Below are 108,638 nucleotides of genomic sequence, written 5' to 3'. Positions count from 1 at the left end.
GCCATGACTGCCTGAACGGTACGGGCGGAGAAACCGCACTGCGGCGCCTGGGGCGTACCTTTCATGTACAGGATAACCGGGTTTTCTTCCAGCTGGCTCTTGATCTGCTCATTGATATCCACAATATCACCTCACGCGTGGGGGGTTGATCTGGCGTTTATTGTACACGCCAACGCCAATTCCGACCAACACACTCAGGTATCCCCGGTCATTCCGCCAATGGCCGGTGTCAATTGTCATCCCCCCGGGAACCCTATAAACTTGGTTGTTTTCGTCCCCAGGGACCACCGGGAGCCCCTCGGAAAGTCCTGACATCCGTTGTCAGCTTTTCCCGGGGGCTCCTTAATTATGGCCAGGCAGCCGGTGCGGAATCCGCATTCCGGCGAGATTTCTATTTGCTGCCGGCCAGGAAACAACAACGGGCATCGCCATGGCTGCAAGACACTTTCTCACTCTCAATGACCTTGACATCGGTGAACTGAACAAGCTGCTGGACCACGCCAGTTTCCTGCGCCGGGAGTGGCAGGCCGGCCGGGTTCGCAACACCCTCTCGAATCGTGTACTGGCGATGATCTTCGAAAAGTCGTCCACACGCACCCGGGTCTCCTTCGAAGCGGGTATGGCCCAGCTCGGTGGCAGCGCCATGTTCCTGTCCCCCCGGGACACCCAGCTGGGGCGCGGGGAGCCCATCGAGGACTCTGCACGGGTCATTTCCAGCATGGTGGATGCGGTGATGATCCGCACCTTTGCCCACGAAACCGTAGACCGCTTTGCCAGTGTCTCCCGGGTGCCGGTCATCAATGCCCTGACCGATGACTTCCATCCGTGCCAGCTGCTGGCAGACCTGCAGACATACCGGGAGCACCGGGGTGATATCAGCGGCGCCACCGTCACCTGGGTGGGCGACGGCAACAACATGTGCAACTCCTATATTAATGCCGCCCGGCTGTTCGGGTTCCGGCTCAACGTTGCCTGCCCCGAAGGCTATGCACCGGATGCCGGCCTGATTGCGAACAACACCGACTGTGTCACCGTGTTCGAAGACCCTCGCGAGGCGGCCCGTGGCAGCAACCTGATCGTTACCGATGTATGGGCGTCCATGGGCCAGGAAGACGAAGCTGATGCCCGCAGCAAGGTGTTCGCGCCCTACCAGGTAAATGCCGAACTGATGGCGCTGGCGGCTGACGATGCGCTGTTCATGCATTGCCTCCCCGCCCACCGGGGCGAGGAAATTTCCGACGACATGCTGGATCATCCGGGTTCTGTTGTCTGGGATGAGGCGGAAAACCGTCTCCACGCCCAGAAAGCCCTGTTGGAATTCCTTATCCTGGGTCGGCTGGAACAATAGCCCTGACTCACCCGTTATCAAGGTCCACCGGAGCAGCTGCCCATGCCACCACACAACCTCACCACCGACACCTGGCTGCTGGACGTCAGGGCCCTGGGATGCGGGTATGGTGACGGGAATGTGGTGGCTGACGTGAGTTTTGCCCTCGGCCACGGCGATATTGGCTGCCTTCTGGGGCCCAGTGGCTGCGGCAAGAGTACGATACTGCGCGCGCTGGCCGGATTCCTGCCCGTCAGTGAAGGGGAAATCCGCCTTAACGGCCAGGCCATCAGCCTGCCCGGCCGGACAACGCCTCCGGAAAAAAGGCGCATTGGCATGGTCTTCCAGGACTACGCGCTGTTTCCTCACCTGACCATTGCCGAGAACGTCGGCTTCGGACTCAAGGAAATGAAGCGGGACGAAAGGCATGCCAAGGTGATGGAGCTGTTACAGCTTGTGCACCTGCAGGACCTTGCCGACCAGTACCCGCACCAGCTCTCCGGTGGGCAACAGCAACGGGTTGCCCTGGCCCGGGCGCTGGCGCCGGAGCCGACCCTGATCCTGCTGGACGAGCCCTTCTCCAATCTGGACGCTGACCTGCGCCGGCGCCTCAGCCTGGATGTACGGGACATCCTCAAGGACCTGGGAATCAGTGCACTGCTGGTCACCCACGACCAGCAGGAAGCCTTTGCCATGTGTGACCAGGTGGCCGTGTTGAAGGATGGGCGGGTGCAGCAGTGGGACGTGCCCTACAACCTTTATCACGAACCGGCCAACCGTTTTGTGGCAGGCTTTGTCGGTCAGGGGGCGTTCATTCCGGGGCGGGCTACCGGGCCGGATACCATCGACTCCGAGCTCGGCCATCTGGTGGGTAACCGTGCCTATCGCTGGCAACCCGGCACCCTGCTCGACGTGCTGATCCGTCCGGACGACATCGTCTATGATGAAGCCTCTGACCTGAAACCCAGGGTGGTCGAAAAGACCTTTGCCGGCACATCCACCCTGTACCGGTTCCACATGTCCGAAGATACCGAGTTCGAGGCACTGTTCCGCAGCCACCTGGACTTCCGGTTGGGAGAGCATGTGCCAGTGCGGGTCGAGGCAGACCACCTTATCGCTTTCGAGCGCACCTGATCCGGTTCCGGCACGAGGAACACCAGGCACCTGTCGTGACCACTTCGCCGGCTATCACTGGCGACGGGGCCATACCAGGCTGAAGCGGGCACCCCCGAGGTCATCACTGCGACCCACGAAGGACTGGCCCCCATGCCAGAACAGAATACGCCGGACGATAGATAACCCGAGCCCGTAGCCCCCGGAATTACGGGTGCGGCTATCATCAAGACGGGCAAAGGCGCTGAATACCTTTTCCCATTCCTGCTCGGGAATGCCTGGTCCGTCATCCTCGACGTCCACCCGGCAGTTCTCCTCATCAAGTAAGCAACTCACCCGCACCCGGCCGGAAGCGTAGCGACAGGCATTTCCGACCAGGTTCTGAATAGCACGATGCAGGTACCGGGGCTCGATATCGCTTTCAGCAAACAGCTCCGACTGCTCGGGAATGACCGCCTCGATGGTGGTGGCCGGGTGCAGAACCTGCTGCTCCTCCACTACCTGACGGACAATACCCGTGACGCTGGCCGGCCGCAGGCTGAATACAGGCCCGCCCTGCTCCAGGCGGGCGTAGGTAAGGATCTCATCGATCAGCTCGTCCAGTTCCTGAATGTCATTGTCGATACCGTCCAGCTGTCGCTGCAGGGCCTGCTCATCGCGGGCGGTTTCGATCATCTGTACGCCGAAGCGGATCCGGGCCACGGGCGTGCGCAGCTCATGGGAAACGGCATGGATCATCTCCCGCTGCACAGCTACCAGTCGCTGTATCTGCTCGGCCATACCATTGAAGGAACGGGCCAGGCGGGACACCAGGTTGCCCTGCCCCGGCTCCACCCGTGCCTCCAGGTCCCCCCGGGCAATGCGCACCGCGACGGATTCAACAGAGCGGAGACTGTGCTCCAGGTCGCGCATGAGCAGGCGTACCGCAACCAGTAAAACCAGGGCCGCCAGCCCGGCAAGCAACAGCACGACAGGCCATGACAGGGCGCTGAAACCGGGGGGCATGTCCATCCGCATCAGCGAGCCATCGTCTAGTCGCAACAATACGTGACCCCGAGACTGGTCACCGTACCAGGCAAGGTTGCGCTCCCAGGCCCGGTTCAGCACTTCCGGCGCCGGCAACTGGTCCGTGTGCGACAAGGGAACCAGCCGCACCCCCAGTGTGGCCGCCAGAGGCCCCGCGGCGGACTCCCGCTCACCGGCGGGCATCTCATTGAGGTGCCACATGACCACCAGTGCCGTCGCTTCCGCCACGTCCTGGTAGAGGTGTCGCAAGCGCATGGAAAGTACACCTCCGGACGGCCGGGCCGTAACCACCCGGAGGCCAATCTGATCGGACCTTACCAGGGTCTGCCCGTAGCTCAGGCGTTCATGGGCAACGGCGTCAAGATTGAGCTCATCGGCCGGGCGAATACTGAAATCATAGAGCCGTGGAAGCCAGTGGTAGTGCTGTTCCGGGGAGGGAATTCTTGCCAGCCAGGTCATCAACGGCTCGGCGAGGGATTCCTGCCAGGCCTGGTAGCGGACCGACGACAGCCCCCAGAGCACCAGCGAGCATATCAGCGCAATCAGCACGGCAAGCCCGGCAAGGCGAGTGAACAGCTTGATGGAAAACGTCACGGGCATGGGTCAGCCTGGCTGCGGTAGCGCCGGGTATCACGGCGCCACCCGATACTGGATCAGGCTTCCTTGACGAACAGGTAGCCTTTACTGCGCACGGTCTTGATACGGCGGGGGTGCACCGGGTCGTCACCGATCTTGGGTCGGATCCGTGACACCCGCACGTCAATCGAACGATCCTGCCCGTCGTACTCGATGCCCCGCAGCGCGGTGAAGATTTCCTCACGACTGAGCACCCGGCCCGCACTGCGGGCCAGCAACCAGAGCAGGTCAAATTCGGCACTGGTCAGGTCAATGCTTTCGTTATTGAGCCAGGCCTCACGCATGGAGCGGTCGACAACCAGGTCATTGAACTGCAGGCGCACCGGTTCATCTTCTGATCCGGTAGCCGCTGCTTCGCCTTCCGCCCCTGCCGGGCTGGCCCGGCGCAGCAAGGCCCGGATACGCGCCAGCAACACCCGTGGCTTGACCGGCTTGCCCACGTAATCGTCCGCGCCCATCTCCAGGCCAAGCACCTGGTCCAGGTCGTCACTGCGGGCGGTCAGCATGATAATCGGCCCGTCGTAGAATGGGCGTACCCGGCGGCAGATAGACAGTCCATCTTCCCCCGGGAGCATCAGGTCAAGAACCACCAGGTCCGGGCGCTCGTTGCGGATTCGTTCCACCGCGTTGCCACCATGCCCCTCGTGGCTGACCACCAGGCCATTGCTTTCAAGGTATTCACGGGTCAGGTCCGCCAGACGCTCGTCGTCCTCGACAATCAGGATTCGCCAGCCTTCGTTTGTCTGTTCCACGCCATCCATCTCTGCTTTGTGTTGTTATCCATCAGCGAGCGCCCCGACTGCGGGTGCACCCTTGCCTGTCACCGGCCCCCTCCGGGTAGCCGTATTTCCTATGGCCCGAAAAGCGTCATGAATAAACACAATCGCTTAGCCGGCTCATGTAACAACGATTATACATACTGACGCCGGAAATACATGATGCCACGGGATGTAACCTTACGTCACAAAAGATAGCACTCCTGACCGCCCTCGCCACTGCAACCACCAGCACCCGGGGCCGACATCGTCACAAAGTCGTCACCGGGAGGTCACCGGCCTGTCACAGCGCCTTCATAGCCTGTTCCTGAACGGACAACCAGAGAGCGCCCGATGACCGCATTATCCGCCCGTGCTGATGTATCCCGCCGACTCCACACCTGTGTAACCCGTGACCCCGCAGAGGTCGAACGGGCCCAGCGACTGAGATACCAGGTTTTTTCCGCCGAATATGGCTCGGACCTTGGCGCCGTCACACCGGGGCTGGACGCCGACAGGTTTGACCGCTGGTGCGACCACCTCATCGTGACCGACGGAGTCACGGGTGACCTGGTCGCCACGACCCGCATCCTGAGGCAGGATCACTGCCCGGAAACGGGTGGTTTCTACTCAGAAGGTGAGTTCGACCTGAGCCTGTTGCTGTCGCGCCCCGGCCGTGTGGCCGAACTCGGACGCACCTGTGTGCACCCGGACTACCGTAATGGCACCACCATAGGGCTGCTCTGGTCCACCCTTGCCGGATGGCTGGTGGAGCATCACATTGACCGAATCATTGGTTGTGCCAGTATCAGCATGTCCGATGGCGGCCTGAAAGCCTGGCGTATTGCCCGCCACCTCCAGGACCGGTATCTTTCCGCTGAAGGCGACCGGGTATGGCCACGGCGCGAACTGCCCCACCTGACCCGGTCAGTCCCGGAACGCCCGGTGGAAATACCCGCGCTGATCCGCGCCTACATGCGACTGGGCGCCAGGGTCTGCGGGGAACCCTGCTGGGACCCCGAGTTCCGCTGCGCCGACATGCTGGTATTACTGGAAGTCCGTGACCTCTCCGACCGCTACAGCCGCCATTTCATGCGGCAGGCACCGGGAGGAGCCTGAGCGGAGAATCTACGGAGACGACAATGGCGGTAGCTCGCCTGCTGATCAGACTGACCTTTCTGCTGCTGGTACTGGGCGCAACCACAGCCATTACCCTGCTGCTTTTGCTGATGGACCGCCTGACGGGCCGGCGCCACAACCGGTCGCCACTGGCCCGGGCCTGTTTCCTGGCCTGTTGCCGCTGCCTGGGCATCCGCATAACCGAAAGGGGCTCGCCACCGGAGGGGCCGGTGCTGTTGCTGAGTAACCATATATCCTGGACCGACATTCCGGTACTGGGCGGGCTGATGGAAATCCGCTTTCTGTCCAAGGCCGAGGTGGCAGACTGGCCGCTGGTGGGCTGGCTGGCGCGCCAGGCGGGCACCCTGTTTATCCGTCGCGGCAGCGGAGAGGCCGCCCAGCGGCGGGAGGACATTACCCGCACCCTGCAAGCGGGGCAGTCAGTCCTGGTATTCCCCGAAGGCACCACTTCCTCTGGTCTGACCGTACTGCCTTTCTTCCCCCGCCTGATCGGTGCGGCGACAGCGGCCGAAGTGCCCGTGGTACCGGTATCCATTGCCTACCTGCGGGAGGGCGAACCCTGCCATGTCGCGCCCTTTATCGGTGATGACGAGTTCCACCACCACCTGTTGAGGCTGCTGTCAGCCAGGGCACCGGAAGTACGGGTCACCTGGCATCCACCCATGACAGCCGCTGCCGGCGCCAGCGCACGGGAACTGAGCGACCGGGTACGGGAGGTAATTCTTGAGGGCCTGCGGCAGAGTCATCACACCCCGGGCGTCAGCGGCTGCCCAGCGGCCACCTCATCATCGGTGGCTTCCCGCGCAGATATGATCTCCAGATCAAAGTAGAGCGTGAAACCCGCCAGTGGGTGGTTAGCGTCAACACGGATCAGATTGCCGTCGATACCCACCACCTGAACCACCTGTGCCTCATCACCGGTGTTGGTCTGGAATTTCATGCCCACCTGCAGGTTTTCCACACCCTCAAAGGCTGACCTTGGCACCTTGCGCACCAGGTCGGGGTTGTGCTCGCCATAGGCGAGCTCCGGGGGAACGGTCACTTCCAGGCAGTCACCGGGGCCATGGCCCCGAACTGCCTTCTGGATGCCTTCGATGACGTGGCTCGCGCCGTCAAGGAAGGTCAGGGGTTCGCCGCCTTCAGAGGTGTCCACCACCTCGCCAGCGCGGTTCTTGAGACGATAATGGACCGTATAGATCAATGGACGTTGCATCAGTCGACAGATTCTCCGGATGAATTCAGGGTGCCAGCCTGCTCCAGGGCCACAGCCAGCAGGCGGCGATTGAGTCGCGGCTTCGGACCGCGGCCGGAGGCCAGGCCCATGCGCTCGAACCAGGGCTGCAGGTCAGCCCGACGGGTATCGACCCGGGCGGCCCTGGCGAAGGTGCGCAGCTTACCACGGGTGCTGGCTGTTGCCGACTTGAGCGACTGCAGCGCCCTGGCCAGGGTCAGCTCCTCATCGGTGAAATCGCAGCCGAACGGAAACGCCGGGAACGCGTCACCACTGCCCACAGATGAGAGGGCCTCCCGGACCTGGTCCGGGGTATTCTCCTGCCAGGTATCGGGTAAGCGGAAATCCTTGCGCACCTTCCCTGCCGCCTTGGCTTCCTTGAGCAGCCCCGGCTGAAACCGGGCATCAGCAATGCGTATCAAGTCGAGATAGACATCTTCGTCCGGCTTGCCCCTCAGGTCGGCCAGGCCATACTCGGTGATCACGATGTCCCGCAGGTGGCGGGGTATAGTGCAGTGGCCATAACTGAAAACAATATTGGACAGCGTCTCGCCACCACTCTCCCGGGTACTGCGCAGGGTAATCACTGAACGGGCGCCTGGAAGATCGTGGGCCATGGCCACGAAGTTGTACTGACCACCCACCCCGCTGACCACACGACCATCATCAAGCCCGTCAGAAACAGCTGCGCCGGACAGGGTATGCATCATTGCCGAATTGATGAAACGGGCGTGGCGCCTCTGGGCTGCCTTGAGCCGCTGGCTGCCAAAGCGATGGTCGTACAGGTCATTGATAAAATTCACACTGGTCATGGAAATCCTGGCCCGGTCCTTCTCATCCAGGTCCCGCAACTGCTGGTAGAAATCCGCCGGCCCCAGGTAGAAGCCGCCGTGCATGACCACGCCGGTATCGGCCACAGGCTCACCCCGGTTGGCCTTTTCCTGGGTATCGGGATCCTCGTAGACCTGGCGCTTGAGAATGCCCGCTTTCATCAGGTGGAGAAAGCCATCTACCATCATTTCACTACACCCGTACAGACCCTCCCGAAACTGGCCAGCGTCACCTTCCCCGGTCACAAAGGGAAAACGGGTGTTCACCCGCAGGTGATTGTAAAGCGCCTGCCACTGGTCGTTGTGGCAGTGACGGAGAATGGCACTGTGCACTACCGCAGCGCCGAGTGAACCAATGCCCACCTGCAGCGTGCCACCATCCCTCAGCAGGGTGCTGGCATAGAAACCGATCATGTGGTCTGCCGGACTGATGGACTGCTGAGGCACCGGGAACAGCGGATAGTCCGTATCCGGCTGATCCAGCAGCAGGTCAAAGTCAGTGGCGGGCACCGCCGCCTGATGGCCCAGCCAGGGCAGGTTCCGGTTCAGCTCTCCCACCACCGCCACCTTCTGCCCCGCCACTTCCTGCCGGCGCAATTGCGGAAGCAGGTCCAGGGTCAGGTCCGGATTGCAGCTCAGGCTAAGCGCCCCGTCCGGCTCCCGGGGAGGCGCCACCATCTGGAAAACCACGTTGATACCCTGGGCCAGCAGGTCCCGGACCGCGTGGGTATAGTTGGTGCAGACATAGTTGCGCTGCTGATCGGTATTGTCGAGGAAGCTGCCTGCCTTGAAGAAGAACTCTGACACTTTGACGTTCGGCGGCAGCTTCTGCTCCTGGACATCCCTGGCGTAGAGCAGTTCCGGCACGTTGCCGTACAGACGCTTCACGAAGGGATCGAGAAACCCCCGTTCCAGCGTCGAGCTGCCTTTCGGAGCCAGCAGCGAAATAGCGGTGACAATGTGGAGGTCGACGGTGTGATCCCGCCTCGCCCGTTCATAGAGGGCATTAGCAAGTCTTACCGCCTTTCCCAGCCCCAGGGGCAGCCCCAGGACGATGCGCTTGCCGACACGTTCGATCACGGCATCCACACACACCTCGGCTGTGGTTGCCCGGATGCCTTCCGGTATCTCCGACATGGATGAACAACGCCTCCCCGAGCTGTGAACCATGGGAGGATCATCCCACGTCACCCTGAGGCTGACAAATCAATGGATAGTGCGTAATAAACCGGGAGAGGTCAGAAGGTCCAGCGCAGGTTGAGGGCAGCGCCCTCGTTGATCAGGGCAACCGAGTGGTCCGGACGGGCCGAGTCTGAGGCGTAGCGACGGCCATGGGTTGTCGCTGAAGTGGACAGACGCCAGCTCAGCAGGCGGGAACCCAGATCAAGCAGGGCATCCTCATTGTCATAGATAAAGTCTCCGGACATCCGGTCCTGGATTTCAGAAGGGTCGCCGGTGTATATCTCTGTGGGCAGCGCCTCTCGTTCACCAGCCTCTGCACGGACGACAAAGGCCACCGTGTTCAGTATCAGAAGGGCTACGAAGAGGCGAAGAATCATGATGTGCCTGCCTGCAAGATCACTTGTGAAATGGATTTAACAATTATGACCAAAGTCTAACCGTTTACACACAGAACTCTGTGACTGGAAGCACAGCAGGCGGGGTATTTCGGAAACCGTTTGTCGCCGGATGTAACACAATGTATCTGCCCCCGGAAACAGATCACGAAGTGCCTGTTTCCGGGGTCTCATTACGGTTGGCGGAGGGCCGCAAGGGGCTTGTTCAGGGGCAGGGGTAAGTGAACTCCTGGTGCAACTCTTCCAGTGCACCGAGCGTCTCGTCCCTGAGGGCAACATCCACCGAACCGATGTTTTCCCGCAGCTGGTCCATGGTCGTGGCGCCAATGATGTTGCTGGTTACAAAGGGGCGACTGTTGACCCAGGCAAGGGCCAGATGGGCCGGTGTCAGGCCATGGTCTTTCGCCAGGTCGCAGTATGCCCGGATCGCCTTTTCCGCCCGCTCACCCTGGTAGCGCACAAAGCGATTGAACAGTGTAATACGGCTATTCTCAGGTCTTTGCCCATCCAGGTACTTGCCGGTCAGCATGCCGAACGCCAGCGGGGAATAGGCCAGCAGCCCCACATCTTCGCGATGAGCCACTTCCGCCAGGCCCTGCTCGAACGTGCGGTTAAGCAGGTTATAGGGGTTCTGGATGGATACCGGGCGGGGCCAGCCTTTCTGCTCGGCCAGCTGCAAGTATTTCATCGTGCCCCAGGGCGTTTCGTTGGACAGGCCAATGTGGCGGATCTTGCCTTCACGGACGAGCTCCTGGAGAGCGCCCAGGGTTTCCTCGATGGGCGTGAAATCCTCATTCTCGCGATGACGATATCCCAGCTTGCCGAAGAAGTTGGTATGCCGGTCAGGCCAGTGCACCTGGTACAGATCAATGTAGTCAGTCTGAAGGCGCCTGAGACTGGCGTCACAGGCTTCACGGATGTGTTCCCGGGTCAGACGCGGGCCGTTTCTCAGGTAGGTGAGCCCGTTACCGGGGCCCGCCACCTTGGACGCAATCACCAGGTCATCCCGGCGCCCCCGCCGGGCCAGCCAGTTGCCCAGGTACTGCTCGGTCAGGCCCTGGGTTTCCGCCCTCGGTGGCACCGGGTACATTTCGGCCGCATCGATGAAGTTGATACCTTCACCGGTGGCATAGTCCAATTGCTCGAAAGCTTCCTGCTCGGTGTTCTGCTCCCCCCAGGTCATGGTACCCAGACAGATCAGGCTCACATCCAGATCGGTACGCCCCAGTCTTCGCTTTTCCATCCTTCCTCCTACGGCTTGATTGATTGCAGTCTGTACGCCCGGGTCAGTCCTGGCGCGGGTTTCAAGGGAATGTCACAGCATTGAAGTCTGACTGTCATATTTCATTTCCATAGTGAGTACATGGAAAACCAGTCAGATGTCTCGTTTCAGCCAGTTGTCTCGCAAGTGGACCAAGAGGTTAACCGCAACCGCCGGAATCATCCAGCAAGGTCTCTGAATGAACACAGTCAGTAACCCGCCCGCTACTCGCCGGATCACCATCGTCTCGGAGACCTTCGCTCCGGAGATCAACGGCGTGGCCAACACCCTGAAACATCTGTGCCGGGGGCTGTGTGCACGGGGTCATGAGGTGCAGGTGGTACGGCCAGCCCAGGCGGGCGACAAGGATGTGGGTGAGCACCCCGAGCCTGGCAGCGTTCTACACCATAACCTGGTAAGGGTAGCCGGCCTGCCCCTGCCAGGCTATCCGGGCCTGCAATTCGGGCTTACTCGCAGGCAGCGCCTGTCTGCCCTGTGGCGGAAAAAGCGTCCCGACCTGGTCTACGTGGCAACCCAGGGCCCTCTCGGGCTGGTGGCCGTTGCCGCCGCCAGGGAGCTGGGCATTCCCGTCTGCTCGGGCTTCCACACTAACTTCCACAGCTACAGCCGGCATTACCATGCCGCGTTTCTGTCACGGCTGCTGGAGCGTTACGGGCGCTGGTTTCATAACCGTACCGCCCTCACTCTGGTGCCAACCCGGGCCATGGCCACCCGGGTCCAGGCCATGGGAATCCATCCGACAGGACTCTGGAGCAGGGGCGTGGACTGCCAGCTGTTCGCCCCCGGCAAGCGTGACCCGGACTTGCGCCAGGCGTGGGGACTCCAGTCCCGGGACCGGGCCGTGCTCTATGTGGGCCGGCTGGCATCGGAGAAAAACCTGCAACTGGCGGTTTCCTGTTTCGAGCGGGTGCGCGCCCTGCACCCCAGCGCGAAGTTCATTCTGGTCGGCGACGGACCACAACGGAAACGATTGCAGGCGAAACACCCGGAGTATGTATTCTGTGGCATCCGCAAGGGGGAAGACCTGGCCCGGCACTACGCTTCCGGCGACCTGTTCCTGTTCCCCAGCAAGACCGACACCTTCGGCAATGTGGTGACCGAAGCCATGGCCAGCGGGCTTGCGGTGGTGGCTTTTGACGATGCTGCCGCCAGCGAGCATATCCGTCATCAGGAGAATGGCATGGTCGCCGCCCTTGATGACGATGAGGCCTTTGTGGAGCACGCCCTGACCCTGGCCCAGCAAAACACTCTGCTGGCCAATATCCGCCAGCAGGCCCGACTGGACGCCCTGGACCTGGACTGGGCCAGCCAGGTGGAACAGTTCGAGCAACTCACCCTCACCCTCAACAGGAGGGACCGCTACCATGCCGTCACCCCGGGTATCCCGCTTCTTTGATCAGGTCGACCAGGCAGAGTTTGCCTTCTGCCGAAGGATTAACCGCAGCCTGCGCTTCCGGCCGGTCACCACGCTGTTCAAGGTGGTCAGTCGCCTGGGCGATGGCTGGCTCTGGTACCTGCTGATCCTGTCATTGCCGCTGATCCATCCTGATGAGGGCCTGGCCATTGCGCTGCTGATGACAGGGGCGGGACTGACCTGCACCCTCGCCTACAAGTACCTCAAACGAACCCTGGTACGGGAACGACCGTTCACCTCGTTTCCAGCCATTCATTGCGGCATACCGCCGCTGGACCGGTACAGCTTCCCCTCCGGCCATACCCTGCATGCGGCCTGCTTCACCATTGTGCTGGCACTGACCCTGCCTGCCCTGGCGTTGGCGGTACTCCCGTTCACCCTGGCGGTAGCGGCCTCGCGGGTTGTGCTCGGCCTCCACTACCCCAGTGATGTGCTGGCAGGCGCCGTCATCGGGGGCGTCATTGGTTTAGCCTGGGTAAGCCTTGGGGCCGGTCCGTTGCTGGCGATCTTCGCCGCTGCCACAGCCGGGTGACACCGCGGCTCTATTCAAACAGTCGCAACTGGGTCACCGGCGCGCTGTCTTCCCGGAACCGTACGCCCACCCCCAGCAGCCGCACAGGCCGCTGCTCGTCGGTCACCAGCTCATCCAGCAAGGGCAGAAACTCCCCCGCTGCCGGCATGGCGTCCGGCCCCGGGTCCCGCACCCGCTCAAGGGTATGGGTGGAAAAATCGCTATAGCGGATCTTGATGAACAGCTTGTGCAGGGGCTTGTGGCTGCCCTTACGTTCCAGCCGGCGGTGAAGGTCATCCACCAGGTCGGTCATCACCTGCCGGCAAGCCTCCTTGCCCGGCAGATCCCGGGAGAAGGTGCGCTCAACACTCACCGACTTGGCCACCCGGGTCACCACCACCGGGCGATCATCCCGGCCATGGGCCATATGCCATAGCCGGAGGCCCTGTTTACCGAACAGGCGGACCAGTTCCGCCTCACCGGCCTCCTTCAGGTCACCGCAGGTCTGCAGACCGCGGTCGTGGAGCTTGCCGGCGGTTACCGGTCCGACACCAGACAGTTTCTCCACCGGTAAAACCCTGACGAAGTCGTCCACCTGATCCGGGGTTATCACGAACAGCCCGTCAGGCTTGTTCCAGTCGCTGGCAATCTTGGCAAGAAACTTGTTGGATGCTACCCCGGCGGACACCGTGATACCGATGCGCTTGCGCACCTGTTCCCGGATATGGCGCGCCATCAGGGTGGCACTGCCCTGAAACGCCTCCACCTCGCTGACGTCCAGGAAGGCCTCATCCAGGGACAGGGGTTCCACCAGGTCAGTCAGCTCCCGGAAAATGGCCATCACCTGCCGCGACACCTCCCGGTAACGGGGCATGTCCAGCGGCACCATGACCAGGTCCGGGCACAAACGCCGGGCCTCGCCGCCGGGCATGGCCGAGCGCACGCCGAAAGCCCGGGCGCGGTAGTTGCAGGTGGTCACCACGCCACGTCCACTCTGGCCACCCACGGCGATGGGCACGTCCCGTAACGAGGGATCGTCCCGCATTTCCACCGCGGCATAGAAGCAGTCGCAGTCGATGTGGATGATCTTGCGCACCAGGTTCCGGTAGCCTCTGTATAAACGTACAGCCTTGTATCTTACGCCCTGTTGCCGAGAATGTCAGACATTTGCAGGCCATTCCCGGCACAGGAACCTGAAACCATGAATGATGAATTCTCCGGCCAGACCCGCACCGAAATCGAGGCGGCGGCCTTCCGCCGGCTGGTCAGCCATCTGCAGACCCATACCGAAGTACAGAACATTGACCTGATGAACCTGGCCGGCTTCTGCCGTAACTGCCTGTCCAAATGGATGCGCGCGGAGGCCGAAGACCGTGGCGTACCCCTGACTGACGCCGAGGCCCGGGAACATATTTACGGTATGCCCTATGACGTCTGGAAAGACAAATACCAGCAGGGCCCGAAACAGGCTCACGGCGGAGACCACAAGGGATGAACATCAATGAGGCCCTGAACATCCACCTGGCGTCACTGGAAGCCGGCCACTCGGATTTCGAGGACACCCTTGCCCTGGTTGCCCGGCATTTTGACTACGCCGCTACTGGCTTCCGCAATGGCCCGCTGTACAATGCCCCGGGCGAAAATGAGGGCTCTTGCAAGGTCTTTGCCATTGCGCAGTTCGGCAATCTGACGGAAGCCCGGACACTCACACTGTTTGGCCGCCATTACCGTGACGTGCTCGCTGATGCTGCGGGCACCAGTCATGGCAATATCCGTCAGTTCATGACGACCGGCTGGTCCGGAATCGTTTTTGACGGCCCTGCCCTGAGGCCCAAGACCACCACTTCACTCCAGGACACGCAAGCATGACCGACGCGCCGCAGGCCAGTGACCGGCCCGCCTTTCTGCTCAAGGGCACCACGGTATCCCTGACCGCCCTTGAGCTGGCCTATTTCGATGAGGACTCCTTCGAGGCAGCCCTGCGGGAGAAAATCCGGCAGGCACCGGGATTCTTCCGGGATATCCCGATTATGATCAGCCTCGAACACTACGATGGCCCTACTGCCGAGCTGGACTTCTTCAAGCTACTGGGTATCTGCCGGCGCCATAATATCCACGTGGTAGGTGTGCGCGGCGGCGATGAGGACCAGCGGCGCCTGGCCCGCCACGCAGCCATCGCGCTGTTGCCGGGCAGCAGCCGCCAGGAAAGGCCCCCGTCACCGGAAACCCGACCGGAAACCGACGCCCCGGCGGAAGCCGAACTGGATAGCCCGGACTCCGGAAACGCCCCCGTCACCCCGGCACCAGCCCGCGTCGTGTCCCAGCCGGTACGATCCGGCCAGCAGGTCTACGCCCCTGAAGGGGATTTAATTATCCTCGCGCCGGTTCAGGCTGGCGCCGAAGTACTGGCGGCAGGTAACATTCATGTCTACGGCCCCTTGCGTGGCAGAGCGCTTGCCGGCGTCCATGGCCAGGAAGAGGCACGGGTATTCTGCCAGTCACTGGAGGCAGAGCTTGTGTCCATTGCCGGCCACTATAAAATCTCGGAAGATCTGCAGGAACGTGGCTGGAAAGCCCCGGTGCAGATCCAGCTCAGGGACGACCTGCTGGTGGTCACACCACTTGACCGTTCCCCGGGCTGACGCCCCCTGACATAACATCAATCATCAGCAGACAGGACCGCAACCTTGGCTAGAATCATCGTTGTCACATCAGGAAAAGGCGGGGTCGGCAAGACCACCACCAGTGCTTCCATCAGTACCGGTCTGGCCCGCCGTGGTCACAAGACCGTGGTGATCGATTTCGACGTGGGCCTGCGTAACCTGGACCTGATCATGAACTGTGAGCGCCGGGTGGTGTATGACTTCGTCAACGTCATCCAGGGCGACGCCAGCCTCAACCAGGCCCTGATCCGGGACAAGCGGGTCGACACACTGTACATCCTGCCCGCCTCCCAGACCCGCGAGAAAGAAGCCCTGACCAAGGAAGGGGTGGAGAAGGTCATCAACGAACTGTCGGAAACCTTCGACTACATCGTGTGCGACTCTCCTGCCGGCATTGAGCATGGCGCACTGATGGCCCTGTACTACGCCGACGAGGCAATCGTGGTCACCAACCCGGAGGTTTCCTCGGTGCGGGATTCCGACCGCATTCTCGGCATCCTGCAGAGCAAGTCCCGTCGGGCCGAGATGGGTCAGGACCCGGTGAAGGAGCACCTGCTGCTGACGCGGTACAACCCCGATCGCGTCGAGAAGGGCGAAATGCTCTCGGTGGCGGATGTGGAGGAGATCCTCGCCATACCCCTGCTGGGCGTTATCCCCGAGTCCCAGGTGGTACTCAACGCCTCCAACCAGGGCACGCCGGTCATTCTTGAAGACCAGAGTGATGCGGGCCAGGCCTATGACGACGCCGTCGCACGACTCCTGGGTGAGGAGCGGGAACACCGCTTCATGAGCTCCCAGAAGAAAGGCTTTTTCGCACGGATGTTCAAGGGGTAAACAGGATGAGCTTCCTCGATTATTTCCGGTCCCGCAAGAACACGGGATCGGCCAATGTTGCCAAAGAGCGGCTGCAGATTATCGTGGCCCACGAGCGGGGCAAGCGCGACCAGCCCGACTACCTGCCCGAGTTGCAGCGGGAACTGGTTGCCGTGATTCGCAAATACGTGCAGATTGACGATGACCAGGTGCAGGTAGAAGTGGACCGTAACGACGACTGCTCCGTTCTGGAGCTGAACGTTACCCTGCCTGAACGCCGATAAGCCTGGCGGGCCCGGTCTGACCGGGCCCGCCATCCGCAAGGAAGGGAGATCCATGACCGTACTCGCCCGCGACATCATGACGCCAAGCGTCAAGGCGGTGCCCGCCTCCTGGACCATGGACCGCCTTGCCCGTTTTCTCACCGAGAACGAAATTACCGGAAGTCCGGTGGTGGACGACCATGGCGATATTGTCGGCATCGCCACCCTCAAGGACATTGCCGAATTCCGCTGGTCCTCCGACCGCAAACCCAGGGCCTGGGCCAGGCTGACCCCGGAAGAACAGAAAGAAGTCCGCCGTCTGCGGATGGCAATCCTGGAAGAAATGACCCGTTTACCGGTAGAGGTTCGCGATATCATGACGCCACAGGTGTTTTCAGTTGACGAGTCGACCCCGGTGCGAGACATTGCGGATATCATGATGGGAGAACACCTGCATCGCATCTTCGTCACAAAGGACAAGAAGATCACCGGTATCATTACGACCTATGACATGCTGAAACTGATATCCGACCGGTCCCTGACCCGGCGCTGCGCCGAGGGCGAGTGAACTGCGCATTCACTCCCGGGGACCTGGAGACCGCAAGACGCCTGCCAGAGAGGTATCGCGCCCTATGCCCAGAGCACCGCAAGCTCGCCGTAAAATGTACGTTCTCGACACCAACGTCCTGATCCACGACCCCAACGCCCTCCTCAATTTCGAAGAACACGATGTCATCCTGCCGATGACCGTCCTGGAAGAACTCGACAGCCTCAAGTCCGGCAAGCAGGCAGTTGCCGCAGACTGTCGCCAGGCGATCCGCAATATCGACAAACTGCTGGGCAATGCCAGCCCCAAAGACATCGAAAAGGGCGTGCCCATTGTGCGGGCCAGGAAGGCGAAGCCCCTGGGCACTCTTTCCATACTGATGAGCACTGGTAACGCAGGCAGCCATTCCCTGCCCGAGCACCTGAACGACAACAAGATCATCAACACCCTGGCGGAGCTGCAGTCCCGCTACAAGGCCCGTGACATCATTCTGGTCAGCAAAGACATCAACATGCGGCTGAAAGCCCGCGGGTTTGGTGTCGAGGCCCAGGACTATCACAACGACCAGCTCCTCGATGATATCGACCTGCTCCCCAAGGGCTACCACGAGTTCCCCAACTCCTTCTGGGACAAGATCGAGAAGGTGGAGACCGTTCAGCGGGAGGCGGTGACGGAGCATATCCTGCGCCGTGAGGGGGAGCTGAAGAATCTCAATATCAATGAATTTGTTATCGACCAGCTGGGCTTTATCGGCAAGGTCGTGGATGTGGATGATGACACCCTGGTGCTGCAGGACCTGCACCGGCAGGACCTGCTGGATGAGGAAGTCTGGGGACTGGTACCACGGGATATCTACCAGGCCATGGCCCTGAACCTGTTACTGGACCCGGAGGTGCACCTGGTGAACCTGACCGGCTCTGCCGGCTCGGGCAAGACCATCCTGGCCCTGGCGGCGTGCATTGAAATGACCGTGGCCAGCAAGCTGTACAAGCGCATCATCGCCACCCGCTCCACCCAGGGCCTGGACGAGGACATCGGCTTTCTGCCGGGCACCGAGGCGGAGAAGATGGAACCCTGGCTGGGTGCCATCGTGGACAACCTGGAGGCACTCCACGAGGATGACGAGAACATGACCGCCAGCGTGGACTATATCCTCAGCAAGGTGCCCCTGCACTTCAAGTCCATGAACTACATCCGGGGCCGCAGCTTCCAGCACTCGCTGATCATCATCGACGAGTCCCAGAACCTCACCCCCCACCAGATCAAGACCATTATCACCCGGGCGGGCAACGGCTCGAAGGTGATTTGCCTGGGCAACCTGGCCCAGATCGATACCCCCTACCTGAGCGCCCTGAGTTCAGGCCTTACCTACATGACAGAGCGCTTCAAGGGCTTTCGTCATGGCGGCCATATTCACTTGCAGGGTGTGCCGCGGTCAGTACTGGCAGAGTACGCGGAAGCGAATTTGTAGAGTGTGTCAAAACCGTTTGCAGCCACGCACTTCAGCGGATCACGAATCCGCTGAAGCCTCTGCTGGCCGGGCGGGTTTCTGTTCGGACAGCGCTGACCTTTGCCGCAGGGGGGCCCTGCCAGCACCACTCTTCCAGATCATCCAGTGCCTGCACCGAACCTTCCGCAACGATTTCCACCCGGCCATCGGGCAGGTTCCGCACGTAGCCTTCAAGGCCCAGCTCGCTGGCCTGTCGCTCGGTGTACGCCCGGTAGGACACACCCTGAACAAGGCCTTCCACCATCAGGTGACGCTGTTGGGTAGCCATCAGTCGACCTCCTGTGATTGCAGCAGTTCCACCCGGCCCCGGGCCAGCCGTACCCGGCCGTGGCGCTCAAAATCCTTCAGCAAACGGCTCACTACCTCCCGCGCAGTGCCCAGCTCCACCGCCAGTTCCTGGTGGGTAATCAGGGCCGGCCGGCCGCTGGCGTGGACCTTCAACCAGTCCAGCAGACGTTGATCCAGCCGGCCAAAAGCCACCTCTTCCACCAGTAACATAAGATCGTCCAGGCGCCTGCCATAGGAAGCCATTACCTGTTGCCGGAATTCTGGGGACGCTGCCATCAGCCGGTCAAAGGCCTGGCGCGGCATCAGCAGTGCTTCCGTGGGCTCTTCCACATGGGCCTCTGCCCGATAGCCACGGCCGGCCATAAGACAGCCAATGGACAGCGTGCAGAGGTCATCCGGCCCCATACGATAAAGCACGATGCCGTGCCCGGACGCCCCCAGCATCTGCACACGGACCGACCCGCTGATGACCATCGGCAGGCCCCGGCAGCCGTCGCCGGCGCGGAAAACCACGTCGCCGGCGGACAAGTGAATCAGTTGGGCATGTTGTTCCACCTCGGCCCGTAATCCGGAGGGCAGGCATTCAAGTAAAGCGTGCTGAGCGGTCACTGGATCTTCCTGTTCGATGAGGTAGTGCCATGTCGGGTCAATTTGACCTGCTCGCGCCAGTGGGCGCAGTTGAATGTGACTTTATCACTGAGCACCACATGCCGTCAGCGTAGAGTGATAGTCACACACACCACGCAAGGAGTGACATCATGACCAAGAATATGGGCAGCGCGGATCGGGTGATCCGCGTTATTATCGGGCTGGTTCTGCTGAGCCTGGTCTTCGTCGGACCTCAGACTCCCTGGGGCTGGATCGGGATTATTCCGCTGGTAACCGCCGCCATCGGCGTGTGCCCGCTGTATTCCATCGTCGGCATCAAGACCTGCCCCACAAAGCGGTCGTAAGGCGGCATTAAATCAGGCTGGCTTTTGCCCGACCGGTTATCCGGCCGGGCTGGTTTTGTTACCTGACATCACATCCCGCTGCGTTCAGCAGACCGGTGATGGAGCAGGCCGCACCGGCATCGCGATGGGTATCACTCTGCTCAGGAGAGTGAAAACGTTCATCCTCCGGCGCCAGCTGATACGCACAGGAATAAGCCTGGCCGGCTGCCCGCGGGCACTGGCTGCGCTCCAGGGCAACACCAAAGTTGTGCCAGCCCGGCGCGGAACCCGGATGGAAAGTCAGCACCTGACGAAAGGCCTCGTCGGCATCGCCCCACTGCTCTGCGGAAAGCAGATAATTGGCATGTGCAAAGCCGGCGGCGAGGCTATCAGGCCAGGCGTCAACCGCAGCCCGGTAGGAGACTTCCGCACTGCTGATCTGGCCCACTTCTTCCAGATCATGGGCGGCTCGCACATAGGTTACCGGTTTCGCCGTAGCGGGGATTTCACCCGGCGACAGAATGACCCGCGCCCATCGGCCGGCCCGTTTCCAGGTGTTGTCGAATGAGCGGAAAGGCTCTCGGACCTGTTCTTCGGTGCCTGAGTGAAGGATAAACTCCTGCTCCTCAAGATCGTAGCCAATCACCACGGCAAAGTGCCACTGGGGCCACCAGTCCAGGCGCAGGTTCTGGAAAACAAGCACGGGGTTGCCGGCGTCTACCTCCCGGATCACCGCCTCAAGGTCCTTTTCAAGGGGATAGACCAGCATACCTTCAGCCCGGGCGGCGGCTACCATCTCCACCTGCAGACTGCCCTTGCGGCCCGGCAGATAGACCCGGTCAATCATATCGGATAGCGAAACGCCCGCACCCCGATGGTTCAGGCTCATCGCCAGGGCCGCCGGTCCGCACTGGTAGTCTTCCTGTGGGTAGAAGGGTACGGAATCAATCAGCGCCTGTCCTGCCACACCGCTCTGATCATAGGTTTCCGGGCCCGGGTAATGACCCGGTCCGGCACAGCCGGTAACCAGCAGCACAAGCAGCGAAAGGATGCCGGCCCGCATGGGGCCGGCGTTAATGAACGACATGGCGTCAGTTGACGCAGTTGACGAAGCTGTAGATATTGGTCGCACAAAGCATATCGGTGACGATAAACACCAGCAGGAACAGCACGATGATGCCCACCACGCTGCCGACACCGGCACCTGCGGGCGATTCATCCAGTGCCTGGTTGAACTCCGACAGCTCCTCGGCGGTCAGGTTATCGATGCGCTGCTCGACCTGATCCGGGTCAACGCCCAGGGAAGCGAGTTTTTCCTGTACCTCACCCGTGGCCAGCATCGCCTTCAGCTCGGCGCGATCCACTCTCACCTGCTCCGATTGCAGCACTTCAGCCGTGGATACCGGTTCTGTCGGCACCCCACCGCCCTGGGCAAAGGCCATGCCGGTGGTCGTCAGACTCATCAGTACGATCATGATCAACGCCACAGGGCGACGGAGGGCTTTCCTAACGTCCATAATTGTTTCCTTATTGTGAAGGTCATGATTTCACGGCAGATTTGCCCGAACCGGACAAAAGCCACACACTGTTTCATCATGGACCAGCGCTGTTGAAATGTATAGCAAAGTGACGCAACCGCAATCTTCCCGGGCCTTGTCACCCGGCGCCTTCCCTCCGCAAATCTCCAGGACGACCACAACAGCAGTTGACCTCCAAAGGCCATTCGCCTACTTTCGAATAGCCTACTAACAAGAACCACGGTAAACACGATGAACACCCCTGCCCGCCCGCCGATGCCCCTGATGATTGTTATCGGCATGATGTGCACCATTACTCTGGTCGTCTTTGCCCGCCTGGCCTATGGCCTGGTGGTTCCCGGCATGCGGGAAGGCATGGGCATCAGCTATGCCCAGGCCGCCAACCTGGGCACGGTCACCGCACTGGGGTATCTGGCCCTGCTGATGGTCGCCGGGGTGTTCGCATCGCGATACGGTGGCAAGCAGGCCATCCTGATCGGTCTGGGTTTCGCGGCTATTGGCTTTACCGGCATGGCACTGTCCGGAAGCTACCTCCTGAGTATGGTGATGATGGCTTTTCTCGGGTTCGGCACGGCCTTCGGCTATACGCCGCTGATTTCCCTGCTGGGCAGCTGGTATCCGGAAAAGCGTGGTGCGGTCATCGGCTTCGCCAACGGCGGTGTGGGGCTGGGACTGTTTATTGCGGGTGTGCTGGTGCCCTGGCTGACCACTGCCTGGCCGGAAAGCGGCTGGCGGCTGGTCTGGGGTGTGTTCGCCATGGCGGCGGTTACCGTTTCCATCGTGGTGGCCCTGTTCCTGCGGAACCCGCCCGGGGCCGGGGGCAGTGGCGGCCCTGACGACCCGGTACCGGCAGCCCGCTCGGGAGTCTACCGGAACCCCCACGTGATCAACGTGGGCCTCATCTATGGCATCGTCGGGCTGACCTACATTGTCCAGACCATCTTCATGTTCAGCTTCGCTATCGAGTCAGGTGTCCCTGCGCTGACGGCAGGGCGGATGGCATCGTTGATGGGGTTGCTGGGCCTGGTGGCGGGCCCCTTCTGGGGCTGGATTTCAGATCGTATCGGGCGCTCCAACTCGCTGGTTCTGTGTATGGCCTTCAGTGCCGGCGCCATGGCCCTGCCGGTGTTGTCCCCCACCCTGCCGGCCTTCGCTGCCCATTTCTTCATCCTTGGCCTGTGTGTCTCCGGCCTGTTTACTTCGGTACTGGCCGCTTCCACGGAAACCGTTCATCCACGGCTGGCTCCGGTGGCAGTGAGTTTTGTCACCCTGTTCTTTGCCGTGGGGCAGCTTATTGGCCCGGCGGCCGCCGGCGTTATTATCGAGGTCGCCGGATTTGCCCGGGTATTCACCATCACCTCATCCCTGATGGCCTTCGGTGTCCTGCTGTGCTGGTATAGCCGGCACAGTCAGCAACGGATGACCGCACCGGCGCGGGTCTGAGGGCGGATGCGAGCGCTCCCCTACGATCAGCTCAGAAAGCAGGTCGCCGCTGGACCTAAGGTATCATTGGCTAACGACGAACCTGAACTTCAGGGCCAGCCAGGTGGGCCAGCAGCGGGTTTGCCCGCCAGATCCGGCCACGTAGTGCGGCACCAATCACCAGCCCGGTGATAAAGCCGCCGATGTGCGCCCAGTAGTCCACGCCCTGCTCCCCCAGCAGCATGCCGGCAAGATTCAGGCCCAGCCAGATGGCGAAGTACCAGGCCACTGCCAGCTTCTTTTGCCAGACCACGAACATGAAGGTCAGGCTGGCGTTGGGAAACCATAGCAGGTACATGCCGAATAGCCCGGCAATGGCACCGCTGGCGCCGACCGACGGGATGGTGCCTCCCAGGTTGGCCGCCACGCTGACCAGACCAGCCAGCACACCGCAGAGCAGATAGAGGCCCAGAAAGCGGCCGTGACCCAGGGCGTCTTCCAGGTTGTCTCCGGTCACCCAGAGAAAATACATGTTGCCGGCCAGATGTAACCAGCTGCCATGGAGGAAAGTCGCCGTCACCAGGGTCCACCAGTCCTGCCCGGTCTGGATTTCGGCCGGGGTCACAGCAAACTGCTCGATGATCTGCCATGCGGTCCGGTCATCGAAGGCATAGCCGGTAAAGATAACGGTGTTGAGGATAATCAGCACCAGGGTTACCCAGGGAGTACGCCGGGCCCGGACGTTGTATTCGACCGGCATACGCAGGAAAAACTCGAACACCCAGGTCTTCCAGGACGGCTTGCGGTTCATCTCTTCCAGGGCGTGCTTGATGGCCGAGGAGTTCACGACCCGGGAGACCGTTTCCTCCGACGCCCAGGCCCCAGAGCAGGCCACGCATACTTTCAGGTCCACGCGGAATTCCTCCAGCAGATGAAAAACCTGCAGGCGCCTACCACAGTCGGGGCAATCACATTTTGCCGGGCGCTGATGGGCCCCGAGGTTTTGGGTGTAGTCCGCTTCCGCCACCTGGTCGCACTTCGCCGCAATCAGGTTGTCCAGATCGCTTTTCTCAAACCAGACGCCGCCACACTGCCGGCAGACGTCCACTTCTTCCCCATGGAAGTTGTTGATTTTCAGAGGTGCCCGTTTACAGGTAGGACAATACTTTTTCGAACCCATCTACTCCGTCTCCTTGAGTACAGTCACATCGATACCCTGCTCGGCCAGTTCTCGGGCCAGGCTTTGATAGTTCTTGCGCAGGCCCGGCAGCAGCCGTTCCTCAACCCGGTCCAGCAATTGGTTCATCTGCGTGGCAGCGAACGCCGCGCCGTAAACCCGTCCTTCGGCCTTGCGGATAATGGCATCCGCTTCATGACCGAAACGCCGGGCCCCGGTCAGAAATCCACTGGGCACTTCAAGGGTGTGGGGCGAGTAACGCATGGTGTCCCATACATAGCGGGACAGCACCGGGCGGTTGTTCACCAGCTCGGACTGAGGGGGATTGCGAGACAAGGTGTCACTGGCATAGGCGCGCAGGGTGGCTACATTGTCCAGCAACTCATCGTGCAGGGATTTGCGCAGGTAGTAACTGGATTCCTGGCTGGCAAGGCTGTCGAAGATGATGGCCTGCTTCAGGCCCGCATGGGCGGCGAGGTAGACGCCGATCACGGTTGCTATAACCACAAATAACTGGGCAATCCAGAAGCCGGACTTGCCAAGATCGTCGTGGTCCATGTCTTTCAGCTTTTCCCCGGCACGCTCTTTGATGGCTTTGGTTCTGGCGACAGGTGACTGCACGTATAACCTCCGTAAAAGCTGATACTGGAAGCACTGGATAAATCAAACGACAAGCGAGGACCAGGCAACGCACCCCGGTTAATGGCCCTCAACCGTGTAGGGTGGATAGGCCAGAGACATTCGTAACCGGATCGTACTTTCAGCCAGCCACCCCACGACCAGACCGGCGACCGCGCCATGCGCGGTCAAAAGCATAGTGACACCGCCGGGGTCCAGTATGGCGGGGTCGAATCCCGACCAGAAAGCGAACCACGCTGGCACGCTCAAAGTGCCGCTAATGCCGCCCATAAGCACAAATCCCTTCGGGACATACTGCTTGTGGTGACAGAGCCAGAGACCCCAGACGGATAACAGTATCCCGGCAAGGGCAGCCGGAGGAGCACCGATAAAGTACACGAAAATCAGCGGCCACAAGCTGCCAGCCGCCAGCAGCACCCAGAATCCGACAACGACAGGCCCCACAGCCATGGCCTGGGCCGTAACAAGCAGGGTGGTGACAACGCCGTGCCGGAGAGTAAGTGGCCTTGCTGGGTGGTGATTGAACGGGAGGCGGGCCTGGGCCATTGCGCGATGCAGTGAACCGCCCGCTTCTATGCGGTCCATCGCCTGGCTGGCGGCATCAGAGAACAGTGAATGACCATGACGGTCGATGATTGACTGGTACTTCTCAAGCGCTTCCTCAGTCCGGCCCGCAGCTTCGAGGTCCATGGCGAGGAGGTAGGCCCGCTCGACCGGGGCCGTCACAGGGCGCTGCCGCAGGTGGTTGTACCAGACCCGGCCCGGAGCAGCCCTTGTTTCAGGGCCAAATCAAGGAAGGGAACTGCAAGATCGGGACTCATCCCTGGTCTCCCGGTAACGATTCATGTCATCCATGTAACGGAAGCCGCAATCTTACGACCCCAGCCTCCGCGAAAACGCGCACTGCGTCACACTTTTCAAGGTGTCAGCGACTCAGAACGGAGCGCCCGCTCACCACCGTCCCTGCAGGGTCGCCACAATACGCCGGCCGCCACCCCGGTTACGGTGCTCGCAGAGGTAAATCCCCTGCCAGGTGCCTAGTGCAAGGTGGCCGTCGCTGACAGGGATGGTGAGGCTCGGTCCGATGAGAATGCTTTTGATATGGGCGGGCATGTCGTCGGGGCCTTCGAGGGTGTGCTCATAGTGCGGGGCGTTTTCCGGCACCATGACGTTCAGGTGGCGCTCGATGTCACCTCGCACGTCCGGGTCGGCGTTTTCGTTGATGGCCAATGACGCCGAGGTATGCTGGATGAACAGGTGTAACAGGCCTACCTGGCAGTTGACCAGCTCAGGGCCCCTGGAGAGCACTTCGTTGGTGATAAGGTGGACGCCTCTCGGGTATTCCTGGAGCTGGATGGTTGTCTGGTCCCAGATCATGTTGGCTCCCCTTTCTTGGTCGATTCTGTTCCAGTTCGGGTTCGGGATTTGGGGGCTGGCCGCTGCGGCGGGACAGGTTTTCTCCGCCGCAATTCAGGGGCCGTCCTGGCGCCCGCCTTGCTCCGGGCCATCCATGGCCCTGCTGCGAAAACCTGTCCCGCCACACCGTCCGAGCTGACCTGTCAATTAACGCTGACTTTTACCACCATGGTCAGGACGGGTAATCCGCTTACTTGGGGTCATTGTCCCAAGGATGCACCGGCAGTACCGCCTCTGTCACTTCCGGGTCGAGGGACGAACGGAAGTAGTCCATGGCCTTTTCGGCCTCACCCAGTTCGTCAAACCGGGCAACGTGATAGATGGCTTCGCCCTCGTTCACCAGCGGGAGGTTGTTGACACAGATAACGATGCCGGAGATGGGCGAGACCACGCTTTCTTCAGTCTCACCGAACGGGTCCGCGACCATGGCCAGCCGCTGGCCCTTCCGGACTTTCTGCCCCAGCTTGGCTACCGGGCGCATGATACCGTCGATATCGGCCCTGACCCACGTAGACATGGCCGCCGTTTCCGAGCGTTTGCGGGGGGCTTTCGGGCCCTTTTTGCTGGGGATCATTTCCAACTCACGCATGACGCGGACCACGCCTTTTACGCCGCTGCTGATGACAACATCATCAAATCGCAACGCTTCTCCACCCTCGAAGGTAATCACCGGAATATCCTGGGAGTCGGCGTATTCCCGCAGGCTGCCTTCCCGCAGACTGGCATTGAGGATGATGGGCGCGCCGAAGGCCTCGGCCATACGCACGGTTTCCGGGTTTTTCAGCTCGGCTCGAATCTGCGGCAGGTTAAAGCGATGGATCGCTCCGGTGTGCAGGTCGATAATATGGGTGACCTTCTCCATGATCTGGGTACGCAACAGATAGGCAATGCGCCCGCCCAGGGAGCCACTCTCGCTGCCGGGAAAGCACCGGTTAAGGTCCCGCCGGTCCGGCAGGTAGCGAGTACGCTGCACAAACCCGAAGATATTGACGATGGGTACAGCCACCAGGGTGCCCCGCAGGTGGCGCAGGGCGGAGTTTTTCAGCACCCGGCGGACAATTTCCACGCCGTTGATCTCGTCACCGTGGATGGCACCACACACCATCAGCACCGGGCCGTCGCGACGGCCGTGAACCACTTCCACCGGAATATGCAGGGGCGTATGGGTATAGAGCTTGGCGACGGGCACCTCGACGGTCTGCCGGGTGCCTGCCTTGATTTCAGTGTCCGCAATAACGAAGGGTGCTCGTGCCACAGGTTAGCCTCTGCCTTTGGTTCTTGTTTTCCAGGGTTTCTGGTTCTTCTCGGTCCAGTTGATAATCATGCCCGCGACGTTCTTGCCGGTGGCGTTCTCGATACCTTCCAGTCCCGGGGACGAATTCACTTCCATGACCAGGGGCCCCCGGGAGGAACGCAACAGATCCACCCCTGCCACATTGAGGCCCATGGACTTGGCAGCGGTGATCGCCGTGCGACGCTCTTCCGGCGTAATCCGCACCAGCGATGCGGTGCCACCCCGGTGCAGGTTGGACCGAAACTCCCCTTCGGCGCCCTGGCGCTTCATGGCGGCAATCACCTTGTCACCAATGACGAAGCAGCGAATATCCGCACCACCGGCTTCCTTGATAAATTCCTGCACAAGGATGTCTGCCTTGAGCCCCATAAAGGCCTCGATAACACTCTCGGCGGCCTTGCGAGTCTCCGCCAGCACCACGCCGATGCCCTGAGTGCCTTGCAGCAGCTTGATCACCACCGGAGCACCACCCACCATCTTGAGCAGTTCCGGCACGTTATCCGGCTTGTTGGCAAACCCGGTGACCGGCATGCCGACGCCCTTGCGGGCCAGCAACTGCAACGACCGCAACTTGTCCCGGGAACGGGTAATCGCCACGGATTCGTTGACCGGGAACACTCCCATCATCTCGAACTGGCGCAGTACCGCTGTACCGTAGAAGGTCACCGAGGCGCCGATACGGGGAATCACCACATCGAAGTCTTCCAGCACTTCTTCATGGTAGTGAATCTGCGGCTTGGCCGACGTGATGTTCATGGAGCAGTGCAGCGCGTCAATCACCCGCACTTCATGGCCCCGGTTAATGCCCTCTTCCACCAGGCGACGAGTGGAATACAGGTGCCTGTTTCGGGAGAGAATCGCTATTTTCATTCGTCATTCCTCAGTACCGGTTCTCCGGCGAGATAAGAGGCTTCCGGCATGACCGTGCAGCGGCCTGCCATGGCAGTTCGACCCAGCAGCATACGAAAACGCATGGAGTCACGATTGGTCAGGGTCATTTCGATGGGCCAGCTCTGATCGCCCACCACCACACGGGTCTCGATGACCAGGCGCATTTCCTGGTGCCCACCGGAATCGGTAACGGTGCGCTCATCGATCACTGCCGCATCACACTCCACCACGCTGTGAAGGTTGTGCTGTTCGGGATGCACCCAGAACTTCACACGACGCTGGCCGTTTTCGGTATAGGGTTCGGTACGGAACGTGTGCAGGCACGACGTGCGGGCACCGGTGTCTACCTTGGCCTTGACGCGCTGTATGTCCAGCTCCGGCAACGCCAGCCACTCCCGCCAGCCAAGGGGGACGCGCTCGCTGACACCTTCACCGGGTGCCTGTTTGGGCGGTGAGTTTCCGGGCATCGTCTGGCTCCTTATCGTGTTGTCGGGTCTCGCCCCTGATATCCCGCCGGGGTCGCTGACCAGTGACGTGACACTGGTAGAACTGCGCGCATTAGAAGGCCCAATGCCTTGCCACTCAATACGCATAATTGCCAACGGGGAACTGTCAAAGAATCAATGGACTACAATCACTATAATCCAGCCGGGCAGTTCCGGCGAATAATCCCGTGCCAGTGACATTTCGCCGATATCATCAGGATTAGCCCCATGCCCCACCTGGTCTGGTTCCGTAACGACCTCCGCACCGCCGACAATCCGGCCCTGTCCGCCGCCTGCAGCCGAAGCCGAACTGATAACCAGCCCGTCAGGGCGCTGTTCATCATCACTCCCGGTCAATGGCGGGAGCATGACTGGTCACCTGCCAGGGTGAGGCACATGCTGGGCCATCTGGATGACCTGGGCCATAGCCTGGCGAAGCTGGGGATACCGCTGGATATTCTTGAAGGTGACGACTTCGCCGGGAGCATCCGGCTGCTGACCGATTACTGCTACCAGCATGGCATCCGGGCCCTGCACTTCAATGACGAATACGGGATCAACGAACGCCGGCGGGACAAGCAGGTTCGCGATCAGCTGGTAAAAGTAGAGGTAGCCGTCAATAAATACCGGGACCAGACCGTGGCCCCGGTCGGCACGATACGCACCGGCAAGGACGAACCCTACTCGGTATTCACCCCCTTCTCCCGGCGCTGGCGTCAGTGGATCGAAGACACATCACCTTCGATTTTACCGGTACCTGACCCGACAGCCGAACCATGCCCCTGGAGCGCCCACGGCCACACCCCGGAAAAACTGGGGTTCTGCGCCGCCCCTCCGGCCCTGGTCACGCCCACCGAGAGCGGGGCCCATAATCAGCTCGAGTCCTTCCTCGACGAGCGAGGGGGCAATTACAAGGCGACGCGTGACTTTCCTGCCGTGGACGGTACCAGCCTGGTGTCCCCCTACCTGGCCATCGGCGCCCTGTCCGGGCGCCAGTGCCTGGTAGCCGCCCGGGAAGCCCAGGCGCATGGCGGTAACCAGGAAGGTTTCACCACCTGGATCAACGAGATTGCCTGGCGGGATTTCTACATTCATATCCTCTATCACTACCCACGGGTCAGCATGCACCGGGCTTTCAAACCGGAAACGGAGGCGCTGCGCTGGAACGAGCCAGGGGAGCAGTTCGAGGCCTGGAAGGAGGGGCGTACGGGTATCCCTATTGTGGACGCCGCCATGCGCCAGTTACGGGAAACCGGCTGGATGCATAACCGCCTGCGGATGATTACCGCCATGTTCCTGAGCAAGAACCTGTTTCTCGACTGGCGGCTGGGGGAGGCCTGGTTCATGCAGAACCTGGTGGATGGTTTTCTGGCGTCCAACAATGGCGGCTGGCAATGGAGCGCGTCCACCGGCACGGATGCGGCGCCTTATTTCCGGGTGTTCAACCCAGTGACCCAGAGTGAGCGCTTTGATCCGAAAGGGGAGTTTATCCGTCGCTGGATACCGGAGCTGGCCGAACTGGATAATAAACGGATTCACAACCCAAGTGCCGGGGGTGTGATACCTGGCGGGTATCCTCGCCCTATAGTGGATCTTAAAGAGAGCCGGAAGGAGGCTATTGCCCGGTTTGAGGCATTGAAAAACTAGGTTACTGAACCCGGAGGGTACCAGCCAGACATGAAGCGTGTGGTGGGAGACCTTTTTCCGGGACCGTCGAGCGCCAGGGAAGGCGCTCGTCGAGCCTTACATGGACGTACTTGCGGGCGTGTCCCGTAAAAAGGTATCACTCCACGCGCCACCCCCCGCGTTTGCAGGCCCGCCGGGCTGAGATTCACTTCAGCAGGTTTATTGCTGTTCCGATGTCTGGAGCTTTACAAGACTGCGACCAGGTGCCGGGCGCGAACGTCGAGGACCTTTTCCGGGACATGCCGTGAATCCATCCATGGAGGCTCTTCAAAAACGTCCCTGTTTTTGAAGGTCCCGGAAATGTCCTCACCTTACGCGCCGGAGCTTCGGTGCCATTCTCGTCTATGATCCTAGATAGGTCGTAACGCCCGGAAGCTAGAGATAACTTTCAACCACAAACCGGACAATCCGGGTCCCGGGCCAGCTTCATCTCCCGCCATTCCATCTGCCAGGCATCCAGAATCAGAAGACGACCAACCAGTGGTCGCCCCTTGCCGGAAATCACCTTGATAGCCTCCATGGCCTGGGTGGCACCGATCATACCCACCAGCGGACCGATCACCCCGGCCTCTGAACAGGTCAGATCCTCATTGCCCTGCTCCGGATACAGACAGTGATAACAGGGACTGGTCTCGTCCCGGGAATCGAAAACGGAAATCTGCCCCTCGCCCCGAATGGCCGCACCGGAGACCAGCGGAACCCGGGCAGCAACACAGGCCCGGTTCAGGGCGAACCGGGTGTTGAAATTGTCCGTGCAGTCCAACACCAGATCCACACCGGCAACCACGTCAGACAGAAGCTTACCGTCCAGTCGCTCCATCCGGGCCGTTACGGAAATTTCCGGGTTAATGGCCTTGACCCGCTCGGCCAATGCCTCGGCCTTGGGTCGGCCAACCGAAGCCTGATCAAACGCAATCTGCCGCTGGAGATTGGCCAGTTCCACCTCATCGTCATCCGCCAGCACCAGCTCGCCTACCCCGGCCGCGCCCAGGTAGAGCGCCACCGGGCAACCCAGGCCGCCACTGCCGACCACCAGTACCCGGGCCTTCTTCAGGGCCAGCTGACCTTCCACGTCGAAGCGAGGCAGCAACAACTGACGGCTGTATCGGAGGAGTTCATTGTCGTTAAGCATTTGCAAAACCCTTGGTTAGCCAGGATCCTGGCCCTTCGACAGGCTCAGGGCGGACGGGAAAACGCAACTGCTCGAAGGCCCGTTCGCCCTGAGCCTGTCGAAGGGCCCTTTGCACCCGCAAAGTCTCGAAGAGCCGTGGATTCCGTGGCAGAAAACGCTACCCCCAGCGCCCCAATGTCAGCCGATCGTTGCCCCCATAATCCTTCCGGGTCTCGATAGCGGAGTAGCCGGCGGAGCGGAACAATGACCTTACCGCTTCACCCTGATTGTAGCCATGCTCCAGCACCAACCAGCCCCCGGGCGTAAGCCAGCGCTGACTTTCGTTGACCAGGTGGCGGATGGCATCCAGGCCATCCGGGCCGGAGACCAGGGCTGTGCCAGGCTCATGGCGCACATCCCCCTCGGACAGATGGTGGTCGCCGGCCTCTATATAAGGAGGGTTCGAGATGATTAGATCGAACTGCTGCTGCGTCACCTGATCAAACCAGTGGCTGCGGATCACGGTCAGGGGCAGACCGCATCGCTCGGCGTTACGACGGGCGAGCGCCACGGCATCCGGTACCAGGTCTGTGGCCAGCACCTGCCAGTACGGCCGCTCGCTGAGCAGGGCCAGGGCAATAGCGCCGGTGCCCGTGCCCAGGTCGATCACCCGGGCGTGCTCCGGCAATGGAAGCGCCAGCGCTGCCTCCACCAGGCACTCGGTGTCCGGTCGGGGAATGAGGGTATCGGGCGTGACCTCCAGGGTCAGCGTCCAGAAATCCTGGCGGCCCAGGATATGGGCGATGGGCTCGCCCGCTGCCCGCCGCCCCACCAGATGATGAAACTGTTCGGCCTGTGCATGGGTCAGGGCCGCCTCAGGGAACGCGCGAAAGCGGGTGCGAGACCAGCCGGTGACCTGGGCCAGCAGCAGTTCTGCATCCAGGCGCGGCGAATCGCTTGCAAGCCTGGCGCAGGCCCCGGTCAGGGCCTGCTCGCAGGTCAGTAACGGTTCACTCATCCGACAGGCTGGCCAGCAGGTCGGCCTGGTGTTCCTGCTGCAGTGGCACAATAACCGGGTCAAGGTCGCCGGCAATCACCTCGTCCAGCTTGTACAAGGTGAGATTGATACGGTGGTCGGTAACCCGGCCCTGGGGAAAGTTGTAGGTGCGAATGCGTTCAGAGCGGTCGCCGCTGCCTACCAGGCTCTTGCGTGCGGCCGCCTGGGACTGTGCCTGCTTTTCCGTCTCGATATTCTTGAGCCGGGACTGCAGGAAACTCATGGCCTTGGCCCGGTTCTTGTGCTGGGAGCGCTCTTCCTGGCACTCCACCACGATACCGGTGGGAATATGCGTGATGCGGATGGCCGAGTCAGTCTTGTTGACGTGCTGGCCACCCGCCCCGGAGGAACGGAAGGTATCCACCCGCAGATCCGCCTTGTTGATCTCGATGGCCTCGGCCTCATCCGCTTCCGGCATCACCGCCACGGTGCAGGCGGAGGTGTGGATACGGCCCTGGGACTCGGTCTCCGGCACCCGCTGTACCCGGTGGGCGCCGGATTCGAACTTCAGTGCGCCGTACACGCCGTCACCGCTGACGCGGCTGATAATTTCCTTGTAACCGCCGTGCTCCCCGTCACTGGCGCTGATCACCTCGATCTGCCAGCGGCGGGTTTCCGCATAGCGGCTGTACATGCGGAACAGGTCGCCGGCAAACAGGGCGGCCTCATCGCCGCCGGTGCCCGCGCGGATTTCCAGGAACACGTTCTTGCTGTCGTCCGGGTCTTTGGGCAGCATCAGGCGCTGGAGCTCTTCGTCCAGTTCATCACGCTTCCGGCGGGCAGAAACCATCTCCTCCTCCGCCATCTCGCGCATGTCTGCATCCCCTTCCCGGGCCAGCTCCTCTGCCGTGGCCAGGTCGTCCAGGGTGCGGCGCCAGGCCCGGAAACACTGAACGACGGGCTCGATTTCGGCAAATTCCTTCGACAGCTCGCGGAACTGCTTCTGGTCAGCAATCACGCCCGGATCCCCCAGCAACGCGCTGACTTCCTCGAAGCGGTCTACCAGTTGCTCGAGGCGGGCCTGAATGGATGGTTTCATGATTTTTCCAGTGTGATGGGAACGTCCTGCGGGTCCAGGGCCTCGAGTTGGTGCAGCTCGCGCAGCCACTCGGCCACTTCCGGACGACCTTCAGCGGAGGCCTTGCGCACCTGCACCGAGGGTTCATGCAATAACTTGTTGGTCAGTCCCCGGGCCATACTGCGAAGTACAGTCTCGGGATCGTTGCCGTTGTTCAGTGCCCTGAGCGCCTTGGCCACTTCCTGGTCCCGGAGGGTCTCAGCCCGCTCGCGGTATTGCTTGAGGGTGGATACCGCATCCAGTGCACGGATCTGGCTGAGAAAATCCTGGGTGCCGGCAACAATGAGGTTTTCCGCCTCCCGTGCAGCACCTTCCCGGGAGCGCAGGTTTTCCTCGATTACCTGACGCAGGTCGTCGACGGTGTAAAGGTAGACATCATCCAGTCGGGCCACCTCCGGCTCGATGTCCCGGGGCACTGCAATATCCACCATGAAATAGGGTCGATGCTTGCGCTTCTTCAACGCCCGCTCGACAGCACCCTTGCCAAGAATGGGCAGAGGGCTGGCCGTGGAGGAGATGATGATATCCACATCTTTCAGGTACTCCGGAATATCCGAAAGCACTATGCCCTGCCCACCGTGGGCCTGCGCCAGGGCCTGGGCCCGTTCCACGGTACGGTTGGCAACGACAAAATCCCGGACCCCGGCTTCCGACAGATGCCGGGCCACCAGTTCAATGGTCTTGCCAGCACCGATCAGCAATGCCCGGTTACGGGACAGGTCAGAGAAGATATGGTGCGCCATGTTGACCGCGGCATAGGCTACGGAAACCGGGTTCTCACCAATCGCGGTTTCGGTACGCACCCGCTTGGCCACCGAAAACGTATGCTCGAACAGACGGGAGAGAAAGGAGCCACTGGCGCCCTGCTCCCGGGCCAGTGCGTAGGCGTCCTTCAGCTGCCCAAGAATCTGCGGCTCACCCAGCACCATGGAGTCCAGACCTGCAGCTACCCGCATCATATGCCGGACCGCTTCGCTGTCCCGGTAAATGTATATGGAGTTTTCCAGGTCGGCCGGTGCCAGTTCGTGGAAGCCCGCCAACCACCGCAAAACCGTCGGGGCACAGTCATCGTCACCGGCCAGGTACAGCTCGGTACGGTTACAGGTGGAAAGAATAGCCGCCTCACTGGCACCCGTTGCCATCCGTATTTCACGGAATGCCTCAGGCATACGCTCCGGCGTGAAGGCCACTCGCTCACGGATTTCCAGCGGCGCCGTGCGATGGTTAATACCCAGTGTGATTAATGCCATAGTGAACGAGCAGACTCCGAAGCCGGTCCCGAAGAAAAGGGCGGACTTGACGATTATGAAGGGCATTTTACCGGCGCAACTGCCCGTCTGCCACCCGCCAATGGAGGTATCCCCCTGAAAATACCGCCCCGTAGGGGTAATCCGCGGGCCTGCAGCGAGACATGATGTCCAGTGTGAACAGGTGACTTGGGCCGGACCCGGCCTTGTGCCATCATAGCTCATCGACGGCCTTGCCCTTTACCCCAGGAAGCCCAATGCCAAGAAAAACCCTGTACCTCGCTATCAGCCTTCTTGCCTTCACCGGCTGCGCCAGCATGGACGCGCGGGACCCGGAACCGGAATCCGGCCCGTCACAGCAGGAGCCAGCAGTCACCATAGAGCAGATAGAGCAACCGAACGAATCGGCACCTGTTGCCGCACGCGAATTCCGGCCAGAGGAGCTCTACCTTCTGTTGACGGGAGAGATCGCCGCACAACGGGGCCGTTACGAGGTCACCCTGGCCAACTATGTGGAGGCGGCCCGACAGTCCGGCGATACCGGGGTTATCCGGCGGGCATTACTGATTGCCGAGTCACTGAACAGCCCGGGTGCTGTTCGCACCCTCACCGAAACCTGGATTGAAGTCGCTCCCCGGAGTGAGGAAGCGCGCCGGGCCGCCGCCATCCAGGCCCTGCGGGACGGCGACCTGAGCACTACCCTGGACCACCTGGAGCAGATCCTCCAGATGGGCGGCGACGCGGATTTCGACGGCCTCGCCTCCATGGCACCGCGGTTGCAGCCGGACCAGCAACAGGAACTGGAGCGACTTTTCGGCGAGCTGCAGAAACGGCATCCGGATAATGCCGAGATCCGATACAGCACCGCCCTGCTGCAGAACCTCACCGGCGCACCGGAACAGGCACTGGAAACGCTGGCGCCCCTTATGGAGGACGAGCAGAACGAATTCCAGCCCGCCATCGTACTCCGGGGAGAACTGCTGTACGAACTGGGGCGCACCAGGGATGCCCTGCAACACTTACAGACCAGCTCCCGGCGTTACCCGGACAACCGGCAGCTTGGTACTCTCTATGCCAGAATTCTGGTCAGTGAAAATGAAATGCGCGCCGCTCAGGACGAGTTCAGTCGCCTGGTGGAGCAGTTCCCCAATGAGCACGGCCTGCGCCTGTCCCGGGCACTGGTCGCCATAGAGAACGACGAGCTGGAACAGGCCCGCCGGGACCTCCGCCATCTGATCAACATTGGCCAGCAAACCAACCAGGCTCACTACTACCTGGGACAGATCGCCGAAAAACAGAACAACCCGGACCAGGCCATCACCTGGTACGAGCAGGTCACCGAGGGCAGCCACTACTACCCCGCCCTGAGCCGGGCTGCGGAGTTGCGGGCCGAGGCTGGCGACCTGGAGTCCGCCCGTGAGCAGCTGCGGGGCGTGCGGGAGGCCAACCCCGAAGGCGTCGAAAGCTTGTGGCTGATCGAGGTAAATCTCCTGCAGAGCCAGAACCTGCACGAGCAGGCTGTGGCCACGGCCACCGAGGCCCTCAAGTCCCACTCCGAGGATCAGAGCCTGCTCTACGCCCGGTCCATGAGTCATGAACAGCTCGGCCAGATTGACCAGGCCCTGGCCGACCTGCGCACCATGATAGAGCTGGAACCGGAGAATCCCACGGCCCTGAACGCCCTCGGATACGTGATGACAGTCCATACCGACCAGTTGGAAGAAGCACAGGGCCATATCGAACAGGCCCTGGCCATGGACCCGGACAATCCGGCCATTCTCGACAGCATGGGTTGGGTACTCTTTCGCCAGGGGGATAAGGAAGGCGCACTGGACTACCTGCGCCGGGCCTACGAAATATACCCGGACCCGGAGATTGCGGCCCATTATGGTGAAGTCCTCTGGTCACTGGATCAGAGGGCCCAGGCCCGGGTGATCTGGGAACGGGCCGAGGACGAAAACCCGGACCACGAACTGCTGCAGGAAACCCTTCAACGACTCGGTGTAGACGACCTGTGAATTTTTTCCGTATCAGCATCTTCAAGCCGCTTGTAGCCCTGGCCATTGCCCTATCGTTGGGAGCCTGCGCCACCATTGAACAGCAACCCCTCCCTGAGGGGCTCAGCGAACAGCCACCCGCCGACTGGTCCGAGCGACAGCGTACGCTGCAGGACTTCAACCACTGGGTGCTGACCGGAAAACTTGCCGTTCGCCAGCCCGGTGACAGCGGTTCTGCGGTGATCAATCGCTGGACCCAGAGCAATGAGCACTATCAGCTTGCCCTGTCATCAAGCTTTCTCGGCATGGGGAGCACCCGACTTGAAGGCACCCCCGGCTTTATCGAGCTGGAACTGCCTGACGGTGAAACCTACGCTTCGTCGGACCCGCAGGGGCTGATCTATGCGGCGACCGGCTGGGAACTGCCCATCGAGGCACTGGTCTGGTGGGTCCGGGGCTTGCCGGCACCGGAGGGCGACTTCAGGCTGGCGTTTGACCGCGACGGCCGGCTCGCCCAGGTGGAGCAGAAAGGCTGGACTATCCGGTACGAGCGCTGGCGCGGGTTTATTGATGACCAGCCTGACCTGCCAGCACGGCTGACTGCCCGCAAGGGTGACAAGCTGGTACGGCTGGTGGTTTCATCCTGGCAGCCGGACTCAGCTGACTGACCATGCCTGATCGCAACCACCCTCACATCACGCTGCCCTCCCCGGCCAAGCTCAACCTTTTCCTGCATATTACCGGGCGTCGCGCCGATGGTTATCACGAGCTGCAGACCCTGTTCCAGTTCCTGGACTATGGCGACACCCTCACCTTTCACCTGAGGGACGATGGCCTCATCAGGCTCAGCCCGGAGCTGTCAGGGGTGCCGACGGAGCAGAACCTGATTGTCCGGGCGGCCCGATGCCTTCAGGAAGCCACCGGGACAGCAAAGGGGGCCGACATCCATCTGCACAAGAAACTCCCCATGGGCGGCGGTCTCGGTGGCGGCAGCTCCAACGCGGCGACAACCCTGGTGGGCCTCAACTACCTGTGGCAAACCGGCCTGTCGGAAGACCAGCTCGCGGAACTGGGGCTTGCCCTGGGTGCCGATGTGCCGGTTTTCGTGCGCGGGCGGGCCGCCCTGGGCGAAGGCGTGGGCGAGAAACTGACCCCCGCCAACCCGCCGGAGGACTGGTTTATCGTTGTTAAACCGCCGGTTGAAATCAGCACCGCTGAAATTTTTTCAGATCCAGGGTTGACAAGGAACACCCCCCGAATCACAATAGCGCCCGCTTTTGAGGGAGACGCCTCAGGGTACCGAAACGATTGCGAGGATGTAGTTAAGCGACTGTATCCAGAGGTAAAAAACAGCCTGGACTGGCTGAGCAAATTCGGACCCGCAAGGTTAACCGGAACCGGGGCTTGCGTCTTTGGACGTTTCCCAACAGAAGCAGAAGCCCTGAAAGTCTGGGCAGAAAGACCCACCGGCATCACGGGGTTCGTAGCTAGAGGGGTGAACCATTCACCACTTCACACAAAGCTGACAGAGCTTAAATGATGCCGAGAAAGCAGCACGATACTGGGGTGTCGCCAAGTGGTAAGGCAACGGGTTTTGATCCCGTCATGCGCAGGTTCGAATCCTGCCACCCCAGCCACCTTTCTTCCTCTTCCTCTGAATCCAAAGCTGAATCACAGAAGGATACCGTCGTGTCCAAGTTGATGATTTTCGCCGGCAATGCCAATCCGGAACTGGCCAAGGCTATTGCCCAGAAACTTCATATTCCCATGGGACAGGCGACCGTAGGCCGCTTCAGTGACGGTGAGACCACCGTCGAGATCAATGAGAACGTCCGCGGTCACGACGTCTTTATTATCCAGCCCACCTGCTACCCCACCAACGACAATCTGATGGAGCTGATCGTGATGGCCGATGCCCTGCGTCGCGCGTCCGCCACACGTATCACCGCCGTTATCCCGTATTACGGGTATGCGCGCCAGGACCGTCGGGTACGCTCCACACGGGTAGCCATCAGCGCCAAGGTCGTGGCGGACATGATCTCCTCCATCGGTGTGGACCGGGTTTTGACCGTTGACCTGCACGCTGACCAGATTCAGGGGTTCTTCGACATTCCGGTGGACAACATTTACGCCACCCCGGTCATGCTCGAAGACATCGAGAAGCAGCGCTTCGAAAACTTTATTGTGGTCTCTCCGGACGTGGGCGGCGTGGTTCGCGCCCGGGCCGTCGCCAAGCGCCTGGACGACGCCGACCTGGCCATCATCGACAAGCGCCGTCCCAAGGCCAATGTTTCCCAGGTCATGCACATCATTGGTGATGTCAAAGACAAGACCTGCATCCTGGTGGACGACATCGTCGATACTGCCGGCACCCTTTGCAAGGCAGCCAACGCCCTGAAAGAGCATGGCGCCTCCAGGGTTATTGCGTATATCACTCACCCGGTGCTGTCCGGCCCCGCCATTGACAACATCAATGCATCACAACTGGACGAACTGGTGGTGTGCGACACCATCCCGCTGGGTGACAAGGCGAAGAACTGTGATAGAATCCGCCCCCTCGGAATGGCCGGGCTGCTCGCGGAGTCCATTCGCCGCGTAAGCAACGAAGAGTCCATCAGCGCCATGTTCGAGAACGTCTGAACCCGGGCGCACCTGGTAACAGCGATACCAGGCACGCAGAGAACAGACGCCAAGAAATCCGGAACTGGAGCTCCGTTACCACGGTGCTCCAGTTCTGCTTTAAGCGCCGGCACAAAAACCGGCATTCACTGACATCACCATCGCAAGCCTGGTCGCGGGCCCGGTGGGTGATTCAACGAGGTAATAACCATGTCCAAGAAGGATTTCGTGATTGAAGCATTTCCTCGCGATGACCAGGGGAAAGGTGCGAGCCGCCGCCTGCGTCGCGAGGAGCGTAAGATTCCTGCCATCATCTATGGTGGTAACAAGGAAGCTACGCCCATCTCTATCTGGCACAACGAGCTGAAGAAAGACCTGGAAAACGAGGCCTTCTTCTCGCACATCCTGACCATCGACATTCAGGGCAAGAAAGAAAGCGTCATCCTGAAGGATCTGCAGCGTCACCCGTACAAGCCGATCCTGACCCACGCTGACTTCCAGCGCGTTGACAAGGACCACGAGATCCACGTCAACGTACCGCTGCACTTCCTGAACGAAGACAAGGCTCCGGTCGTCAAGCTGCAGGGTGGCGTCATCTCCCACCAGCTGAACGAAGTGGAAGTTATCTGTCTGCCCCAGGACCTGCCCGAGTTCATTGAAATCGACGTCATGGACCTGGAGCTGGATCAGGTACTGCACCTGAGCGACCTGAAGATGCCGAAAGGCGTTCGCTCCGCCGCCCTGCAACACGGCGAAGACCACGACCAGGCGGTCGTATCCGTTCACCTGCCCCGTGGCGCCAAGGTGGATGACGAAGCCGAAGAAGGCGGTGAGGAAGAAGGCGAAGACAAGGAGTAATCCCTGTCTAGGGTGTTGGCGTCTATGGCACAGGATATCGTCATGGTGGTGGGTCTCGGTAACCCCGGGGCCGACTACGAGCATACCCGCCATAACGCCGGCGCCCTGTTCGTCGAAGCGCTGGCCCGCGAAGCGGGCCAGACGCTACGCCCCGAAAAGAAATACCACGGTCTCTATGCCCGCATTCAGTGGCAGGGCCTGGACCTGCACCTGTTAAACCCCACCACGTTCATGAACCGCAGCGGCCTGGCCATCAAGGCACTGGCGGATTTCTTCAAGATCTCCCCGGAACAGATCCTTGTCGCCCACGACGAACTGGACCTGCCACCCGGCACTGCCAAGCTCAAGAAAAGTGGCGGTCACGGCGGCCACAACGGCCTGCGGGATACCATTGCCCACCTGGGCACCAAAGACTTCCAGCGACTGCGAATCGGCATCGGCCATCCCGGCGACAGCCGCCAGGTTACAGGCTATGTACTAGGCCGGCTTGGCAAGCAGGAAACCGAACAGCTCAACGCGGTCATTGGTGAAATACTCCGGGTCTTACCGGACGCCGCCAGCGGCAAGCTGCCAGCAGCCATGAACCGCCTGCACAGCTTCAAACCGGCACCCTGAATACTCCGTCAGCCATCCGGCCTGACCGAGACAAGCCCTTACTCGCACCTGTACCCGTACACCGGTATAATTCGCGCAAATTTCCGGGCGCCCGTCCCTGCCTGTAGCGGCAATCATCAGACGGCCCCCTTTACGATCAGCAGAGGCATACATGGGATTCAATTGCGGCATTGTCGGCCTGCCCAACGTCGGCAAATCCACGCTATTCAATGCACTGACCAAAGCGGAAATCGGCGCGGAGAACTTCCCGTTCTGCACCATTGAACCCAACGCCGGCGTGGTGCCCATGCCGGACCCGCGTCTGAACAAACTGGCGGAGATCGTAAAACCCCAGAAGGTGATCCCCACCACCATGGAATTCGTGGATATTGCGGGCCTGGTGGAAGGCGCCTCCAAGGGGGAAGGCCTGGGCAACCAGTTCCTGGCCAACATCCGCCAGACCGACGCCATTGCCCACGTGGTGCGCTGCTTCGAGGATGAGAACGTCATCCACGTGGCCAACAAGATTGACCCGGCTGCCGACATCGAGATCATCAACACCGAGCTGGCCCTGGCTGACCTGGATACCGTCGAGAAGGCCATCAAGCGCGTCCAGCGGGTCGCCAAGAGTGGCGACAAGACCGCCAAGGCCCAGCTGGACATGTTCGAGCAGCTACTGCCGGTGCTGAACGAAGGAAAGCCGGTGCGCAGCATGAACCTGGACAACGACCAGATGGCACTGATCCGTGAGCTGTGCCTGCTGACCGTCAAGCCCACCATGTACATCGCCAACGTCAGCGAGGACGGGTTCGAGAATAACCCGCACCTGGACCAGGTGATGGCCATCGCCGCCGAAGAGAACGCTGTTGTGGTCCCCATCTGCAACAAGATCGAGGCCGAGATCGCCGAACTGGAAGACGACGAGAAGTCCATGTTCCTGGACGAGATGGGCATGGAAGAACCCGGCCTGGACCGGGTCATCCGCGCCGGCTACAAACTGCTGGGCCTGCAGACCTACTTCACCGCAGGGGTAAAGGAGGTCCGCGCCTGGACCGTCCGCATCGGCGCTACGGCCCCGCAGGCGGCGGCTGTGATCCACACGGACTTCGAGCGCGGCTTTATCCGTGCCGAAGTCGTGGCCTATGACGACTTCGTCCAGTACAACGGCGAACAGGGCGCCAAGGATGCCGGCAAGTGGCGCCTGGAAGGCAAGGAGTACATTGTCCAGGACGGCGATATCATCCATTTCCGTTTCAATGTGTAAACACTGAAAAAAATCCGGGGGTAAGCCTTGACAGATAACCCCCGAATACTGAAAATACGCGCCTCGTTTGGAGCGCAAATCCAGACGAAATGGCAAGGTAGCTCAGTTGGTTAGAGCACAGCACTCATAATGCTGGGGTCGGCGGTTCGACTCCGCCCCTTGCTACCAGAATTTAAAAAGGGTCCTCGCGTAAGCGTGGGCCCTTTTTTAATTCTGGCTGATAATGAGTCGAACCGACGAAGGCGGTGCGACCGGAGCACGCAACGCGTGCGGAGGAACGTCGGAGCAACGCGACGACGGCCCGGAGGGTGAGGCCGCAGGCCGAATACTCCGCCCCTTGCTACCAGGATTCAGAAAGCCTGGCTCGAAAGAGTCAGGCTTTTTTCGTTCCTGCCTGGACATTTCGGGGGCTGGCCCGGGGGCACGGGCGGCCCTTTCTTCGCCGCAATTCACGGCCCGTCCCTGGACCGGCCTTGCTCCGCGCCATCCCTGGCGCTGCTGCGAAAGGGCCGCCCGTGCCCCCGGTCCGTCATACTACCTACCGCGCCTGAACGAACCCATTTGAGCATGACAAAGCTCTCTTCAATTACTGATAAGCCTATAACCGCTAGAACTATGCGGCTGGTGTGTCGCCTGTGGCATACTCCCCGTGCTGAAACCCACAAAGAATAATCCACCAGCAAGGAACCGACTCATGAAACCGGAAACTCTGGCGCTGCATGCCGGCTTTAGCGGCGATCCGACCACCAAGGCGGCTACTACGCCCATCTACCAGACCACCTCTTACACCTTCGACGACACCCAGCACGGTGCGGACCTGTTTGACCTGAAGGTGCAGGGCAACATCTATACCCGCATCATGAACCCCACCAACGGGGTGCTGGAAGAGCGCATGGCGCAGCTGGAAGGCGGTGTTGGCGCTCTGGCCGTGGCGTCCGGCATGGCGGCCATTACCTATGCCCTGCAGACCATCTGCACTGTGGGTAACAACATCGTCAGTACCGCCCAGCTTTACGGCGGCACCTACAACCTGTTTGCCCACTCCCTGCCCAATCAGGGTATCAGCTGCCGCATGGTTGCCCATGACGATTACGATGCCATCGAACAGGCCATCGACGACCAGACCCGCGCCCTGTTCTGCGAGTCCATTGGTAACCCTGCGGGCAACGTGGTGGACATCCAGAAATGGGCCGAGATCGCCCACAAGCATGGCATTCCGCTGATTGTTGATAACACCGTAGCCACGCCGTTCCTCTGCCGCCCGTTCGAGCATGGGGCAGATATTGTGGTGCACTCCCTGACCAAGTACATCGGCGGCCATGGCACCACCGTGGCGGGTGTGGTGGTGGATTCCGGCAAGTTTGACTGGAAGGCCAGTGCCGACAAGTTCCCCATGCTGAACAAGCCGGACCCCTCATACCATGGCGTGGTCTACACCGAGGCCCTCGGCCCCGCAGCGTTTATTGGCCGCTGTCGGGTGGTGCCGCTGCGTAACACGGGCAGCGCCCTGTCGCCGTTCAATGCGTTCCTGATCATGCAAGGACTGGAAACCCTCGCCCTGCGTATGGAACGCCACTGCGAGAACGCCGAAAAGGTCGCCCAGTACCTGGAAGATCATCCGCAGGTCGAGTGGGTCAACTATGCGGCTCTGCCCGGCAGTCCCTACAAGGCCACCTGCGACAAGATCTGTGGCGGCAAGGCTTCCGGTATCCTGAGCTTCGGCATCAAGGGTGGCCGTGACGCCGGCGCGAAGTTTATCGACGCCCTGCAGCTGATCTACCGCCTGGTGAACATTGGCGATGCCAAGTCCCTGGCCTGCCACCCGGCCACCACCACCCACCGTCAGCTGAACGCGGATGAACTGCGCAGCGCCGGTGTCAGCGAGGACCTGGTGCGACTGTCCATTGGCATTGAGCATGTGGACGACATCATTGCCGATATTGACCAGGCCCTGAAAGCCGCCAGTTAATATTGTCGCAATAACGAAAAAGGGGGAGGCCTATCGGCCTCCCCCTTTTTTGTGAGCGGCAGACAGTCAGCTTTCACGCTCTTCCTGCCAGGTTTTCAGTAGCTCGTCATAGGGCACGGTTTCACCCTGAGGCTTCTCGTTATCCAGCTTCGGCTTGGGCGCGCCGGGCTGATCCAGCCAATACTGGGCTTCTCTGGGCTCGTTCAGCTTCGGACCGCAGGTTTCCATAACATTGGCCCGCTCCAGGCGCATCATGATGCGGTCCTGGGCTTCCGCCAGACCGTCCAGTGCTTCCTGGGGGCTTGCTTCGCCACTTGCGGCCTGGGAAATGTACTGCCACCACAGCTGGGCCAGTTTCGGATAGTCGGGCACGTTGGTGCCGGTGGGGCTCCACTGGACCCGGGCGGGGCTGCGATAGAACTCCACCAGGCCACCCAGGCGCGGCGCCGCCTCGGTCATGGCATCCGACTCGATGTCCGACTCCCGGATCGGTGTCAGGCCCTTGAGGGTTTTTTCCAGGGAGACGGTCTTGGCAACAGTGAACTGTGCATACAGCCAGGCGGCCAGCCGACGTTCTTCGGGGGTGGAGTCAAAGAAGGTCCAGGAGCCCACGTCCTGGTACCCCAGCTTCATGCCCTCTTCCCAGTAGGGACCGTGGGGCGAGGGTGCCATCCGCCATTTCGGGGTGCCGTCCTCGTTCACCACCGGTAACCCCTCCTCCACCATGCTGGCGGTAAAGGCCGTATACCAGAAGATCTGCTGGGCAACGTTACCCTGGGCGGGTACCGGACCAGCCTCCGAGAAGGTCATGCCCTGGGCTTCCGACGGAGCGTACTTCTTCATCCAGTCCAGATACTTGGTGGTGGCGTAGACTGCCGCCGGGCCATTGACAGCACCTCCGCGGGTGACGCTGGAGCCGACCGGATGGCAATCCTCCACTCGAATGCCCCACTCGTCCACCGGCAAGCCATTGGGCAGGCCCTTGTCGCCGGCACCGGCCATGGAGAACCAGGCGTCGGTGAAACGCCAGCCCAGCGACGGATCTTTCTTGCCATAGTCCATATGACCATAGACCCGCTTGCCGTCGATCTCTTTCACATGCTCGGTGAAGAACTCGGCGATATCTTCATAGGCGGACCAGTTCACCGGTACCCCCAGCGCATAGCCGTAGATCTCCTGGAATTGTTCCTTGAGATCTTCCCGTTCGAACCAGTCAGCACGGAACCAGTATAGGTTGGCGAACTGCTGGGTCGGCAACTGATATAGCTTGCCATCCGGTGCGGTGGTGAAATCCAGGCCGATAAAATCATCCAGGTCCAGGGTGGGCAGGGTCAGATCCTTCGCCTCGTTCTCCATCATGTCAGAGATGGGCACCACCTTGCCGTAACGCCAGTGGGTACCGATCAGGTCAGAGTCGTTGATATAGCCGTCGTAGATGTTGCGGCCCGACTGCATCTGGGTCTGCAACTTCTCGATAACGTCGCCTTCCTGGATCAGGGTGTGGGTCAGGTTGATACCGGTGATTTCCCGGAAGGCCTCGGCCAGCCTGCTGGCCTCATACTCATGGGTGGCAATGGTCTCGGAGACCACGTTGATGTCCATGTCCCGGAACTGCTCCGCCGCCCTGGCGAACCACAGCAGCTCCTCCAGCCGCTCCTCTTCGCTCAGGGTGGACGTGGAGAACTCCTTGGCCCACTTGCGGGCGGCATCTTCGTACTGGTCTGCGTGGGCCAGCGAGACAGGGCCTGCTACCAGTGCGGTCAGTACCGCGCCCAGCAGCAGCGTTGATTGCTTGTTGTTATTGAACATATCCAACCTCGTCTATTCGTGTAAGAGTCGAGTCAAAACTGCGGACTGACCGTTGTTATTGCCCCGGGCCGACCAATGGTCTGACCGGGTCCTGCTCTTACATCGGGGAAGCCGGCTCCGCCGGTTCCCGTTACCCTGGTTACTCGATCGTTCCTTATAGGCACACCCTCCCTTTCGCTTGTTCCTTCAGCCCCAGCGCAGCAGTATCAGCAGCCAGAGCACCGAAACAGCCAGCGCAATCCAGAGCGACAGCTCAGTCAGACCCAGGAATGCCAGGTGAATATAGGCGGCGGACAAAAGCCCGATAAACAATCGATCCCCCCGGGTGGTGACAATTGGAAGGAAACCCCGTCGCTCAATGCACGGGGACGCCAGCTCCCATACCGACATGACCACGAGGATGCAGGCGATTACCGCGAAGAAAATGGCAACCGGTTGGGTCCAGTTCATCCAGTCCAGCATCAGGTTCCCTCCCCTTATACACGCCCCAGGGCAAAGCCCCGGGCCACGTGGTTGCGAACGAACCAGACCACCAGTACCCCGGGCAGGATGGTCAGCACCCCGGCCGCCGCCAGCACACCCCAGTCAATGCCACTGGCCCCAATGGTCCGGGTCATGATGGCGGCGATAGGCTGGGCATCAACCGATGTCAGTGTCCTGGCCAGCAGTAGCTCGACCCAGGAAAACATGAAGATAAAGAACGCGGTCACGCCGATGCCGGAGCGGATCATGGGCATGAAGATCTTCACGAAGAACCGGGGAAAGCTGTAGCCGTCGATATAGGCCATCTCGTCATATTCCCGGGGTACTCCGGACATGAAGCCCTCCAGGATCCATACCGCCAGGGGCACATTGAACAGGCAGTGGGCCAGGGCCACGGCAATATGGGTATCGAACAGTCCAATGGACGAGTACAGCTGGAAGAAGGGCAGCAGGAACACCGCTGGCGGTGCCATGCGGTTGCTCAACAGCCAGAAGAACAGGTGCTTGTCCCCCAGGAACCGGTACCGACTGAACGCATAGGCCGCCGGCAAGGCCACGGTCAGGGTGATGGCCATGTTCATCATCACGTAGGTCATGGAGTTGATATAGCCGGAGTACCAGCTGGAATCGGTAAAGATCACCACATAGTTGTCAAAGGTGAAGTTCTGCGGCCACAGGGTGAGCCCGCTGAGGATCTCCCGGTTGGTCTTGAACGACATGTTCAGCAACCAGTAAATGGGTGTCAGTAGCAAGATGATGAAAACTGTGATGCCAATGCCCTTGGAGCGGGACCTTTCACGCATCGCCATGGGTTAACGCTCCTTGTCCATATGGGTGATCGCAGTAAAGAACAGCCAGGACACCAGCAGAACGATCAGGAAGTACACCAGTGAGAAGGCCGCCGCCCGCCCCAGGTCGAATTGCCCCACCGCCATGGTGGTCAGGGTCTGGCTGAGGAAGGTGGTGGAACTCCCCGGCCCACCGCCGGTGAGCACAAACGGCTCGGTATAGATCATGAAGCTGTCCATGAACCGCAGCAGTACAGCGATCACCAACACGTTTTTCAGGCGGGGCAACTGGATATAGCGGAACACCGCCCAGCGGGAAGCACGGTCAATTTCCGCCGCCTGGTAGAACGCCTCGGGAATGGCACGCAGGCCGGAATAGCACAGCAGTGCCACCAGCGGCGTCCAGTGCCACACGTCCATCAGCAGCACCGTCAGCCAGGCATCCACTGGATCACCGGTATAGTTATAGTTGAATCCCAGCTGGTTGAGTCCCCAGCCAAACAGGCCGATGTCGCCACGGGCGAAGATCTGCCAGATGGTGCCCACCACGTTCCAGGGAATCAGCAACGGAATCGCCAGCAGGATCAGGCAGAGGGACGCGCGTACGCCCCCCTTCGGCATCATCAGTGCTATGCCGATACCCAGGGGAATCTCGATGACCAGCACCGCCGCCGAGAATCCGAACTGCCGCAGCAGCGACGACTGAAGCCGCTGGTCCCGGAGCACATCCTGGAACCACTCTGTCCCCACCCAGTAAGCGCTGCCGGGGCCGAAAATATCCTGCACCGAATAGTTCACCACGGTCATCAGTGGCACCAGGGCGGAAAAGGCCACCAGCAGCAGTACCGGCAGCACCAGCCACCAGGCGCGGTTGTCCGGGATCTTTCTCATGGTGCCTCCTCCACCAGGTATTCATCCACGTAGAGCTTCAGCCAGCGGGCCGGAAAGTGCAGATGCACCTCCTGTTCCCGTTGCACCCGGGTATCTTCGGGAACCCGGACCTTGATGCTCTGCCCCTCCAGCCGCGCGGTGACAATCTGATAGGTACCCAGGTCCTCCACGTCCTCCACAACTGCCGGGCAGCTATCCGGGGCCGGCTCTGTGAGCTTGATAAATTCCGGCCGGATACCCAGACGCAGGTTGTCAGAGTCTGTTTCCGCCAGCCGCTTCACCAGACCTTCCGATAGCGGAAAGCGCGTGGCGCCGAACTGCACCCCGCCCTCGCAGCGGGCGACGTCCATCAGGTTCATGCCAGGGCTGCCGATAAAGAACCCCACGAAGGTATGGTTAGGGTTCTCGAACAGTTCCGTTGGGGTGCCGAACTGCACGATGCGTCCCTCGTACATCACCGCGATCCGGTCAGCGAAGGTGGAGGCCTCCAGCTGGTCGTGGGTGACGTAGATCATGGTGATATCGAACTGTTCATGAATCTGTTTGAGCTTGCGGCGCAGCTTCCATTTCAGTTGCGGGTCGATCACCGTCAGGGGCTCGTCGAACAGAATCGCGGAGACGTCCTCTCTCACAAGCCCGCGCCCCATGGACACCTTCTGTTTCTCGTCCGCCGTCAGGTTACGGGCCTTGCGACGCAACAGGGGCTCCAGCTCCAATACCTCTGCGATCTCGTTGACCCGCTCCCGGATCCTGGCACCGGGCAGACCGCTGTTACGCAGGGGGAAGGCCAGGTTGTCGTACACGGTCATGGAGTCGTACACCACCGGGAACTGGAACACCTGGGCGATGTTGCGCTCCCGGGGAGAAAGATGGTTAACCGGCTCGCCATCGAACAGCACCTGGCCTTCCGAAGGCGCCAGCAGACCGGATATGATGTTGAGCATGGTGCTCTTGCCGCATCCCGAAGGGCCCAGCAGCGCATAGGCCCCACCCCTCTCCCAGATATGGTCCAGTTGACGGATGGCATAGTCACCCGGCCCTGCGGGGTGTTTCTCGTAACTGTGGGCCATGGCCCTCAGGGTAATTTCAGCCATGGCCACCTCCGGTGTCCACCGGGGTGTGGACCAGGGCCTGGTGCTGGTCGAAGACGAACAGCCGGTTCATGGGCAGGTAGATTTTTACAGGGTCGCCGGGTTCGCTGGCGTGCACTCCCAGTTCCTGAACCACCACGTCAAAATCACTGTTCCCCGCGTGCAGGAATGTCTCGGATCCGCTGATTTCCGCCAGCTCCACTTCCATCTCCAGGGCCAGGTCGTGCTTTCCTGTCGGTGACAGGCCCACGTGGCTGGGACGAATGCCGAACAGATATTCTCCCTCCGCCAGGTCACCAAGCTCCCGGGTCAGCCTGTGGCTAGTGCGTTCTCCAAAGATGACCGAATTCTGGCTGACCCGCCCCGGCAACAGGTTCATGGGGGGTTCGCTGAACAGTTCCGCAGCCAGCGTATTCACCGGCCGCCGGTAGACTTCGGCGACAGGACCGCTTTGCACCACCCGGCCCTCATGGAGAAGCGTGGTTGTGCCCCCCAGAGCCAGGGCCTCGTTAGCCTCGGTAGTGGCGTAGACCGCGATACATTGCCGCTCCCGGAACAGCTGGCGAAGTTCGGAGCGCAGGTCCTCCCGCAGCTTGTAGTCCAGGTTGACCAGCGGCTCGTCGAACAGGATCAGTGTGGCGTCCTTCACCAGGGCACGGGCCATGGCGGTGCGCTGCTGCTGGCCACCGGAAAGCTCGAGGGGATAACGGGACAGGAGGTTCTCAATATGCAACATGGCGGCGGTCTCCTGCACCCGGCGGTCCAGCTCCTCCGGGTTCATTTTTGCCAGGCGCAGGGGCGTCGCGATGTTTTCGTAAACGGTAAGATCCGGGTAATTGATGAACTGCTGATAGACCATCGAGACATTGCGCTTGCGCACACTCTGGCCGGTCACATCCTCACCGTTGTAGAGAATGCGACCGCTGTCAGGTTTGTCCAGCCCCGCCATCAGGCGCATCAGCGAGGTTTTCCCCGCCAGGGTCCGTCCCAGCAGCACGTTGAACGACCCGGCCTCAAAGGTCAGGTCGGCATCACGGATGAAATCCACGCCATCCACGGCACGGGAGACGTTCTCCAGTTGCAGCGACATCCGGTTTCCTTCTTGTTTTTGGGCAGGGCGGCATCGGGCCTGCCCTGCTGTCCCTGTGAAACAACCTCCTATGTTTCTAGTACAGGGCCCGGATGTTCGCAAACAACCATGATGATTTTCGCAATTTGTTAACGAAAATATCAGTAGCACTGCCTGAGCTCCCCAACCGACTGAAAATCCACAAGCTGGGCGTCATTGGTTTATACTGCAGCGGGCATTACCCTTTTCGCTGACGAACATCGGGAGCACCCATGCCACAAACCCGCCGACAGGAGCAGATCCTGGAGCTGATCCAGCAACAGGGATTTGCCACCACGGAACAGCTGGTGGACCACTTCCAGGTCACTGCGCAAACCATCCGCCGGGACCTGAACGAACTGGCCAGCCAGAACCGGGTGCGCCGGCATCATGGCGGCGCCGGCATTGACTCCAGCACGGTGAACACCGCCTACCAGGCCCGCAAGATCATGGAACTGGAGGCCAAGGAGCGCATAGCCTCTGCACTGGTAGAGATGATTCCGGACAACGCCTCGCTATTCATCAACATCGGCACCACCACCGAAACCATCGCCCGGGCCTTGCTGGTGAAAAACAATCTGCGGGTGGTAACCAACAACCTGCATGTGGCGTCGATTCTTTCCGTCAGGGAAGATTTCACCATAATCATTGCCGGTGGCGAGGTACGTAACCGGGACGGCGGCATTGTGGGAGAGGCAACCCGCGACTTTATCAACCAGTTTCGCATGGACTTCGGCATTATCGGCATCAGTGGCATTCACGGTGATGGCTCACTGCTGGATTTCGACTACCGCGAGGTGCGGGTTGCCCAGGCCATTATCAGCAACTCCAGCCAGGTATTACTGGCAGCAGACCACACCAAGTTCGGCCGCAATGCCATGGTCCGGCTGGGCAATATCACCCAGGCCAACCATGTCTTTACCGACCAGTCTCCTCCTGAAGAGATCTGCCACCTGCTGGCCGAGCACCAGGTCAGCCTGCACGTGGTCTGAGGCGACTCCGCCAGCATAGGTAGTTTCGTTTATTTTCGATATTTTCCTTTACGAATATCCCAGGCTTTTCCATACTCGTCCCATCGGTGCACATGCAGAACGACAGGAAGGGCAAGATGACCGGCAAACCGGAGAGTTATGACGTGGTCGTGGTGGGCGGCGGCGTGAACGGCACAGGGATCGCCATGGACGCCGCTGGCCGGGGCCTCAGCGTACTGCTTTGTGAGATGAACGACCTGGCGTCGGCCACCTCCAGCCGCAGCAGCAAATTGATTCACGGCGGCCTGCGTTACCTGGAACACTACGAATTCCGGCTAGTGCGCCAGGCCCTGGCCGAACGGGAAGCCTTGTTGGCCAATGCGCCCCATATTATGTGGCCGATGCGTTTTCGACTGCCCCACCAGCCCCATCTGCGCCCCGCATGGATGATCCGCGCCGGCCTTTTCCTGTATGACCATCTGGCCAAGCGTGAACTGCTGCCAGGCTCCCGGTCGATCACCTTTACGCCCGGCGACCCGCTGAAACCGGAAATCACCCGGGGGTTCGAATATTCCGACGGCTGGGTGGACGATGCCAGGCTGGTGGTACTTACAGCCCGCAAGGCAGAGCAGCTCGGCGCCCGCGTCCACACCCGGACCCGCTGCGTGCGGGCTGAACGCGGGACCGATCACTGGCAGGTCACCCTGCTGGATACCCGTACGGGTGATTCCCGGGTGGTTCGCACCCGGGCACTGGTCAACGCCGCCGGACCCTGGGTCAGCAGCCTGTTCGACAGCACCCTGAACCAGACAGCCCCCCGCATGATCCGCATGGTCAAGGGCAGCCATATCGTGGTACCCCGGCTCAACCGGGACGATGAGGCCTATATCCTGCAGAACGAGGACGAACGGATTGTCTTCGTGATTCCCTACGAAGATCATTTTTCCCTCGTGGGCACCACGGATGTGGACTATGAAGGCAATCCGTCGGAAGCCACTATTTCCGACGAGGAAACCCGCTACCTGCTGGATATCGTCAATCATTATTTCCGCCACCAGCTGACGCCGGAGGATGTGGTCTGGTCCTACTCCGGGGTACGACCTCTGATGGACGACGAGGAAGAAAGCGCCCAGAAGGCCTCACGGGATTATTCCTTCGAGGTGGACGCACCGGGCGGGAAAACACCGCTGTTATCCGTCTTCGGTGGCAAACTGACCACCTTCCGCAAGCTGGCCGAGGCGGCCACGGACCGTCTCTGCCAGTATTTCCCCGAGGCGCGCGGACACTGGACCCGAGATGCGGTCTTGCCCGGCGGCGACTTCCAGAGCCAGCCACGCCTGCAGGAAGCCCTCTGCAAGCACTACCCCTGGTTGCCCGGACTGCTGGCTTCCCGGATGGTACGCAGTTACGGCACGGACAGTTACCGCCTGCTCGCTGACAGCACCTGTCTGGACGACCTCGGCAGGCATTTTCTGGGCACCCTGTACGAACGGGAGGTGAGCTACCTGGTAAACGAGGAGTGGGCCGTCAGCGCAGACGATATTCTCTGGCGCCGCACGAAACAGGGCCTCTACGCCACCCCGGAGCAGATCGACAACCTGGAACGCTGGCTCCGGAGCGGTATTGCACAACGACAGGAACAACCCTGTCCTTCGGGCCAGGAACCCGTTTGACCACGACGAAAGTGGCACCGGGATTTCCCCTATGCTGCTTGTATCAACGGAGCCGGGGCCTTACTCTTTACGTACCCGCATACACCTTCGCAAAGAGACCCCGGTTGCCATGAGCGACAACGTCAAACCCCGCGTAGTCAGCGGCTCGAAGTTCCGCAATGAACACGGATTCTCGGCCATCAAGGACGGCGTCAAGAAAACCACCGGCGCGGAAACGCCCGTGCAGCGCAAACCCAAGTGGCTCCGCGCCCGCATGCCCGGCGGTGAACGCTTCGAAGCTGTTCGCCGCAACGTCAACGAGCATCGCCTGAGCACGGTCTGCCAGGAGTCCCATTGCCCGAATATCGGCGAGTGCTGGAACAACGGTACGGCGACTATCATGGTGATGGGCTCCGTATGCACCCGGGCCTGCAAATTCTGTGCAGTGGATACTGGAAATCCCAAAGGCTGGCTGGACCATGACGAACCGGAAAATACGGCGAAATCCGTTGCGCTGATGGGCTTGCGCTACATCGTGCTCACCTCGGTGGACCGGGACGACCTGGACGATGGTGGTGCTGCCCACTACGCGGCTTGTGTCGCCGCCATCAAGCAGCGAACCCCGGAAGTCGCAGTGGAAGCCCTGACCCCGGACTTCGATGCGGTCATGCCCCACGTGGAGAAAGTGGTGGATTCCGGACTGGATGTGTTCGCCCAGAATGTGGAAACCGTCAAACGCCTGACCCGTCGCGTCCGCGACCCCCGGGCCGGCTACGAGAAGACCCTGAGTGTGCTGGCCCACGCCAAGCATTACCGCCCGGACGTGCTCACCAAGACGAGCCTGATGCTGGGGCTGGGCGAGACCGAGACGGAAATCCTTGAGACAATGGACGACCTGAGGGCCGTCGGCGTGGATATCCTGACCCTTGGCCAGTACCTGCGCCCCACCCCGAACCACTTGCCGGTGGAGCGCTACGTCACCCCGGAAGAGTTCAACCATTATCGGGATATCGGTCTGGAAAAGGGCTTTATGGAAGTGCCATCAGGCCCGATGGTGCGCTCCAGCTATCGTGCCGACCGGGTATTCGAGAAGAACAACCTGGGGTTGGCCGTGCCGGCGGTACCCCGGGACACCAGCGCCATTCCGGTCCGCCAGGTCGACTGACCCCCGGGACCATTGCGCCAGCGGCGACTCGACGCCGCTGGCCCCGCCACGACGCCTGCCAACCTCAAGAAATGGCACCAGCCGCCGATACCTGTTTGTAAGACATTGTCAAAGGTCAGCCCTGAACTGATCCGGAGCAAGCATCACGCCCTGTCCCGGTGATATCGTCTGGAGCCGACTCCCGATCCGTCCATCCGCAACCGCCCGGTGGACCATGACAACAACAGGTTACCAATGCTGACGCTGCTCAAGAATGCCCGCCTGAAGTACAAGTTCTGGTTACTGAATATCATGGTGTTTGCGGTCATGTGCCTGCTGGTGCTCTACGCCATCCACGACGTGGCCAACCGCACCGGTCAGCCATTCATGACCGTATTCGCGGAATCGGCCCCCGGCTATGCCGGTATTGTGGCCCTGTTGATGCTGCTGGAAATGGCCGGCTCCCAGTTGCTGATTTCCTTTATCGAACGGCACGTCAACCGTCTCAAAAAAACCATGGTATCCGTACAGCAGTCGGGCAACCTCAGCGAACGGGCGTCCGTGGACTCCAGTGACGAGATTGGCGAAATGGCCGAGGCGTTCAATGCGATGCAGCAACGCACCGGGGATGTGGTGCGCAACATGCTGGAGGCTATTCGTCGTCTCCACGAGGAAGTCCGCGAACTCACCGCCACCGCCGAGCAGCGTCGCGACGAGCTGACCCGGCAGCAACAAGGTGCCGAGCGCTCTGCGGAAGTGGTTGAAGCCATGCTGCAGAGTTTCACCGGTATTGCCGAACAGGCCGGTATTGCCAACACGCTCTCCCACGAGGCCAACCGCGCAGCCCAGGCGGGGCACGACCGGGTCGCCCGCACAGCAGACTCCATCGAAAAGCTCTCACTGACCGTCGAGACCTCCGCGGAGGCGGTACAGGCACTGGCCGCAAACAGTCAGGAAATACGCCAGGCCGTTACCGAGATCCGGGGCATTGCCGAGCAGACCAACCTGCTGTCACTCAATGCCGCCATCGAAGCCGCCCGGGCCGGCGAGCAGGGCCGGGGCTTCGCCGTGGTGGCGGATGAAGTGCGCAACCTGGCCCAACGGGTGCAGGACTCCACAGACCAGATCCAGGGCACCCTGGACCGTCTGCTTGCCGCCATGGAGGCCGCTGTCGGCCAGATGACCACCAGTTCTGAAAACGCCCACCAGTGCGTGAGCGATGCCGTAGAGGGTCGTCAGGCATTACAGGATATCCAGGGCATGGTCGCCCGCATTGACCAGACCAACGAACAGATCGCCAGCGTGTCCGCGGAGCAGACCGCCGGCACAGATACCGTGCTTGGCGATGTACGGGGCATCCGTGAAACCACTGAGAGCATGGTGCGGGAGCTGGCAGCCAGTGCGGAAATGACGCGGCGGCTCAAGCAGCTGATCGATTCCCTGGAGGAGGCCTCACGGCAGGTACGGGTTCAATAGTTGCCCTGTGCCAGCGTACCTGATCCGGCCGGTGATCGGTGATTTCACCGGGTTTTTCACAATTTTCCGCTAATTGTGGCAGACTTCGCAGTTCCCTGTAATAAGCGGAGTATGCTCCCCGATGCCTTCCCCCTACAGCCTCTATAACCGGCTGATCCTCAGTCACCCCTGGCGGGTCCTGATCCTGTTTGCCGTGGTACTGGCCATTGCCAGCCTGCAACTGCACCAGTTCCGCCTGGACGCCTCTGCCGAGTCACTGGTTCTGGAGAACGACACCGCACTGGAGGACTACCGCACCGTCAATCAGCGCTTCGAGGCATCCGACGACTTCCTGGTGGTCACCTACACGCCGGAGGGCGAGCTGTTCACCCGGACGGCCATTGATACCCTCCGGGCATTGCGTGACGAACTCGCCGCCCTCGGCCCCGTAGGCTCCACCAACAGCATTCTCAACGTGCCCCTGCTCCACAGCCCGGACCTGAGCATCGACACGGTTGACGAGGAACTGCTGACCCTGGACCAGGACGATGTCCCCCTGGACAGGGCCCGGGAGTCGCTGCTTTCCAACCCCCTCTACCCGAACATGCTGATCAGCGACGATGCAGGCACCACGGCGATCCAGGTCAACCTGCCAACGCCCGACCGGTATTTCGAGCTGCTCAATCGCCGCAACCAGTTGCGAGAGCTGGCCAGTACAGAAGAACTGAGTCCGGAGCAGAACCGTGAACTGGAACGGGTTTCCGAAGAATTCCGCCAGCTGGCATCCCGGTTGGAAGCAGAGAGGGAGCAGACCATTGTCGATGTCCGGGCCATCCTGGATCGCTACCGGGACAAGGCGGAAATCCACCTGGGCGGCGTCCCCATGATTGCGTCGGACATGATTCGCTTTATTGAAAGCGACCTGTCCACCTTTGGCGTAGGCGTGCTGATCTTCCTGTTACTGACCCTCGTCGCCATCTTCCGCCGCTGGCAGTGGGTCGTGGTGCCCATTCTGTGCTGCGGCTTCACGGTATGGCTGGTGGCCGGCTACCTGGGCTGGATGCAGTGGCCGGTGACGGTGATCTCCTCCAACTTTGTCTCATTGCTGCTGATCATGACCCTGTCACTGACCATTCACCTGATGGTTCGGTACCGGGAGCATCAGCAGTCCAACCCGGAAGATGATCGCAAGCAGCATCTGCGGGATACCCTGGCCACCATGGTGAAGCCCTGCTTCTACATGGCCCTGACCACCATGGTGGCATTCGGTTCGCTCACCTTCAGCGGCATCCGGCCGGTAATCGACTTTGGCTGGATGATGACCCTGGGCCTGGCGCTCGCCTTCGCAATCAGTTTCCTGGTCTTCCCGGTACTGGTATCGCTCCTGCCCGAGCCGGCGGTACGCCGCAGCCCACCTGGCAGCCTGCCAGTGACCGACGCCTTTGCCCGCATCACGGAACGCTTCGGGGGCACTGTGCTGGTGGGCTCCCTGGTCCTTGCCGTGCTCTGCGTCACCGGCATGAGCCGACTGTCAGTGGAAAACAGCTTTATCGACTACTTCAAGTCGGACACAGAGATCCACCAGGGTATGGTGGTGATCGACCGCAAGCTTGGCGGCACGACGCCGCTGGATATCATCATCACCGACCTGGAACGGCCAGAAGACACCGACGATGACCCCTTCGCCAGCGACTGCGACCCTTTCGTGGACGACTGTGGCGACGAGGACCTGCGGGACACCTGGTTTACCTGGCAGAAGCTCGACCGGCTGGAGCGCGTCCATGACTACCTGAACAGCCTTCCGGAAACCGGCAAGGTACTGTCCATCACAACCACTATGCGCCTGTTGGCCGAGATCAATGGCGGCGAGCCCCTCGACGCCATGGAGGTCGCCTTCGTACCGGCAATGCTGCCGGATGACCTGGCGCCCATCCTGCTGACGCCCTACATCAGCGAAGAACACCACCAGGCCCGCATCAACATCCGCCTGATTGACTCCCTGCCGGACCTTCGGCGGGACGAGCTGCTGACCAGGATACACAACCACCTGACCGGCGAACTTGGCCTTGAGGATGAGCAACTGCTGTTTACCGGCATGACGGTGATGTACAACAACATGCTGCAGAGCCTGTTTGACTCCCAGATACGCACCCTGGGCATCGTTTTCCTGGCCATCAGCATCATGTTCATGGTGCTGTTCAGGTCGCTCAGACTGGCACTGATCGGCATTGCTCCCAACCTGCTGGCAGCGGGATCAGTGTTGGGGCTGATGGGCTGGCTGGGCATCCCGCTGGACATGATGACCATCACCGTGGCGGCGATCACCGTGGGGATCGCGGTGGATGACACCATCCATTACATTCACCGCTTCCGGGTGGAGTTCGGGAAAGACCGCGACTATGTCGCGACCATGCACCGGTGCCACCAGAGCATCGGCCGGGCCATGTCCTACACGACCATCACCATCATCATTGGGTTCTCGATCCTGGTGTTGTCCAACTTCCTGCCAACCATCTATTTCGGGCTGTTCACCGGCTTTGCCATGTTCATGGCGCTCATGGGCGCGTTACTGTTGCTGCCCCGGCTGATCCTGCTGGTGAGGCCCTTCGGCCCGGCGGCCGATCGCTGACCAGCATGAATGATCCCGGCAGCCTCACGGTGGCCGGGGTGTTCATTCTGGAAAACTGCCCGGGGGTTTGGAACAAGACTCGGAACTTGGGCGTTCGTCAGCAATACACCAAAAAAAAGCCGCATTTCCCGGGCCGGGAAATGCGGCTTTTTGATGTCATTGCGCCACCGGGGCGGCGCAACTGTCAGCGCATCACTGCATTTGCTGCTGCTGTTGCTGCTGTTGCATTTGCTGCTGCATCTGTTGCTGCTGCTGTTGCATCTCACGCATGCGCTTCTCGAGCGTGTCGCGCTGCTCTTCAGTGAACACACTGTCAATGCGCGCTTGCATCAGGGTAGACAAAGCAGTCATTTCGCCGTTGAGCTCACCCAGGCGGGCCGCATCTGAGCGAATGGTGCCTTCGTCATAGTCAGGGCCAATCTGTTCCTGCAGCTGCTGCTGGACCTCGGAAGCTTCCGCCTGCAGTTCCTGCAGTTCGCCCTGGGTCTCTTCCATGATCTCACGGATTTCAGCTTCCTGATCCTCGCTCAGGCCAACCAGCTCGGCGATTTGGGAAACCTGGTCCGGCTGCTGTTGCTGCTGTTGGGCCATCGCAAAACCGGCAAAGGTCATGGCAATCAGGGCGAGCGCGAAGTTGCGAATAAGTGTCATGTAAATCTCCGTAGTAGCATTGGTCAGTCGTTGTTGATTTGCATCGGAACACGCTCACCCTAAAGAAATCAACCGTCAAATTCACCCCTTACCTGGCGCCCGGGACGACATGTTATTCCTGAGATGACCGCCAGCCCCTGTCATACGGGGCCTCACGCGAAATGTGAAAAATTCTTTATTCCCCGCCATAATGGCGCCCTGTCACACTATTAACCCGGCACCCCACCCCGGCAGGAGTCCCAACCATGGCGATCAACTGGTTTCCAGGCCATATGCACAAGGCCCGCAAGGAGATCAAGCAGGTCATGCCTCAAATGGACCTGATCATCGAGGTCCTGGATGCCCGCATCCCGTTCAGCAGTGAGAACCCCCTGGTGCCGGCGCTGCGGGGTGATACCCCGGTTATCAAGGTACTCAACAAACGGGACCTGGCCGACCCGGAAGTCACCGCGTCATGGCAGCAGTGGCTGGAAAAGGAAAAGGGCATCCGGGCGGTGACCCTGACCCACAACCAGCGTAACGAAGCCCTGGCGATTCTCCGGCTGGCTCAGGAAATGGTCCCGGCCGCCATCCGGGACACCCGGGCCCTGCGCATCATGATTCTGGGCATCCCCAACGTCGGCAAGTCCACCCTGATCAACACGCTGGCCGGGCGCCCGGTCGCGAAAACCGGTAACGAACCCGCCGTGACCCGGGCCCAACAGGCGATCAAGCTGCCGGACAACATCCTGCTGTATGATACGCCAGGGTTCCTTTGGCCCAGGCTGACGCCGGAAGAGTGTGGGTACCGGCTGGCAGTCACCGGGGCCATCCGGGCCGCGGTGATCGAGTTCGAGGATGTGGCCCTGTTCGCAGCGGACTATCTGCTACAGGCCTACCCTGAGCGGATTTGTGAGCGCTATGGCCTGGAAGGACGACCTGCCGATGGCCTGGCCCTGATGGACGCCATCGCAGCGAGGCGCCGTTTCTTTGCCCGCGGCGGCATTCCGGACCTGCACAAGGTGGCAGAAGTCCTGCTGAATGAATTGCGGGCCGGCATACTGGGCCCTGTCTCTCTGGAAACACCGGAAATGGTGGAAGCGGAGCAGGCCAGGGAAGCCCTGCGGCGGGAACAGGAAGCGGCCCGGGAACAGGAGCGCAAGAAGAAAGGCAAACGCAGGAACGACAACACCTGACGAAGGTCAAATATCAATCATCAGCGATATTGCCTAAACTCTTGCACCAGATCTGAAAGGGCGGGTGCCAGGAGTATCCGCCGGGAATGTACACCAGGGTACCGCCCCGCATGAGGGGCAGCCCCGCATCAAGGAGAACAGTATGAGACGGGTTGTGGTAACCGGCATGGGCATCGTGTCCTGCCTTGGCAACTCCACCGACGAAGTGACCAGGAGCCTCAGAGAGGGCAGGTCCGGCATCCGCTTCAACGAAACCTATAAGGAGCTGGGGTTCCGCAGCCAGGTCTGTGGCATGGTGGACGTGGATACTTCCGTCATCGATCGCAAGATCCGCCGTTTCATGGGCGAATCCGCCATGTACGCCTACCTGTCCATGGAGCAGGCCATTGCCGATGCCGGGCTGCCCCCCGAGATGGTGTCCAACGACCGCACTGGTCTTATCGCCGGCTCCGGCGGGGCTTCCTGCTCCAGCCAGGTAGAAGCGGTGGACATCATGCGTGAAAAGGGCGTCAAGCGCATTGGTGCCTTTATGGTGCCGCGCATCATGACCTCCACCGTATCGGCCTGTCTGGCCACGGCTTACAAGATCCGCGGAGTGAACTACTCCATGTCATCGGCCTGCGCGACCAGCGCCCACTGCATCGGACACGCCATGGAGCAGATCCAGAATGGCAAGCAGGACATAGTCTTTGCCGGGGGCGGCGAGGAAGAGGACTGGAGCCTCACCATGCTGTTCGACGCCATGGGCGCCCTCTCCTTCAAATACAACGACACGCCCGAAGCCGCCTCCCGGCCCTTTGACCGCGCCCGCGACGGCTTCGTCATCGCCGGCGGCGGTGGCATGCTGGTGCTTGAGGAGCTGGAGCACGCCCGCAAGCGTGGTGCCCGTATTATCGCCGAGCTCACCGGCTATGGCGCCACCTCCGACGGCTACGACATGGTGGCCCCCTCCGGCGAAGGTGCTGCCCGCTGCATGCACCAGGCCATGGCGACGGTGGACGGCGACATCGACTACATCAACGCCCACGGCACCAGCACCCCGGTAGGGGATGTGGCGGAAATGAAGGCCGTCAGCAACGTATTCGGGGACAAGGTGCCGGCAATTTCGTCCACCAAGTCCCTGACCGGCCACTCCCTGGGCGCCACCGGCGTGCAGGAAGCCATTTACTCCCTGCTGATGATGCAGAACGGCTTTGTGGCGGGTACCGCGAACCTGGAGAACCCGGATGAGGAACTTGCGGGTATGCCCATCGTCGGGCCGACGTCGCAGCAGGCCGAACTGAAACATGTCATGTCCAACAGTTTCGGCTTCGGAGGCACCAACGCTTCCCTGATTTTCAGCCGTCTGGACTGAACGCCCGGCTCCGGCCATCCCGGCCGGAGCCGGATTTACACCTGAATAAGGGTGCCAACCATTGGCAAACCGGCTCCGGCGTATTATCGTGTGATTGATATGAGTCAATCGATCCGGAACTGAGCATTGAATCAGGGCAAGAGTCCATGCCCTGGTCTGTGGTCTTGCTTGCACGCACTTGTCCGGATCCGCATCAGCCAACCAGGGTCGTCATGAATCAGTCCATTCCCGTAAATCAGATGTCCTCGATTTCCAAGTCATCCTGCCAGCATTGCAGTCTGAGCAATCTGTGCCTGCCCCTGGCGCTGGACAGCAATGACATGAATCGGCTGGACGAGGTGGTGAACAGGGATCGCATCTTCAACCGGGGCGAGCAGGTGTTTACCCAGAGCACGCCGTTCCGGTCGTGTTTCGCGGTGAAAAGCGGCGCCATCAAGACCTCAGTGATTACCGAGTCCGGTGACGAGCAGATTACCGGCTTCTTCATGCCAGGCGAACTGGTGGGTCTGGACAGCATGAGTGATGACATCCATGCATCGACGGCCAAGGCCCTGGAACGCACCAGCGTATGTGAGATTCCGGTGGAACAGCTGGAACAGCTGGCCCATACCCTCCCCGGGCTGCAGCATCACATGTTCCACCTGATGAGCCAGGAAATCCGCAACAGCCACCAATTGTCTGTGCTGCTTAGCAAGAATACCGCAGAGGAGCGCATCGCTGCGCTGCTGCTGTCCCTGTCCAGCCGCTTCCAGCGTCGCAAGCTGTCGCCGACCCACTTCAATCTGCCCATGGCCCGGAACGACATTGCGAACTTCCTTGGCCTGGCAGTGGAGACGGTCAGCCGGGTGTTCACCCGCTTCCAGAATCAGGGGCTGATTCGTGCCCGCGGGCGGGACATCGAGCTAGTCGACCTTGAGGCCCTTCAGACCATGGCCCTGGGCAACGCCCAGCCCTGACAGGGCCAGCTCCTCCTCCAGGGCAGAGCGCCAGGACAGCTGTTTCACCCCGAAAGTATTGCGGATCTTGGTGCACCCCAGGGTCGCGTTCTCGGGCTCCACGGCGGCCCAGCCGGGTAATTCATCCACCACATGCACTGCTCGCTCGTCGACGTCACCGTTTATTTCCGGCATATCCGCCAGAGTCAGGCCCAGGTCGTACTGGCTGATTTCCTCCGCACCGGCGTATTGGTAAGTCCCCCAGACTTCCGCGCCACAATCCAGCTGCAGGGCCATCGCCCGAAGTACCCGCGCCAGGTCACTGGTGGCCACTGGCTGGCCCCGGTGGCGGCTCGACAGCCGTAATGGCTCCCTGGACCCGGCCGCCTTATGAACCTTGCGAATGAACCGCTGCAGGCCCCAGCCGGTGCGCAACAGAATATGACGGGGCAATACAGTACGCATCACCTGTTCGCACTCCCACTGCCAGATACCCAACTGCCCGATGGGGTTACCCGGGTTGGAGGACAGGTAAGCACTCTGTTTGCGGCCGTCGAATACATAGGAGGTGGACAGCTGGATCAGGATCATGTCTTTGGCTGCAGCGTACTCCGCCAGGGCCATGGGCAATGAAAAGGCCTTGGTCCTGGCCAGCTCGGGGTCAGCCTCCGCCGCCTCCGGATCTGTCAGCCACATGGCATTGACGATCAGGTCGGTGGCCCGGGGCACCCACTGCTCCACGCCTGACAGATCCAGGTCCGACAGGTCACTGATCAGCAGTGGTGTCACCTCAAGATGGGTACTGCTTAACTGCTTCAGCAACAGTCGGGCCAGCACACCGTTATCATGGACTACCAGTACATTCACAAATCGGATCCTGTGTTCAAACGCATGGATTCACCGGCTTCAACACGGGGCACTCGCCGGGTCACACCGGTCAGCAGTTCATAACTGATGGTACCGGCGCAATCAGCCACTTCGTCGACCGGTATATGCTCTCCCCAGAGCTCCACCGTATCGCCCACGGCAGCTCCGGGTACATCACCCAGGTCAATCGCCAGCATGTCCATGGACACCCGGCCAATCAACGGCGCCCGGGTGCCCCGGAGCCATACCGGCGTTCCGTTGGGTGCGTGGCGGGGATAGCCATCACCATAGCCGATACACACCATGCCCATAAGGGTGGACCGGGTGGCACGCCAGGTTTCGCCATAGCCCACAGCATCTCCCGGCGACAGTTGCCGGATGGCAATCAGGCGCGACTCCAGGGTCATGGCTGCCTTCAGCCCCAGCTCCGGTCCGTAGCGCCCCAGCATGGGCGAGCCTCCATAAAGCATGATGCCCGGCCGTGTACGATCGAACATGGCCTGGCCGTCCCTGAAGTGAGCAGCGGAGTTGGCGACGCTCCGGGTAATGTTACCCAACCCCCCGGTGGCCTGGTCGAAAATCCGGGTCTGGCGCGCCGTACTCTGGCTCTGCTCATCGTCCGCACAGGCGAAGTGCGTCATGGCGCCGGTGACCCTGACCCCGGCCCGGACCAGCCGCTTCCGCACCTTCTCCAGGTCAGCCGGCGCAAAACCCAGGCGGTTCATGCCGGAATTGATCTTGAGCCAGATGTCCGGGCGACCGGAAACCGTCTCCAGCCATTCCAGCTGATGGGGATCATGCACCACCACGGTAAAACGCTCGGCTTCGCACACCCTCAGGTCTGCCGCTTCATGGACTCCCTGCATGAGCAGTACGGGCTGGGTCAGCCCCGCTTCTCTCAATGCAACAGCTTCTTCCAGACACGCGACGGCATACTGGTCCGTTTCCTCTGACAGCGCAAAGGCAACACGCTCAATACCGTGGCCATAGCCATCTGCCTTGACCACGGCGATAGTGCGGGCCGGGGCAGCCCGGCGCCGGGCCAGGCGGTAGTTGTGGCGCAGATTGTCCAGGTGTATCCGGGCAATGGTGGGACGCGACATCAGTAGTCCCCGCCGTAGTCGCCGTGGGCCAGGTCCTCGAACTTGGTGTACTTGCCGATGAAGGCCAGGCGCACGGTACCGATGGGGCCGTTCCGCTGCTTGCCGATGATGATTTCAGCAATACCCTTGTCCTGGGTATCCTCGTTATAGACTTCATCCCGGTACACAAACATGATCACGTCTGCGTCCTGCTCAATGGCGCCGGATTCCCGCAAATCCGAGTTTACCGGTCGCTTGTTGGGGCGCTGTTCAAGGCTCCGGTTAAGCTGGGACAGGGCCACCACGGGGCAGCTGAGCTCCTTGGCCAGGCCTTTCAAAGACCGGGAAATCTCGGAGATCTCCGCCGTCCGGCCCTCAGTGTTGCCCGGCACCCGCATCAGCTGCAGATAGTCCACCATGATCAGGCTCAGCTTGCCGCCGTTCTCCCGGGCGATGCGGCGCGCGCGGGAACGCATCTCGGTGGGACTGAGGCCCGGGGTGTCATCGATGTACAGGGGCTTGTCCTTGAGCAGGCTCACGGCCGACGTCAGCCTCGGCCAGTCGTCTTCTTCCAGCTTGCCGCTACGCATGCGGGTCTGGTCGATACGTCCCAGGGACGAAAGCATACGCATGACGATCGCATCCGCCGGCATCTCCATACTGAACACCAGAATGGGCTCGCCGGAGGACAACAGGGCGTTTTCGACGATATTCATGGCAAAGGTCGTCTTACCCATGGACGGGCGCCCTGCCACAATGATCAGGTCCGATGGCTGCATGCCCGAGGTCCACTCGTCCAGATCGGTAAACCCGGTGGTCAGACCGGTGACCTTCTCGCCAGACTCGAACAGCTCTTCAATGCGCGTCAGCGCCTGGGTAAGGATGGGATTGATGGCCTTCGGGCCGGAGCCTTCCTTGGTGCGGGATTCGGCAATCCGGAACACATTACGCTCGGCTTCATCCAGCAGGTCGGAACTGGTCCGCCCCTGGGGGTTGAAAGCCGAGTCCACGATGCCGCCGGAAACCTCGATCAGCTGCCGCAGGATGGAGCGCTCAGCCACGATCTGGGCATAGGCGCGAATATTCGCCGCGCTGGGCGTCTTTTCCGCCAGCTCTGCCAGATAGGAAAGGCCACCGGCGTCTTCAATATCCCCTGCCCTCTCCAGGTACTCGGCCAGGGTGACCACATCCAGCGGCTCGCTCTCGGACGCCAGTCGCTCCACCGCAGCGTAGATAAGGCGATGGTCCTGACGGTAGAAATCCCCGGCCGTGATCACCTCGGACACTTCATCAAAGCGCCGGTTATCCAGCATCAGACCGCCCAGCACCGCCTGCTCGGCTTCCACGGAATGGGGAGGAATCTTCACCCTTGAGGTTTCCAGATCACTGCTGGATGCCTTGAAACTGCTGGTGGCCATGGACTTTCTCGGATACCGGAATTCGAATGGAGTTGCCCTGGTCGGCTCTGGTTAGCGAAGCGAACAGACCCGTTCAAGGATACCAGAAACACACAGGCCCGGAAGCTGCCAAGGCAGTCCGGGCCTGTGAATGTGAGAAGCAGGCAAACAGGTCACCGACTCTCACTTCATGACGAACGGGACGATCAGTCGGCGACAACGGCCAGCTGAATGGTCACAGTTACGTCGGTGTGCAGCTGGAGCTCGATTTCGTACTCGCCGGTGACCCGAATCGGACCTTCCGGCAGACGAACTTCGCTCTTCTCGACTTCAGTGCCGCCAGCGGTGATGGCGTCAGCGATGTCGCGAACACCGATAGAGCCGAACAGCTTGCCTTCATCACCGGCCTTGGAGCTGATGGTGAAGGACTGGCCTTCCAGCGCCTCGGCACGGGACTGGGCAGCAGCCAGCTTGTCGGCGGCCGCTTTTTCCAGTTCTGCACGACGCTCTTCGAACGCCTTCAGATTTTCTGCGGTCGCTGCCACGGCCTTGCCGTACGGCAGCAGGTAGTTACGGCCGTAGCCGGACTTGACCTTGACCTTGTCACCCAGGGAACCCAGGTTTGCCACTTTTTCGAGCAGAATAACTTCCATCTCGTTAACCTCTTCGTGCTTTATTCAGCCGGACCGGCAGGCTTTATACGGCCCCGGATATCCAGCCAGCTATCCACAATTGCCAACAGCATCAACAACAAACTGATCGTAAAACCCTGAACCACAAGCAAGGCGTAAAACGCCACGAGCCACAGGTTGCTGGCCTTCTTGCGACCGACCACACCGTGTACCAGCGCGATTCCTGCCACCAGCAACGGCAGCCCTGCGACCCAACCCAGCAGCAACGGATTGATTCCGATAACCGGAGCCACCACCAGCAACAGCACACACAGGGCTGATACGCCGCGGGACAGGCGAAAACCGTGAAATTCACGGCGAAATCCGCCCGGGTTGTACAGTGCTGCCTGCCAGTATCTGGACAGCATCGCCACAGCGACTGCCATACCCAGATAGGAGCCGGGCATCAGCCCTTCCACCATGCCCCGGATGGCTGGCTCCAGCTCGCTGCCCAACTGCCGGGACATGTCCGGATACGCCCACTGGTAAAGACTCATGAACGCTTCGGTCACTTCCTGCAGCATGCCGGGGAACAGCACCGGCAGCACCAGGCCGATCACCAGCCCGAGGCCGGAGCCTGCCAGCAGGCTCTTTTCCCAGGACAGGGTACTGCGCAGCACCGCTGCCATCAGGAACACCAGCAACAACACCGATATGACTGTCGGCTCGCTGCCTATCCAGGCCCAGCCCAGAGCCGGCAACAAGGCCCAGAGAGCGATATTGAGCCCCTGAGCAACCCCCAGCCGGAGTATGACCAGGCCAACAACCGCTGCGCCAATCCATGACAGATAGGGTATGGCGGTTGCGAGGGCGGCGACACCGCCCGCCTGCAGGGGACCGCGCATTACATACTGTGCCAGTGCACGCATGGTCCCGGGTCCTGTACGATCTTAGTTGTCGTGGCTGTCCGAGTACGGCAGCAGGGCCAGGTAACGAGCACGCTTGATGGCGGTCGCCAGCTGACGCTGATAACGGGCCTTGGTGCCGGTAATACGGCTGGGCACGATCTTGCCGGTTTCTGTGATGTAACCTTTCAGGGTGTCCAGATCCTTGTAATCGATCTCCTTGACACCCTCTGCCGTGAAGCGGCAGAACTTACGACGTCTGAAAAAACGAGCCATTGATTAACTCCTCAACTCCGGATGGGTGATTACTCTTCTTCGTCCTGGGACTTTTCCTGACGGCGCTCACTGCTTTCAGTGTTGCGACGCGGACGGTCATCAGAACGACGATCTTCCCGGGACTCAGCTGCCTTCATCGGAGACATGTCTGTGTCCGGACCATCACGACGGATCACCAGGTCACGGATGATCGCATCGTTGAAGCGGAAGTTGTGAGCCAGCTCGTCCAGTGCGGCCTGTGAACATTCAACATTCATCAGGACATAGTGAGCCTTGTGGATCTTGTTGATCGGATAGGCCAGGTGACGGCGCCCCCAATCTTCAAGACGGTGAATCTGGCCGCCGTCATCAGTGATGAGGCCGGTGTAACGCTCGATCATTGCGGGCACCTGCTCGCTCTGATCGGGATGCACCATGAATACGATTTCGTAGTGACGCATGTTTTCTCCCTACGGTTTGAACAGCCTCCAGCAGGTGTATCCGCTCTGCAGGAAGCAAGGAGTTGGCAGCATGGATGCTGCCGCTTTCCGGGTTTTGCCATGAAAATCCGCAAGATAATCCGGTTTTCAGACAATACGACCCCGCCCCTTCGAAAAGGGGTGACGCATTTTATGCCCACGGGGGCTTTGTTGCAAGCTAAGCCCGCTGGCGTACTGCTTCGTACAGACACACACCGGTGGCCACGGAGACATTCAGACTGTCCACCAGGCCGTGCATGGGAATCTTGATCAGGTGATCACAGTGCTCACGGGTCAGCCTTCGCATACCCTTGCCTTCCGCCCCCATCACCAGCCCGACCGGACCCTTGAAGTCCGCCTGATAGAGGGTCGCCTCAGCCTCGCCGGCCGTACCGATCAGCCAGACGCCCTGCTCCTGCAGGGTGCGCAGGCACCGGGCCAGGTTGGTGACCCGTACGAAGGGTACCGTCTCGGCAGCGCCGCAGGCCACCTTGCGGGCCGTCGGGTTCAGCGTGGCCGACTTGTCTTTCGGCACGATAACCGCAGCAACCCCGGCGGCATCCGCCGTGCGCATGCAGGCGCCCAGGTTATGGGGGTCCGTCACACCGTCCAGTATCAGCAACAGCGGGGGCTCTGAGCGACCGGCCAACATCCTGTACAGGTCATCCTCTGTCCATTCCTGACTCTCGCTGACCCGGGCCACAACACCCTGATGAGCACCGGATACCCTGGCATCCAGCTCCCTGCGGTGCACCACCTGCCACTGCACGCCAAGCTGGTCGAGCCCTTCGGTAATCTCTTTGACCCGCCGATCCTGCCGGCCCTGCTGAATCCAGACCTGCTGCAGTCGCTGCGGTTCCTTTTTCAGAACCGCGTCCACCGCATGCCAGCCAAAAACAAATTCTTCCGACACGTCGACTTTCCTCTCCGGTTATCGGCTGGCGCCGGCTTTCTTGCGTCCACCACTGCGGCGGCCTGAGCCCTTGCCAGAGGCTGGCTTGCTGTCACCCTGCTTGCCGGGGGATTTTCTGGAGGCCTCGCTGGCCGCTTCTGCCGTCAACTGATCTTTCGCAGAGGGCTTGCGTGAACGGGAGCGGCTCCTGCCGCTCTTGCCGGCCTTGCCTTCCCGGGTCTGGCGATCTTCAGGCTTGCCCTTCGGCGCACCCTGCCCGCCCTTGCCTGAGGACTTCCGGGCACCGGACCGACGGCTGGGCTCGCTGACCAGCTCCAGGTCAATCTTGCGATCGTCCAGGTCCACCCGAACCACCTGCACACGAACCTCGTCACCAAGGTGGAAGCTGGTCGCCGTGCGCTCACCCACCAGGCGGTGCTTGGCGGCATCGTGGTGATAGTAGTCACCACCCAGGGTCGAGATATGTACCAGGCCCTCGATGTAGATACCGTCCAGCTCCACAAAGAACCCGAACGGGACTACGGCTGCGATCACGCCGTCGTAGGTCTCGCCCACGTGCTCACGCAGGAACTCGCACTTGAGCCAGGCCATGACATCCCGGGTGGCGTCATCCGCCCGCCGCTCGGCCATGGAACAGTGTTCCCCCAGCTGTACCATACGGGCCTGGTCATAGGGATAGTCCGCCAGCTCCGGATCACGCTTCGGTGGATGCTCCACATCCCTGGCCGGCTCCTCGCGATGCACAATGGACTTGATCGCCCGGTGCACGATCAGATCCGGGTAACGGCGAATGGGTGAAGTGAAGTGGGTATAGCTGGTGTAGCCCAGCCCGAAGTGGCCGCTCTCGTCCGGGCTGTAGACTGCCTGGCTCAGGGATCGCAACATCACCATCTGGATGACATGGGCATCCGGCCGGTCCTGGATACTGTTCAGCAGTTCCTGATAATCCGACGATGACGGTTTGTCGCCCCCGCCCAGCTGCAGGCCCAGTTCACCCAGGAACAGGCGCACTGCCTGCAACCGCTCCTCGGAAGGACCGTCATGCACACGATACAGGGCGGGCACCTTGTATTTCTTCAGGAAACGGGCCGTCGCCACGTTGGCGCACAGCATGCACTCCTCGACGATCTTGTGGGCATCGTTGCGCTGCACCGGCACGATTTCCTCGATCTTCCGATTGGCGTCGAAAATCACCCGGGTCTCGGTGGTTTCAAAGTCGATGGCGCCACGCTCGGTCCGCGCTTTGCGCAACACCTTGTAAAGGCCATACAGGTCGTGCAGCTGGGGCAGAATATCGGAATAGAGCTGGCAAAGACTGATACCGGTCTCGGTATCCGGGTGCTCCAGCATCTGACTGACCTTGGTATAGGTGAGCCGGGCATGGCTGTGCATTACCGCCTGGTAGAACTTGTAGCTGCTGATGCGTCCCGAAGCACTGACGGTGACGTCCGCCACCATACAGAGGCGATCCACTCCCGGATTCAGGGAGCACAGCCCGTTGGAGAGTTTTTCCGGAAGCATGGGCACCACGTGGTCCGGAAAATACACCGAAGTGCCCCGATTGACGGCCTCCTCATCCAGGGGGGAGCCCGGCCTGACGTAATGGGACACGTCCGCAATGGCCACCAGTAACCGGTAGCCGCCCCGGGGACGTGGCTCACAATAGAGCGCATCATCAAAGTCCCGGGCATCTTCGCCATCGATGGTTACCAGCGGCAGATGCCGGATATCCACCCGGTTTTCCTTGTCTTCCGGCCGCACATCTTCCGGAATCGCAGCGGCCTGGCGCCCCACTTCCGGAGGCCAGGCGTGAGGAATGTCGTAGGAGCGGATGGCCACATCGATTTCCATCCCCGGCGCCATATGCTCACCCAGCACTTCCACCACACGACCGGTAGGTTTGGTGCGCTGGGTAGGCTGACGCAGGATATCCACGACCACGTACTGGCCATGGCGTGCCTTGCCACAATCTTCCTCGGCAATCATGATTTCATTGTTGATGCGGGGATTCTCCGGGACCACAAAGGAGATGCCGCTTTCCCGGAACAGCCGGCCCACAGTCTGGGTGGTGCGGTGCTCCAGTACCTCGACGATCTTGCCCTCGCGGCGCCCACGATCATCGACGCTCTCGACCCGGGCCGCCACCCGGTCACCGTGAAACACCTGGCGCATCTGGCGGGCACTCAGGAACAGATCCGAGCCGCCATCGTCCGGCATCAGGAAGCCGAAACCGTCCTTGTGACCAGACACACGACCGGTAACCAGGTCTGCTTCGTCGATCGGCAGGTAACGGCCCTTGCGGTTACAGATCAGCTGTCCATCACGGCACATGGCAATCAGGCGGCGACGCAGGGCCTCAATGCCCTCCTCGCTGCTCTGGCCGAGTTCCTCACAGAGGGTTTCATGGGTTGCGGGGGCTCCCCGCTGACGAAGATGGTCGAGAATGAACTCCCGACTCTGTATAGGGTTGTCGTATTTCTGTGCTTCGCGATCCGCATGGGGATCACGTGGTTCTTTCCTGGAAACCATAGTTCCTCTCTTTACTCTGGTTAAAACCGGCGTAGGCCGGCAACCAGACCCGGACGCGTCTGTCTGACGTCCGGTTAATTCGGCAGCGCTCTGGAGCCTGAGACGACCAGAACACTCTCGAATTACCCGGACCAGACAGCGAATCACGCGCCAGGTCTGGCATGAATGTATCGGGAGTATAACGCCCAGCCCCCGCCCCGACCTAACAATGCCCTGAAATCCCTTTAAGGGATCATGCCTACGCCCCCATGAAATTTTTGCGAATCCGCCTGAAAAAATGTTTGACAGCCCCGAACCGAATCATTAAAGTACGCGCCATCGGTTGAGGCGACACGCCCCAGCCAGCAACCAAAGGCTTGAATTCGAAAAAGAATTCATTAAAATAGCCAGACGTTGTAGTCACCTGCCGAGGTGGTGAAATTGGTAGACACGCTAGCTTCAGGTGCTAGTGGGGGCAACCCCGTGGAGGTTCAAGTCCTCTCCTCGGCACCATTTCCTTCCCCAGGAAATGGCACCTAGTAAAAAACTCCAGCCAGTTGTCCGTATAGAGCCCAGAGTTGTCCAGTACTGGTATTTCCGACTGACCTCTTTGCCTGCTCCACCTATTCCGCTCTCTCCGGATCGACCGGATCCTCGTCCTCTGCACAATCCTTTGACGGGGCACCCCTGAAATCATTGTTGGCGAACACCTCCAGCAGAATCGCCTGTTCGATGGCGCTGCGCTGTGAGGGACGACAGGGAAAGCGGACCACCAGGTGTATCTCGTTGGCCAGGGGAACCTGGATGCTGACCCTGGGGTCCACCACCGGCACTTCCAGCCCACGGCGGTCGCCGAGGCGGCGCATGTAGCGGCGGGCCGTTTCCAGGAAGGGTTCACACTGTGCCAGCGTGGCCTCCAGCAATACCTTCTGGGCCAGTTGCCAGTTGTCATCCCGCTTGAAGGGTACCGTGAACACGTGCAGGACGTAGTCTTCGGTGAAGCTCTCGTTGATAATGGGCTCGGACACGAACAGTGAGTTGGGAATCACGGTAGCCCGGCCGGTACGCTGGTGGGTCAGCTTGCCCGGTCCCACCTCCAGAATTGTCGTGGCCAGCAGGTTCTGGTCGATCACATCGCCGCGGAAATCCTTGACCTGAATGCGGTCACCGATATCAAAGGAGCGGGCGCCACCTTTCACCAGACTGCCCATAAAGCACAGGATCAGCTCCTTGGTGGCGACCACAAAGGCCACCGCAATGGCGACAATGGACAGCGCCAGGGTGCGCAGCTCCTGCCCCCAGATCAACACCAACCCCAGTAGGAAAACCAGGATCAGTCCGTTGCGGGTCTGCACCAGCCATTTGCGCCGCAGTTCAGTGGACTGGATGCTGGTGCGGATAACCTTGGACAGCACCGCGCGCACCACCAGCACGATCAGCAGCAGGGCAACCGTGGTGCCCAGCAGGCGGAGCGCGGGCATGGTCAGGTTGAGCTCACTGATGGCAGCGGTAATCTGCTCCAGCATGGCTATCGGCCCTCACCCCAGCGGGGCACCAGAGACTGTGGCAGCCCCAGGTGGTCCAGCAGACGGGCGACGATAAAATCCACCAGGTCATCCACCGAGGCCGGGTTGTGATAGAACCCCGGACTGGCCGGCATGATTACCGCACCCATGCGGGTCAGCTTCAGCATGTTCTCCAGGTGGACCTCTGAATAGGGCGCCTCACGGGGAACCAGGATCAGCTGGCGCCGCTCTTTCAGCGCCACGTCCCCTGCCCGTTCGATAAGATTGTTGCTGGCGCCCGTGGCCAGGGCTGATAACGTTCCTGTGCTGCAGGGGCAGATCACCAGGGGGGACTTTTCACCGGAGCCGGAAGCCGGTGGCGCAAACCAGTCCTCATGGCCGAACACCTTTAACTGGCCTTCTTCTGCTCCCGACCAGGTTTGCAGGTTCGACAGGGCGCCGGCTGTGGAAGCGGGTAGCTGCAGCTCGGTTTCGGTCGCCAGCACAACCCGTGCGGCCTTGCTGACCATGACATTGACCCGGCAGCCCTGGGCCACGAGGCACTGCAGCAGGCGCAGGCCATACTGGGCACCGGAGGCCCCTGTCAGGGCCAGGTTAATGGTGCGGGCATCAGCGGCCATGGCTGGCTTTCTCCTCAAGGCGGGCAATCAGCCGCTGATGAATGCCGCCAAAGCCGCCGTTGCTCATGACCACCACGTGGCAGGGCTCGGCAATTTCATCCAGTACCCGCTCCAGCAGACCGTCGATGGTGGTGTCCAGCTGGTGCCGCTCCGGGTCGCCACCACTGTTCCGGTAATCGCTCATCAATTCCGCGAGCCACTCAGCCCGGCTGGTATTGGCCCAGATAACACGGTCTGCCAGACTTGCGCTGTCCAGCAGACGGTCCCGGTGTACTCCTTGCTGCATGGTATTGGAACGGGGCTCGATCAGGGCCACAATCAGGTCGTCGCCCACCTGGTTACGCAGACCCTCCAGGGTGGTGGCGATAGCCGTCGGATGATGGGCAAAGTCGTCATAGACCTTGACCCCTTTGACGTCTGCCAGCAGTTCCATGCGCCTTTTCACCCCGCCGAAGCGATTCAGGGCGGCCACGGCATGGTCCGAGGTAACGCCGACGTGCCTGGCTGCCGCAATGGCTGAGAGCGCATTGCGAACGTTGTGCAGGCCGGTCATGTTCCAGCTGACCGTGGCGACCGGCTGTTCGTGATGGATCAGCATGAAAGAGGACCCATCATCTTTCAGCAGTTCGGCACGCCAATCAGGTGCCTGGGCCTCACTGCCGATGGCGGTGCTCTGAACCGGGCTCCAGCAACCCATGCCCAGGGCCTGGTCCAGGTGCTCGTCCACCGCAGGACGGATAATGGCACCCTTTGACGGCACGGTACGCACCAGGTGATGGAACTGGCGTTCGATGGCTTCCACATTCTCGAAAATATCGGCGTGGTCGAACTCCAGGTTGTTGAGAATGCAGGTGTGGGGCCGGTAATGGATAAACTTGGAGCGCTTGTCAAAGAAGGCGCTGTCGTACTCGTCAGCCTCGATCACGAAAAAGTCACTGCTGCCCAACCGGGCGGATACCGGAAAATCCCGTGGCACGCCGCCCACGAGGTAGCCCGCGTCGAACCCGCTCTGCTCCAGTATCCATAACAACATGGCCGTGGTGGTGGTCTTGCCGTGGGTGCCCGCAACCGCCAACACCCACCGGTGCCGGAGGACCTCCCGGGCCAGCCACTCGGGGCCGGACATGTAATCCAGGTTGCGGTTGAGTACCGCTTCCACCTCGGGATTGCCACGGGACATGGCATTGCCGACCAGCACCAGATCCGGGGCGGGGGTCAGGTTCTCGGCCTGGTAGCCCTCCATCAGCGTAATGCCCTGGGCTTCCAGCTGGGTACTCATGGGCGGATACACCCCCTGGTCGGAGCCGGTGACGGTGTGACCCAGCTCCCGCGCCAGTACCGCCAGGCTGCCCATGAAGGTGCCGCAGATTCCCAGAATGTGGATGTGCATGACGTGCCAGAATTCCTTGATGGTGTTGATGACAGCCCGAAGCCGGTTTCGCCACAGCGAGCTAACCCCGCGGTGGTCAGAAGCCCCCAAGACTCCCGTATACGTAAGGTTCCGTCAAGCCGGGCGTCATGAAAACTCCGCTGGATTCACGTATGATTCGCCCCCATAGAAACATGCTAATCCAACCACCAGGAGGCGCCAGCCCAAGATGGCCATCAAGAACGCGTTCTATGCCCAGTCCGGCGGGGTCACCGCTGTCATTAATGCCAGTGCCTGCGGGGTTATCGAAACCGCACGCAAGCACCCGGACCAGATCGGCAAGGTCTATGCCGGCCGTAACGGCATTATCGGGGCTCTCAGGGAAGAATTGATCGACACCTCCGAAGAGTCCGATGACGCCATCCGCGCGTTGATGCACACCCCTGGCGGTGCCTTTGGCTCGTGCCGCTACAAGATGAAGAACCTTACCGAGAACCGCCGCGAATACGAGCGCCTGGTAGAGGTTTTCCGGGCCCACGATATCGGTTACTTCTTTTACAACGGCGGTGGTGATTCCCAGGACACGGCCTTCAAGGTTTCCCAGATTGCCGACAAGATGGGCTACCCCATCACTTGCATAGGCGTGCCCAAGACCGTCGACAACGACCTGCCCTTTACCGACTGCTGCCCCGGTTTCGGCTCCGTGGCCAAGTACGTGGCCACCTCGACCCTGGAAGCCAGCCTGGACATCCGCTCCATGTGCGAGTCCTCCACCAAGGTATTCATCCTCGAGGTAATGGGACGCCACGCCGGCTGGATTGCAGCTGCCGGCGGCCTGGCTGGCAAGGGCCGGGATGAGCCGCCCCATATCATCCTGTTCCCGGAAATTCCGTTCGAGCGCGAGGCCTTCCTCGCCCGGGTGGAGCAGTCGGTGAAGGACTATGGCTACTGCGTGGTCGTGGCGTCCGAAGGGGCCCAGTACGAAGACGGCCGTTTCCTGGCGGATGCCGGGGGCAAGGACGCGTTCGGACATACCCAGCTTGGTGGTGTTGCCCCCACCCTCGCCAACATGGTCAAACAGGCACTGGGCTACAAGTTCCACTGGGCCGTCGCCGACTACCTGCAGCGGGCGGCACGTCACATTGCCTCGGCCACCGATGTGGAGCAGGCCTACACCGTGGGCCAGAAAGCCGTGGAAATGGCGCTGGCCGGCAAGCAGGCGGTCATGCCCATCATCGTGCGGGAGCAGTCCAGCCCCTACCGCTGGCACATCGGTGAAGCTCCTCTGAGCGAGGTGGCCAACCAGGAAAAGAAAATGCCGATCCACTACATTTCCGACGACGGTTTCGGCATTACCGACGACTGCCGGGAATACCTCCAGCCCCTGATCGAGGGTGAGGCCTTCCCGCCCTTTGAAAACGGCATCCCGAAAGTGGCACACCTGAAGAATGTGCTGACAGAGAAAAAGCTCAAAACACCGTTCGAAGTCTGACGACAGCCGCTGTCCGGCAATCAATAAAGAAAGCCCCGGCGATGATCTCGCCGGGGCTTTCTGCCATTGTGGCTACCGCGAAGTACCGAGCCGCTTAGCTGGCCTGTCGTGCCACGTATCGGGAAAACTCGTCGAATCCACCCACGTACTCATTGCCCACCAGGATCTGTGGCACTGTACGCACCGGATGCCCGATCTTTGCGGCAACATCTTCCTTGGTCAGACCCAGCGCCGGCATATCCACGAATTCGTGCTCGAAACCTTTCTGATCGCAAAGCTGTCGCGCCATGGCGCAGAAGCCACAGCTCATGCGGCCATATATCGTTACCTTGTCCAAGGTTCACCTCCGGATTGCTCTGAAATTGATCTGTGCCCATCATGACGTTGATCCGGTCATATGCACAGTTGATGCTCTGAATAGGGATCATAGGCATAGCCGATATTCGCGACTATAAGGATCCACCGAGCCCGCGATCATCTCCATAAAGGAATTCCCGCAGCAGGGGCTCGCCGTTGAATTCGGCGCGAAGCACCGCAATGAAGGTGTAGACACCGATCAGTTTCCGGTTGAGGAACACAAACTCCTTCGGCGGTACCCGGAAGTACCGGCTGATGGCAGACCTCGCCGCCTCCCGGGCAACCCGTGAAGGCAGGTCACTCTGCTTCCAGCGATACTGGCCCTGCTCGTTCACCGCATATTCAGGCCACCCCTGGACGGCAGGAGCCAGGGGCTCAAGCACCGACATGCAGACTTGGCCAAACTTGTCGAGCACCTCGTCCGGCCACTCCCGCTTCATGAAATGGAGCCGGACACCACCGTCAATGACCCCCGGCAGGTCCTGCTCATAGGACGCACGGATCATCTGGATGACCGGGTCGAGGAACGCCTCGCTGTATTGCTGGACGGCGCCGAAATCCAGCAGCACCAACTGGTCCTGGTCACTGCCCTCTTCACCGGCCAGGCGGATGCGGTAGTTGCCAAAATTGGGATCGGTCTGGATTTCACCCCAATCGAAAAGCTCCCGGAAGAATAGCTCCAGGGCCGCGCTGCCCAGCTCGCTCCGGCGCTCCACCGGCAGTGCGGCCACTGCTTCCGAGCTGACAGGATGCCCATGTTCATAGGTCTGGGCGATGATATGCGGCGTGGTATATTGCTGCAGCACCCGGGGCACCACAAACCGGGGGTCACCCGCCAGCCGCTCCCGGAATCGCTCGGTGGTGGCGGCCTCCAGGGCGTAGTCCACTTCCCGGTGCATCATTTCACGGACCTCCTCCAGCCAGTCCCGGAATTCGGGCCCGAAGGACACCAGCCGAGCCACCCGAAGCAGGTGAGCTACCGCATCCAGGTCGCTGTCCACGGCCCGGTCGACGCCGGGGTACTGAATCTTGAGCACCAGTTCAAGACCGTCGGAGAGCCGCCGGGCGCGGTGCACCTGCCCCAGGGAGGCGGCACCGATAGGCTCCGGATCCACGTCAAGCTCTGCCAGCCGTTCCGCCCCCAGCTCCTCACGGATGACCTTCTCCACTGCCCTCCACTCCAGGGCAGAAGTCTGGTCCTCCAGGGTGTGCAGGGCCTCGGTGACTTCCTCCGGCAGAAAGTGCTCCCCATACAGGGCCATCATCTGGCCAATCTTGACCACACTGCCCTTGAGCTGGCCCAGTTCGTCCACCAGAAACTGTGCCTGCCTGGATAACATGGCCTTATGGCGCTGCTCCCGCTGGTCGGCACTGGACAGCCAGTTGGTGGCCATATGGGAGGCCATACGCGTGCCCGCAAAAAGGCCCGCCCGGGTCATGCTGAGCCGGCGTTCGAAACTACCTGTACGAATACGGGCTACCGTTTTTCCTTTACGAGGTCTGGACATGGGCTACCTGACAGGTCGCAATCATCCGGGGTTGAATGGGGCTGATCCGCTGACGGAACCGCTGGCACGAACGTAAAATCCGGGATCTGCCTGGAACAGGATACCAGCCTCAAGAGGCGGTTTCGTGGATGACGGGCCGATGTACACCGCTTTCATCGTACCCGAGAGCCCCGGCCAGGGTGTCCGTCAGTCTGACAGACAGGGTCGACAGGCTGACGACGTTGTTGAAATCCCGAACCTGGCACATGGGCAGCCCGGAGAAGCCACAGGGGTTGATGCGGCTGAAAGGCTCCATATCCATATCCACGTTCAGCGCGAGTCCGTGGAACGAGCAGCCGCGTCGCACCCGCAACCCGAGGGACGCAATCTTCGCTCCGTCGACATAGACACCGGGCGCATCCGGCCTGGGTGCTGCCGAGATTCCCTGCTCCGCCAGCACCGAGACCAGGGACTGTTCGATAATATCCACCAGCTGCCGAACCCCGAGTCCGGCCCGGGGCAGGTCAACCATCAGGTAGACCACCAGCTGCCCCGGCCCGTGATAGGTGACCTGACCACCACGATCTGCCTGAACCACCGGGATATCCCCCGGCGCAAGAATATGCTCTGCCTTGCCAGCCTGTCCCTGGGTGTAAACCGACGGGTGCTGGACGCACCAGAGCTCATCCGGCACCGTTCGATCCCGCCCGGCCGTGAACGCTTTCATGGATTCCCACACGGTCTGATAGGGCTGCAGGCCCAGGTCCCGGACGATCAGTGGCGTCAGGTGCTCCGGCATCACAGCACCATGTGGACCCGGCCGCTGGCCTTGAGCTCTTCGAACAGGGCCTTGAGCTGAGGTTCGCCGGTGGCGACGATGGTCAGCCGGACAGACGTGTAGCGGCCGTTGCGGCTGTCGGTCACGGTGATATGCTCCTCACGGATTCCGGGGGCGTGCCCTTCCACCACAGACACCACGAACTCGGTAAAGTCCGGAGCAGCATCCCCGATGACCTTGATAACATAGTCACAGGGAAACTCGATTCTGGGGGGTTCGGGTTGAGACATGAAACCGTCCCTCCTGTTGGTACCTGACTGAACCTGCTCAGTTGAACAGGTTATGGAAGAACAGTTTAATGGCGTCAAACAGCCGCTTGAACAACCCCCCTTCGGGTACCGGTTCGATGGCGACCAGCGGCCGCTCGGCCAACACCTCGTCATTGAAACTGATGGTAACGGTGCCCAGCTGATCACCGGCTGACACCGGTGCCTTGATAACCGAGTCGACTTCCACCACAGATTCCAGCGAATCCCGGGCACCACGGGGAATCGTGAGCACCATGTCAGAGGCGAGACCCAGGTTCATCTGGTCCTTTTCACCGCCCCATACGCGGCTTTCAAGCAGGGATTCACCACTGTCGAACAGGTGCGCCGTCTCATAGTAACGGAAACCGTAGTTGAGCATTTTCTGCACTTCCCGGGCGCGGGCTTCACTGCTGTCGGTACCCATTACCACGGCAATCATGCGGGAATCGTCGCGCTTGGCCGAGGCCACCAGGCCGTAACCGGCTTCTTCCGTGTGGCCGGTTTTCAGACCATCTACCGATGGATCGCGCCACAGCAGGGAATTGCGATTGGGTTGCCGGATATTGTTGTAGGTAAAGTGCTTCTCCGCATACAGCGGGTAATTTTCCGGATAGTCATTAATGATGGCCGCTGCCAGCAGAGCCAGGTCGTAGGCGGTGGAGTACTGATTCTCATGGGGCAGGCCGGTGGCGGTCTCGAAGCGGGTATTTTCCATACCCAGCAACCTGGCCTGCTGGTTCATGACATCGGCAAACGAGTCTTCAGAGCCGGAGACGTGCTCAGCCAGTGCCACGGAGGCGTCATTACCGGACTGGATAATAACGCCCTTGAGGAGGTCTTCCACACTGACCCGGGAGCCCTCCTGAACAAACATCCGGGAACCTCCAGTTTGCCAGGCCTTGACGCTGATGGGCACCATTTCGTCCATACTCAGACGCCCTTCATCCAGCTCCCGCTCCACGATATAGGCGGTCATCATCTTGGTCAGACTGGCCGGCGGCAGACGCTCATCGCTGTTGGCTTCCATGATGATCTTGCCGCTGGCAGGGTCCATGAGTACATAGGAGCTGCCATTGATCTGCGGCGGCGACGGGATCAGTACCTGTTGGGCCTGTGCCACCAGGGACAGGGCCGCCAGCACAAGGGTCATCAGTAGGCGGGGCATGGCTTTACGAGTCATGGGCTTTTTCACATTACTTCCGGATTAATGGATTGGCCGGCACCGGGCCGGCGAGATTCAGGTCAGTGACTGTCGGTCAGGACCATTGCCTGGCGAAAACCCTCAGAGGCAAGGCGTTCCATGGCGCGCTCCGCATCCCCGGAATCGCCGAAAGGCCCCACCTGCACCCGGTGAAAATCACCGGAGGCGGTTGAAATCTGACGCACCCTTACCGGTTCTTCGGTGCGCTGCCGGACAGCCTGCTCCAGCTGTCGGGCCGGAGCCACCTGGCTGAACGACCCCAGCTGCACAAACAGGGCATCACCTTCCGGCGCGGATGGTTCAGGCTGGGCATCGAAGCTTTCTGCTACGTCTTCATCCCTGTCTCCGTCCGGCGACCAGGGCTGGCCGGCCAGTGTCATGGAGCCATCCTCGTCAACAGTGATCGATGCCACCTCAACCCGGGCCGTCCCCTTGCCCAGGAAATCCAGCTTCTTGGCGGCCGCCCAGGACAAGTCTATCAGACGATCGCCATGAAAGGGCCCCCGGTCATTCACGCGCACGATCACTGAACGACCGTTGTCCAGGTTGGTCACCCGGGCATAACTTGGCAGCGGCAGACTCTTGTGGGCGGCGGACATCTTGTACATGTCATAGGTTTCGCCATTGGAGGTCTTGTGGCCATGGAACTTCTTGCCGTACCAGCTGGCAATTCCCCGCTGCACATAGCCATCCGCGTCGCTTGCTGCCATCACCCGGTATTGGTTGCCCCAGACAGTATAGGGAGACTTGTTGCCAGCGGAACGGGGCTGTTCGTATCTGGGCACGGCGTTAGCGACACCGGTCACATCCACATCCTCTGCCGGGCCATGGTCCTGGGCAATGGTATAGCGTCCGGAATGGTCCGTTTCCTGCGGTGTGGAGGAACAACCGGCCAGCACCAGCGCCAGCACGGCCAGAACACCAGCCAGCCTCAGGTCAGGGTATTTCAGGTTCGTATTCATGTTGTGTTGTTGGTTCCTTCAACCTCCCCTGCCGTAACTGCCCGGTCATTTCATTGACCGCCAGGGCGTAGAGGTGACTGTGATTGTATCGTGTTATCACGTGAACATTCTGGCAGGTGGCCACCAGCGGAACCCGTCCAGGCCTTTTTACCCGCAGTGCCCGGGCCGGCGGCACGACAGTCACAGACCGTAAACCGGGGGTTTAGTTCCCGGCGGACCCCCTCGTCCGCCATCATCACGGCAACCAGGTTGCCCCAGAGCCTCAGGTGCAACCCTCACCTGAGCGACGCCCCGCGATGGCCACAGCAACCTGTTTTTTCGAAGGTTACCACGGGGTTACAGGTGGCACCATTACCGGACATTACGCCGCGATCATCCGCCGGTGGGTGTGAATGGCCATCAGCACGCCGAATGCGGACATCAGCGTGACGATGGACGTCCCCCCATAGCTCACCAGGGGAAGCGGCACCCCGACCACGGGAAGAAGGCCACTGACCATGCCGATATTGACCACAATATAAACCACAAAGGTCATGGTCAGCGCACCCGCCAGCAAGCGACTGAACGAATCCTGGGCATTGGCGGCAATATACAGGCACCGCAGAATGATGAGGGTGTAGGCCGCCAACAGGAGCAGCAAGCCAATAAACCCGAATTCCTCGGCCAGTACTGCCACAATGAAGTCGGTATGGCTTTCAGGCAGGAACTCAAGATGGGACTGGGTTCCCTGGAGCCAGCCCTTGCCACTCCAGCCGCCGGAGCCAATAGCCGTGGTCGACTGGATGATGTTCCAGCCGGCCCCCAGCGGGTCACTCTGTGGGTCCAGCAGGGTCAGGACCCGCTGTTTCTGGTATTCCCGCATCACGAAGTGCCACATCAGCGGCGCGGCTACTCCCAGCAGGGCAAAAAAGCCGGTGATCAGCTTCCAGCTCAGTCCCGCAAAGAAAACCACGAACATGCCCGCAGCACCCACCAGCAGGGAGGTGCCCAGGTCCGGTTGCTGGATAATCAGACCCATGGGGGCGAGCACCAGCACCACCGCAATGACCACATGGCGGAACCTTGGCGGGAGATACTGCCGGGACAGATACCAGGCGGCCATCATCGGGACCACCAGCTTCATGATCTCCGAGGGCTGAAACCGGGGCAGGCCAGGCAGGTCCAGCCACCGCTGCGCCCCCTTTGCGCCCACGCCGATCGCCAGCACGGCAACCAGCCCTGCCATGCCCGCTGCATACATCCACGGCGACCAGCGCCGGTACACTGACGGATCAAGCTGGGCAAAAACGAACAGGGCAATGAACGCAACGCCGAACCTCAGGGCCTGGGACTTGACCGCCGCGGTACTGGCATCTGCACCACTGTAAAGAACGATCAGCCCTCCCCCCGCCAGCAACAGCAACAGCAGCAGCAACAACGGGTCCAGGTGGAGACGATGCCAGAAACTGACGGGCCGCTGCAGGCTGCCGCTGGCTTCCACGTTGACTGCCCGCCCTATCATGGCCGCTCCTCACTGACCTGGCTGATCACCGAGGCCTCCTCTTCAAACTCCTCCAGCCAGGCATCAAACATGGCCCGAGCCACGGGCGCGGCGGTGCCGCTGCCGCTGCCGCCGTTCTCAACGATCACCGAGACGACGATCTTCGGGTCGTCCACCGGCGCAAACCCCACGAACAGGGCGTGGTCCCGCAGACGCTCGCGGACCTCCTCCTCATCGTATTCTTCATCTTCTTCCAGGCTGAAAACCTGCGCAGTGCCCGTCTTTCCTGCCATCCGGTAGTTCGCATCAGCGGCCGCCGCCCGGGCAGTACCCTTGCGGCCATGCATGACCTCCTCCATGGATTCCACAACAAACTCCCAGTCATCGCGGTTAGTGACCGTCAGGTCCTCCAGGTACTCTGGCTGTAACAGGGCATTGACGGATGTGTCGCCCATAACATCCCTGAGCATCCGCGGCTGTATCCATATACCCCGGTTGGCCACCACTGTGGTTGCGGTGGCCAGCTGCAAGGGTGTCGAGAGGAAAAAGCCCTGACCGATACTCATATTGACGGAATCGCCGGGATACCAGGATTCGTTACGGTTTGCCCGCTTCCAGTCCCGCGACGGCAACAGGCCCGGCAGCGCACCACCGACGTCGAGGGTCGCGTCGATGCCGAAACCAAACCCTGACAGGTACTTGTGCATTGTATCCACGCCCATTTCCACCCCGAGGTCGTAGAAATAAACATCACAGGACTCGGCTACCGCCTCCAGCCCGTCCACCCAGCCGTGACCATCGCGTTTCCAGTCCCGGTAACGACGTCCGCTGTTATTGATCTGGTAGTAACCTGGGTCCCAGATGGTGTGATCACGGGTCACGGTCTTACTGTCGAGACCTGCCAGCAACATCATGGGCTTGATGGTGGAACCCGGGGGATACTGGCCCCGCAGCGCGCGGTTGAACAGGGGCTTGTCCAGGTCGGTACTCAGCGCACGGTAGTCGTCGACGCTGATTCCGGTCACGAACCGGTTGGCGTCAAATCCCGGAACGCTGGCCAGGGCTATGATGCCTCCGTCACGCGGGTCAATAGCGACGATGGCGCCGCGACGTCCTTCGAGCAACTCGAATGCCCGCTGCTGGAGGCGCATGTCCAGGTGCAGCATCAGGTCTTCGCCCGGCACCGGGCTCTCCCGCTCCAGTACCCGCAGCGTGCGTCCCCGGGCGTTGGTCTCCACGTGCTCGTAGCCCACCCTGCCGTGCAAGGCCTCCTCATACACCCGTTCCACACCGGATTTGCCGATATAGTTCGTGCCGGCGTAATTGATCGGATCGATACGTTGCAGCTCTTCCCGCGTAATACGCCCCACATAGCCCAGGGCATGGGCGTTGAGCTCCCCGAAGGGGTAGTGGCGTACCAGCTCGGCACTGACCTCGACACCGGGCAACTCGTGCCGGTGAACAGCCATGCTGGCGATTTCCTGCTCCGTCAGGTCATAGTGCAGTGGCAGTTCCTGGAAAGGCCGGCGGGGCTCCCGCAACCTGCGGCGGAACCGCTCCATGTCCTCTTCGGATACGGCCAGCAGTGACTGCAACCGTTCCAGGGTGGCGCCCATGTTATCCACCCGCTCCGGAACCAGGGTTACACTGAAAACCGGCCGGTTCTCAGCGATCAGGGTCCCGTTACGGTCATAGATCAGTCCACGGGTGGGCGGCACCGAACGCACCTGAACCCGGTTGCGGTCGGAGATCGTGGTATAGGTTTCATGCTCGATAACCTGCAACTGGTAGAAACGTGCCACCAGAGCTCCGAAAAGCACGATAACCAGACCCAGCATTACCAGGGTACGACGCTGGAAGAGTCGACGTTCAGCGGCTGTGTCCTTGAATTCGCCCCAGGCCATGGGAAGATCCTACGCGCGGTGGTACGGGTGATTGCGGGTGATGGTCCAGGCCCGGTAAAGCTGCTCGGCGAGCAGAATCCGCACCAGCGGATGGGGCAGGGTCAGCGGCGACAGGGACCATTGCTGATCAGCCCGCTCGCGGCAGACCGGATGCAGGCCGTCGGGCCCGCCCACCAGAAAGCTGACATCGCGGCCCTCCAGCTGCCAGTTTTCCAGCCGTTGGGCCAGCGTCTCTGTAGACCAGGGGCGGCCGTCAACCTCAAGGGCAACGACAAGGTCACTTTCAGCGGTAGCCGCCAGTACAGCATCCGCTTCCTGGCGCATCAGGCGATTGATGTCAGGATTCTTGCCCCGGTGGGGCATGGCGATTTCCACCAGCTCCAGCGGCAATTCCCGGGGCATACGACGGGCGTACTCCCGGAACCCCTCGGTAACCCAGCCAGGCATTTTCTGACCGACACAGACAAGCTTCAGCCGCATGGCTATTCGCTGCCGGCAGCCCCCAGCCCCGGGGCGTCCCGCCACAGGCGCTCGAGGTCGTAGAACTCGCGGGTCGCGGGCATCATGACGTGAACCACCACATCGCCCAGGTCCACCAGGATCCAGTCACTGGAATCACCCCCTTCCACTTTGGCTTCACGGAGGCCGCGATCCTTCATCTCCTTGACCACCGACTCCGCCAGCGACCGCAGGTGACGGCCCGAGGTGCCCGAGGCAAGGACCATGAAGTCCGTCACGCTGGTGCGATCTGTCACATCCAGCACACTGATGTCCTTCGCCTTCAGGTTTTCCAGTGCCTCGATAACAATATCTTTCAGTTCTTCTGCCTGCATAATGATCCTGTAACGTATACCCGGCCCGGGCCGGATACAGGGAATGGGTAAGTTGGCATGTATAGGTTGGCTAGTGTATCACCAATCAGCGCCCGCGCTCATTGCCATCACTGCCGTATAACCCCAATTCATCGATTCTGGCCAGCACCGGGTCAGGCACCAGATAGCGGATAGACCGCCCGGACGCCAGCCGTTCCCTGATACCGGTGGCGGAGATATCCAGCAGCGGAGGTTCCACCTCAAGAATACAACCCGCAGGCGCCGCACCCAGCGTGGCCACATCGGTCACCCGGCGCCTGGCCAGTAACTGTGAGGGTGCGGAACCCGGGGCAAGGCCGGCCTGGGGGCGTGTGACCAGCACAATATGGGCGAGTTCCGGAATGCATGACCATTCCTGCCAGCGGTCAAACCCGGCAAAGGAATCGGTCCCCAGCACCATCACCAGGGGCTCGTCGGGACCAAGCTCCTCCCGCAGGTGGCGCAGGGTGTCCGCAGTGTAGGATGAACCGCCCCGGACGAGTTCGCGATCATCCACCCCGAGGCTGGGCTCGTCGGCGATGGCCATCCGGAGCAATTCCAGGCGGTGTTCACTGGAACCGCCGGGGTCACCACGGTGGGGGGGGATATGACAGGGGACCAGGTCAACCCGGCTGACCCCCAGGGCCTCCCGCAGTTCAATGGCCACCCGCAGGTGGCCATTATGGATCGGATCGAAGGTGCCGCCGTAGATAACGTGCATGGTCAGGTACGGATATGTCCGTCGCCGAACACTACGTACTTCTGGGACGTGAGCCCCTCCAGGCCAACGGGGCCGCGGGCGTGGATCTTGTCGGTGGAAATACCGATCTCGGCTCCCAAACCGTATTCGAAGCCATCCGCAAAGCGGGTGGAGGCGTTGACCATCACAGAGCTGGAGTCGACCTCGGTAATGAACCGGCGGGCACGGGTGTAGTTCTCGGTGATAATGCTGTCAGTGTGCTGCGAGCTGTAACGGTTGATATGGTCAATGGCGCCGTCAAGGCCATCCACCACCCTGACCGCCAGTATCGGCCCGAGGTACTCCTCATACCAGTCATCTTCAGTGGCCGCCACCATGTCCGGCACGATGGACCGGCTGGCGTCACAGCCCCGCAGTTCCACGTCGTGCTCCCGGAAGGTGCCGGCCAGCAGGGGCAGGATATCCCCGGCAATTTCCCGGTCCACCAGCAGGGTTTCCATGGTGTTGCAGGTGCCGTAACGCTGGGTTTTCGCGTTGACAGCCACCTTCAGCGCTTTCTCCGGATCGGCATGGGCGTCGATATAGACATGACACACGCCGTCCAGGTGCTTGATCACCGGCACCCGCGCGTCCCGGCTGATTCGCTCGATCAACCCCTTGCCGCCCCGGGGAACGATCACGTCGACAAACTCAGGCATGGTGATCAGTTCACCCACGGCTGCCCGGTCAGTGGTACGAATCACCTGTACCGAGGTTTCAGGCAGGCCGGCCTGCTTCAGGCCGGCGATCAGACAGGCGGCAATAGCCTGGTTGGAATGAATCGCCTCCGAGCCACCCCGGAGGATAGTGGCATTACCTGACTTCAGACACAGGCTGGCCGCCTCTACAGTCACATTGGGACGAGACTCGTAGATAATGCCGATCACCCCAAGCGGCACCCGCATCTTGCCAACCTGGATACCCGAAGGCCGGTAGGCCATATCCGTGATGGCACCGATGGGATCTGCCAGACCGGCCACCTGCCGCAGGCCCTCAATCATGGCGTCGATGCGGGCGGGCGTCAGCTCCAGCCGGTCCAGCATGGCCGGCTCCAGCCCGTTACTGCGACCGTTTTCGAGATCCCTGCGATTGGCTTCCACCAGTTCGGCGCGGGCATCATCCAGCGCCTCAGCCGTCGCCAGCAGCGCCTGGTTACGGGTGGCCGTAGAGGAACGGGCGATGGCGCTGGCCGCCTGGCGGGCCTGCTGGCCCACTTCCGCCATGTAGGCTGCAATATCCATGGATCGGTAACTCCGCTTTAGCACTGGTGCATCAATAAAAATCAGGGCGTTATTATGCCCGACGACGGCGCGTTTGGCACATTGATGTTATCATTGCAGTCCAATGGAACCCACTTCAGGAAGGACGTGACCATGGCCCAGAAGGCCGAGCGATTTGTACTGAGCCGACTGGCCTGGCTAGGCATTCTGGCCCTGCTGGCTCTGTCCGCTTTCTGCCTGGTCACCGGGGACTATACGGCCGCCGTGGCAGCGCTGGTCAGCTCCGGGATTATTCTGACCAGTCCTGCCCTGCCCCGCCCGCACATTGGCCGGGGCTGGCAGTTGCTGAATCAGCTACTGGTTCTTACCCTGGCGCTGGTACTAGTCACCGGCCTCTGGCTCGGGTCCTCCTCGTTACATTACTGGCTGTTCACCCTCCCGCTGATCATCCTTGGACTGCTTCCGGTCCGCACCGGGGTTCCGCTGACAATCATCACCATGGCGGTGATCCTTGCCGGTCTCGGCGCCCTTGCTGGCAACCCGGTTCGTCACCAGATCATTGCCCCCCTGGTCCTGACCACCAGCCTGGCTGGCGTGTTTTTCCTCTTGTGGCACTACAAATCCCGCCAGATCGCACCACTGCGGCGCTCGGACGAACTTACCCAGGCCGCCAGCCGTACCTACCTGACTGCCGACCTGTACAAGGAAATACAGCGGAGCGAACGGGAGGGCCTTGACCTGTCGGTGGTCATGCTGGGCCTTGACACCCACCTCAGCGAACCCGACACCGATACGGACCTGCAGGCACTGCTGCCCCGGATCGGCCGATACCTGCATTCCCGGTTGCGGGAGTTCGATACCTGGTACCGGGTAGCGGACCTGCAGTTCCTGATCATTCTTCCCGGAATGGCCACCGCGGGAGCCAGCAAACGGGCAGAGCAACTCCGCCTGGGCCTGATATCGCTGCTTGAGTCCCATGGACTGCAGGTTACAGTGAGTGCCGGTGTGGCGGGCCTGAACATCGGTGACAACGCCGATACCCTGCAGCAGGCCGTGGCCAGCGCCCTGCAGAGCGCCCAGAAGAAAGGCGGTAACCGGGTGCAGACCTGGAGCACCTGGTCACACACCCCGCCACCGGATACCGAAAGGAGCCCGGCGACGTGACGGAAACCCGACTGAGAACGCTGACCAGCGCGCTGGCCTATGGGCTAAGTGCCGCGGTCTTTGCCCTGCTCGCCCTGCAGAACCTGCGTTACGGCTTCTACCCCCTTTTCTACCCGGCAGCCAGCCTGAGCGCCATCAGCCTGGGAGGGTGCGCCTACACCCTGGCCGTCAGCCGCTATCAGCTTCGGGCCCGGGGCCATCTGCCGATGCTCCTGGCATTGCACGGGATGGCGTTGGCAGGTGCACTGTTAGCTGGCGACAATGGTGTTTTCTGGAGCCTGCCGGTGCTTGTCCTGGCCTATCTGGTGCTACCACTGCGCCAGGCCATAAAGCTCACACTGCCCTTCGCCGTCCTGCTGGCCCTGGTGCTGGGTTGGCAACTGCCCGCCAGCGAGAGCCTGCCCGCCATTACGGCGCTAACACTGCTGGTAGCCACTGCCGGGCTGGCCAGTTGGTACTATGACCACATGGCCCAGTCCGCCGAAGACCTGGCGATTATCGACCCGCTCACCGGCGCCCATAATGCCCGCTTTCTGGACGAGACCCTGCAGAAGGAAATCAGCCGGGCGAAGGCCACTGCCCACCCGGTGTCCGTGCTGATGATGGACATAGACCATCGCGACCAGATCAGCGACATGCTGGGGCGGGAGCAGATGTCGCTGCTGTACCGCCGGCTGGCGGAGCACCTCTTCACACTCATCCGGGCCGGCGACACACTGTATTTTCTCGGCGAGGGTCGCTTTTGCCTGATCCTGCCATTCACACCCGAGGAAGGCGCCCGGGTTACGGCGGAGCGGATACGCCGCAGTATCGCCGAAGCGACCTGGCCCCAGGTGGGCCGTATGACGGTAAGCATGGGTGCGACCACCCATGTCAGCCAAGACACTCTGGGAGAACGCCTGCGCCAGCGCGCCACGGACGCCCTGGAGGAAGCCTGTCGCCGCGGCCATGATCACGTCTGGTTCAGTGCGGACTCCCGCCAGGTAGCCTGATGCAGCCAATGATCCAGGACCTGACCCAGTGGCTGGCTGCCCACCCGGGCTGGCTCACTTCTGCGGTCTTCGCCACAGCTCTGCTGGAGTCTCTTGCGGTGGCGGGCATACTGGTCCCCGGCGTTGCCATTCTCTTCGCCGTGGCGATGCTCGCCGGTCAGACCGGCACCCCCCTGTTGCACATCCTGGCCTGGGGCGCGGCCGGTGCCATTGCTGGCGACCTGCTGAGCTTCTGGCTGGGCCGGCGGCTGCAGGGCCGCCTGCATCAGGTATGGCCCTTCCGGCGACACCCGCTGATGGTTCGCCGGGCGGAAAACCTGTTCGCCCTACATGGGGGCAAGAGCGTGGTTATCGGACGCTTTGTGGGCCCGGTACGGCCGTTCATCCCCATGGTTGCCGGCGCGTTCAATATGCCCACACGGCGCTTCGTCTTTGTTAATGTTGCCTCCGCGCTGGCCTGGTCGCCTTTTTACCTGATACCGGGATTTGCGGTGGGGTCCGCGCTCGCAGGGCCTGAGCCCATACCGCCGGCACTCTACGCCCTGGGCGCCGGCGGAACCGCCGTCGTACTGGTTGCCTGGCTGCTGTTCGTGAGGCTGCAACTGGGCCTGCGCAGCAACAGCCGGTTCTACCAGTGGCTGGAAAAGGCCACGACCCGCTACAACACCACCCACCGGTTCTGGCGAGCACTCTACAGCGAACGCCCGGCCGAGGGCGGGGAGTTTCCGCTGGCTTCCCTCAGCCTCGCGCTTGGTGCCACGGGCATCTTCATCCTGTGGGCCCTGTTCAGTCAGGGCACCGACCTTTTGCTTCCGCTTGACCGCTATTTCGGAGACCTGACGGACCTGCTCCGGTCGCCACTAACCGACCCGGCACTGGTTCTGCTGACCCTGTCAGGGGACCCCCCGGTGCTGGTTGCCGGAGGACTGCTGATGGCCGCGGCCCTGCTCATCCGGGGCTACTACAGCGCAGCCCTTCATCTGGTGGCCGCCCTGGCACTCACATCGGTCAGTGTGACTCTGCTGAAGAACGGCCTGGCTGTGGCCCGCCCCACTCTGGTCAGCGAGCCGCCGTCGAGCTTTGCCTTCCCCAGTGGCCATGCCACCGGTATTACGGTTTTCATCGGTATCGCTGCGGCCTTCGTGGCCCGGGAGTGGCGACCATCCCGAAGGTGGCGGGTTTACCTGCTGTTCAGTATCCCCATGGTGCTGGTCGCAACCAGCCGGGTGGCGCTGGGGGTTCACTGGCTTACCGATGTCATCGGCGGGCTGCTACTGGGGCTGGCCATCTGCGGCCTGGTACGGGCGAGCTACAGCCGTTATGACCGCACCCCGCTGGCACTCGATGTGTTCACGGTTCTCGCGATGGTGTTATGGGGTATGTTTCTTGCCGGATATCTGTGGTGGCAGTGGCCGGCAGCGCGACTTGCCTACTCCATTGCCGGCTGATGAATGCCCGTCGTGACGGTGTGGTCAGTCCATGGCGTCCAGCAGGGAAGACAGCCGGTCCAGCCGCTGCAGGGGATCCTGGATTTCCAGCAGACGCTGCTTCTCCTGGCTGTCCAGGGGCAACAGTTCCGTCAGCCGCCAGCCCACCTCCCGGGCGCTGCTGAAGTCCACACTGAGATCAAGCTTGTTGATAACCGGGTGCCGCAACAGGGCACGAAGCACGGCGGCCAGCTCCGAATGACCGGACGGCAGTACGTCTTCCGGCTCTTCCGGCAGGCGTTCCGCATCCCCCAGGTTAAGACCATCCGGCGCCCGCCAGCTGCGATTGACTGCGACTTTCCACAGGCCCTCGGCGGTAATGCCCAGCAGGCCGTTATCCAGCTGCTGGAAGTCCACGATCCGCACATAGGTGCCGATATCGTAGAACACTGCCTGGCTGCCAACGTCGCTGCCTTCCCGCAATAACACCACCACGAATCCCCGCTGCTCCCGCAAACACCCGGCCAGCATATCCAGGTAACGGGGCTCGAAGAGCTGCAGCGGAATCCGCCCGCCGGGGAGCACTGCAGCGTTCAGGGGGAACAGGGGAACGTGGTCAAGCGACTCGTTCTCAGCTGAGGCCATGATCAATGCCCCGCCAGCAGGCGCTGCAGCTCATCCAGTCGCTCCCGGGCTGTCTCCAGCAGCTTGAGGCTGCGGGACGCGCTGAGTTCCAGTGCGCCCAGCCGGCGATAGGCAGGCACCTGCTCGAACTCGGGAAGCCCCTCGCTCTGCCCTTGCGATATACGGGCGTGTAGCCGGGCCACGATCACCAGGTCGACCAGCTGGGGCCGCTCCTCGGCGCACTCGTAGAACCAGTCATCCCCGTGACGGGCAGCTTCCACAAAGGCCGGCGGAAAGTGCCAGTTTTCCAGGATGGCGGCGCCGATATCGGACTGCAGCTCGGCCATGGCCTCCTCCAGGGCAGACGGGCTCGCCAGAAGCGCCGGATGGTATTCCGAGTGAACCAGCACCGGAACCGCACCGATGTTGTGGAGCAAGCCCGCAAGCAGGGCCTCTTCCGGCTCAATACGGGTTGCGGACTCCGCCAGCACATAGGCCAGGGCGCCCACGGTACGGGCCTCGCGCCACAGTCTGTCCATCGCCTTTTGCAACTCGGGGTGCCGGCTGCGGAATACTTCCCGCATGGCGAATACGGTCACCAGCTGCCGGGTGGTTTTCACCCCCAGCCGGACCACCCCGTCACGAACATTGCGCACATCGCTGAATCCCCGGTACAGGGCACTGTTGCAAGACCGGACCAGCTTGGCCGACATGGCCGGATCTGCTGTCAGGGCCCGGGCGATGTCATCGGCGGAGGAGTCTTCCCGGTCCGCCAGCCGGCGCACTTTCCAGGCCACATCCGGCAGGCTTGGCAGGCTGACCTGGTTGGACTTCAGTTCGGCGTAGAACTCCATCAGCAACCGGTGCCCGTCATCGGCGTCCGCGTCGCCGCTGCCATGGTCATCGGTGTGCTCAAGCGGAGCCGCCTGAAGCAACTTGTTCAGCACGGCTTGCTCGATCACCAGGAATTCGCAGGGCTGAACTGCAGTAACATCGAACATCCGCGGCTGCAGGCGCGCTATGGCGGTTGCAGCCTTGTCCGTTGCGGCATTCACTGTTGTCTGGCGCCCATCGGCAGCGACCAGCTCCACGGCCCCCTTGAGCAGAAAGAAATCCATGCCATCACGGGCGCCCCGTTCGAGAATACGCTGCCCGGGTCGGTGTACCCGCCGTTCGGCCCGGCTGACCAGCACCACAAGTTGCTCATCGGTGAGGCGGTTGAGTGGGTGAAACTCCCTGAGCCGGCTCAGTGCCAGATTTTCTCGAACAGTCATTTACAACTCCATGTTCCGGACAGCGCAAACCAACATCCCGGAAAGCAGTTCCAAAGCGGACACCAGGGCCGGATACCCGGCTGCGGCGGCCAGCGTCTGCTGATGTCCAGGCCATTCCGGGATCGGTTGCCCGGTTTGTAAAGTATTGTAAATAGTACCGACGAAAACAACCATCCGATACGCCGTTAATCTGGTATCCTCAACGGTTTGCATCCCGCCCGCAACCCGCCCGGCCCGTTATTTCATGCCTGTGGAATAACCCTGCCGCGGTCAAGCCGGGCGTCAACTGACAGCTGAATATAACGAGAGACCAGCCATGCCAGACTATCGTTCACGCACCTCAACCGCCGGCCGCAACATGGCGGGGGCCAGGGCCCTTTGGCGAGCCACCGGGATGAAAAACGATGACTTCGGCAAGCCCATTATTGCCGTTGCCAACTCCTTCACCCAGTTCGTACCCGGGCATGTTCACCTTAAGGACCTCGGTCAGCTGGTCTGCCGGGAAATCGAGGCCGCCGGCGGCGTCGCCAAGGAGTTCAACACCATTGCCGTGGACGACGGCATCGCCATGGGCCATGATGGCATGCTCTACTCCCTGCCATCCCGGGAGATCATCGCCGACTCCGTCGAATACATGGTCAATGCCCACTGTGCCGACGCCCTGGTATGCATTTCCAACTGCGACAAGATCACTCCCGGCATGCTGATGGCGGCCATGCGCCTGAACATTCCCACCATTTTTGTCTCCGGTGGCCCCATGGAGGCCGGCAAGACCAAACTGTCGGAACACAAGCTGGACCTGGTGGACGCCATGGTGATCGCGGCGGACCCCAACGCCAGCGACGAACAGGTGGAAGAATACGAGCGCAGCGCCTGCCCCACCTGCGGCTCCTGCTCCGGCATGTTTACGGCGAACTCCATGAACTGCCTGACCGAAGCGATCGGCCTGGCCCTGCCCGGCAACGGCTCCACCCTGGCCACCCACGCCGACCGGGAACGTCTGTTCCTGTGGGCCGGACGCCAGATTGTGGAGAACGCCCGCCGCTATTACGAACAGGACGACGCCAGTGTTTTGCCCCTGAGCATTGCCTCGATGGCGGCGTTCGAGAATGCCATGGTCATGGACATCGCCATGGGCGGCTCCACCAACACCATCCTGCACCTGCTCGCTGCGGCTCAGGAAGGCGGCGTACCGTTCACCCTCAACGAAATTGACCAGCTCTCCCGCAAGGTGCCCCAGCTGTGCAAGGTGGCCCCCAACTCCCCGCTGTATCACATGGAAGATGTACACCGGGCCGGCGGCATTATGGGGATTCTCGGGGAGCTGGAGCGCGGCGGACTGATCAACACCGACCTGCCCACCGTGCACAGCCGCACCATGGCGGAAGCCCTGGACAAGTGGGATATCATGCGCAACCCGACTCCGGAGGTGGTGGAATTCTACAAGGCCGGTCCGGGCGGTGTGCCCACCCAGGTAGCCTTCAGCCAGAGCACCCGCTGGCCGTCACTGGACGGTGACCGGGCAAACGGCTGTATCCGCTCCGTGGAACATGCGTACTCATCCGAGGGTGGTCTGGCCGTTCTGTATGGCAACATTGCCCGGGACGGCTGCGTGGTGAAAACCGCCGGCGTGGACGAAAGTATCTACGTGTTTGAAGGGCCTGCGCGGGTCTTCGAGAGCCAGGACGCTGCGGTTGAAGGCATCCTTGGCGACCGGGTGAAATCCGGCGACGTAGTCATCATTCGCTACGAAGGGCCGAAAGGTGGGCCCGGCATGCAGGAAATGCTCTATCCCACGAGCTACCTGAAATCCAAGGGGCTGGGCAAGGAATGCGCACTGTTGACTGATGGCCGGTTCTCCGGCGGTACCTCGGGCCTGTCCATCGGCCACGCCTCACCGGAGGCAGCAGCTGGCGGTGCCATCGGCCTGATCGAGGACGGTGACCTGATCCGCATCGATATTCCCAATCGCAGCATCAACGTGGAAATTGACCAGCATGAACTGGACCGTCGCAGGGAACAGCGCGACGTCAGCGGCTGGAAGCCGGCAGCGCCCCGGGTACGCAAGGTTTCAGCTGCCCTGAAGGCCTATGCCCTGCTGGCCACCAGCGCCGACAAGGGCGCTGTACGGGACCTGTCCAAACTGGACTGATTCAGCGCCAGCACATCAACACCAGCTTCCGCTCCCGGCGGCCGGAAGCTGGTGTTCATCCGCCCATACGCGGAATTACTTGTCCGGAGGCGAAAGTACCGGCTCCTCCTCACTGAACTCCCGTATGAAGATTCCCCAGAATGCCATGAACAGCGCCGCCACCAGCGGCCCCATCACGAATCCGTTAATGCCGAACATGACCAGCCCGCCCAGGGTGGACAGCAGCACAATGTAATCCGGCAGCTTGGTATCCCTGCCCACAAGGATCGGTCGCAACAGGTTGTCGGCCAGACCAATGACGATGGCCCCGTATGCCGTCAGAATGATCGCCGGAACATAGTCTCCCACCGCCGCCAGGTAAATCGCCGCGGGCACCCATACCACCGCTGCACCGATCGCCGGTAGCAGCGAGAAGATGGCCATGACCACCCCCCAGAGCAGGGCCCCGGTGATACCCAGAACCCAGAAGATCAGCCCCCCAAGGGCACCTTGAATAATGGCAATCAGCAGGTTGCCCTTGACTGTGGCCCGGGTAACCTCCGCGAACTTGGCAAACAGCAACCGCTCACGGTCATCCCCCAGCGGCAGCGCCTGAATTAACAGGTCCACCAACCGTGAACCGTCCCGCAACAGGAAGAATGCCAGGTAGATCATCAGCGCCAGATTGAGGAAAAACTGAAAGGTATTCTGACCAAGCCCCAGGGCCTGCTTCGCCAGAAACTGGCTGGCGCCGGCAACCCCGGAAACCAGCCGGTCCCGCAGGGCAGAGAAGTCCAGGTTGAACTGGGACAGGAAAGCCTCTATGGCCGGGAACGACTGGTTGACCTGGTCAAGGTACTCGCCGGGGCGGATATCCCCGTCCTGGATTTTCTGATAGACCGCCAGGCCTTCAGCGACCAGCGAGGAAATCAGCACCATCACCGGGATAATGACAATCACCATACAGATCATCAGGGTAACGAACGCCACCAGGTTTGGCCGGTTGCCCATGCGCCCGGCCAGGCGCTGCCGGACCGGGTGGAAAATCAGTGCGATGGCCACGGCCCAGAAGATCGGGCCAAAGAAGGGCTTCAACAGGAAAAGGAAGGCTAGCGAAACCAGCAACAGGCTTCCCAGAAAGGTCCAGCGCTCCAGGCTTTCGTACTTCATCAGACAGCATTCCTTTGTGTGAGGGGCTTGTGGGCGCGTGCGTTACCGCGCCTCCGGCGTGGCCAGTTCCGCCTCCGGCAGGGTATAGTAATCGGTTGGGGTATAGCTGTTAAAGACCAGCTATTCAATTTCCGGGACTGGTCCTCGTGGATCATCAAGATACGGACTACCCCTGGAACCCGAAGCTTTCTTTAAGGTCGGATCAGTGACAGGCGACGACTTCAACGAAGAAACCGCATTACAGGCAGCCGAAGCGCTCGCCGCCGTGCTGGCCAGGCGAACCCATCGCCGCAAGGTGATGGGGCAGGAAGTACTGGTGCCGGGACAACTGGGGGACGCCCTGCGGTTGCCCCAGCTGATCGCCCGCCTGCGCAGCCGGCAACGGCGTCAGCGGGACCGTGCGGTGCAGGCCTTCGAGATACTCTGGGACACCCTGTCGCCCCGGACTCGTGACCAGGTGCTACGGGACCTGGGCTGGTATGATCCGAGAGGCCTGAGTTGGGAAGATAAACGCTCCAACCGCCGCCCGTTGCCGCCCGAATCCTGAGCCGGCCTGTCAGGGCATTCCAGCGAAAGTGAACCAGCTTTAATGGCCCTGACGTACAAACAGCGGGGAAAGGACCTTTAATTGTCATATCAAGGCCCTATTGTGTAACCGGTGCGCCTCTGGTCTGACCAGCGATCACGGACCAGGTACCCGACAAGGACATGAAAACAAGGAGCAACCATGAGTGAATATCACGATTTCTACATTGCGCGATTGGCCGAAAATAGTACCGTACCTACTCTCCTGTGCGGCCATTGTCAGTCCATTCTTCCGGCAAAGCGGATCTTTGCCAACGCAGGCGATAATCGCTATGACCTGCCCTGTGACACCATCGGACTGTGCTCGGCGGATGACTGCGGCGCGGTAAACTGCTGCGATGAAGCCATGCGTGCCGGAGACTGGCACCATGACCAGAACCGTATCGCAGTCTGATTCAATTCAATAACGCTCTGTTACGTAAAGCCCACACAAAAAGCTGCCATCTGCTCTAAGCTGGTTCCCATCAAGTCCTCCGGACACGCTTGCAATCAGCCAGAGCAGTCGATGGTATGCGTATTCTAAGAACCGACGAGTCCCGGTTTCGGGATCTGCCGGACTTTCCCTTCCAGCCCCGTTATGTCGAGGTCGGCACAGAATCGCCGCTTCGTCTTCATTATGTGGACCACGGCCCGGAAAATGCTGCGCCGGTGGTACTTCTCCATGGCGAACACGGGTGGTCATACCTGTACCGGCACATGATACCACTGGTGGCAGGGGCGGGGCTGCGTGCCCTGGCGCCTGACCTGATCGGGTTCGGCAGGTCTGACAAGCCGGACAGCCAGCAGGACTATTCCTTTGATCGACACCTGGACTGGCTGGAACAGTGGCTGCTGGCTCTGGAGCTGAGCAACGTGACTCTGGTCTGCCAGAACCGCACCTCACTGCTGGCCCTGGCTCTGGTCATGCGGCAGCCGGACCGGTTCAGTCGCATCATTGCGGCTAATGCCGTGGTTCCGCGGGCAGATGACAGTCAGGCCCCCGCCGGTGGCGTCTGGCAGATATTTGCCCGTTACAGCCCCTGGTTCCCGGTGCCCCAGCTGATCCAGCTGGGGACAACACGCCCCCTTACCCGGGCGGAACGGGAGGCCTACGATGCCCCCTTTCCCAGCGATCGCTACAAGGCAGGCGCACGCTCGTTCGCCGGCAACCTGGGGCAGTCCCATAAAGGCCTCAACCGCCAGCGTCTGTGGCGCTTCCTGGAGGGCTGGCAAAAACCGTTTATCACCTGCTTCAGTGACTCGGACTCCGGCTCCCGTGGCGGCCACCGGCCGCTGCAGCGAAAGATACCGGGCGCCCTCGGGCAACCCCATATCACACTTTCCGGCGGTCACTTCCTTCAGGAGGACGCCGCGGACAGCTTCGCCAGGGTCATCATCGACGCCTGCCGACCAAGCCTGGCAGCCTGATCGACGGCGTCCCTGACTTACCCGAAGACGGTTACGGTCTGGCGACTGATGGCCACCAGTTCCCCCTGCCGATTCCAGATCTGGGCATGGGTGTTGGCATAGCCGTCGTCCGCCTTGTCGATCTCCGCCCGGTACATCAACCAGTCATCCACCTCGATGGCCGGACGGGGATCCATCATCTCTACTGACCAGGTCAGAGAACTATTGGGGGCGAATTCGGTGAGGTGGGACAGGGGCACCGGTGGCCAGGCGTCAATCAGGGCTACAATGGCGGGGTCATCCAGCCTCGAAGGCGTTTCCCGGAAGCGCATCCAGCCACCCATATCCCGATGCTTTTCACCGGTAAAGGGACGGCTGCCGAAACACCAGCGCATCTCGATAAACTGCGCGAAGTCGGGCATCCGACCTTTTATAAAGGGCGTCGGCTCACACTCTTCAGGGACCGGGGCTTCCGGAGCCGGGTGAGGTGCCACACTGACCACGGACTCACGCCCACTGCCATAGGCGCCCATTGCCACCAGCCGGGTGGTGCCCGCCTGCACCATTCTTACCATGGCCTGGCTCACCGCTTTACCTTCCCGCAGCAGTTCCACCTCCAGGGTAACCGGAACTTCCGGCTCAACCGGTCCCACAAAGGATACCTGCATGGCCCGCAGCGGGCGCCCCGGAGTGACCACGGACTGCATCCGCTCACAGGCCAGGGCGCCCGTGAGCCCCCCGAAGGTGGCCCGTCCCTGGGCCCAGATAGCAGGAATAGTAACTTCGTTGTTCGCCGCCGATGCCAGGATTTCCTCGAGATTCATCGCAGTGGTGTCTCCGGTTATTTGATGAGGATGCGTATTATATAAACCCCAAAGACTGCCCCAAAGCCCGCCGGGACACAAGTCGCACCGGCAATTACCTACCGCCGGACCGGCCGCAGCGCTATAAAAGCTGCCGCCAACCGCGTATACTGCGCCCCGTCATCATCAGGATGGCCAAGACCCACGGACAAAAACGCCCACTGGCGACCGGTCCGTGACGATACCAGCCGGGTTTATGGGGTTCGCGAGCCGTCGAAGGTTCATCAGGCTACCCCGACGCGCTCAGCCGGTAGCTTCAGGAGCCCGCGCTTTCCCGGTTGCAGACGGTAACCGGCCTCTCGTTTTTTGGCTCCCCCACCCCGAATACCAGGTAATTGAATGTCTGAAAAAACCTTTGCTGAACTCGGCCTCGACCCGGCCGTGCTTGAAGCTATCCGTACCGTTGGCTATGAAACCCCGTCTCCGATCCAGGCCCAGGCCATCCCTATTCTGCTGGAAGGCCATCACCTGCTGGGTGTTGCCCAGACCGGTACCGGCAAGACCGCCGCTTTCGCACTGCCGCTGCTCAGCCGTATCGACGCCGACGACCTGTCCACCCAGATCCTGGTACTGACACCGACGCGGGAACTGGCCATCCAGGTGGCAGAAGCGTTCACCACCTACGCCAGCGGCTTCCGTCAGCTCCACGTACTGCCTATATATGGCGGCGCGGATTTTGCGCCCCAGCTCAAGGCCCTGAACCGGGGCTCCCAGGTCATCGTCGGCACCCCGGGTCGCCTGCTGGACCACCTGCGTCGCGGCAAGCTGAAACTCAACAACCTCAAGGCGTTGGTGCTGGACGAAGCGGACGAGATGCTTCGCATGGGCTTTATCGACGACGTCGAAGCCATTCTGGCCACTATTCCTGACAGCTGCCAGCGGGCCCTGTTCTCGGCCACCATGCCGCCGGCCATCTCCCGGGTTGCCAATACCTACCTGAGCGACGCCCGGGAAGTCAAAATCAAGAGCGAAACCCGCACTGTTGAGCGGATCGCCCAGTTCGTACTGCCCACCTTCGGCGAGCGTAAACTGGATGCGTTGACCCGCATCCTGGAAGTAGAGCCGATCGACGCGGCGATTATCTTCGTGCGCACCAAGGCAGAAACTACCCTGTTGGCAGAAAAGCTGGCGGCCCGTGGTCATTCCGTAGCGCCCCTCAACGGCGACCTGAATCAGCGCCAGCGTGAACAGACGGTAGAGGACCTCAAGCGGGGCAAGAAGGACCTCATCGTCGCAACCGACGTAGCGGCGCGAGGCCTGGACGTACCGCGGATCACCCACGTCATCAACTACGATGTACCCTACGACAGTGAAGCGTACATTCACCGGGTGGGCCGCACCGGCCGCGCCGGTCGCGCCGGCAAGGCGATCCTGCTGGTAACCCCCCGTGAGCGCAGCTGGCTGCGCACCCTGGAGCGTGCCACCAACTCGCCCATGGAGCCCTACGAACTACCCACCCCGGCGGCACTGCAGAAGCTCCGCCAGGAGCAGTTCGAAAGTCAGCTGATGGGCTTTACTGAAGACGGCAAACTCGCCAAGGCCATGGGCCTGCTGGACGATATCGCCGAGCGCAATGATATGGACATGGCCATGCTGGCCGGGGCCCTCGCCTGCTGGATGGAGTCTGCCCAACCGGGCTCCCTGCCGCTGGAAACCCCTTCAGAGCTTCCGGTTCCCTCAGCCAACCCACCACGGGGTAAGGGTGGACCGGGCGGCAAGCGCAGCAATTTCCGTAAGGGTGGCCCTGGTGGCAAGCCGGGCGGGTATCGCGGCAACAAGCCCGGAGGAAAGCCGGGCGGTAAGCGCGACGGCTTCAAGCCGGCCAAGCGCCGTCAGGCAGACTGAGGCCGCTGGTAAACGACAAAGCTGTAGTCGTAGGGATTGTGGTCGGACGCGGAGAAATCCTCCCGTCCGATTTCCTGCCATTGCTCCAGGTCGATTTCCGGGAAGAAGGCATCGCCGTCTATCTCGGCATGGACCTGGGTAATGTAGATTCGGTCGATCTCGGGTAACACCGCCTCGTAAATCTGGCCGCCACCGATCACCATCACCTCATCCACGCCATCCAGCGTCGCCTGTGCTTCCGCCATCCGGAAGGCTTCCTCCAGAGTTTCTACCTTTGCCACCCCGGCGGGTAACTCCAGTTCCTGTGACGACACCACGATGTTGAGACGCCCTGGCAGCGCCCTGCCAATGGATTCCCAGGTATTCCGGCCCATGATAATGGGCTTCCCCATGGTGGCCTGCTTGAAATACTTCAGGTCTCCCGGCAAATACCACGGCAATTTGTTATTACGGCCGATGACCCGGTTGCGGGACATGGCTACGATCAGGGCTTTTCTCATCTTTTCAGGCCTTTATGGTCTGGTGCAAGGACCAGCTACCGGGTAGGGCGTTCCGGAACATGCCGTGAATACGTCCTTGTAGGCTCTTCAAAAACGTCCCTGTTTTTGAAGGTTCCGAAACAACCCACCCGGCATCTGTCCTGACGCAATGGAGTTACCTCTCAAGAGGCGAACAACGTTGTAACCCGTAAACCTCAGCTGCGACATAACGAGCGCGGATAATCCTACTGGGACCTTTGGGTGTGCAAGTTGCCGGGGCCTTTTTCTGAAACCTTCAAAAACAGGGACGTTTTTGAAGAGCCTACAAGGACGTATCCACGGCGTGTTTCAGAAAAAGGCCCCGGCTGCTTGCGCGCCTTCGCCACGCCCCGCGGGCTAGCAAAACTCAACCGTTAGCTAACACAGACTATAAAGGCCAACTTGCGGCGTGTTCCGGAAAGGGTCACCAGCTGGCCTTGCGTGGGCACCAGGTTTCCGGTTTAAAACGAGGATAGCCGGCGTAAGCCATAAAGATGCTATAACCGCGAAACTAAACAGCAATAGGCGCCTTAATCATACCCTGCGGCTCATACCCCTCGATCTCGAAGTCCTCATACTCATACTCGAAAATCGAATCCGGCTTCCGCAAAATCCGCAGCGTGGGCAACCGTCCTGGCTTACGCTTGAGCTGCTCAAACACAATGTCATCCGTCAGATGATTCTGGTACAGGTGACAGTCACCAAAGGTGTGCACAAACTCCCCCACCTCCAGGTCACACTGTTGCGCAATCATATGGGTCAGCAGACTGTAGGACGCGATATTGAACGGCACCCCAAGAAACAGATCCGCACTGCGCTGATACAGCTGACAGGACAAGCGCCCGTCAGCCACATAGAACTGGAACAGACAATGGCAGGGTGCCAGCGCCATTCGCCCTTCCCGGGCGTTGTCCTGCGGGCCCATGGACTCATCCGGTAGTTCCGCCGGGTTCCAGGCTGTCACAATATGACGCCGGGAGTTCGGTTTGGTGCGGATCTGCTCGATGACCTCGCTGATCTGGTCAACCACCCGACCGTCCGGGCACTGCCAGCTGCGCCATTGTTTTCCGTAGATTGGCCCCAGATCACCATTATCGAGGGCCCATTCGTCCCAGATAGTGACCTTTCGCTCCCGCAGCCAGTTATTGTCCGTTGAGCCCTGCAGGAACCATAGCAGCTCATAGATGATGCTGCGCAGGTGTACCTTCTTGGTGGTGAGCAGAGGAAAGCCCTGCTCCAGGTCGAACCGCAACTGGCGGCCGAACACCGAGCGGGTACCCACGCCGGTACGGTCACCCTTGTCGGTGCCGTTAGCCACCACATCCTTCATCAGATCAAGATAGGCTTTCATGATTTAACGCCCCTGTACGCAAACACCATCAGCACAATGCCAGCGATGATCATCGGCAGGGACAGCAGCTGCCCCATAGTGAGCCAGTCAAAGGCCAGGTAACCGAGCTGCGGATCCGGCTGACGGAAAAACTCGTTGATGACCCGGAAGCATCCATAAAGTATCAGGAACAGTCCGGAGACGGCCATGGTTGGACGGGGTTTTGAAGAGAACAGCCACAGCACCACAAACAGGGCGACGCCTTCCAGGGCAAACTGGTATAGCTGCGAGGGGTGCCGCGCAAGGGCATCCGGAGCCTGCGGGAAGACCATTCCCCAGGGCACATCCGTTGGTTTGCCCCACAGCTCTCCATTAATGAAATTGCCGATCCGGCCGGCACCCAGTCCAACAGGTACCAGTGGCGCGACGAAATCCGCAATTCGGAAGAAGCTGCTGCCAATCTTTCGACCGTACCACCACATGGCCAGCATGACGCCGATCAGGCCACCATGGAATGACATTCCCCCTTCCCACACCCGCAAAAGCCAGAGCGGGTCGCCGAGAAACTGGTCGAAATTATAGAACACCACGTAACCGAACCGGCCACCCAGAATTACCCCCAGCGCGATATAAAACAGCAGGTCACCCACCTGCTGTTCGCTTACCGGCGTCCAGTCCTTGCGGGCACGAACCTTGCCCAGCCACCAGCCGACCGCGAAGCCGGCCAGGTAAGTAAGTCCGTACCAGTGGATCTTCAGCGGCCCCAGGGAGATGGCCACCGGATCTATTTGGGGGTGATTGAGCATGGAAGAACCTCAGAGAAGAAAACGGGCGCCGACGATCAGCAACAGTACGGCGAACAGCCGCTTGAGTAACTTTGCATCCAGGCGGTGGGCCAGGATGGCACCGAAACGGGCGAACAAGACGCTGGTGGCCACGATACCGATGAGCGCCGGCAGATACACGAACCCGACAGCATAATCAGGCAATGCCGGATGCGCCCAGCCGGTCCACAGGTTGGTGGTGGCCCCTGCAATGGCAATGGGCAAACCACAGGCCGCCGAAGTGGCTACGGCCTGCTGCATGGGCACGCTGCGCCAACTAAGGAAAGGAACCGTCAGTGTACCTCCCCCGATACCGAATATGGCGGACCCCCAGCCAATCACACCGCCGGCAACGGTCAGGCCACCATGGCCAGGCACCGGTCTGGCGGTTTTCGGATTGATGTCCAGCAGCATCTTGATGCCCACCACAATGACAAAGATACCGATCACCAGTTCCAGCACCGGGCCACTCAACAGCGACGCGGTCCAGGCGCCGAGCGCTGCGCCCACCACAATACCCACCACCATGGGCCGGAACACTTCCCAGCGCACCGCACCTTTGAGGTGATGTGAGCGAACAGAGCTGATGGACGTAAACACAATCGTCGCCAGGGACGTACCTACCGCCAGGTGAGCGGCAATCTCGCCGCTGATGCCCTGCAGCCCAAAGCTGAAAATCAGCACCGGTACGATAACCAGACCGCCACCGATACCAAACAGGCCTGCCAGGGTGCCGGCGAGTGCACCAAGGGCCAGATAAAGCCCGAATACCATTACCAGGGACATGAGCACCGCCGTCCGTTGAAAAACAAAGCGTGTATCATACACAAACGCCGGTGGCCAATCACCGCCCCGAGGGGAGGTTGCGCCTGCCCTGTCTTTGCTGTCGTCACGGGAGCCCTATGTGCCTGATACTGTTCGCCCTGGACCAGCACCCGGAATTTCCGCTGGTGCTGGCCGCCAACCGGGATGAGTTCTATGACCGCCCGACAACACCCATGCACTGGTGGCCGGATAACCAATGCCTGGCCGGCCGGGACGACCGTTCTGGCGGTACCTGGCTGGCCGTATCCCGGGATGCTGCGGTCACCGCTGTGACCAATGTGCGGGAGGGTAGCGGTGAGCCGGGGCGACTGACCCGCGGCAAGCTGCCGTTACTGGCACTGGACCAGCCAGCGGATGAGCTGACACAGCACCTTGCCGACCATGGCGATCTCTACGCCGGCTTTAACCTGGTCCGGCTCGCAGGCGGGAAAGGCTGGTATTACAGTAACCGCGACGCCCACCCGGGCCGCAGCCTCCACCGCGGTACCTATGGCCTAAGCAACCATCTGCTGCAAAGCCCCTGGCCAAAACTGGTGAGACTGCGCGAGCAACTCCGGGCCACCCTGGCCGGCTGCGATCCGCAAGATCCGGAGGCACTGCATGAAGCGCTTCTCGGCCCCCTCGGTGACAGTACGCCGGCACCCGACCACCTGTTGCCGGACACCGGCATCGGCCTGGATCAGGAGCGCTTCCTGTCATCGCCGTTCATCGCATCGGAGTTCTACGGCACCCGGGCCAGCACCGTGGTCACTGTCGCCCTCAGTGGTGAAGTCCGGGTGACCGAACAACAATGGGGACGGGGTGGCGTTGCGGGAGAGCGCCAGCATTTCAACTGGCAACAGGCACCCGCCGGGGAACACTGATGTTCGAGGTTCGGCAGCGCGGATCGCTCTGGTATACTGCCCTCAACCGGTGTCCTGGAAGGGATACCACCAGGCGCATACAGCGCGTCTGACAAGACGCCCGATACCGCTTCGTGAACCTGACGGAGAGCCCTATGGCTGACACCCCGGACACCACATCCATCGCCGATTTTGAAAAATCCCTGGCCGAACTCGAGGGCCTGGTGCGGGACCTGGAACAGGGCGAGCTTTCCCTGGAGCAGTCCCTCGGCGCCTTTGAACGCGGTGTGCGACTGACTCGTGAGTGCCAGCAGGCCCTGCGCCAGGCAGAGCAGCGTGTGCAGCAACTGGTAGAACGGGAGGACGGCACCCTCGAAACCCGGCCTTTCAACCCGCCGGAAGATGGCGGGGAGCCAGGCTGACCATGCCCAGCGCACGTACCGAAGATTTTCTCGCCACCTGTGCCTCACTGACCGACAATGCGCTGGAGCAACGCCTGCCGCCAATCGGGCAGGAGCCAGACCGCCTGCACGCGGCCATGCGATACAGTGTGCTTGGGGGTGGTAAGCGCATACGCCCGGCGCTGGCCATGGCGGCGGCCTGTGCGGTCGGCGGCCAACCGGAACAGGCACTGGTTTCCGCCTGTGCGGTGGAGCTGATTCATGCCTATTCGCTGATCCACGATGACCTGCCAGCCATGGATGACGATGACCTTCGCCGTGGCAGACCCACCACTCATATCCGCTTCGATCAGGCCACCGCCATCCTGGCCGGTGACGCGTTGCAGGCACTGGCCTTCGAGTGGCTGGCCGGCGACACTGTATTACCCGCGGAGACCCGGCTTGCCATGGTTCAGACGCTGGCAACAGCCAGCGGCAGTGCCGGCATGGTTGGCGGCCAGGCCATCGATCTGGGCGCCGTCGGACAGGCGTTGTCGCTGGAGCAACTTGAGCAGATGCATCGCCGCAAGACTGGCGCACTGATCGAAGCCAGCGTACGACTGGGTGTACTGTCAGTATCGGCGGTCGCTGCTCGGCCGTCGCACCAGGAGCCACTTGACCATTACGCCCGCGCCATTGGCCTGGCATTCCAGGTTCAGGATGACCTGCTGGACATCGAAGGCGATACCAGCGTTATCGGCAAGCCCCAGGGATCGGATGCGGCCCGCAGCAAACCCACCTACCCCGCGCTGATGGGGGTTGACGGTGCCCGGGCCTATCTTGCCACACTGTTGACCCAGTGCCAGGACAACCTGTCGGGGTTCGGTCCCGAGGCAGACGCCCTCAGGGGCATGGCCGAATTCGTGGTGTCACGACGCTACTGAAACCCCCTGCTCCATGACCTATAATGCCCCCTTTAGCCCGATGGGTTGCCGACCGGTGAGACATACCCGGCAACCCTGAAGTCACCGACACAAGACCCGGACGGATGCAGGACACATATATTTTCAAGGAAATTCCCGCTCAGCGGCCCCACACACCGATGCTGGACCGCATTGACGCGCCCGACCAGTTGCGCCTGCTGTCGGATGAAGAGCTGCCGGCGCTGGCCCGGGAGTTGCGGGCCTTCCTGCTGTGGACCGTCGGTCAGACCGGCGGCCATTTCGGCGCCGGGCTGGGGGTACTGGAACTGACCATTGCCCTGCACTATGTCTTCAATACTCCGGAAGACCGGCTGGTCTGGGACGTGGGCCACCAGGCCTATCCCCACAAGATTCTCACCGGACGCCGGGAGCAGATGGGCAGCATCCGTCAGAAAGGCGGCCTTGCCGGCTTTCCCAAGCGCTCGGAAAGCGAGTACGACACATTTGGCGTGGGCCACTCCAGCACCTCCATCAGTGCTGCCCTGGGCATGGCCCTGGCTGCCCGTCAGCAGCAGAGTGGCCGTCGTAGCATCGCGGTGATCGGTGATGGGGCGATGACCGCAGGCATGGCCTTTGAGGCCCTGAACCATGCCGGACATCTGGACGCGGACATGCTGGTCATCCTCAATGACAACGATATGTCTATCTCCAAGAATGTGGGCGGCCTGTCCAACTACTTCGCCCGCCTGCTTTCCAGCCGCACCTACAACCAGATGCGGGACAGCGGCAAACGGGTCCTGCAGGCGGCGCCACCACTGATGGCCCTGGCCCGCAAGACCGAAGAGCACTTCAAGGGCATGATTGCTCCGGGCACCCTGTTCGAGGAACTGGGCTTCAACTACATCGGTCCCATTGATGGCCACGACCTGCCGCTGCTGGTGGAAACCCTTGAGAACATCCGCGAGCTGGGCGGCCCACAGTTCCTCCATGTGGTGACCCGTAAAGGCAAGGGTTTCGCCCCGGCTGAAGAAGATCCCATCGGTTATCACGCCATCAACAAGATCGAGCCAGTACCGGCGAACAAACCGGAGCCGGTCACACCCAAACCGAAACAGCCAAAATATGCCAACGTGTTCGGTCAGTGGCTGTGTGACGCCGCCGAGCAGGATCAGCGTATCGTCGGCATCACCCCTGCCATGTGCGAGGGGTCGGACCTGCTGGCGTTCTCGGAGCGCTTCCCGGACCGTTACCATGATGTTGCCATTGCCGAGCAACACGCGGTCACCCTGGCTGCCGGTCTCGCCTGTGATGGCGCCAAACCGGTGGTCGCCATCTATTCCACCTTCCTGCAGCGGGCCTACGACCAGCTGATCCACGATGTGGCGATCCAGAACCTGGATGTACTCTTCGCCATCGACCGGGCCGGCCTGGTGGGCGAGGACGGGCCCACCCATGCCGGTTCCTTTGATCTGAGTTACCTGCGCTGCGTTCCGAATATGGTGGTCATGACACCGTCGGATGAAAACGAGACCCGCCAGCTCCTGCAGACCGGGCTGATGTACGATGGCCCTGCAGCGGTTCGTTATCCCCGGGGGACGGGACCGGGCGCGGCTATCGAGCAGCAACTCCAGCCGCTACCCATTGGCCGTGGTCGCATCGTGCGCGAGGGGGAGTCGGTGGCCATTCTGAACTTCGGCACTCGCCTTTCAGCCGCGCTGGAGGCCGCCGACCGGCTCAATGCCACGGTTGCTGACATGCGTTTCGTGAAGCCCCTCGACGAGGCCCTGGTAACGGAACTGGTGAATACCCACGATGTGGTGGTCACCCTGGAAGAGAACGCCATTGCCGGCGGTGCGGGGAGTGCGGTGACCGAATTCCTGAACCGGGA

The 108,638-nt window shown here is 61.1% G+C and carries 107 protein-coding genes, 3 tRNA genes and 1 pseudogene (1 of these 111 running past the window's edge); 48 read left to right on the top strand and 63 right to left on the bottom strand.

Annotated features, from left to right (window positions below; translation table 11 throughout):
• Window positions 1-122 (bottom strand): annotated as a pseudogene (locus ACESMZ_RS06065) (monothiol glutaredoxin, Grx4 family); the annotation flags it as partial.
• A 308-nt stretch (window positions 123-430) separates the two neighbouring features.
• Here ACESMZ_RS06065 and argF point away from each other — a divergent pair.
• Complete coding sequence (gene argF, locus ACESMZ_RS06060; RefSeq protein WP_372972346.1) at window positions 431-1,348, top strand: ornithine carbamoyltransferase; 918 nt, start codon at window positions 431-433, stop codon at window positions 1,346-1,348.
• A gap of 42 nt (window positions 1,349-1,390) precedes the next feature.
• The gene (locus ACESMZ_RS06055; RefSeq protein ID WP_372972345.1) at window positions 1,391-2,461 is read left to right on the top strand and encodes an ABC transporter ATP-binding protein; all 1,071 of its coding nucleotides are present in this window, start codon (window positions 1,391-1,393) and stop codon (window positions 2,459-2,461) included.
• Between the two features lie 54 nt (window positions 2,462-2,515).
• Here the strand turns inward: ACESMZ_RS06055 and ACESMZ_RS06050 are convergent, their stop codons facing one another.
• Window positions 2,516-4,066 (bottom strand): ATP-binding protein, encoded by a 1,551-nt coding sequence (locus ACESMZ_RS06050; RefSeq protein WP_372972344.1) that lies wholly within the window; start codon window positions 4,064-4,066, stop codon window positions 2,516-2,518.
• Window positions 4,067-4,119: 53 nt separating this feature from the next.
• Window positions 4,120-4,863: a response regulator gene (locus ACESMZ_RS06045; RefSeq protein ID WP_372972343.1), complete on the bottom strand. Its 744-nt coding sequence runs from the start codon at window positions 4,861-4,863 to the stop codon at window positions 4,120-4,122.
• A gap of 348 nt (window positions 4,864-5,211) precedes the next feature.
• Between ACESMZ_RS06045 and ACESMZ_RS06040 the strand changes: the two genes are divergently transcribed.
• Complete coding sequence (locus ACESMZ_RS06040) at window positions 5,212-5,976, top strand: GNAT family N-acetyltransferase (RefSeq protein WP_372972342.1); 765 nt, start codon at window positions 5,212-5,214, stop codon at window positions 5,974-5,976.
• Between the two features lie 23 nt (window positions 5,977-5,999).
• Entirely contained in the window at window positions 6,000-6,827 is an 828-nt protein-coding gene (locus ACESMZ_RS06035) for a lysophospholipid acyltransferase family protein (RefSeq protein ID WP_372972341.1), read from the top strand.
• Here ACESMZ_RS06035 and ACESMZ_RS06030 read toward each other — a convergent pair.
• The 4 genes from ACESMZ_RS06030 to ACESMZ_RS06015 all read right to left on the bottom strand — a co-directional run bounded on the left by ACESMZ_RS06030 (window position 6,743) and on the right by ACESMZ_RS06015 (window position 10,878).
• Window positions 6,743-7,210: a peptidylprolyl isomerase gene (locus tag ACESMZ_RS06030; protein ID WP_372972340.1), complete on the bottom strand. Its 468-nt coding sequence runs from the start codon at window positions 7,208-7,210 to the stop codon at window positions 6,743-6,745. The genes ACESMZ_RS06035 and ACESMZ_RS06030 overlap by 85 nt on opposite strands.
• On the bottom strand, window positions 7,210-9,195 hold the full coding sequence (locus tag ACESMZ_RS06025; RefSeq protein ID WP_372972339.1) for an acetyl-CoA hydrolase/transferase C-terminal domain-containing protein: 1,986 nt from the start codon (window positions 9,193-9,195) through the stop codon (window positions 7,210-7,212). Before ACESMZ_RS06025 ends, ACESMZ_RS06030 begins: the two co-directional genes overlap by 1 nt.
• Window positions 9,196-9,296: 101 nt before the next feature.
• Complete coding sequence (locus tag ACESMZ_RS06020; protein ID WP_372955945.1) at window positions 9,297-9,617, bottom strand: hypothetical protein; 321 nt, start codon at window positions 9,615-9,617, stop codon at window positions 9,297-9,299.
• A gap of 223 nt (window positions 9,618-9,840) precedes the next feature.
• A complete protein-coding gene (locus ACESMZ_RS06015) occupies window positions 9,841-10,878 on the bottom strand; it encodes an NADP(H)-dependent aldo-keto reductase (RefSeq protein ID WP_372955944.1) in 1,038 nt (345 codons plus the stop codon).
• Window positions 10,879-11,095: 217 nt separating this feature from the next.
• On the opposite strand from ACESMZ_RS06015, the gene ACESMZ_RS06010 reads away from it, so the two are divergent.
• The gene (locus tag ACESMZ_RS06010; protein WP_372955943.1) at window positions 11,096-12,313 is read left to right on the top strand and encodes a glycosyltransferase family 4 protein; all 1,218 of its coding nucleotides are present in this window, start codon (window positions 11,096-11,098) and stop codon (window positions 12,311-12,313) included.
• Complete coding sequence (locus tag ACESMZ_RS06005) at window positions 12,282-12,863, top strand: phosphatase PAP2 family protein (RefSeq protein ID WP_372955942.1); 582 nt, start codon at window positions 12,282-12,284, stop codon at window positions 12,861-12,863. Before ACESMZ_RS06010 ends, ACESMZ_RS06005 begins: the two co-directional genes overlap by 32 nt.
• 10 nt (window positions 12,864-12,873) lie before the next feature.
• On the opposite strand, the gene dinB is transcribed toward ACESMZ_RS06005, so the two are convergent.
• Entirely contained in the window at window positions 12,874-13,938 is a 1,065-nt protein-coding gene (gene dinB / locus ACESMZ_RS06000) for a DNA polymerase IV (RefSeq protein WP_372955941.1), read from the bottom strand.
• Between the two features lie 105 nt (window positions 13,939-14,043).
• On the opposite strand from dinB, the gene ACESMZ_RS05995 reads away from it, so the two are divergent.
• The 7 genes from ACESMZ_RS05995 to ACESMZ_RS05965 all read left to right on the top strand — a co-directional run bounded on the left by ACESMZ_RS05995 (window position 14,044) and on the right by ACESMZ_RS05965 (window position 18,599).
• A complete protein-coding gene (locus ACESMZ_RS05995) occupies window positions 14,044-14,337 on the top strand; it encodes a DUF1244 domain-containing protein (protein WP_372972338.1) in 294 nt (97 codons plus the stop codon).
• Window positions 14,334-14,711 (top strand): HopJ type III effector protein, encoded by a 378-nt coding sequence (locus ACESMZ_RS05990; protein ID WP_372955939.1) that lies wholly within the window; start codon window positions 14,334-14,336, stop codon window positions 14,709-14,711. Before ACESMZ_RS05995 ends, ACESMZ_RS05990 begins: the two co-directional genes overlap by 4 nt.
• Complete coding sequence (gene minC / locus ACESMZ_RS05985; RefSeq protein ID WP_372972337.1) at window positions 14,708-15,484, top strand: septum site-determining protein MinC; 777 nt, start codon at window positions 14,708-14,710, stop codon at window positions 15,482-15,484. The genes ACESMZ_RS05990 and minC overlap by 4 nt, the downstream gene beginning before the upstream one ends.
• Before the next feature lie 45 nt (window positions 15,485-15,529).
• Window positions 15,530-16,339, top strand: a complete 810-nt coding sequence (gene minD / locus ACESMZ_RS05980) for a septum site-determining protein MinD (RefSeq protein ID WP_091849223.1) — start codon at window positions 15,530-15,532, stop codon at window positions 16,337-16,339.
• A gap of 5 nt (window positions 16,340-16,344) precedes the next feature.
• Complete coding sequence (gene minE, locus ACESMZ_RS05975; RefSeq protein WP_091849225.1) at window positions 16,345-16,602, top strand: cell division topological specificity factor MinE; 258 nt, start codon at window positions 16,345-16,347, stop codon at window positions 16,600-16,602.
• A 52-nt stretch (window positions 16,603-16,654) separates the two neighbouring features.
• Window positions 16,655-17,149, top strand: a complete 495-nt coding sequence (locus ACESMZ_RS05970) for an HPP family protein (protein WP_372955937.1) — start codon at window positions 16,655-16,657, stop codon at window positions 17,147-17,149.
• 64 nt (window positions 17,150-17,213) lie between these two features.
• Window positions 17,214-18,599, top strand: a complete 1,386-nt coding sequence (locus tag ACESMZ_RS05965; RefSeq protein ID WP_372955936.1) for a PhoH family protein — start codon at window positions 17,214-17,216, stop codon at window positions 18,597-18,599.
• Window positions 18,600-18,630: 31 nt separating this feature from the next.
• On the opposite strand, the gene ACESMZ_RS05960 is transcribed toward ACESMZ_RS05965, so the two are convergent.
• Window positions 18,631-18,906 carry an acylphosphatase gene (locus ACESMZ_RS05960; RefSeq protein ID WP_372972336.1) on the bottom strand — a complete coding sequence of 92 codons (276 nt, stop codon included), beginning with the start codon at window positions 18,904-18,906 and terminating at the stop codon, window positions 18,631-18,633.
• Window positions 18,906-19,535: a Crp/Fnr family transcriptional regulator gene (locus tag ACESMZ_RS05955; RefSeq protein ID WP_372972335.1), complete on the bottom strand. Its 630-nt coding sequence runs from the start codon at window positions 19,533-19,535 to the stop codon at window positions 18,906-18,908. The genes ACESMZ_RS05960 and ACESMZ_RS05955 overlap by 1 nt, the downstream gene beginning before the upstream one ends.
• A 149-nt stretch (window positions 19,536-19,684) precedes the next feature.
• Here ACESMZ_RS05955 and ACESMZ_RS05950 point away from each other — a divergent pair, with 149 nt between their 5' ends.
• Window positions 19,685-19,879: a DUF2892 domain-containing protein gene (locus ACESMZ_RS05950; RefSeq protein WP_372955933.1), complete on the top strand. Its 195-nt coding sequence runs from the start codon at window positions 19,685-19,687 to the stop codon at window positions 19,877-19,879.
• Window positions 19,880-19,937: 58 nt separating this feature from the next.
• Here ACESMZ_RS05950 and ACESMZ_RS05945 read toward each other — a convergent pair whose 3' ends face one another.
• Both ACESMZ_RS05945 and ACESMZ_RS05940 read right to left on the bottom strand, forming a co-directional pair.
• The gene (locus tag ACESMZ_RS05945; protein WP_372972334.1) at window positions 19,938-20,945 is read right to left on the bottom strand and encodes a PA2778 family cysteine peptidase; all 1,008 of its coding nucleotides are present in this window, start codon (window positions 20,943-20,945) and stop codon (window positions 19,938-19,940) included.
• A 4-nt stretch (window positions 20,946-20,949) separates the two neighbouring features.
• On the bottom strand, window positions 20,950-21,375 hold the full coding sequence (locus ACESMZ_RS05940) for a PA2779 family protein (protein ID WP_372972333.1): 426 nt from the start codon (window positions 21,373-21,375) through the stop codon (window positions 20,950-20,952).
• Between the two features lie 252 nt (window positions 21,376-21,627).
• Between ACESMZ_RS05940 and ACESMZ_RS05935 the strand changes: the two genes are divergently transcribed.
• Window positions 21,628-22,839, top strand: coding sequence for an MFS transporter (locus ACESMZ_RS05935; protein WP_372955930.1), 1,212 nt, complete (start codon window positions 21,628-21,630; stop codon window positions 22,837-22,839).
• A 70-nt stretch (window positions 22,840-22,909) separates the two neighbouring features.
• Here ACESMZ_RS05935 and ACESMZ_RS05930 read toward each other — a convergent pair whose 3' ends face one another.
• The 7 genes from ACESMZ_RS05930 to ACESMZ_RS05900 form a co-directional block, all read right to left on the bottom strand.
• Entirely contained in the window at window positions 22,910-23,998 is a 1,089-nt protein-coding gene (locus ACESMZ_RS05930; protein WP_372972332.1) for a rhomboid family intramembrane serine protease, read from the bottom strand.
• On the bottom strand, window positions 23,999-24,616 hold the full coding sequence (locus ACESMZ_RS05925; protein ID WP_372972331.1) for a hypothetical protein: 618 nt from the start codon (window positions 24,614-24,616) through the stop codon (window positions 23,999-24,001). It lies immediately after the preceding gene.
• Between the two features lie 78 nt (window positions 24,617-24,694).
• A complete protein-coding gene (locus ACESMZ_RS05920) occupies window positions 24,695-25,360 on the bottom strand; it encodes a tetratricopeptide repeat protein (RefSeq protein WP_372972330.1) in 666 nt (221 codons plus the stop codon).
• Between the two features lie 225 nt (window positions 25,361-25,585).
• Window positions 25,586-26,011 carry a secondary thiamine-phosphate synthase enzyme YjbQ gene (locus tag ACESMZ_RS05915; protein ID WP_372972329.1) on the bottom strand — a complete coding sequence of 142 codons (426 nt, stop codon included), beginning with the start codon at window positions 26,009-26,011 and terminating at the stop codon, window positions 25,586-25,588.
• Between the two features lie 229 nt (window positions 26,012-26,240).
• Window positions 26,241-27,305, bottom strand: coding sequence for a succinylglutamate desuccinylase/aspartoacylase family protein (locus tag ACESMZ_RS05910; RefSeq protein ID WP_372955925.1), 1,065 nt, complete (start codon window positions 27,303-27,305; stop codon window positions 26,241-26,243).
• Window positions 27,306-27,308: 3 nt separating this feature from the next.
• Entirely contained in the window at window positions 27,309-28,214 is a 906-nt protein-coding gene (gene rimK / locus ACESMZ_RS05905; RefSeq protein WP_372955924.1) for a 30S ribosomal protein S6--L-glutamate ligase, read from the bottom strand.
• Window positions 28,211-28,702, bottom strand: coding sequence for an ATP-dependent zinc protease (locus ACESMZ_RS05900; protein WP_372955923.1), 492 nt, complete (start codon window positions 28,700-28,702; stop codon window positions 28,211-28,213). The genes rimK and ACESMZ_RS05900 overlap by 4 nt, the downstream gene beginning before the upstream one ends.
• Before the next feature lie 246 nt (window positions 28,703-28,948).
• Between ACESMZ_RS05900 and phrB the strand changes: the two genes are divergently transcribed.
• Window positions 28,949-30,367 carry a deoxyribodipyrimidine photo-lyase gene (gene phrB / locus ACESMZ_RS05895; protein ID WP_372972328.1) on the top strand — a complete coding sequence of 473 codons (1,419 nt, stop codon included), beginning with the start codon at window positions 28,949-28,951 and terminating at the stop codon, window positions 30,365-30,367.
• 427 nt (window positions 30,368-30,794) lie between these two features.
• Here phrB and ACESMZ_RS05890 read toward each other — a convergent pair whose 3' ends face one another.
• The 4 genes from ACESMZ_RS05890 to hemA all read right to left on the bottom strand — a co-directional run bounded on the left by ACESMZ_RS05890 (window position 30,795) and on the right by hemA (window position 34,902).
• Window positions 30,795-31,538, bottom strand: coding sequence for a HesA/MoeB/ThiF family protein (locus ACESMZ_RS05890; RefSeq protein WP_372955921.1), 744 nt, complete (start codon window positions 31,536-31,538; stop codon window positions 30,795-30,797).
• 157 nt (window positions 31,539-31,695) lie between these two features.
• The gene (gene prmC, locus ACESMZ_RS05885) at window positions 31,696-32,535 is read right to left on the bottom strand and encodes a peptide chain release factor N(5)-glutamine methyltransferase (protein ID WP_372955920.1); all 840 of its coding nucleotides are present in this window, start codon (window positions 32,533-32,535) and stop codon (window positions 31,696-31,698) included.
• Entirely contained in the window at window positions 32,528-33,613 is a 1,086-nt protein-coding gene (gene prfA / locus ACESMZ_RS05880) for a peptide chain release factor 1 (protein WP_372972327.1), read from the bottom strand. The genes prmC and prfA overlap by 8 nt, the downstream gene beginning before the upstream one ends.
• Complete coding sequence (gene hemA, locus ACESMZ_RS05875; protein WP_372972326.1) at window positions 33,610-34,902, bottom strand: glutamyl-tRNA reductase; 1,293 nt, start codon at window positions 34,900-34,902, stop codon at window positions 33,610-33,612. Before hemA ends, prfA begins: the two co-directional genes overlap by 4 nt.
• Window positions 34,903-35,156: 254 nt before the next feature.
• Between hemA and ACESMZ_RS05870 the strand changes: the two genes are divergently transcribed.
• The 10 genes from ACESMZ_RS05870 (at window position 35,157) to ACESMZ_RS05825 (ending at window position 44,200) form a co-directional block, all read left to right on the top strand.
• Window positions 35,157-36,917, top strand: coding sequence for a tetratricopeptide repeat protein (locus ACESMZ_RS05870; RefSeq protein ID WP_372955917.1), 1,761 nt, complete (start codon window positions 35,157-35,159; stop codon window positions 36,915-36,917).
• Entirely contained in the window at window positions 36,914-37,564 is a 651-nt protein-coding gene (lolB, locus tag ACESMZ_RS05865; RefSeq protein WP_372955916.1) for a lipoprotein insertase outer membrane protein LolB, read from the top strand. Before ACESMZ_RS05870 ends, lolB begins: the two co-directional genes overlap by 4 nt.
• Before the next feature lie 2 nt (window positions 37,565-37,566).
• Complete coding sequence (gene ispE, locus ACESMZ_RS05860; RefSeq protein WP_372955915.1) at window positions 37,567-38,436, top strand: 4-(cytidine 5'-diphospho)-2-C-methyl-D-erythritol kinase; 870 nt, start codon at window positions 37,567-37,569, stop codon at window positions 38,434-38,436.
• A 22-nt stretch (window positions 38,437-38,458) separates the two neighbouring features.
• Window positions 38,459-38,533 (top strand) — tRNA-Gln (locus tag ACESMZ_RS05855).
• A gap of 52 nt (window positions 38,534-38,585) precedes the next feature.
• Entirely contained in the window at window positions 38,586-39,536 is a 951-nt protein-coding gene (locus ACESMZ_RS05850; RefSeq protein WP_091849287.1) for a ribose-phosphate diphosphokinase, read from the top strand.
• 189 nt (window positions 39,537-39,725) lie between these two features.
• A complete protein-coding gene (locus ACESMZ_RS05845) occupies window positions 39,726-40,373 on the top strand; it encodes a 50S ribosomal protein L25/general stress protein Ctc (protein ID WP_372955914.1) in 648 nt (215 codons plus the stop codon).
• A gap of 24 nt (window positions 40,374-40,397) precedes the next feature.
• Window positions 40,398-40,988, top strand: coding sequence for an aminoacyl-tRNA hydrolase (pth, locus tag ACESMZ_RS05840; protein WP_372955913.1), 591 nt, complete (start codon window positions 40,398-40,400; stop codon window positions 40,986-40,988).
• Window positions 40,989-41,139: 151 nt separating this feature from the next.
• Window positions 41,140-42,231 carry a redox-regulated ATPase YchF gene (ychF, locus tag ACESMZ_RS05835; protein ID WP_372955912.1) on the top strand — a complete coding sequence of 364 codons (1,092 nt, stop codon included), beginning with the start codon at window positions 41,140-41,142 and terminating at the stop codon, window positions 42,229-42,231.
• 91 nt (window positions 42,232-42,322) lie between these two features.
• Window positions 42,323-42,399: transfer RNA gene (locus tag ACESMZ_RS05830), tRNA-Met, on the top strand.
• 526 nt (window positions 42,400-42,925) lie between these two features.
• The gene (locus ACESMZ_RS05825; RefSeq protein WP_372972325.1) at window positions 42,926-44,200 is read left to right on the top strand and encodes a bifunctional O-acetylhomoserine aminocarboxypropyltransferase/cysteine synthase; all 1,275 of its coding nucleotides are present in this window, start codon (window positions 42,926-42,928) and stop codon (window positions 44,198-44,200) included.
• A gap of 66 nt (window positions 44,201-44,266) precedes the next feature.
• On the opposite strand, the gene ACESMZ_RS05820 is transcribed toward ACESMZ_RS05825, so the two are convergent.
• The 6 genes from ACESMZ_RS05820 to ACESMZ_RS05795 form a co-directional block, all read right to left on the bottom strand.
• Window positions 44,267-46,009, bottom strand: a complete 1,743-nt coding sequence (locus ACESMZ_RS05820) for an ABC transporter substrate-binding protein (RefSeq protein WP_372972324.1) — start codon at window positions 46,007-46,009, stop codon at window positions 44,267-44,269.
• A 186-nt stretch (window positions 46,010-46,195) separates the two neighbouring features.
• The gene (locus ACESMZ_RS05815) at window positions 46,196-46,471 is read right to left on the bottom strand and encodes a DUF2160 domain-containing protein (protein ID WP_372955909.1); all 276 of its coding nucleotides are present in this window, start codon (window positions 46,469-46,471) and stop codon (window positions 46,196-46,198) included.
• Between the two features lie 14 nt (window positions 46,472-46,485).
• Window positions 46,486-47,295, bottom strand: a complete 810-nt coding sequence (locus ACESMZ_RS05810) for a carbohydrate ABC transporter permease (RefSeq protein ID WP_372956047.1) — start codon at window positions 47,293-47,295, stop codon at window positions 46,486-46,488.
• 9 nt (window positions 47,296-47,304) lie between these two features.
• The gene (locus tag ACESMZ_RS05805; RefSeq protein ID WP_372955908.1) at window positions 47,305-48,171 is read right to left on the bottom strand and encodes a carbohydrate ABC transporter permease; all 867 of its coding nucleotides are present in this window, start codon (window positions 48,169-48,171) and stop codon (window positions 47,305-47,307) included.
• Window positions 48,168-49,265 carry an ABC transporter ATP-binding protein gene (locus tag ACESMZ_RS05800; RefSeq protein WP_372955907.1) on the bottom strand — a complete coding sequence of 366 codons (1,098 nt, stop codon included), beginning with the start codon at window positions 49,263-49,265 and terminating at the stop codon, window positions 48,168-48,170. Before ACESMZ_RS05800 ends, ACESMZ_RS05805 begins: the two co-directional genes overlap by 4 nt.
• Window positions 49,258-50,352 (bottom strand): ABC transporter ATP-binding protein, encoded by a 1,095-nt coding sequence (locus ACESMZ_RS05795; RefSeq protein WP_372955906.1) that lies wholly within the window; start codon window positions 50,350-50,352, stop codon window positions 49,258-49,260. Before ACESMZ_RS05795 ends, ACESMZ_RS05800 begins: the two co-directional genes overlap by 8 nt.
• Window positions 50,353-50,603: 251 nt before the next feature.
• On the opposite strand from ACESMZ_RS05795, the gene ACESMZ_RS05790 reads away from it, so the two are divergent.
• From ACESMZ_RS05790 to ACESMZ_RS05770, 5 genes are all read left to right on the top strand, one after another.
• Window positions 50,604-51,362 (top strand): DeoR/GlpR family transcriptional regulator, encoded by a 759-nt coding sequence (locus tag ACESMZ_RS05790; RefSeq protein WP_372955905.1) that lies wholly within the window; start codon window positions 50,604-50,606, stop codon window positions 51,360-51,362.
• A gap of 116 nt (window positions 51,363-51,478) precedes the next feature.
• On the top strand, window positions 51,479-53,014 hold the full coding sequence (gene glpD / locus ACESMZ_RS05785) for a glycerol-3-phosphate dehydrogenase (protein WP_372955904.1): 1,536 nt from the start codon (window positions 51,479-51,481) through the stop codon (window positions 53,012-53,014).
• A gap of 109 nt (window positions 53,015-53,123) precedes the next feature.
• On the top strand, window positions 53,124-54,158 hold the full coding sequence (gene lipA, locus ACESMZ_RS05780) for a lipoyl synthase (RefSeq protein WP_372955903.1): 1,035 nt from the start codon (window positions 53,124-53,126) through the stop codon (window positions 54,156-54,158).
• A 234-nt stretch (window positions 54,159-54,392) separates the two neighbouring features.
• Window positions 54,393-55,613, top strand: coding sequence for a methyl-accepting chemotaxis protein (locus ACESMZ_RS05775; protein WP_372955902.1), 1,221 nt, complete (start codon window positions 54,393-54,395; stop codon window positions 55,611-55,613).
• 121 nt (window positions 55,614-55,734) lie between these two features.
• Window positions 55,735-58,221, top strand: coding sequence for an efflux RND transporter permease subunit (locus ACESMZ_RS05770; RefSeq protein ID WP_372972323.1), 2,487 nt, complete (start codon window positions 55,735-55,737; stop codon window positions 58,219-58,221).
• A gap of 192 nt (window positions 58,222-58,413) precedes the next feature.
• Here the strand turns inward: ACESMZ_RS05770 and ACESMZ_RS05765 are convergent, their stop codons facing one another.
• Window positions 58,414-58,872 carry a Spy/CpxP family protein refolding chaperone gene (locus tag ACESMZ_RS05765; protein ID WP_372972322.1) on the bottom strand — a complete coding sequence of 153 codons (459 nt, stop codon included), beginning with the start codon at window positions 58,870-58,872 and terminating at the stop codon, window positions 58,414-58,416.
• 245 nt (window positions 58,873-59,117) lie between these two features.
• On the opposite strand from ACESMZ_RS05765, the gene ylqF reads away from it, so the two are divergent.
• The 3 genes from ylqF (at window position 59,118) to fnr (ending at window position 62,357) form a co-directional block, all read left to right on the top strand.
• Entirely contained in the window at window positions 59,118-60,047 is a 930-nt protein-coding gene (gene ylqF / locus ACESMZ_RS05760; RefSeq protein ID WP_372972321.1) for a ribosome biogenesis GTPase YlqF, read from the top strand.
• Between the two features lie 142 nt (window positions 60,048-60,189).
• Window positions 60,190-61,401: a beta-ketoacyl-ACP synthase I gene (gene fabB / locus ACESMZ_RS05755; RefSeq protein ID WP_372955897.1), complete on the top strand. Its 1,212-nt coding sequence runs from the start codon at window positions 60,190-60,192 to the stop codon at window positions 61,399-61,401.
• A 212-nt stretch (window positions 61,402-61,613) separates the two neighbouring features.
• The gene (gene fnr, locus ACESMZ_RS05750; protein ID WP_372955896.1) at window positions 61,614-62,357 is read left to right on the top strand and encodes a fumarate/nitrate reduction transcriptional regulator Fnr; all 744 of its coding nucleotides are present in this window, start codon (window positions 61,614-61,616) and stop codon (window positions 62,355-62,357) included.
• Here the strand turns inward: fnr and ACESMZ_RS05745 are convergent.
• From ACESMZ_RS05745 to rnr, 9 genes are all read right to left on the bottom strand, one after another.
• The gene (locus ACESMZ_RS05745; RefSeq protein WP_372955895.1) at window positions 62,304-63,203 is read right to left on the bottom strand and encodes an SDR family oxidoreductase; all 900 of its coding nucleotides are present in this window, start codon (window positions 63,201-63,203) and stop codon (window positions 62,304-62,306) included. The two genes, fnr and ACESMZ_RS05745, sit on opposite strands and share 54 nt — an antisense overlap.
• Window positions 63,200-64,306 carry an alanine racemase gene (alr, locus tag ACESMZ_RS05740; protein ID WP_372955894.1) on the bottom strand — a complete coding sequence of 369 codons (1,107 nt, stop codon included), beginning with the start codon at window positions 64,304-64,306 and terminating at the stop codon, window positions 63,200-63,202. Before alr ends, ACESMZ_RS05745 begins: the two co-directional genes overlap by 4 nt.
• The gene (gene dnaB / locus ACESMZ_RS05735) at window positions 64,306-65,703 is read right to left on the bottom strand and encodes a replicative DNA helicase (RefSeq protein WP_372972320.1); all 1,398 of its coding nucleotides are present in this window, start codon (window positions 65,701-65,703) and stop codon (window positions 64,306-64,308) included. The genes alr and dnaB overlap by 1 nt, the downstream gene beginning before the upstream one ends.
• A 185-nt stretch (window positions 65,704-65,888) precedes the next feature.
• Complete coding sequence (gene rplI / locus ACESMZ_RS05730) at window positions 65,889-66,335, bottom strand: 50S ribosomal protein L9 (RefSeq protein WP_372955892.1); 447 nt, start codon at window positions 66,333-66,335, stop codon at window positions 65,889-65,891.
• A gap of 20 nt (window positions 66,336-66,355) precedes the next feature.
• Complete coding sequence (locus tag ACESMZ_RS05725) at window positions 66,356-67,222, bottom strand: hypothetical protein (RefSeq protein ID WP_372955891.1); 867 nt, start codon at window positions 67,220-67,222, stop codon at window positions 66,356-66,358.
• Between the two features lie 21 nt (window positions 67,223-67,243).
• Complete coding sequence (gene rpsR / locus ACESMZ_RS05720) at window positions 67,244-67,474, bottom strand: 30S ribosomal protein S18 (protein WP_007154918.1); 231 nt, start codon at window positions 67,472-67,474, stop codon at window positions 67,244-67,246.
• Between the two features lie 29 nt (window positions 67,475-67,503).
• Window positions 67,504-67,914 carry a 30S ribosomal protein S6 gene (gene rpsF, locus ACESMZ_RS05715; protein ID WP_372955890.1) on the bottom strand — a complete coding sequence of 137 codons (411 nt, stop codon included), beginning with the start codon at window positions 67,912-67,914 and terminating at the stop codon, window positions 67,504-67,506.
• 196 nt (window positions 67,915-68,110) lie between these two features.
• Entirely contained in the window at window positions 68,111-68,845 is a 735-nt protein-coding gene (rlmB, locus tag ACESMZ_RS05710; protein ID WP_372955889.1) for a 23S rRNA (guanosine(2251)-2'-O)-methyltransferase RlmB, read from the bottom strand.
• Window positions 68,846-68,863: 18 nt separating this feature from the next.
• Window positions 68,864-71,374, bottom strand: coding sequence for a ribonuclease R (rnr, locus tag ACESMZ_RS05705; protein ID WP_372955888.1), 2,511 nt, complete (start codon window positions 71,372-71,374; stop codon window positions 68,864-68,866).
• 405 nt (window positions 71,375-71,779) lie between these two features.
• Between rnr and ACESMZ_RS05700 the strand changes: the two genes are divergently transcribed.
• Window positions 71,780-71,866, top strand: a tRNA-Leu gene (locus ACESMZ_RS05700).
• A 110-nt stretch (window positions 71,867-71,976) separates the two neighbouring features.
• Here the strand turns inward: ACESMZ_RS05700 and ACESMZ_RS05695 are convergent.
• Genes ACESMZ_RS05695 through mpl form a run of 3 tightly spaced genes read right to left on the bottom strand, consistent with a single transcriptional unit; the run spans window position 71,977 to window position 74,889 of the window.
• Window positions 71,977-72,879: a mechanosensitive ion channel domain-containing protein gene (locus ACESMZ_RS05695; RefSeq protein ID WP_372955887.1), complete on the bottom strand. Its 903-nt coding sequence runs from the start codon at window positions 72,877-72,879 to the stop codon at window positions 71,977-71,979.
• Between the two features lie 2 nt (window positions 72,880-72,881).
• Window positions 72,882-73,499 carry a flavin prenyltransferase UbiX gene (locus ACESMZ_RS05690; protein ID WP_372955886.1) on the bottom strand — a complete coding sequence of 206 codons (618 nt, stop codon included), beginning with the start codon at window positions 73,497-73,499 and terminating at the stop codon, window positions 72,882-72,884.
• Entirely contained in the window at window positions 73,489-74,889 is a 1,401-nt protein-coding gene (gene mpl, locus ACESMZ_RS05685; protein WP_372955885.1) for a UDP-N-acetylmuramate:L-alanyl-gamma-D-glutamyl-meso-diaminopimelate ligase, read from the bottom strand. Before mpl ends, ACESMZ_RS05690 begins: the two co-directional genes overlap by 11 nt.
• Window positions 74,890-75,097: 208 nt before the next feature.
• Here mpl and ACESMZ_RS05680 point away from each other — a divergent pair, with 208 nt between their 5' ends.
• Complete coding sequence (locus tag ACESMZ_RS05680; RefSeq protein ID WP_372955884.1) at window positions 75,098-76,360, top strand: 6-phosphofructokinase; 1,263 nt, start codon at window positions 75,098-75,100, stop codon at window positions 76,358-76,360.
• Between the two features lie 94 nt (window positions 76,361-76,454).
• Here the strand turns inward: ACESMZ_RS05680 and ACESMZ_RS05675 are convergent, their stop codons facing one another.
• From ACESMZ_RS05675 to ACESMZ_RS05615, 13 genes are all read right to left on the bottom strand, one after another.
• Window positions 76,455-76,697 carry a GrxA family glutaredoxin gene (locus tag ACESMZ_RS05675; protein WP_372955883.1) on the bottom strand — a complete coding sequence of 81 codons (243 nt, stop codon included), beginning with the start codon at window positions 76,695-76,697 and terminating at the stop codon, window positions 76,455-76,457.
• 112 nt (window positions 76,698-76,809) lie between these two features.
• Complete coding sequence (locus ACESMZ_RS05670) at window positions 76,810-78,225, bottom strand: ABC1 kinase family protein (RefSeq protein WP_372955882.1); 1,416 nt, start codon at window positions 78,223-78,225, stop codon at window positions 76,810-76,812.
• Window positions 78,226-78,334: 109 nt separating this feature from the next.
• Window positions 78,335-79,003: a lipoyl(octanoyl) transferase LipB gene (lipB, locus tag ACESMZ_RS05665; RefSeq protein ID WP_372955881.1), complete on the bottom strand. Its 669-nt coding sequence runs from the start codon at window positions 79,001-79,003 to the stop codon at window positions 78,335-78,337.
• The gene (locus tag ACESMZ_RS05660; RefSeq protein WP_372955880.1) at window positions 79,003-79,272 is read right to left on the bottom strand and encodes a YbeD family protein; all 270 of its coding nucleotides are present in this window, start codon (window positions 79,270-79,272) and stop codon (window positions 79,003-79,005) included. The genes lipB and ACESMZ_RS05660 overlap by 1 nt, the downstream gene beginning before the upstream one ends.
• Window positions 79,273-79,309: 37 nt before the next feature.
• On the bottom strand, window positions 79,310-80,470 hold the full coding sequence (locus ACESMZ_RS05655) for a D-alanyl-D-alanine carboxypeptidase family protein (RefSeq protein ID WP_372955879.1): 1,161 nt from the start codon (window positions 80,468-80,470) through the stop codon (window positions 79,310-79,312).
• Between the two features lie 62 nt (window positions 80,471-80,532).
• Window positions 80,533-81,453, bottom strand: coding sequence for a septal ring lytic transglycosylase RlpA family protein (locus ACESMZ_RS05650; protein ID WP_372955878.1), 921 nt, complete (start codon window positions 81,451-81,453; stop codon window positions 80,533-80,535).
• A complete protein-coding gene (locus ACESMZ_RS05645; RefSeq protein ID WP_372956046.1) occupies window positions 81,428-81,577 on the bottom strand; it encodes a lytic murein transglycosylase in 150 nt (49 codons plus the stop codon). Before ACESMZ_RS05645 ends, ACESMZ_RS05650 begins: the two co-directional genes overlap by 26 nt.
• 237 nt (window positions 81,578-81,814) lie before the next feature.
• Entirely contained in the window at window positions 81,815-82,954 is a 1,140-nt protein-coding gene (rodA, locus tag ACESMZ_RS05640) for a rod shape-determining protein RodA (protein ID WP_372955877.1), read from the bottom strand.
• The gene (gene mrdA, locus ACESMZ_RS05635; RefSeq protein WP_372955876.1) at window positions 82,951-84,837 is read right to left on the bottom strand and encodes a penicillin-binding protein 2; all 1,887 of its coding nucleotides are present in this window, start codon (window positions 84,835-84,837) and stop codon (window positions 82,951-82,953) included. The genes rodA and mrdA overlap by 4 nt, the downstream gene beginning before the upstream one ends.
• Before the next feature lie 9 nt (window positions 84,838-84,846).
• Window positions 84,847-85,317 carry a 23S rRNA (pseudouridine(1915)-N(3))-methyltransferase RlmH gene (gene rlmH / locus ACESMZ_RS05630; RefSeq protein WP_372955875.1) on the bottom strand — a complete coding sequence of 157 codons (471 nt, stop codon included), beginning with the start codon at window positions 85,315-85,317 and terminating at the stop codon, window positions 84,847-84,849.
• 2 nt (window positions 85,318-85,319) lie between these two features.
• Window positions 85,320-85,670, bottom strand: coding sequence for a ribosome silencing factor (gene rsfS, locus ACESMZ_RS05625; protein WP_372955874.1), 351 nt, complete (start codon window positions 85,668-85,670; stop codon window positions 85,320-85,322).
• Window positions 85,671-85,755: 85 nt separating this feature from the next.
• Window positions 85,756-86,409, bottom strand: coding sequence for a nicotinate-nucleotide adenylyltransferase (gene nadD, locus ACESMZ_RS05620; RefSeq protein WP_372955873.1), 654 nt, complete (start codon window positions 86,407-86,409; stop codon window positions 85,756-85,758).
• 2 nt (window positions 86,410-86,411) lie between these two features.
• Entirely contained in the window at window positions 86,412-87,668 is a 1,257-nt protein-coding gene (locus ACESMZ_RS05615; RefSeq protein ID WP_372955872.1) for a glutamate-5-semialdehyde dehydrogenase, read from the bottom strand.
• A gap of 132 nt (window positions 87,669-87,800) precedes the next feature.
• Between ACESMZ_RS05615 and ACESMZ_RS05610 the strand changes: the two genes are divergently transcribed.
• Genes ACESMZ_RS05610 through ACESMZ_RS05600 form a run of 3 tightly spaced genes read left to right on the top strand, consistent with a single transcriptional unit; the run spans window position 87,801 to window position 91,251 of the window.
• The gene (locus tag ACESMZ_RS05610) at window positions 87,801-88,811 is read left to right on the top strand and encodes a GGDEF domain-containing protein (protein WP_372955871.1); all 1,011 of its coding nucleotides are present in this window, start codon (window positions 87,801-87,803) and stop codon (window positions 88,809-88,811) included.
• The gene (locus ACESMZ_RS05605; protein WP_372955870.1) at window positions 88,808-89,803 is read left to right on the top strand and encodes a GGDEF domain-containing protein; all 996 of its coding nucleotides are present in this window, start codon (window positions 88,808-88,810) and stop codon (window positions 89,801-89,803) included. Before ACESMZ_RS05610 ends, ACESMZ_RS05605 begins: the two co-directional genes overlap by 4 nt.
• Window positions 89,803-91,251: a bifunctional DedA family/phosphatase PAP2 family protein gene (locus ACESMZ_RS05600; RefSeq protein WP_372955869.1), complete on the top strand. Its 1,449-nt coding sequence runs from the start codon at window positions 89,803-89,805 to the stop codon at window positions 91,249-91,251. Before ACESMZ_RS05605 ends, ACESMZ_RS05600 begins: the two co-directional genes overlap by 1 nt.
• A gap of 24 nt (window positions 91,252-91,275) precedes the next feature.
• On the opposite strand, the gene ACESMZ_RS05595 is transcribed toward ACESMZ_RS05600, so the two are convergent.
• Window positions 91,276-91,875, bottom strand: a complete 600-nt coding sequence (locus ACESMZ_RS05595) for an LON peptidase substrate-binding domain-containing protein (protein ID WP_372955868.1) — start codon at window positions 91,873-91,875, stop codon at window positions 91,276-91,278.
• Between the two features lie 2 nt (window positions 91,876-91,877).
• Complete coding sequence (locus ACESMZ_RS05590; RefSeq protein WP_372955867.1) at window positions 91,878-93,128, bottom strand: HDOD domain-containing protein; 1,251 nt, start codon at window positions 93,126-93,128, stop codon at window positions 91,878-91,880.
• A gap of 316 nt (window positions 93,129-93,444) precedes the next feature.
• On the opposite strand from ACESMZ_RS05590, the gene ilvD reads away from it, so the two are divergent.
• A complete protein-coding gene (gene ilvD, locus ACESMZ_RS05585; RefSeq protein ID WP_372955866.1) occupies window positions 93,445-95,280 on the top strand; it encodes a dihydroxy-acid dehydratase in 1,836 nt (611 codons plus the stop codon).
• A gap of 75 nt (window positions 95,281-95,355) precedes the next feature.
• Here the strand turns inward: ilvD and ACESMZ_RS05580 are convergent, their stop codons facing one another.
• On the bottom strand, window positions 95,356-96,429 hold the full coding sequence (locus tag ACESMZ_RS05580; RefSeq protein WP_372955865.1) for an AI-2E family transporter: 1,074 nt from the start codon (window positions 96,427-96,429) through the stop codon (window positions 95,356-95,358).
• Between the two features lie 205 nt (window positions 96,430-96,634).
• On the opposite strand from ACESMZ_RS05580, the gene ACESMZ_RS05575 reads away from it, so the two are divergent.
• From ACESMZ_RS05575 to ACESMZ_RS05565, 3 genes are all read left to right on the top strand, one after another.
• The gene (locus ACESMZ_RS05575) at window positions 96,635-96,976 is read left to right on the top strand and encodes a hypothetical protein (protein WP_372955864.1); all 342 of its coding nucleotides are present in this window, start codon (window positions 96,635-96,637) and stop codon (window positions 96,974-96,976) included.
• A 180-nt stretch (window positions 96,977-97,156) separates the two neighbouring features.
• On the top strand, window positions 97,157-97,408 hold the full coding sequence (locus ACESMZ_RS05570; RefSeq protein ID WP_372955863.1) for a hypothetical protein: 252 nt from the start codon (window positions 97,157-97,159) through the stop codon (window positions 97,406-97,408).
• 116 nt (window positions 97,409-97,524) lie between these two features.
• Window positions 97,525-98,421, top strand: coding sequence for a haloalkane dehalogenase (locus tag ACESMZ_RS05565; RefSeq protein WP_372955862.1), 897 nt, complete (start codon window positions 97,525-97,527; stop codon window positions 98,419-98,421).
• Window positions 98,422-98,438: 17 nt separating this feature from the next.
• Here the strand turns inward: ACESMZ_RS05565 and ACESMZ_RS05560 are convergent, their stop codons facing one another.
• Complete coding sequence (locus ACESMZ_RS05560; protein WP_372955861.1) at window positions 98,439-99,224, bottom strand: acyl-CoA thioesterase; 786 nt, start codon at window positions 99,222-99,224, stop codon at window positions 98,439-98,441.
• A gap of 378 nt (window positions 99,225-99,602) precedes the next feature.
• Here ACESMZ_RS05560 and ACESMZ_RS05555 point away from each other — a divergent pair, with 378 nt between their 5' ends.
• Complete coding sequence (locus ACESMZ_RS05555; protein WP_372955860.1) at window positions 99,603-101,108, top strand: DEAD/DEAH box helicase; 1,506 nt, start codon at window positions 99,603-99,605, stop codon at window positions 101,106-101,108.
• On the opposite strand, the gene ACESMZ_RS05550 is transcribed toward ACESMZ_RS05555, so the two are convergent.
• The 4 genes from ACESMZ_RS05550 to ACESMZ_RS05535 all read right to left on the bottom strand — a co-directional run bounded on the left by ACESMZ_RS05550 (window position 101,096) and on the right by ACESMZ_RS05535 (window position 104,554).
• The gene (locus ACESMZ_RS05550) at window positions 101,096-101,608 is read right to left on the bottom strand and encodes a dihydrofolate reductase (RefSeq protein ID WP_372955859.1); all 513 of its coding nucleotides are present in this window, start codon (window positions 101,606-101,608) and stop codon (window positions 101,096-101,098) included. The genes ACESMZ_RS05555 and ACESMZ_RS05550 overlap by 13 nt on opposite strands.
• 529 nt (window positions 101,609-102,137) lie before the next feature.
• Window positions 102,138-102,977, bottom strand: coding sequence for a thymidylate synthase (locus ACESMZ_RS05545; protein ID WP_372955858.1), 840 nt, complete (start codon window positions 102,975-102,977; stop codon window positions 102,138-102,140).
• On the bottom strand, window positions 102,974-103,762 hold the full coding sequence (lgt, locus tag ACESMZ_RS05540; protein WP_372955857.1) for a prolipoprotein diacylglyceryl transferase: 789 nt from the start codon (window positions 103,760-103,762) through the stop codon (window positions 102,974-102,976). The genes ACESMZ_RS05545 and lgt overlap by 4 nt, the downstream gene beginning before the upstream one ends.
• 9 nt (window positions 103,763-103,771) lie before the next feature.
• Entirely contained in the window at window positions 103,772-104,554 is a 783-nt protein-coding gene (locus tag ACESMZ_RS05535) for a sulfite exporter TauE/SafE family protein (RefSeq protein ID WP_372956045.1), read from the bottom strand.
• Between the two features lie 128 nt (window positions 104,555-104,682).
• Between ACESMZ_RS05535 and ACESMZ_RS05530 the strand changes: the two genes are divergently transcribed.
• From ACESMZ_RS05530 to dxs, 4 genes are all read left to right on the top strand, one after another.
• A complete protein-coding gene (locus ACESMZ_RS05530; RefSeq protein ID WP_372955856.1) occupies window positions 104,683-105,468 on the top strand; it encodes an NRDE family protein in 786 nt (261 codons plus the stop codon).
• Between the two features lie 134 nt (window positions 105,469-105,602).
• On the top strand, window positions 105,603-105,869 hold the full coding sequence (locus tag ACESMZ_RS05525) for an exodeoxyribonuclease VII small subunit (protein ID WP_372955855.1): 267 nt from the start codon (window positions 105,603-105,605) through the stop codon (window positions 105,867-105,869).
• Between the two features lie 2 nt (window positions 105,870-105,871).
• The gene (locus ACESMZ_RS05520) at window positions 105,872-106,771 is read left to right on the top strand and encodes a polyprenyl synthetase family protein (RefSeq protein ID WP_372955854.1); all 900 of its coding nucleotides are present in this window, start codon (window positions 105,872-105,874) and stop codon (window positions 106,769-106,771) included.
• 104 nt (window positions 106,772-106,875) lie between these two features.
• A protein-coding gene (gene dxs, locus ACESMZ_RS05515; protein ID WP_372955853.1) for a 1-deoxy-D-xylulose-5-phosphate synthase crosses the window boundary here: on the top strand, window positions 106,876-108,638 show its 5' portion. Its footprint extends 166 nt past the window's final position; 1,763 of the gene's 1,929 nt are visible here — the first part of the coding sequence; its start codon is at window positions 106,876-106,878; its stop codon lies off the right edge, out of view.

This window comes from Marinobacter sp. (assembly GCF_041690615.1).
Classification (GTDB): domain Bacteria; phylum Pseudomonadota; class Gammaproteobacteria; order Pseudomonadales; family Oleiphilaceae; genus Marinobacter.
The sequence above is the reverse complement of the archived record's forward strand: the minus strand, read 5'-3'. Positions and strand labels throughout refer to the sequence as shown.

What these genes read in the sequence shown, in the direction of transcription:
- argF (WP_372972346.1), top strand. Translation starts at nt 431, where the DNA reads ATGGCTGCAAGACACTTTCTCACTCTCAATGACCTTGACATCGGTGAA.
- ACESMZ_RS06055 (WP_372972345.1), top strand. Translation starts at nt 1,391, where the DNA reads ATGCCACCACACAACCTCACCACCGACACCTGGCTGCTGGACGTCAGG.
- ACESMZ_RS06050 (WP_372972344.1), bottom strand. Translation starts at nt 4,066, where the DNA reads ATGCCCGTGACGTTTTCCATCAAGCTGTTCACTCGCCTTGCCGGGCTT.
- ACESMZ_RS06045 (WP_372972343.1), bottom strand. Translation starts at nt 4,863, where the DNA reads ATGGATGGCGTGGAACAGACAAACGAAGGCTGGCGAATCCTGATTGTC.
- ACESMZ_RS06040 (WP_372972342.1), top strand. Translation starts at nt 5,212, where the DNA reads ATGACCGCATTATCCGCCCGTGCTGATGTATCCCGCCGACTCCACACC.
- ACESMZ_RS06035 (WP_372972341.1), top strand. Translation starts at nt 6,000, where the DNA reads ATGGCGGTAGCTCGCCTGCTGATCAGACTGACCTTTCTGCTGCTGGTA.
- ACESMZ_RS06030 (WP_372972340.1), bottom strand. Translation starts at nt 7,210, where the DNA reads ATGCAACGTCCATTGATCTATACGGTCCATTATCGTCTCAAGAACCGC.
- ACESMZ_RS06025 (WP_372972339.1), bottom strand. Translation starts at nt 9,195, where the DNA reads ATGTCGGAGATACCGGAAGGCATCCGGGCAACCACAGCCGAGGTGTGT.
- ACESMZ_RS06020 (WP_372955945.1), bottom strand. Translation starts at nt 9,617, where the DNA reads ATGATTCTTCGCCTCTTCGTAGCCCTTCTGATACTGAACACGGTGGCC.
- ACESMZ_RS06015 (WP_372955944.1), bottom strand. Translation starts at nt 10,878, where the DNA reads ATGGAAAAGCGAAGACTGGGGCGTACCGATCTGGATGTGAGCCTGATC.
- ACESMZ_RS06010 (WP_372955943.1), top strand. Translation starts at nt 11,096, where the DNA reads ATGAACACAGTCAGTAACCCGCCCGCTACTCGCCGGATCACCATCGTC.
- ACESMZ_RS06005 (WP_372955942.1), top strand. Translation starts at nt 12,282, where the DNA reads ATGCCGTCACCCCGGGTATCCCGCTTCTTTGATCAGGTCGACCAGGCA.
- ACESMZ_RS05995 (WP_372972338.1), top strand. Translation starts at nt 14,044, where the DNA reads ATGAATGATGAATTCTCCGGCCAGACCCGCACCGAAATCGAGGCGGCG.
- ACESMZ_RS05990 (WP_372955939.1), top strand. Translation starts at nt 14,334, where the DNA reads ATGAACATCAATGAGGCCCTGAACATCCACCTGGCGTCACTGGAAGCC.
- minC (WP_372972337.1), top strand. Translation starts at nt 14,708, where the DNA reads ATGACCGACGCGCCGCAGGCCAGTGACCGGCCCGCCTTTCTGCTCAAG.
- minE (WP_091849225.1), top strand. Translation starts at nt 16,345, where the DNA reads ATGAGCTTCCTCGATTATTTCCGGTCCCGCAAGAACACGGGATCGGCC.
- ACESMZ_RS05970 (WP_372955937.1), top strand. Translation starts at nt 16,655, where the DNA reads ATGACCGTACTCGCCCGCGACATCATGACGCCAAGCGTCAAGGCGGTG.
- ACESMZ_RS05965 (WP_372955936.1), top strand. Translation starts at nt 17,214, where the DNA reads ATGCCCAGAGCACCGCAAGCTCGCCGTAAAATGTACGTTCTCGACACC.
- ACESMZ_RS05960 (WP_372972336.1), bottom strand. Translation starts at nt 18,906, where the DNA reads ATGGCTACCCAACAGCGTCACCTGATGGTGGAAGGCCTTGTTCAGGGT.
- ACESMZ_RS05950 (WP_372955933.1), top strand. Translation starts at nt 19,685, where the DNA reads ATGACCAAGAATATGGGCAGCGCGGATCGGGTGATCCGCGTTATTATC.
- ACESMZ_RS05945 (WP_372972334.1), bottom strand. Translation starts at nt 20,945, where the DNA reads ATGTCGTTCATTAACGCCGGCCCCATGCGGGCCGGCATCCTTTCGCTG.
- ACESMZ_RS05940 (WP_372972333.1), bottom strand. Translation starts at nt 21,375, where the DNA reads ATGGACGTTAGGAAAGCCCTCCGTCGCCCTGTGGCGTTGATCATGATC.
- ACESMZ_RS05935 (WP_372955930.1), top strand. Translation starts at nt 21,628, where the DNA reads ATGAACACCCCTGCCCGCCCGCCGATGCCCCTGATGATTGTTATCGGC.
- ACESMZ_RS05930 (WP_372972332.1), bottom strand. Translation starts at nt 23,998, where the DNA reads ATGGGTTCGAAAAAGTATTGTCCTACCTGTAAACGGGCACCTCTGAAA.
- ACESMZ_RS05915 (WP_372972329.1), bottom strand. Translation starts at nt 26,011, where the DNA reads ATGATCTGGGACCAGACAACCATCCAGCTCCAGGAATACCCGAGAGGC.
- rimK (WP_372955924.1), bottom strand. Translation starts at nt 28,214, where the DNA reads ATGAAAATAGCGATTCTCTCCCGAAACAGGCACCTGTATTCCACTCGT.
- ACESMZ_RS05900 (WP_372955923.1), bottom strand. Translation starts at nt 28,702, where the DNA reads ATGCCCGGAAACTCACCGCCCAAACAGGCACCCGGTGAAGGTGTCAGC.
- phrB (WP_372972328.1), top strand. Translation starts at nt 28,949, where the DNA reads ATGCCCCACCTGGTCTGGTTCCGTAACGACCTCCGCACCGCCGACAAT.
- ACESMZ_RS05890 (WP_372955921.1), bottom strand. Translation starts at nt 31,538, where the DNA reads ATGCTTAACGACAATGAACTCCTCCGATACAGCCGTCAGTTGTTGCTG.
- prmC (WP_372955920.1), bottom strand. Translation starts at nt 32,535, where the DNA reads ATGAGTGAACCGTTACTGACCTGCGAGCAGGCCCTGACCGGGGCCTGC.
- prfA (WP_372972327.1), bottom strand. Translation starts at nt 33,613, where the DNA reads ATGAAACCATCCATTCAGGCCCGCCTCGAGCAACTGGTAGACCGCTTC.
- hemA (WP_372972326.1), bottom strand. Translation starts at nt 34,902, where the DNA reads ATGGCATTAATCACACTGGGTATTAACCATCGCACGGCGCCGCTGGAA.
- ACESMZ_RS05870 (WP_372955917.1), top strand. Translation starts at nt 35,157, where the DNA reads ATGCCAAGAAAAACCCTGTACCTCGCTATCAGCCTTCTTGCCTTCACC.
- ispE (WP_372955915.1), top strand. Translation starts at nt 37,567, where the DNA reads ATGCCTGATCGCAACCACCCTCACATCACGCTGCCCTCCCCGGCCAAG.
- ACESMZ_RS05845 (WP_372955914.1), top strand. Translation starts at nt 39,726, where the DNA reads ATGTCCAAGAAGGATTTCGTGATTGAAGCATTTCCTCGCGATGACCAG.
- pth (WP_372955913.1), top strand. Translation starts at nt 40,398, where the DNA reads ATGGCACAGGATATCGTCATGGTGGTGGGTCTCGGTAACCCCGGGGCC.
- ychF (WP_372955912.1), top strand. Translation starts at nt 41,140, where the DNA reads ATGGGATTCAATTGCGGCATTGTCGGCCTGCCCAACGTCGGCAAATCC.
- ACESMZ_RS05825 (WP_372972325.1), top strand. Translation starts at nt 42,926, where the DNA reads ATGAAACCGGAAACTCTGGCGCTGCATGCCGGCTTTAGCGGCGATCCG.
- ACESMZ_RS05820 (WP_372972324.1), bottom strand. Translation starts at nt 46,009, where the DNA reads ATGTTCAATAACAACAAGCAATCAACGCTGCTGCTGGGCGCGGTACTG.
- ACESMZ_RS05815 (WP_372955909.1), bottom strand. Translation starts at nt 46,471, where the DNA reads ATGCTGGACTGGATGAACTGGACCCAACCGGTTGCCATTTTCTTCGCG.
- ACESMZ_RS05810 (WP_372956047.1), bottom strand. Translation starts at nt 47,295, where the DNA reads ATGCGTGAAAGGTCCCGCTCCAAGGGCATTGGCATCACAGTTTTCATC.
- ACESMZ_RS05805 (WP_372955908.1), bottom strand. Translation starts at nt 48,171, where the DNA reads ATGAGAAAGATCCCGGACAACCGCGCCTGGTGGCTGGTGCTGCCGGTA.
- ACESMZ_RS05800 (WP_372955907.1), bottom strand. Translation starts at nt 49,265, where the DNA reads ATGGCTGAAATTACCCTGAGGGCCATGGCCCACAGTTACGAGAAACAC.
- ACESMZ_RS05795 (WP_372955906.1), bottom strand. Translation starts at nt 50,352, where the DNA reads ATGTCGCTGCAACTGGAGAACGTCTCCCGTGCCGTGGATGGCGTGGAT.
- ACESMZ_RS05790 (WP_372955905.1), top strand. Translation starts at nt 50,604, where the DNA reads ATGCCACAAACCCGCCGACAGGAGCAGATCCTGGAGCTGATCCAGCAA.
- glpD (WP_372955904.1), top strand. Translation starts at nt 51,479, where the DNA reads ATGACCGGCAAACCGGAGAGTTATGACGTGGTCGTGGTGGGCGGCGGC.
- lipA (WP_372955903.1), top strand. Translation starts at nt 53,124, where the DNA reads ATGAGCGACAACGTCAAACCCCGCGTAGTCAGCGGCTCGAAGTTCCGC.
- ACESMZ_RS05775 (WP_372955902.1), top strand. Translation starts at nt 54,393, where the DNA reads ATGCTGACGCTGCTCAAGAATGCCCGCCTGAAGTACAAGTTCTGGTTA.
- ACESMZ_RS05770 (WP_372972323.1), top strand. Translation starts at nt 55,735, where the DNA reads ATGCCTTCCCCCTACAGCCTCTATAACCGGCTGATCCTCAGTCACCCC.
- ACESMZ_RS05765 (WP_372972322.1), bottom strand. Translation starts at nt 58,872, where the DNA reads ATGACACTTATTCGCAACTTCGCGCTCGCCCTGATTGCCATGACCTTT.
- ylqF (WP_372972321.1), top strand. Translation starts at nt 59,118, where the DNA reads ATGGCGATCAACTGGTTTCCAGGCCATATGCACAAGGCCCGCAAGGAG.
- fabB (WP_372955897.1), top strand. Translation starts at nt 60,190, where the DNA reads ATGAGACGGGTTGTGGTAACCGGCATGGGCATCGTGTCCTGCCTTGGC.
- fnr (WP_372955896.1), top strand. Translation starts at nt 61,614, where the DNA reads ATGAATCAGTCCATTCCCGTAAATCAGATGTCCTCGATTTCCAAGTCA.
- alr (WP_372955894.1), bottom strand. Translation starts at nt 64,306, where the DNA reads ATGTCGCGTCCCACCATTGCCCGGATACACCTGGACAATCTGCGCCAC.
- dnaB (WP_372972320.1), bottom strand. Translation starts at nt 65,703, where the DNA reads ATGGCCACCAGCAGTTTCAAGGCATCCAGCAGTGATCTGGAAACCTCA.
- rplI (WP_372955892.1), bottom strand. Translation starts at nt 66,335, where the DNA reads ATGGAAGTTATTCTGCTCGAAAAAGTGGCAAACCTGGGTTCCCTGGGT.
- ACESMZ_RS05725 (WP_372955891.1), bottom strand. Translation starts at nt 67,222, where the DNA reads ATGCGTGCACTGGCACAGTATGTAATGCGCGGTCCCCTGCAGGCGGGC.
- rpsR (WP_007154918.1), bottom strand. Translation starts at nt 67,474, where the DNA reads ATGGCTCGTTTTTTCAGACGTCGTAAGTTCTGCCGCTTCACGGCAGAG.
- rpsF (WP_372955890.1), bottom strand. Translation starts at nt 67,914, where the DNA reads ATGCGTCACTACGAAATCGTATTCATGGTGCATCCCGATCAGAGCGAG.
- rnr (WP_372955888.1), bottom strand. Translation starts at nt 71,374, where the DNA reads ATGGTTTCCAGGAAAGAACCACGTGATCCCCATGCGGATCGCGAAGCA.
- ACESMZ_RS05695 (WP_372955887.1), bottom strand. Translation starts at nt 72,879, where the DNA reads ATGCTGGAGCAGATTACCGCTGCCATCAGTGAGCTCAACCTGACCATG.
- ACESMZ_RS05690 (WP_372955886.1), bottom strand. Translation starts at nt 73,499, where the DNA reads ATGGCCGCTGATGCCCGCACCATTAACCTGGCCCTGACAGGGGCCTCC.
- mpl (WP_372955885.1), bottom strand. Translation starts at nt 74,889, where the DNA reads ATGCACATCCACATTCTGGGAATCTGCGGCACCTTCATGGGCAGCCTG.
- ACESMZ_RS05680 (WP_372955884.1), top strand. Translation starts at nt 75,098, where the DNA reads ATGGCCATCAAGAACGCGTTCTATGCCCAGTCCGGCGGGGTCACCGCT.
- ACESMZ_RS05670 (WP_372955882.1), bottom strand. Translation starts at nt 78,225, where the DNA reads ATGTCCAGACCTCGTAAAGGAAAAACGGTAGCCCGTATTCGTACAGGT.
- lipB (WP_372955881.1), bottom strand. Translation starts at nt 79,003, where the DNA reads ATGCCGGAGCACCTGACGCCACTGATCGTCCGGGACCTGGGCCTGCAG.
- ACESMZ_RS05660 (WP_372955880.1), bottom strand. Translation starts at nt 79,272, where the DNA reads ATGTCTCAACCCGAACCCCCCAGAATCGAGTTTCCCTGTGACTATGTT.
- ACESMZ_RS05655 (WP_372955879.1), bottom strand. Translation starts at nt 80,470, where the DNA reads ATGACTCGTAAAGCCATGCCCCGCCTACTGATGACCCTTGTGCTGGCG.
- ACESMZ_RS05650 (WP_372955878.1), bottom strand. Translation starts at nt 81,453, where the DNA reads ATGAATACGAACCTGAAATACCCTGACCTGAGGCTGGCTGGTGTTCTG.
- rodA (WP_372955877.1), bottom strand. Translation starts at nt 82,954, where the DNA reads ATGATAGGGCGGGCAGTCAACGTGGAAGCCAGCGGCAGCCTGCAGCGG.
- mrdA (WP_372955876.1), bottom strand. Translation starts at nt 84,837, where the DNA reads ATGGCCTGGGGCGAATTCAAGGACACAGCCGCTGAACGTCGACTCTTC.
- rlmH (WP_372955875.1), bottom strand. Translation starts at nt 85,317, where the DNA reads ATGCGGCTGAAGCTTGTCTGTGTCGGTCAGAAAATGCCTGGCTGGGTT.
- rsfS (WP_372955874.1), bottom strand. Translation starts at nt 85,670, where the DNA reads ATGCAGGCAGAAGAACTGAAAGATATTGTTATCGAGGCACTGGAAAAC.
- nadD (WP_372955873.1), bottom strand. Translation starts at nt 86,409, where the DNA reads ATGCACGTTATCTACGGCGGCACCTTCGATCCGATCCATAATGGCCAC.
- ACESMZ_RS05615 (WP_372955872.1), bottom strand. Translation starts at nt 87,668, where the DNA reads ATGGATATTGCAGCCTACATGGCGGAAGTGGGCCAGCAGGCCCGCCAG.
- ACESMZ_RS05610 (WP_372955871.1), top strand. Translation starts at nt 87,801, where the DNA reads ATGGCCCAGAAGGCCGAGCGATTTGTACTGAGCCGACTGGCCTGGCTA.
- ACESMZ_RS05600 (WP_372955869.1), top strand. Translation starts at nt 89,803, where the DNA reads ATGCAGCCAATGATCCAGGACCTGACCCAGTGGCTGGCTGCCCACCCG.
- ACESMZ_RS05595 (WP_372955868.1), bottom strand. Translation starts at nt 91,875, where the DNA reads ATGGCCTCAGCTGAGAACGAGTCGCTTGACCACGTTCCCCTGTTCCCC.
- ACESMZ_RS05590 (WP_372955867.1), bottom strand. Translation starts at nt 93,128, where the DNA reads ATGACTGTTCGAGAAAATCTGGCACTGAGCCGGCTCAGGGAGTTTCAC.
- ilvD (WP_372955866.1), top strand. Translation starts at nt 93,445, where the DNA reads ATGCCAGACTATCGTTCACGCACCTCAACCGCCGGCCGCAACATGGCG.
- ACESMZ_RS05580 (WP_372955865.1), bottom strand. Translation starts at nt 96,429, where the DNA reads ATGAAGTACGAAAGCCTGGAGCGCTGGACCTTTCTGGGAAGCCTGTTG.
- ACESMZ_RS05570 (WP_372955863.1), top strand. Translation starts at nt 97,157, where the DNA reads ATGAGTGAATATCACGATTTCTACATTGCGCGATTGGCCGAAAATAGT.
- ACESMZ_RS05565 (WP_372955862.1), top strand. Translation starts at nt 97,525, where the DNA reads ATGCGTATTCTAAGAACCGACGAGTCCCGGTTTCGGGATCTGCCGGAC.
- ACESMZ_RS05560 (WP_372955861.1), bottom strand. Translation starts at nt 99,224, where the DNA reads ATGAATCTCGAGGAAATCCTGGCATCGGCGGCGAACAACGAAGTTACT.
- ACESMZ_RS05555 (WP_372955860.1), top strand. Translation starts at nt 99,603, where the DNA reads ATGTCTGAAAAAACCTTTGCTGAACTCGGCCTCGACCCGGCCGTGCTT.
- ACESMZ_RS05550 (WP_372955859.1), bottom strand. Translation starts at nt 101,608, where the DNA reads ATGAGAAAAGCCCTGATCGTAGCCATGTCCCGCAACCGGGTCATCGGC.
- ACESMZ_RS05545 (WP_372955858.1), bottom strand. Translation starts at nt 102,977, where the DNA reads ATGAAAGCCTATCTTGATCTGATGAAGGATGTGGTGGCTAACGGCACC.
- lgt (WP_372955857.1), bottom strand. Translation starts at nt 103,762, where the DNA reads ATGCTCAATCACCCCCAAATAGATCCGGTGGCCATCTCCCTGGGGCCG.
- ACESMZ_RS05535 (WP_372956045.1), bottom strand. Translation starts at nt 104,554, where the DNA reads ATGGTATTCGGGCTTTATCTGGCCCTTGGTGCACTCGCCGGCACCCTG.
- ACESMZ_RS05530 (WP_372955856.1), top strand. Translation starts at nt 104,683, where the DNA reads ATGTGCCTGATACTGTTCGCCCTGGACCAGCACCCGGAATTTCCGCTG.
- ACESMZ_RS05525 (WP_372955855.1), top strand. Translation starts at nt 105,603, where the DNA reads ATGGCTGACACCCCGGACACCACATCCATCGCCGATTTTGAAAAATCC.
- ACESMZ_RS05520 (WP_372955854.1), top strand. Translation starts at nt 105,872, where the DNA reads ATGCCCAGCGCACGTACCGAAGATTTTCTCGCCACCTGTGCCTCACTG.